This window comes from Shewanella sp. SACH (genome assembly GCF_001887095.2).
Classification (GTDB): Bacteria; Pseudomonadota; Gammaproteobacteria; order Enterobacterales; family Shewanellaceae; genus Shewanella; species Shewanella baltica.
This window is the reverse complement of sequence record NZ_MPDG02000001.1, coordinates 430,862-546,204: the sequence shown is the minus strand read 5'-3', so window position 1 is coordinate 546,204 and position 115,343 is coordinate 430,862. Positions and strand designations below refer to the sequence as shown.

Genomic DNA, 115,343 nt, shown 5'->3' with positions numbered 1-115,343 from the left:
ACTTCCCACAACTTCGATAAAAACGGGGTGGTGAGCGGGATTTTGCAGGGAATTAAAGGTCAGTATTTAATATTTGATACCGGCGTGATTAACATTCGTAAGTTTTCATCCTACGAGATCAGCGTCGAGCACGACTGATAGCCTGAAATCGAAACGGGACTTACCCCGTTAAAATGAAAAAGCGCGGCAGTTTTCACTGTCGCGCCCTTTATTGAGATGGCTGTCACTAAAATACCATGCCTCACCATTCAAAAATGGGAGCTAGCGCCACAAATGTGGGACCGAGCCGCTCAATTACACACTAATCCCGTTTATCTGACGAATGCTTCTATCAAGATGCTGATTCACTCAGGCCAGAACTGAAACGAAGCAAGACTAAAACGCTAACTAAGGTGCCACATTAACCGATGGTATATTGGCCACCATGCTGGCAATTAAACTGTCGAAGTTTTCGGTTAGCTCATCCATCTTTTTAATGTTGCCAAAACCTTGGGCAAGGACACGCCAAATGGGCTCGTCACCGCCGCCCTTTATTTTAGTCGGCTTAAACAGTGCTATCACCACAGTGCCTTTGTCATACTTTTTAGTGTTCACACCGTCGGTCGAAAGCCCAGCAACCAAGCCTGTTACCGCCAGAATTTGCTCATCACTCATTTCAGTGCCCATGGCGACGCCAAACCCGACCTGAAAATCCGCCAGTTGTGGATCTTCAACCCAGCGATATCCCTTATTCTGCAAACTTTGTTTGAGTACATCTTGCATGTGCTGCAACACTTGCTGGGGCTCTAAGCGCTTGTCTGTGATAATTTTTTGAAACTTGGGATGCCAAGTGTACGTCATGGCAGTTGGTGGCAATTCACTGAGATCGCCAGACATCACGACTGTGGTTCGCAGCGGCTGCGCCGCGTTATCCGTCACAGTCACGCACCCAGTAAGACCTAAAACGCCCGTGAACAGCAGCACTAACACAGCTAAATATCTATTGAGCACTCGGCTAATATCTAGATGTAGTCCTCGACTTAGGCTTAGATCCTGCCTTCGACTTAGGCCCCGATTAAGCTCTCCACTTCGCCCTCGATGTAACGCGTTATGCAGCGGATTGATCATGCACTGTTCCCTCATTTTATAAAATTCTGTCTAAGGATAGTCGCTATTGCTAAAACTGAAAGTTGATATGCATCATAGTGTTAAATCAGCATATTCCAATATAGATTGATGTTCTCGCCATCACTGGGAAATCACCAGCCTGCGCTAATACTCTCCATTCAATATTGAGCCTCTTAGTGCTTCAACCTATTTTGTTATTCTTTTTCGTTTATAAACTCGCTATGCCGTATAGGCGCGGCAATATTTAACCGCTAGAATGCCTCGCCTGCGCTGCAATCAAACGCCTGCTAGCTACACAGTATTGCGCAAGCAGATGCGTCGGTCGCAGCCGAAATGTCGCCATTAATCACAATGCCATACAACGAAAATGAAAGGTGTGAGATCTATCTATGGAGTTAATACTCGCTATCGCGCTATTCGCCTTCTCATCGGGGATCACCCCAGGGCCGAACAATATTATGCTGATGACCTCAGGGGTTAACTTCGGCGTAAAACGCAGTATTCCGCATCTGCTGGGAATAAGCCTTGGCTTCCCAACCATGATCCTCGCGATCGGCTTGGGCTTAAGCGCGCTCTTCCAAAGCTATCCTATCATCCATCAAGTGATTAAAGTCGTCGGCATAGGTTACCTTTTGTATCTGTCTTGGCTTATCGCCAACAGCAGTAGCAAGATGGAAGGCAAAGCCATTGCCAAACCCTTCAGTTTTATCCAAGCTGCGGCGTTTCAATGGGTGAATCCTAAGGGCTGGATCATGGCGGTGGGCGCGATTGCAACGTTCACATCAGTACAGCAAGATTTAACCCCACAGGTCATCACTATCGCGACAGTATTTTTATGTGTCGCCTTCCCCTGCGCCATTGTGTGGCTCGGTTTTGGCGTGGCCCTTAAGCGCATTTTAAAAAATGAGCGCCAACAGAAGATCTTCAATATCACGATGGCAGTCTTGCTTGTGGCGTCTATCATCCCTATGATCGCCCCCTAATTTTTGTCAGCACGAGTCACGACCACCATGAACGAAATCGACATGATCATTGAACAAACCGACAACTGGGTCAAAAAAGTGATCATGAAATACAATATTTGCCCCTTCGCCAGACAAGAAGTCGAGCGCGGCAGTATTCGGTATCTAGTGGTGGAACAAACCAAAGTCAAACTCGTGCTTAAGGCATTAATCGAAGAGTGCCAATACCTCGACGCCCACCCCGAAGCCGAAACCACACTGTTTATTCTGCCCCGAGGTTTTGAGGGCTTTTATGCCTATCTCGACCTCGTCGACATGGCAACCGATACGCTTATCGAGCATGAGTACGAAGGCACATATCAACTCGCCACCTTCCACCCAGACTATTGTTTCGATGGTGAACCACAGGACGGGGCAGCCAACTTCACCAACCGCGCTCCCTATCCAACCCTGCACATCATCCGCGAAGCCAGCATGGAACTCGCTCTCGCCAGCTACACAGATCCCGAAACCATCCCTGAACGCAACATTGCCTTTTGCGAACGCAAAGGCAGCGACTTTTTCGTTAAGCTGTTAGCAGAGTGCATGGGGAAATAGCTTAAGCGCCTCAGAAATAACTGAGGCCAACTGTCACTGTGGTAACAGTGCTCTTTCAAGGGATCTTCGAAGCATTTTATCTTGTATTATGACTTTTCTGACGCTTCCTATTTCTCTTCATTTCTTCCTCTACAGCTTCTTTTGCCTCTTTTATGTCGGAGAAATGATCGAATTGATATTGAACTAACTTTTGATATGAATGACTTCTGATGAGGTAAAAAGCACTGAATAGCATCAAACTGTTAATTGAAAAAAACATCAATAAGTCGGCTGTTTTTGCCATTAACAATGAAGGAATTGAGATAATTGATAATAGCAATGCATAGTATTCCAGCACTTTCCAGCAAACAAAAGATCCTCTTGTCACGCCAAAGTTTATCATGCTGAATAGAATGGCCATGAATGATAAAATACCAACCATCCACTCAGGGCCAACATCTAAGTGCATAGAAAAAACTGTAATGCAAGAAATCGCAGTAGCTAGAGTCAGCAACATAGTTACCACTAAAAAAACAGCTATCCATTTTTTCGTTGGAAAAAAACCAACAATTTCATCATCTTTATTTTTTAACATTACTCTGTCAACTCTTCATAAATACCTATAGCAAGTGAATTAACATTACCCGACAATGCACTACCAGTAAAACTCATAGACGCTCCAACAGCATCTTTAAGTAGAAATTTTAATGCTTGGATAATCTGTATCTTAAAATAACAAGAGTGAAGCAACCGCATTTAATTTGTATAGACACTAGTCTTTTAAAACAAAAACTTGGGCAAGTCTTTATCCCAAAACATCAAAAGCACTACGACTCAGTTTGCCCCTAAAGTCTGAGTGACAATGAAGATCAACGTATCTACCTGTTCGTCTATTGAGTGAATCCACAAAGTCTCGCCGCGTTGAATTAAAGCAGCGGCATCATCCGCAATGGCAAATGACTGGATACCTATTAATAACTAAAGCGTGTCATCATTAGTTACACCTGCAATATTGCAACTGTAACCACAGTCCAATATGTTCAGTTCATCAGATTGTTTCAGACTGTTATGCGACAAATCCACACTCAGTGATGCGCCGTGCTAAATACTGCCGTCTGTTTTGACAAACGAACACCGGCCCCCTGTTTCGCCAAGGATTTTCAACATTTGATAAAGGACTAAAATCACATGCTCAATATGCTAAATCCGCTACGTAATGCGCTGGCTTTATTGGTGTTCGGCTGTTGTTATCCGAGCGCAGTATCTGCTGCCACTCAAGATGACACGGCGCAAAATGACAGCATTAGCCGCGTCGAGCACGGGCTTTCCAGCTTAGTGGTTGCCAAAGGCACCTCAGCGCAAAAGATGAACCTTGTGGATCGGATGCAATATTATCGGGTGCCTGCGGTCAGTATTGCGGTCGTCAATAATGGCCGCATTGAATGGGCTCGGGCTTATGGCGTCAATATTGCGGGGAAAGACGGCGCTAACGATGCGCAAAGTACAACACCAACAACATTATTTCAGGCCGCATCCATCAGTAAATCCCTCACCGCAATGGCAGCATTGCATCTGGTTGAACAAGGAAAACTGCAACTGGACGGTGATATCAACAACCAATTGCACAGCTGGAAACTGCCTGACAATGAATTTACCAAAGAGCACAAAGTCAGCCTACGACAATTGCTTAACCACAGTGGCGGCATCAATGTTCATGGCTTTAAAGGTTATGCCGATGGCCAGCCTCTGCCCGACTTATTGGCGGTGCTAAACGGTGTTGCTCCGTCCAATACCGATGCAATTCGGGTCGAAGCCGTACCAGGTACCCAATGGAGCTATTCTGGTGGTGGTTACACTATCGCCCAATTGATGATGATTGAGGCCAGCAAACAGGATTTTCCGCAATTACTGCAACAAACCCTCTTTTCTCCTTTAGATATGCAGCACAGTTTCTTCGCACAAACCTTACCAGCCGAAGCGCGCAGCAATGCCGCAGCAGGACATAATGAAAATGGCGCTGCAATAACTGGGTTGTGGCATCAAAACCCCGAGCTGGCGGCGGCAGGTCTGTGGACGACGGCGACGGATTTAGCCAAAGTCATCATTGAAGTGCAAAAGTCAGCGGCGGGAACGTCCAATAAAATACTCTCAGCGGATATGACCAAAACCATGTTAACCCGACTATTGGGTGAAACCGGCCTTGGCTTTTTTGTTGAACAACTGCCAGACCGGATAAGCTTTAGCCATAGTGGCGGCAATGAAGGCTTCCGCAGCCAATTATATGGTTATACCCAAACCGGACAGGGAGCAGTTGTGCTGACCAACGGCGATAATGGTGCCGCCTTAATAAAGGAAATTCTGGCCAGTATTTCAGCCGAATATGACTGGCCAGAATTTAAAGTGACAGAAAAGTAAGCTGCTTAAATGAGGCATTAAATAACAGCACATTGAGCAGTTATGCGAAGAGAAACAGTACACTGCCAGACGCCAGACTAAAACCCATTTAGCTGGCGGCTCGCTTTAAAATAGCGACGAAAAAATCGCAGCGATGATCGCCACAGAAAGCGCGAATAAGTCTTAACTCATTTAATTAGCAGGTAAAAAGATAAGCCTGTTATTTACGATTAGGCAAACCAGCGCTTCATTTTGGCCAACAACGACTGACTGTAAAAAGGCTCGGCTTTTTCAACACAAAACTGTCCGAGGGGGTCTTGAACATCTGCGCGCATTTGATGCACTTTCACCTCCCAACTATTGGGGTCCATTTTACGCTGCATTCTATCCACATCTGCCTTGATCCGGCTTAAATCATCGGCATCATCAGCGACAAACTGCACCATCAAATAGAGCGCATGATCTGTGCAACTCCTACCAAAGTTCAACGAGTTGGATTCGATAAGATAGGCTTTCTGGACACGCTTATAGTTTGAGAGTATTTCCTTTAACTTCGCAAAAATGGGCAGTTCCTCACTGAAGACTTTGCCCAGAATAACCAGTGCGCCCCTTTGTTCAACCAAAGAAAAATCCGGTAATAGCATATAGCGGATCTCATCTTCATCTAAGGTTTTCGACATATTACTGTTGGGATTCAGCGCCATATCATTGCCCGACTGCAATAGCAGCTGAAAAATCGTGGCCGCTTCGAGTTCCATCACGCCATGGTACTCAGTGCCTTCGCTTTTCATCAGCTCAATGGCTTTATCAACCGCGATTTGAGAGGTAAAAATAGGGGTAAAAGGATGATCGCTGCCATCTTCTAAGGGGATATACCATTGCTTGATGCTGATAGCGATAGCGCCATCACCCGCCTGCGGCGCATCCTCGCTACCCTCACTCAAGATAAAGAGTTTTGCTTGGCTCAATTGCTGATAAAACGCCTCAGCGTGCGCATTATTGCTTAATGCCTTTTCAAAACATTGTTCGAGTGGATTGGTCGCTTCTAAGTGGTACAGCATTGACAAACATCCTTTTATTTAGCAGTTCAGTCCTTTCTTATCAAAGCGTTAAAATACTTTAGGCAATTCAATTAACACTGAACAGATAATATCGAGCGGGCATATTAAAACATTGAGCGCGAGGGATCTAGTACGCCCAGCCTACCTCTCTTTATGTTTATGCTTGCCATCAATGAAGACTGAGCGACAGATCAGAACGAGGGATCACACCTAAAAACTACAGTCTTAAGCCCCAAACATCGAAGGCATCACGACTCAGTTGCTCCCTAAATTCTGGGTGAGCGATGGCGATCAACGCTTGTGCCCGTTCGCGCAGTGAACGACCGCGTAGATTGGCGGCGCCGTATTCGGTCACAATATAATGCACATGAGCCCGAGTGGTAACGACACCCGCGCCGGGTGATAACACACTGGCGATGCGGGAAATCGTGCCGCCTGCAGCCGTGCTGGGCAACGCAATCACAGAGCGACCGCCTTCGGATAAGCCTGCGCCGCGGATAAAATCCATCTGGCCGCCGACGCCGGAATAGATTTTAGTGCCAATCGAATCGGCGCACACTTGGCCAGAAAGGTCGACCTGCAGCGCCGAGTTAATTGCCATTACATTGGGGTTTTTACGGATAATGGACGTGTCGTTGACTTGCTCTATGTCCATAAAGATAACCGCAGGATTATCATCAACATAGTCGTATAACTTTTGACTACCCAGGGCAAAACCTGTGACTAATTTCCCCGGATAAAACCGCTTCTTGCTGTTGTTAATCACGCCCTTTTCAACCAGTTGTAATATGCCGTCAGAAAATAGCTCAGTGTGAACGCCCAAATCCTTATGGTCGGTTAAGCAAGATAAAACAGCATCGGGGATTGCACCTATGCCCATCTGCAGGCAATCACCATCGCGTACCAATTGGGCGACATTTTTGCCAATCGCCAGACTCACGGCATCGCCCGTACCAAAAGAATGGATCGGCAAGGCCGCACTTTCTTCATACACAGCGGCAAAGCGGTCGATATGGATAAATCCATCGCCGTGGGTGCGTGGCATTTGAGGATTAATATGGGCGATGATCTTACCCGCCACTTGGCAGGCCGCAAGCGTGGCTTCGACCGAGATCCCTAAGGAACACATGCCGTGCTTATCGGGCGGCGAGACTTGGATAATCGCAGTATCAATTTTTTGCTCGCCGGAGCGAAATAACTTAGGCACTTCAGACAGGAAAATCGGCACGTAATCCGCATCACCACTTTGCAATAATGCCCGCGTCGGCAGACCACCGAAAAAACATCGATGACGTAAATGCCCCTGTAAACTCGGATGGCTTAAGGATTCAGCGCCTTCGGTATGTAACTGTAATAAGGTGAGATTGTCTTTAGTGAGTGCGTGCTGCGCCAACGCATCGAGTAAAATCCGCGGCGTGGCGCCCATGGAATGCGTCCACAGCGTCTCGCCACTTTGAATTAATGCAACGGCTTCGAGCGCGCTATGACAAATGATTGCAGGCATAATGAATTCCCTTCCCTAAGCATGATGGCGGCAATGGCCCTAGCAGTAGTGTAAGGGATATCCTAATTAAGCAATATCGATTTCAATGGCTTAGCGCGACTGTTTATCTATAGTTTGCGCTATATCAAACTCTGGATTATTAATTGGATCTCAAAATACACATTCAACCTATTTTGGCACTAGAGGGTAATAAAGCCTCTGGCTAAAATGCTTTGCAACAGTTTGATTAGGGATAACACCAATAAGCCCGTATTAGGTTATCCCCATCAGCACTCAGCCTTACCAAATATATATCACTTTACCAATAATCAAGTCTTGAGGAATAAACCCAAAATATCGACTATCTAAGCTATTGTCTCTGTTATCACCCAAGACGAAATACTGACCAGCGGGAACTAACCATTCACCCCTTAATGTGTTTTCTTGAACATAATAGCGATCAACCAGTTCTTTCTGATGGCGGAGTAATAATACCTGATAGTGAATATCATCCAGCGACTCTTGGTAAACGGCTTGAGTCTCAGTACTGAACTCGGGTAATAAGGTTTTATCGATAAGATCGTATTGAGAGCCCAATCCTGCACAGGCTTCCCTCGATACATCGCAGGCTTTCTGCACAAAAATGGTTTTGTCGCGATAGATAATCCTATCGCCGGGTAGACCAATTACACGTTTTACATAGTCAATCGTCGGGTTTGCAGGGTATTGAAATACCAATATATCCCCTCTTGCGGGTGTTACCGATGGCGTCGACTTAGCCAGTTGAAAACCTAAATATCGATAGTTACCAAAACCATACTTGCTCACCAACACATGATTGCCGGGCGCTAACGTCGGCTTCATGGAAGAGGCCGGAATACTAAAAGGCTCAAAGAAAAAACCTCGTAACACAATCAGCGGTAACATCATCAAAGCGTAACTCGCTAACACTATCCACCAGCGAGCATACCAGCGGCGGGGTTGAGTAATATCGTAACGACGGGCGATTATAAACCCGTGAATGGGACAAATAACAATAAATAACCAAGAGAGGTAAATATGTTGAAGCCAAGCCATATTCCCCGATTTAAATGGGAAATAATTGGAGTGTAAAAATACATCCACGGCCGCGATAATCAGCGCACCAATAAAATATCGAATAAAATATTTAAATTGATTAACGTATAAAAATACAAACGGCTGAAAAAATAGGCCTAATAATATTGCGAGCCAAGCTTTTGGCTTCCATTGAATATCCAATTGAACTCCGTTTCACCCTAGATTTGGAAAACGGCATCATAATTCACTGCCTAACCTAGCACAACCTCATTTCCTGTCGCTGATAGCCTGCCATGCGACTATCAGCATACTGATGATAATATTAATCTAGACGCTTAGAGAATCTCATACTGGCGATAAATAGCCCGATACAGGTAAAACCTATCATCCACAGGGCATCAAATTGCAGATCCATCACTTGGGCATCGCGCAACACTATGGCCCGTGACATGCGCATAAAGTGGGTTGCGGGTAAGGCTTCGGCAATCCACTGCGCCGCGATGGGCATGGCTTCGTAGGGGAACATAAACCCCGACAATAGAATCGATGGCAGCAGGATAAATACCGTCATTTGCATCGATTGCAACTGGGTTTTAGCTATGGTCGAAATCACTAATCCTAAAGTTAAACTGGCGCAAATGAACAACATAGCGGCAAGGGCGATGGAATCGATCCCGCCGCGAATCGGCACATCAAACAACAGATGCCCTGCGCTCAGGATAATGGTCACTTGCACAAAGCCGACGATCACATAGGGCACGATTTTACCCAGCATCAACTCCAGCGGCCGTACTGGCGTAGTGATCAAAAACTCCATATTGCCCTGCTCGCGCTCACGCACTATGGCGGCGGAGGTAAACATCACCATGGTCATAGTCAAAATCACCCCCAGCAGGCCGGGCACTATATTGACCACAGAGCGTTGCTCAGGGTTGAAATATTGCACCACTTCAAAACTCGGCATCACGGCTTTTTGCGCTCTCCCTGCGACTTCATCCAGCGGCATTTGCCTAAGGCTACGAATGGTTGAGGCGACAACCGTATCAGAACCGTCCACCAGCCATTGCCCTACTGGCTGAGCTAAATATTGCTGACCCGCAAAGCTTGGGTGACGCACTAAGCGCTCATCAAGATCGGCGGGCAAATACAGCACAGCTTTAACTTCACCGCGAGTGATCGCCGCCTCTGCCTCGGCTGCACTTAAATAACGCTGTTTGAAATCCACCACCTGCGTCGCTTCCACCGCCTGCACCAATGAGCGGCTGTAGGCAGAATCGCTCAAATTCACCAGCCCCGCGGGCAGATGGCGCGCATCGGTATTGATGGCATAACCAAACAACATCAGTTGCACCAGCGGGATCATGACTATCATGCCAAAGGTCATACGATCCCGTGATAATTGCCGCAGCTCTTTGACGACAATTGCAAAAATTCTACGCCACATGGTCAGTTTCTCCCTTGGACACCCCAGCCAAACGCTCGCCGGTGCAAGTGACAAACACATCCTCTAGGCTAGCGCGCACTTCTTCCATCGTCCGGCTGGCAACCCGAGGTTTAAGCCAAGCGAGCGGATCTTCAATATCGCTGCGCACTAACACCCGCAAACGACTGCCGATTTGCGCCGCCGACAAAACCGCGGACTCGCTGATCAATGATTGTTTTAAATTGCGTAAATCATCCCCTGAAATTTCAACCACCCGAGCGCCCATCGCCGCCATCAGCTGCTGGGGTGAACCGTCGGCGCGTTTTATCCCCCGCTCTAAAATCGCCAGACCGTGGCAACGCTCGGCTTCATCCATATAGTGAGTCGACACAAGAATCGTGGTGCCTTGGGCGCAGAGATCGAATAAGCGCTCCCAAAACTCGCGCCGATTCTCGGGATCGACCGCTGAAGTCGGCTCATCGAGAAACAGCAATTCGGGGTGATGCAAGGTCGCCGCCGCTAAGGCCAAACGCTGTTTCTGGCCGCCACTCATGGAGCCTGCCATTTGTTTTTCTCGGCCGACTAAATCGTACAGCGTGACTAACTCGGCTATCCGCAGCTTTGAGGCTCGGCGGTTCAAACCATAAATTTGCGCGACAAACTCTAAGTTTTCCCGCACAGAAAGATTGTCGTACAGGGAGAATTTTTGCGTCATATAGCCGATGCGGCGACGCAGTTTTTCCTCGGCGCCGGGTAAGGTTTCACCCAAGACGCGGATTTCCCCCGACGTTGGGCTCAGCAGCCCAGTCAACATGCGGATTGATGTGGACTTTCCGCAGCCATTGGGGCCAAGAAATCCATAAATGGTTCCCTTGGGAATGGCGAGGTCGAGGTTTTCCACCGCATTGACGCCGCTAAAGGCGCGGGTCATGCCTTGGGTCTCGATAGCAAAATCGGCGTGGCTCATGGCTGTTTCACTTTTTGTTGCACTTTTGGCTGCACATCGAGTTCCACAGCTAATGCCATGCCAGTCGGCAAATCCTGACCCGCGGCGGAAATGGTGATATCAGTCAGATACATCAGCCGCGCTCGATCACGTTCATTAAGCGCATAAAACGGCGTGTAAGCGGGTTGACTGCGGATATTACGCACTGTGCCAGCAATCGGTAATTCGCGGCCATCCACAAGAATATTGACGCTATCACCCGCCTTCACTCTGTCTAACCAAGTCGCGGGCAGATAAACCCGCACATAGGGATCCTCACTCGCCAACAAACCAATCAACTGAGTACCCGCAGCAATACGATCGCCTACTCGCCAAGGTAGCGTATCGACAACGGCATCACGCGCCGCCACTAAGCTTAAGTCTGCTAAGGCTTTTTGTTCGATGGCGACACTGGCGCTGGCGGCGGCCACCGCGGCTTTAGCTTGTTCTAGCTGTTCACTACGGGTGCCATTTTCTAATAGGCGCAAGCTTTGCTCGGCCTCGGCTTGCTTGGCTAAACTGGTATCCCGCGCCGCACGGGCGGTATCTAAATCCGCTTGGCTCAGCACTTTGGTGGCATACAAACGGTTAGTGCGCTCAAAGGCACGCTGCGCTTCCTTCACGCTGGCATTTGCCCCGTCGAGCACGGCCTTGGCGCGTTCGATATCTTCTAAACGCGCGCCAGTCACCGCCTCAGAAAGTTTAGCCTTGGCCTGTTCAAGCTCGGCTTGACGCAGGGTAAGGCGCGCATTGGCCGAGGTCGAATCGAGCGTGAGTAGCACTTCGCCCGCCTTAACCTGCTGACCTTCAACCACATTTACCTGAGTAATCAACTCACCCACGGGCGCGGTCAGTGTCAATCTGTCACGCTCGACTGTGCCAAGGACGCTCGGCGACTCTTGGGTACAAGCAGCTAACTGCAGCAGCAAACAGCCTAAAACGACACCTGTCGCGACTCTTTTAATTAACGCGGTTTGATTAGTTAACTTATTGTTTCTTAACTTTCTGTTGCTTAACTTGCTGTTGCTTAACTTGCTGTCGCTTAACTTGCTGCTACTTAACCTGTTGTTACTTGAGTTGCTTTTACTGAAACGATTGCGACTAAAATCTTGGTCATTCAACATAGTCAAACCTTTCGTTGAGCTCATGACTGGCTCCTTGGTTCACATAACAGTCCCTGCGTAAAAACCTGCATATTGTGCAGAGCTAAGCGCTGCAAAAGCGCAGCATCGGCATCAAAAAAGCTGAACTGACGCATCAATACAGGCGGGGCAATAAGCGGAAATACCATAAGACTCACAAAACTTAGCCGTGCTAAATCGGGGTCGACACCCTCTTTTAATAATCCCGAATTAACTAAGGTGGATTCGAGCCATTGCCGCGACAGAGTTAACACTTGCTCAAATACAGACAAGATAATTCGATAGGGTTCCGAGCCATCGCCCTCCTGCAATACCCGTATAATCAGCCGTGGCAAGCCAGGGTTGGGCGCCATAACGCGATAGTATGTCTGCATGATTTCGCCGACATTATTCGGCGCTTCAGCCGCGGATATTTCGCGTAAGCGGGTTAATACGGGCTCAAGGGTTTCTCGCACCATTTGTTCGAACAAACCCGCTTTCGAACCAAAATAGTAACGGATAAGCGCGGCATCGACCTCGGCTTCGCGGGCGATTTCACGGGTAGACACAGTAGGATAACTGCGATGACTAAAAAGACTTAAGGCAGCGGTTATTAAGCGTTGACGCGCGTCTGAGTTTCCCTTCGGACGACCGAGAATGGGCGGCGATTCAGGTTGGGCGCTAAATGGAACGACGCCCCTAGGACGACCGGGAATAAGCGACATGGCAGGCTCCAGCAAAATTCATCTATTGATGAATATACTGAAACGCCGCGTAAAAAGGCAGCAGTTAAATTCCTCATTTTCATTGGTATTGAGGAATTTAACCCTAAAGCGTCAAGACTAAAATTTATACACCTTTGACTATGGCACCTAAACGGCTGACAAATTGCTGCACGGCTTCGACTGTGTCAAAGCTAAAGGCTAGTCCATAGTGGGTTTCGGTGAGACTCTTATGCAAACGCTTTGGAAAACGAGTCATCTCCGCATTGTGGAAATAATCGTATTTGGCATGCACGCCTGCAATGGTGGCGAGTTCGCCAGAAAAAACCTCAAATGCGGGCCGAATAATCAAGTTCGGTGATTTACCGTCGAGGTGTAAATAGAACGCCTCTTTGGTGTCTGGGAGCATGTATTCGGTAATGTTTTTTATGGTGAAGTTAGTGCGGCATTGCAATCCACTTAAGCAGCTCACCATCTCATTATGTTCTATCGCCAAACTTATTCTCCCTTATCTCTTTAAACCTGCCCAAGTCGCATTGCATCTCGTATTTCAGCCCATCGCTCAATCACTGTTTGAATCGCTGTTTCTATTAGTAATTCAACCAATGGTTCAAATCTGTGGTTCAATCAATGGTTAAATCAATGCTTCAATCAATGACCTGATAGCTGACATATCATAAATGCGTGCATTCTTGGCAGTATGGGTATTCATCACGTTGATGCTACTTTAACTCAGCTCAGCCTAATCGGTTTACGCTTTAAATGCACTAAGCTGATGTCGATCTCACAAAGCGAGTGGCTAAGTTTAGCGGATTTATCCAAAAAACCTTTATATACAGAACGATAAACCTATTAACTCAAACGCAAAGCCAATGTCACAGAAAATTATTTTGCGTAATCGAGCCATGATTTCAAACACCATAAAACACAGTACCATTTATTAGTCATTGCTTATCATTACCTTATCGCCCTCGATATTGACATTAAAACGTATGCTTTAAAATACTGCCATGCTATTCAATTATATGGTGATTTTTTTACTTGCCAGCTCAAAATGTTGCGTCTAGGTTAAGAAGCTTGAGTTAAGTCCTGTTGATAATGGCTAAGTTACGGCAATCACATTGGCTGCCAACGTAAACTAGCGCATTCACCCTATCCCGTCGTATTCAGGCCTTAAATCATGTTCTACCCAAAGTGAGTAACCCGCGCCTATGGCGCATATAACCCGAGCCATGTCAGCCGATTTAACGCTAAATTACGGCAAATCCTTAGCATTAACCGATTTGCCCTAAACAGTCGCAACGGACTGCGCGGCCACTATCAACAAGACCAACAACACGAGATATACCCATGAAGATCAAAAAAGCCCTCATGCTCTTGGGTCTGTTAGCTGTCAGCCCAGCGACATTAGCTGCAACCGGAGTTGCCTTTATCCATGGTACGGGTCACCAGACCAATGCCTTAGCCGATTACTGGACGCCCGAATTTGTTAACTCAGTGCGCCAAGGTATCCCAGTGCCAAACAATTACACAGTGATCAACTGCGACTTTGACCAATATATGTGGGAAGAAAGCGCCGCAGGTTGTCTGGCGACCCAACTCAATAGCTTTATCCAAGCCAAAAATATCGACGACTTAATTCTGCTGACCCACTCCAATGGTGGCAACGTAGTGCGGTGGATTTTATCTAACCCCACGTGGGACAGCCGTTATCCTGCGGTGATCAACGCCACCTCAAAGGTTATCGCCCTCGCCCCATCCAGTGCTGGTACGCCGCTGGCCGATGCGGTGAACCAAGGTAATGTGTTCGAAACCAGCTTAGGCTGGCTCTTAGGCTATGGCAGCAATGCGGTGAAACAACAGCAAGTGGGTTGGATGGCAAACTACAACAACACTATGCTCTACGGCACTGCGGGTCGCCCATCGCTGGGTAAACCCTTCGAGGTCGTGGTGGGCTCAGATGTTGATTCCGCCATTTGGGACAGCGACAGTTACTGCGCGGGTTACCAATACCAAGTCGCGCTCGAAACTACTCAAAACTGGCTCGATAGCTGCTCCGACGGCTTCTTAAATTGCAGCTCGCAAAAGGCAGCTGGCACAGTCTGGTTTACCGATAAACAAAAGACCCGTGGCCAAGAACCCCTAAGCCATCAGCAGAGCCGCCGTGCGTGTTTCAATTTAGACACGCTGATCCGCAACCACATTTAAGGAGCACTAAGATGCACACACTCAGCAAACTTGCCAGTGTCTTGGCGCTAAGCGGACTGCTCGCAGCCTGCCAAGACGAAGCCACACCTATAGATCCCAAAACCAATGCCAGCCCTATGTACGCCAAAGGGTTAACCCTAGCCGCGCCGAGCAATACCGATCTTGTCGATAGCAATATTGCCAGCCCAACACTGGCGCCCATTAACACCAGTACGGACTACATTAGCTTTATCACCCCTTTGTATGGAGAGTATCAGGCAAGCGCGCCGCAGCTTGAACAAGCCAGTCAAAGTGACGAGTATTGGGTCAATGTAACCGGCGCGCAGCTTAATGCGGGCGTAGGCCTCACCATGAGCCAAGCGTCAAGCCTAGTGCGCATTGCGCCTCGGGGCGATACCAGTTCTGGCGCCTTAATGCATGCAGAGGCTATTGCCCCTGAGCGCGTACAAATTCAGCGCGTTAGCCCTAATCAGTCACCCCAAGGCAAAGCGGCCAACAGCAGCGGGATAAACACCAATGAGTCATTGGTCAAATCGATGGCCAACGCCGATGCCCTTGCTAGCGCAGGATTAACCGATGATTCCAGCGCACTGCAAATGTCGGCGAAAGCCACACCGGGCCAATATCGCCTGCAGGTCAGTCAGCCGTTAACGCCAAGCGCCAACTACTTAGTCAATGTGAAGGAAAAAGGCTCGCCCTATCAACTGAGTGTCAAAGCCTCCTCCGCTATCGCGGCTGATGCGCAAACCCTTGGGCTTGAACTCGCACTCAGCCAAAGTGATAACACCTTCGTGCCGCAGGCAACACTCAAGCAAGCCGATGGCGATATGCAACCACTGACGATGGTAAAACAAGGTGAGACATGGCAAGCGGTGATCCCCGCGGGCGTGGCACTTTCGAGCAGTAATGCGGGTTTCAGTGAAGTTGAAATTACAGTGCAAACCCAAGTCGATGGCCGCCCAGTACAGCGCACGGTCAAATCTGTCTTTAAGTCCTATGTCAATTCGGCGAGCATCAAGCCCGAAGTGCTCACGGTTTGGGATAAAGGCTTGCCTAACCAAATCAACTTTGAGTTATCGGTCGCCGAGGCTGGACGTTTTGGCTTAAGTGGCACGTTAACCGGCACCAATGCCGAAGGTCAAAAGGTGGCAATTCTACGCACCCAAGCGGCCAATTGGCTAACTCCAGAGTCGCCAAAGCTAAAGCTGATGTTAGATCCTAAGCTCATCCAAGCCTCGGGTTTACAGCCGCCATTCGAACTCAATGAGTTAGAACTGCAAGATCAAGGTCAAATGGCCAGATTAAGCTATCAAGCCACGGCATTGATCTTAACCCGCTAACATTAAGCTGCTGATATTAACGAGCTGATAGAAGACGCGGGCTTTAAATGCCAATGTTAAACCAGAGGCGAGGCTCAAGTTAACCGCCCCAAGCTAACACGACAAAGTTAGCCCGATAAAGTTAATCCGCCCGAGTTTTCTCTCTCATTGAAAAGTGCCCATAGTGGGCACTTTTCCATTGTTGATGTTTTGCTAATAAACAGCCAAAAGCCGCCGCGTTATTTAACATGCTACGTAAAGCACAAACTGTTGACAGAAAAATGACAAGCCGCAGATGATTCCCCATAGCTGCCATGAATAAAATTTACATTGATTATCAAGGGTTATTCCTTTTAAATAACAAATGTAATAGGCATAATGTCAAGGCTTTGACATCAAACCTTAGGCTGGCAACAGCCCAGCATTTACCATAAAAACATAACAAAAATATAACTATAAGAGTGGTAACTAACGGTACGTTTTCCCACAGTACGCTAGCCAATACTCAATAAATGGACATCGTTATGAGTGACAGCACATTTTTCTTTGGTGAATGGCAAATCAATCCCAGCGCCAATAGTCTGCTCCTTGGCAAACAAGTCAAACAACTTGAGCCCAAGGCGATGGATGTGCTGCTGTTTCTCTGTCAACGGGCGGGCGAAGTCGTCAGCAGTGATGAAATAGTCAGCCACTGCTGGCCGGGTGTTGATACTGGCGACAATCCACTACACAAAATTATCAATCAGTTACGTAGAGCATTAGGCGATAGCGCCACCGATCCCACCTATATAGAAACCATACGCAAACGCGGCTATCGCACCTTAGCCGAAGTGCGTTTTCCTATCGGCCACGAAGCCACCGCCAGCCCGCAAAGTTGGCAAGGCGGCTCGCCCTTTCCGGGTCTGCAAGCCTATAGCGCTAACTATGCCGAGGTGTTTTTTGGTCGCAGTGAACAAATCAGCACTTTGCTTAACCGTATCAGCCAGCAAATCATCTATGGCCGTGCCTTCTGTCTGGTTTTAGGCCCAAGTGGCAGCGGTAAATCCTCCCTGATAAATGCCGGTGTCGTCCCCAATTTAATGAAGGGCGGTGGCTATAACGGCATTGGCGTCGCGTCATTCAGCAGCTTAGATTTTGCCGATGTGAGTAAAGGGCAACTGCTAACCGATCTTGCCAGCGCTATGCTCGACTGGGAAATCAATGACACGCCAGTGTTCGAAGGCATGAGCGCCGATACACTGGCGGTTCAACTTGTCGAAGATATCCAAGGCGTAATCAACCTGTGCACCCAAGCACTCAAGGTTCAGCCCTTTACTCAGCCGTTTTTTGCCTTGTTTATCGACCGATTAGAAGTGTTGCTCTCATCACCGCTATTTAGCGACACCGAGCGCACAGTATTTGTTGAACTGCTGGAACAACTCGCCACCTCTAAGGCCGTGATTATCATCAGTGCCTGTCGTAACGATTTTTATCCTTTACTTGTGGGCTACCCAAGCTTAATGGCCGGCAAATCCCGCGGCGCCCACTTTGACTTAGCGCCGCCGACACGCACTGAACTGTTGCAAATGATCCGCCTGCCCGCGGTGGCCGCCAACTTAAGCTGGGAAGTTGACAGTGAAACCGCGATGCCGCTCGATGAAATGCTCTGCAGCGACGCCGCCAGTAACCCAGATGCACTGCCCATGTTGCAATACACGCTGCAGGCCTTGTATTTACAGCGCAGCGCCGACGATAAATTATTAGTCTCGGTTTATCATGCCCTTGGCGGTATTGAAGGGGCGATTGGTAAAAATGCCGAGCAAGCGATTTCCCATTTAAGCGATGCCGAAAAAGCCAGTCTGCCACGGATTTTATCCCTGCTAGTCACCCTGCGCGAAGATGAAAAGTCCATCACCAGCCGCACCGCCCGCTGGTCGCAGCTGCAAAGCACAGCCGAAACCGCCCTAGTGCAAGCCATGGTCGATAGCCGCTTATTCGTGTCGCATCTGCAAAATGGTGAACCCTGTTTTAGCATCGCCCACGAAGCCCTGCTGCGCCGTTGGCCACGGGCGACGGCTTGGATTAGCGAACATAGCGACAGTTTGAGCATTAAGAGTCGCCTACAGCATCTTTCAACACGCTGGCTCAGCGAAGCCAAACACAGCGCCTATCTACTCGCTGAAGGTAAACCTTTAAAAGAAGCCCAAAGTCTCAGCCAAAATCCGTTATTCGATTTAGACGATCCCGAAACCGCCTTTATCACAGCCTCCACCAAACGCGCCAATATGCTGCGCTGGACGAGGCGCTTAACCGTCACCCTATTATGCGTCCTCACCCTCACTTCCATTATCATGAGTGTGCGCAGCATAGAAGCTGAAAAACTCGCCCTGCAAAAACGCCTCGCCGCCGAAGATTTGCTCGGTTTCATGGTGGGCGACTTCGCCGACAAGATGCGCGGCATCGGCCGTATGGACTTACTCGACGGGATCAGCAATAAAGCACTGGAATATTTTAGTGATTTTTCCAATACAGAGGATGATGCACACTTAAGTTTTGACGCCCGCTTCCAACACGGCCAAACCTTAGAGGCCATGGGCGAAGTGGCATATTCGCGCAATAAAATCGATGAAGCTCGCAGCGCATTACTCGCAGCGCAAGAAAAAATGCTGCCACTCTTGAGTGTGCAGCCTGAAAACTTAGCCCTACTAAAAACCCTAGGTGCCAATGCGTTCTGGTTAGGGCAACTGCAATATGATGTTAGTGATTGGGCGGCGTCACGCCCTTTTTACGAGCAATACTTAAAATACAGCCAAACCATGTACGCCCTTGCGCCCGAAGATAAAGATGCGCTAATGGAGCTATCGTACGCCCATAACACTTTGGGCTCCGTGTCTATGAAGCAGCAGGAATTTGCAAAAGCACAGCAAGATTTTGAGGAATCATTAAGACTTAAATTGCTCGCCTTGGCAAAAGCACCTGAGGATAGTCAGCTGATTGCGGATGTGGCTAATGCTCGATCTTGGTTAGCGAGTGCGGCAGTGTCTTTGGGAGACATAAACACAGCAATATCAATCCATAAAGAACTGCAAAAAGAGTTAGAACTAGGTAATCATATAAAAAGTCCTTATTTGCTAGAAAAACTAAGCGGAAGCTACCAAACTCTCGCAGATTTGCTTAGTTATACTGAACATAAAGATGAAGCTCTTAATCAAGCCAAGTTAAACCTATCAACTGTTGAAGAAATACTAAGGCAAGATCCCAAAAATGACATATGGAAAACATTGAGATATTACTCTATTTTTCAAGTAATCAGATTAAGTAACTCTTCAACAGAGAAAAATCCAGAGAACAAAATTAGCGCACTAGAAGCTTCTATGTCTGCTGATAATAGTCTTAATGAAATTCAAAAAAAGTCTGAAATATGGGCAAACTTTTACTTATCATCATCCTATTTCCTCATGAACTCAGGTAACTATAAAGATGCCAAAACCCATGCAGAAAAAGCATACAAATCGTATCTAACGTTATCAAAAGATTTTTCACAAAATATGACTTTCGAACTCAACTTAGCAGAAAGTGAGTTACTAATTTCCGAGAGCAATGAATACTCTTTTGAAATAAATAATTCTTTTTGCCGCAAAGCAAATGAACGTATAAAAAAACTAATGAAATTAAGTAGAGAACCAAAGTATAAATTCTTATTTGAGCGTTCTATTAATTGTATACATGTACAATGATGCTATTCTATAACAACACAATGAAAAGGAAGTAAACATGTTCGTACCACAAGGTCTTGCTCAATTTATTAAAGTCAATGTTACCCTAGAAAATGGTGAACCAGTATTTATCTATACCGATGCCAGCGGTGAGCAGTGCCCAGGTGATGTCACCATCACTCAAGCTGGAACTGTAACCTATTTGCTGAATGATCAGACTGGTAAAGGTTTAAAATTTGTTGGTGTAGGTTTTGTGACCCCGTTCGACGAAATCGTCGATGCAGTCACCATCAGCAGCGATGGTATGTTAGTACAACTCGTGGACCTAGATAGAACACCAGGAAATACTAAGTTCCAATTTGTATTGAGCAATACAACCAATACTCTGTTGGTATTAAGTCCTGATCCTGAAATTACCAACCGCCCACAAAACTAATCATAGTAGAAGGGCAACTTACCCGAGATTTTTCTCAAAAAAATCGAGGACAGCCATATCTTTTCGAGATAAGTGCTTCCTGAAATGAGCTCTAAATGCTCTGCCGCTGCGGCAGAGCATTTCTCACAAGACATCCGCTTATCCTCCGTTTTAACATAACAGCACTGTTTTGGTTGCTCGTGAGGAAAAAGCGGGACAAAAGCGGGGACAGCCATATCTTTTCGAGATAAGTGACTCCTGAAATGAGCTCTAAATGCTCTGCTGCGGCAGAGCATTTCTCACAAGACATCCGCTTATCCTCCGTTTTCCCATAACAGTATTTTCTCAGGACAGCCAAATCTTTTCGAGATAACAAAAGAAAAAAGCGGGGACAGCCATGTCTTTTTGTACTTTGTCCCCTCTTCTACTAGTCTTTAGATTATCTTCACCTTGTCTGTTTGGAGCGAGTCATGACCTCGGCCAGAAGAATGCTTATCGATGCCAATACAACGCCCTTCTATCATGTGATAAATCGCTGTGTCAGAAGGGCTTTTCTGTGCGGTGAAGATAAACTCACAGGCCGCAGTTATGAACATAGACGTGGCTGGATTGTCGATAAAATCAAAGCATTATCTGCTATCTTTTGTATCGACATTTGCGCCTATGCAGTGATGAACAACCATTACCATCTAGTACTTAAAATTGATGTTGAGGAAGCAAAAACCTTAAGCCCAAAAGAGGTTATCAGCCGGTGGTGTCAAATAACTAAAGGCCATACTGTCGCAACTAAGTATATGAATGGTGAAGCCTTAATTGACGGTGAACGCATGCTGCTCGATGGGTTAATTACCGAATGGCATGAACGTTTATCCAGCATATCTTGGTTTATGCGCTGCCTGAACGAAGAAATTGCCCGTAAAGCGAATCGTGAAGATGAGTGTAAAGGCGCGTTCTGGGAAGGCCGTTTCAAATCCCAAGCTTTGCTAGATGAGCAAGCCTTACTAGCCTGCATGATGTACGTGGATTTAAACCCTATTCGAGCAGGGATTGCCGACTCTTTACAATCTTCTGATTTCACCTCGATTCAAGAAAGAATTAGTGCACTCAAGCAGGTAAATAACATCATCATCTCACCGCAAGCACCAGTCCAATCCGCAAAAAATAAGCCTCAAACGATAAACAAATCTCTCGCCAAGTTCGATGCGGCAACACACTCTAGTCAACAAACGGGCATCCCTTTTCATTTTGCGGATTATCTGGAACTTATCGATTGGACTGGCCGCGCCATTCGCCATGATAAAAAAGGCTTTATCGATAATCAGCGACCAAAACTGCTCAATGAGTTAGGGATTGCATCAGATGCTTGGCTCAGCTCTGCTAAAGATTTTCGCCGCCAGTACAGTGGCATCAGTGGTCGTTGGGATGCGATGTGCGCTTTTAAACTTCAGCAAGGTGGTAAATGGTGTAGAGGAAAATCGAGTAGCGAAGCTCTGCATCCAAATCAACCTTTAGGGTGAACGAGCCGTTTTCCACTGTTTATCTGCGGTTAAATTTCGACACTAAAATCCTTTGCCCTTGCCGCTTAATAGCCAAAAATCCACTCATGAGTGCCACTCTTTCAACTTAGCCATGCCCAAAAACCTCGCACGTTTCAGCTAAACCTGGGTATTTACCGTGAGAAGAGTAAATTTAAAACCTTTATAAACAATATATTAAATCGGAAGGTAAGCAGAAGGTATCTTTTCTTTGCTGAGAATAAAGTCATCATCAGAAAAGCGCTTAGCGCAGATGACATTAGGTTCACGGAGAATGATAACAATGACAAGCTCACCTAAACAGACTCGCTCACAATATCCATTATCACTTGTGGGTGAAGACAATGGCTTACAGTGTACTGCGCAGCAAGGCTTGGTCGAGCCCGCATTGCCGTTAACCTTCTTCGAACATGCCTCGATTGAAACGATTCAACAGTTTATTCAGCATCTGACCGAGCCGGTGATTATCGTCAATGCCCAAGGTTACATTTACTTTAGCAATAGCAAAGGTGCTGACTTACTGACGTGCCCACAGGCCAGTTTGAAGGGACAAGATTGGCGCAACTTTTTGACCGAGCACCATCAAGCTCGCTACGACAATCTGCTGAGCAATGATATTAAACTAGGCAAAAACTGCGGCATTCCAGTGCAGCACTGCGCCGAAGAAATCACCCTCATTACCGCCTCAGGCAAAGCAAAAGATGTCGAGCTCTCCATTTCCTACATCCCCAGCCATGAACCTCTGTTCGTGATGATGATGCACGATTTAACGCAGCACAAAGCGGAGAATCAAAAGCTACGTAAATTGGCCGCCACGGATTCACTGACTGGGCTGGCGAACCGCCGATACTTCGACGAAATGCTGCATCACTATTGGGAAGAATGCACGGGTAAGCTGCGCCCTATCAGCGTGGTGATTATCGATGTGGATTATTTCAAAGTGTTTAACGACCAATTCGGCCATATCCAAGGCGACGAGTGCCTACGTAAGATTGCCAAAGTGATTGCTGACATAGTGCCAATAGAAATTGGCCTGGCAGCGCGTTACGGCGGTGAAGAATTCGCGCTAATACTGCCAAGCCACAATGCCAAAATGGCACTGACGATTGCCCAAAAAGTGCAGCAAGGGATTAATGACCTGCGCTTTACTGAGCAAGGCCTGCGCGACTATGTCTCTGTGAGCGCGAGCCAAGGGATTGCGAGTGAAATCAATGGCCAGTTCCGTACCTCACTCGCCATGCTGTGCGCCGCCGATACCGCATTGTATCGCGCCAAAGCCGATGGCCGTGACAGGATCAATACGTCGCTTTAATCCCCATTAATTGGCGACTTATTTAACCAAAACTGATTTACCCGCGATGGATTAACCACGGGATGAATTACCCCAGTAGCGCTTTAGCGCACTGAGGTAAAACACGCAAAGCACACGAAAGGACGCACGAATATGAATAAGCTTGAGGCATCAAGAAATATACGGGCAGTGATTGAAAAAAGCTTACCCGTGAGCACGTCACCCCTTGCCATATTTACTTACCAGTGTTGGGTAAAAACCAGCGCAGGTGGGCGTGTGTTCCATTATAAAACCGATCGAGAAGATACCTATTTCGCGGTGGATATTAATTCACTGGGGCATATTGAATGCGTGATTAATACCACCTTGCTGCGGGTTGAGGCAATTTCAACCTTAGGTGGACTTAACGACAGCCAGTGGCACTTATTGTCTATCTGCCATGAATACCATGAAATCAATTGTTATGTGGATGGTGAAATTACCCATACACAACTCAATAATCTGTCACTGGTTGCTGACAATGAGTTTTTAATTGAAAACGTGTCATTACCCAATCACCGCGACACTCATTTCGATGGTGAAATATTTGGCATAACTTTACTTAATCGATTATTAACCCGAACCGAAATCGTCGACTATTATCGTAATCCGGCGCAACAAAAATCGATTACCGAAAATAACCTTTACATTTATCAGCATCATGATGTATATAATTTTCGTGATGAAAACGTTATCCCACTTCAAAGACAAAAAGTGCTGCTGGTCATATTTAATGATACTGAATATCAATTCATAAAAACCACCGCGGATAGCAACGCCTATAATCAACAACTGCCTAAGATTATTCCGCCCCACGAACGCCGAGCCTATATTATTGAGTGTGACTATAACACTTGGCCTAATTTTAATTATGTCGTTAATTACGCGGCGAGCAACCAAGCGGATATCACTCTCAATATCGAAGTATTTAAATCGCTGACGGCCTATCGTTCGAATATTAAAGTGACCGTCGCGAATGAACTCGAACGGGATTGTTTGATTATGCAATCGACCGAAGAAGAATTAAGTGCAGAAGTGCGGATCAGTGAAAACTTAGTGATCACCCAAGCCAAAAACTTTGTTAATTTCATCAATGAAGTTCGCGCACACATTCCGGCCGACAATATTATTACCGCTGGCCATTATTATAGTGAGCAACAATTCTCGGTCAGCACGGGTAAGCAAATGATTGCCTACCAACAGGCTTGCCAGCTGTTCAACCGCAGGTTACAAAAAAAACCACTGGCGATCATCAAATGCACTTCCACTGAAGAAGTCAAAATCGCCTATAAAGCAGCCATCGATTATAACTTGCCGATCAGCGTGCGCTCGGGTGGGAATGATCACGAAGGTGAAAGCACTGAAACCAATACCATAGTGTTGGATCTGCTGAAGATGGATAGCCTCACTTTAGATCCCATCACAGGTATTGCGGCCATTGGCCCAGGCAATCGCTTTATCAATCTCACCACAGCCCTTGCGAAAAAAGGCGTGATGATCCCCCATGGCACCAGTGGCAGCGTTGCCTTAGCGGGATTTATTATGGGCGGCGGCTCAGGACCTTGGACCCGCAAATACGGCATGTGCTGCGAATCCCTATTACAGGCAGAAATTGTCCTTGGCATTGGTGAAACCCAAGTCGTCTCGGTTGCCAATAAACCTGAGTTACTCTGGGCGCTCAAGGGGGGCGGCGGATTAAGTTACGGCATAGTGACCCGCTTTTTTGTGCAAACCTTTCCACTACCGCCTTGCCTGCTCAAGTTTGAATTAGAGTGGAATTGCTATGATAAACAAACCCATGAACTCATTGAGCACACCCCAACCAAAGACATTTTACAGCGCTGGGAAGCCATCATTAATGCCGACAGCACAGGCTGTTTGATTGGCACCAATCTCAAGATAAATGCCAGACATTTCCCAGCAGAACAACACAAAACGCCTGACATAGATACAGAGTCGATTAAGCATAACTGCTTGATGTATGGCTTTTGGGAAGGCAATTCAGCCAGTCTGAATCACTTTATCCAGACACAATTTAATGAGTTTGACCTAGTGCCCAATGATATTCGCATCGAGGGTATGGGCGGACTCACCAAAGCCTACGGTGAAAACTTGATGGCCAATTGGGAGAGGGAATCTTTTCATCATCTGCAAGCTGACTTACAATGCATAAACCGCTCACCGACGCCACCCGATTTGGATGAGCCCGCGCCCCATAAAGTCACCTCGCGCTTAGTGAATCAAACGGGGCTAAGGGACGGTTATAAGCCACTGCTTGAAAGCTTAACTTCTCGCTATGTGCTTGAAGGTAATCGCCAATTGGGGCTATTTACCTATGTCACCCTTGGCGCCATTGCGGGTGATTATTATCGCACTATGGGTGAAGAGCAAAAGAGTCGCAGCGCCTTCCCCTACAAGGACAGACAATACACGATTCAATATCAAACTTGGTGGAATAACGCGCTGCAAGAGAAACAACAATTGCAGGATAGCCAAGTGTTTACTCGCATCAATCGTGCACTCGATTGGATTGATGCCAGCCGAAATTATGACATTCCCAACACCTCGGGCGCCTTTATCAGCTTCAAAGATAAGGCCATCCCCACTGATGTGTACTTCGACCATAATTACGCCGCGTTAAAACGGATTAAGGCGGCCTACAGTCAAGATAGCTTTAACCATTTCCGCTCACGTAAAAGCATTATTTAGTTAATATATCGACATAGCCTAGGGTGAGTTTTTAGGGCAAAATCGACGCCGTCCACAGGACGGTGTCGCCCCTTAACTCTCTGTTCACTCTGTAGTAGGTTATCTATGCCAAGCTCAGCTTTAGCTATCATTTTTGCCCTATTGGCGGCCATTCTTATGGGCACAATCGGTGTATTCGCACGCTTTGCCGCCCTGCCCGCCGAGCACATTACCTTCTACCGCTTACTACTCGGTGCCCTATTTCTATTGGCTTATATGCTGCTCACAGGTAAAGGCCATCAGATTCGCCATAGACCCAGCAAACGTAACTTAGTGAATGGTGCTATGCTCGCGGGTTTTATGGCGTTTTACATTGAAGCCATTCAGTACACCCAAATGGCCAATGTGATCATGATTATTTACTTAGCCCCTGTGGTGTCGGCTATTTTCGCCCATTATTTCTTTGCCGAAAAACTCACCCGCTTAAGCATTGCAAGCGTGGTAGTCGCGCTGATGGGCTTTATGTTAATGATCCCTACAGGGCCGCAGCAAGCGAACAATCACACTGAATTATTTGGCTATTTTTATGCCCTACTCGCCCTTTTAACCTACTGCGGATTTATGTTAATCAACCGAAAACCGAGTCTGAGTTCGCCCTACCAGAGCACTTTAGTGCAGCTTTGTGTCGGCGCTTTGTGCCTACTGCCCTTAGTGATAAATGCGCCGCTGACGCCAAGTTTGCCGCAAATCGCTTGGTTAGTCGCGATTGGATTCTTCCCCGGATTCTTAGCAATATTACTGGCAGTAAAAGCCCTGCGGCAATTGCCAGCAGTCACCTTTGGCACCCTCGCCTATGTGGAACCTGTTATCGTAGTGACGCTGGCATGGTGGATATTTGATGAAAGCTTGAGCCCAATGCAATTAAGCGGTGTCGGCTTAATTCTTCTGGCCGGCATTAGCCAAGGCTTTATCAGTCAGCGCAAAGCGCGGGTTGCGAGCGAGTAACCCACAAGACAGTCGCCGACACGACTTTAAACAACAGAACTTTAACTAATAGGACTTTAACCAATAGAAGCCAAGTTGCTGAAATAATATGAAGAAAATAGTGTAAGCTCGACAGAGGATTGATTGAACATTTAACTTAAGATGTGCAACTAAGACTTAAGATCAGGAGGTCAAATTGAGAAAGCTACTGTTAGTCATCAGTATATTTTTGCTCAGCGGTTGTTTAGGCATGCCTAAATTGGTTCAACCCGTTAATGATTTTGAGCTGAATAAATACTTAGGTAAATGGTACGAAATTGCGCGCTTAGATCATTCATTCGAAAGAGGGTTAAGCCAAGTTAGCGCAGAATACAGCCTGAAAGACGATGGCGGTGTGATGGTCATTAACCGTGGATTCTCAGCGGCTAAAAACGAATGGAAAGAAGCCGAAGGTAAGGCCTATTTTGTCAATGGGGACTCAGAAGGCTATTTGAAAGTATCCTTCTTTGGGCCATTTTATGGATCGTATGTGGTCTTTGAATTAGATCATGAAAACTATCAATATGCTTTTATATCAGGACCCGACACGGGTTATTTGTGGCTACTGGCTAAAACCCCGACTGTGCCACCCGAGGTATTGCAAAAGTTTGTTGAAATGTCTAAAGCCCGCGGTTTTGATACTGACAGTTTGATTTATGTGCAGCAAGAGTCTGCGCAATAACGAGCGTCGCTAATGCGCTAGAATCAAGTGCATAAAAAGCTAATCGCTAGATAATAGACAGATAACAGATACAAAAACGCCGCAATGCATTGCGGCGTTTTTATTGATGCTGCATTTAGATGCATGCATTTACACATGCAGCTAAATAGCGAATAACCTTAGACTTCGATGCCTTTGCTGGCAAGGAACTCATCGTAAGTGCCTCTGAAGTCATTCACACCTGTGTGAGTCACTTCGAGGATACGGTTAGCTAGCGACGATACGAATGCACGGTCATGACTCACGAAAATCAAGGTGCCTTCGTACATTTCCAGCGCGTTGTTCAATGATTCGATCGATTCCATATCCATGTGGTTGGTCGGTTCGTCGAGCACTAGAATGTTGGCTTTTTGCATGATGAGCTTGCCGAATAACATACGACCTTTCTCACCACCAGACAGCACTTTGACTGACTTTTTGATGTCGTCAGAACCAAACAACATACGGCCTAAGATGCCACGTACCGATTGGTCGTCATCTTCTGGCTTGCGCCATTGGCTCATCCACTCGAACAAGGTCATTTCGTTAGCGAAATCAGACTCATGATCCTGTGCATAGTAACCAATGTTGGCGTTTTCAGACCATTGGATAGTACCTGCATCCTGCGGGATGTCGTGAATAAGGGTACGTAACAGGGTCGTTTTACCGACGCCGTTTTCACCCAGTACCGCAATGCGCTCGCCCACTTCAACTATCAGGTTTAAGTCTTCAAATAGCGGCGTATCGTAACCTTTAGTTAGGTTTTCAATCACTAAGGCATTACGGAACAGTTTCTTCTCTTGCTCGAAACGAATGAAGGGGTTCACACGGCTAGAGGCTTTTACTTCGTCTAACTTAATCTTGTCGATTTGACGGGCACGTGATGTGGCTTGTTTCGCCTTAGAAGCGTTAGCCGAGAAGCGTGCTACGAAGGTTTGCAGCTCAGAGATCTGGGCTTTTTTCTTCGCATTATCAGACAATAAACGCTCGCGAGCTTGGGTAGCCGCTTGCATGTATTCGTCGTAGTTACCTGGGTAAACGCGCAATTCGCCGTAGTCTAAGTCAGCCATGTGAGTACAAACTGAGTTTAAGAAATATCTATCATGCGAAATGATAACCATAGTACTGCTACGTTGGTTTAACATGTCTTGTAACCAACGGATAGTGTCGATGTCCAAGTTGTTGGTGGGTTCGTCAAGCAGCAGCACGTCAGGATCAGAGAACAGGGCTTGCGCTAACAGTACACGCAGTTTTAAACCCGGTGCAATTTCAGACATCAAACCAAAATGGCTGTCGATACCGATACCTACACCTAACAGCAATTCACCGGCGCGAGATTCGGCGGTATAACCGTCCATCTCAGCAAAATCCATCTCTAGGTTGGCTACAGTAATGCCGTCTTCTTCACTCATTTCTGGTAAAGAATAAATACGGTCACGCTCTTGCTTTACCTTCCACAGTTCGCGGTGGCCCATGATCACTGTGTCGATCAGGTTGAATTCTTCATAACCGAACTGGTTCTGGCTTAGTTTACCCAGACGCTCATTCACATCTAACGAGACGTTACCGCCGCTAGGATCTAGATCACCACACAGGATCTTCATGAAGGTCGATTTACCACAGCCATTTGCGCCGATAAGACCGTAACGGTTACCACCGCCAAATTTAACTGAGATGTTTTCAAACAGTGGCTTAGCGCCGAACTGCATGGTGATATTTGCTGTTGTGATCAAAATGAACTTCCAAATCGAGTAATGTTGGCCGAGCCAGCTGGCGCCGCTTTAAATAAGCATAAACCAAATAAAGCTATGCCGAAGGGGTAAAAATAAACGTGGCACTATAGCAGTTTGGGCTAAATTATCAACTACCAAGGCTGATCAAAAGCCAGAGGGAATGCCGAAATCGCCGCACAATGCCTGCGTGAGAAGCGTAATTAATTTTACCCTATTGACTTAGCTTTCAATGTATTCGAGCAGAATGACAATCTGATGACCCTTAGCGTCGAAAACCTTGCCGACGCTAAAGGCTTATGTAGACATAGCCCTAAACTAACTCAAGATACCCGTTTCAACATTTTGAGTTAGCTTAGGTATCGACAGCTTATAACTTCTGCCGTCTTAAGCGGTTGGCGTTCGTCACCACAGTGAGTGAAGACAAGGCCATGGCGGCACCCGCGATCACTGGGCTTAATAACATGCCCGTGAGTGGATAAAGCACGCCAGCCGCAACCGGAATGCCTAAGCTGTTATACACAAAGGCGCCAAACAGATTCTGCTTAATATTGGTAATTGTCGCCCGCGATAATGCCAATAAGTTAGCAATCACTATCAACTGCTGCGACAGCAGGGTGATATCCGCACTTTCAATCGCCACCTCAGTGCCCGATCCCATAGCAATCCCCACATCGGCGCTCATCAGAGCAGGCGCATCGTTAATGCCATCCCCTACCATAGCCACCACATGTCCTTGCTTTTGCAAATCCAGCACATGCTGTTGTTTTTGCTCGGGGAGTACGCCTGCAATCACTTCGGTAATGCCCACTTGGTCGGCCACCGCCTGCGCCGTTTGTGGGTTATCCCCCGTTAACAGCACCACGCGAATCCCCCTTTGCAGCATGGCCGCGATGGCTTCTTTAGCATCGGGTTTAATCGGATCGGCAAGCGCGATAGTGGCCACTAACTTGCCCGCTTTGGCGACATAAATCGGAGTTTTACCTTGATTTGCAAAGCTTAATGTCGCTTTTGGATCTAAGGCGCTACCATCGGAATTGACAATATCTAATGCCGTCATCAAGGCGAGATTACCAATCGCCAGCGATACACCATCGACCTTGCCCTCAATCCCCTTACCTTGATGGTTCGTAAATGCCTGTGTGTCGGGTAATTGCGACAGGGATTCCTTGGCATAACTGACAATCGCCCCCGCTAACGGATGCTCAGAGTGCTGCTCAAGACTCGCAATCTCGCCCAGCAAAGTCTCTTTGTCGGCATAACTCAGCGTTTGCACTAAAGTAAAATCAGTAACTTGTGGCTTGCCTAAGGTAACTGTGCCGGTTTTATCCAGCACCACACAGTCGACTTTACTGGCGGTTTGCAAGGCCTCGCCATTTTTAACTAACACGCCCATTTGGGCGGCGCGGCCAACGGCCACCATGATAGACATAGGTGTCGCCAGCCCCAGCGCACAGGGGCACGCTATGATGAGCACGCTCGTCAGCACCACTAACGCATGGCTTAAGGCGGGTGCTGGCCCCACAAAATACCAAATTGCCGCTGCCAACAGCGCCATAGCCACCACAGTCGGGACAAATACCGCTGAGATTCTGTCAGCCAATCGACCTATGGGTAATTTCGAGGTTTGCGCTTGCTGCACCAATGCGATGATTTTGGCGAGTTTGGTATCTTCTTGTCCCGCCGTCACTCGGTAAACCAAACTGCCGTTGCCATTGACTGTGCCCGCACTCACACTGTCGCCCCGATTTTTAAGCACGGGAATGGGCTCACCTGTGAGCATGGCTTCATCGAGTAGGGATTGCCCCGTTTCAACCTCACCATCGAGTGCAACTCGGTCACCGGGGCGCAAACGCAGCTTATCGCCCAGTTTTAGCTGACTTATCTCAACCTTTTCATCGCCTTTATCTGTGATACGAATCGCAGTGGTGGATTGCAATCCAAGTAATCGCTGCACAGCTTCACTGGTTTTGCCCCGCGCTTTAAGCTCGAGTCCGTGACCTAAGTTAATCAAACCTAGAATCATCACACTCGCCTCAAAGTACACATGGCGGGTATCCATAGGGAATGCGCTCGGCATAATGACCACCAGCATGGAATAGGCCCATGCCGTACTGGTGCCCAGCACAATCAGCGTATCCATGTTAGTGGTTTTGGCTTTTAGCGCCCGCCACATGCCTTGATAGAAATGTCCGCCCGTGGTGACAAGTAAGGCCAAGGTGACCAGTCCCATAATGCCCCAGCCAAGCTGCATCGCTGGACTGTTGATCATCATCTCGCCGCCCAATAATCCCCACAGCATCATAGGCACGCCCACAACGAGCGCGGCTATGGCTTGGCGCATCCGCAGCCGATACTCAGTGGCATCTTCTAGGCGTTTTTCTTCGGCGGCGACTTTCGCATCCACCACTACCTGCGCCGGATAACCTGCATTTTCCATCACAGTTAAGGCAGTATCGGCGCTCATCTTGCCTTCTACCGTCACTTGTTTATCGGCGAGATTCACACGCGCTTCGACGCCCGCTTGGGCGGCAAACGCCTTTTCAATTTTCGCGACGCAGCCAGCGCAATTCATATTGGCGACATAGAGTCTGGTCATAGACATGGGAGATCCCTCACTTGATGTTTTACACTATAGGTCTAAGATAAAGTCTCCCATTGCAGGAGAGTCAAGGATGAATTTGCTCAATGTGATCACATCGACAATTAATTGCTGGGCGAAAAACCATTCAATTGGAAAAATAGAGGTCAAGATGAAGATAGGCGAAATGGCAAAACAAACGGGCTTAAGTGTTAAGAGTATCCGTTATTACCATGATATTGGCTTAGTGTGCGGCGAGCGCAATGAGGCGGGTTATCGAGTTTATCGCCATCAAGATATTGAAGCGCTTAAGTTTGTGCATCAATGTCGCGACTTAGGTTTTAGCCTAGAAGATTGCAAATCCTTGCTTGGCCTTAAGGGCAATGAAAGCCGGAATGCCGAAGATGTTAAACAACTTACCCGCACTCACCTTGCCTATGTCGAAGAGCAAATCAATAAGTTGCAACAGCTTAGGGCGCAATTACACCACATGGTGACCCAATGCCAAGGCGGCGATCAGCCTCACTGCGCGATTATCGATAGCCTAAGCCATGAGGACAACGAGAGTCATGGGAGTCATGAGACTGACGAAGACAAATCCCAAAAAGACCAAAGCCTGCACGATGCAGGCTCTGAGTGTTGTCGTAAAGCCAGTCGCACTAGCAACGGCCAAGAGTCATAACGGTAAATACTGCGTTATTGATTGCGGACTAAGGTCGGCTTTAACGCCGCAGCATTATCCAGCACCAATGTTGCCAGCTTACCCGCAGGGGTGAAGTTAAACACTTGCCCATAAAATGCGAGTTCGGTCTCTAATCCTGCGGCCCTGTGTTCGGGCTTCCAACCGCCGTGTGGCTCATCTTGATAGGCAATATAAGCTGTTGGCACACCTCTGACTTTTAACGCCTCATAAATTTGTCGCGACTGCTGTGGCGGCACAATTTGATCCCGCAAGCCTTGAAAAATTAACAAGGGCTCATTCAAGCCTTCAAGATGATACAGCGGCGACAGCTCCCTATAACGGGCTTGATTGTTCGCATAGGGACCAATGAGCTGATCTAAATACCCCGTCTCAAACTTATGGGTACTCTTGGCCAGCTGTTCAAAATCACTGATCCCCGCATAACTGACCCCCGCTTGAAACACATCATAAAAAGCCAAGGACGACATCACTGTTAACCCACCTGCGCTTACGCCTCGAATCGCCAGCTTTTGTCCATCAACCCAACCTTTATCGACTAAATAACGGGCCGCATTGACCGCATCTTCCACATCGGCTTGGCCCCATTTGCCGTAAATACTCTGACGATAGGCACGGCCAAAACCACTGCTACCGCGAAAATTAACATCGAGTACCGCAAAGCCGCGGCTGGTCCAAAATTGAATATCACTGCGATAAGCCAGACTCGCCCGCGCCGTTGGGCCGCCGTGCAACATCACTATGAGCGGCGGGCGGGTATCATGGGGCGCAGTATAGTTGGGGTTAACCGGCCCATAAAAATAACCGTAGGCTTGCTGGTTAACGCCGGTTTTAAAGGTAATATTTTTTGCCCGAGAAATATAATTGGGATCAAGCTTTGGCAAGTTAGGCGTATACACCAACTCAGTGCCGCGGCCGATGACTTTATAAATCCCCTTCTCTGGCGTCGCCTTAGCGCCAACAAAATAGACGGCATCTTCGCCCCTGATCACTTGGGTGATTTCGCCGAAATCGACGGCTAAGGACTCGGTCAAACCCGAATCCAAATGCAACCGAATTAGCGCCGCCTGACTGCCAAGCATATAGCTGGCAATGATGGTTTTTTCGGATTCGAAGGCGTAGTTGTGATTGCCTAAATACCAATCTGCCACGGCAAACTCGGCTTTTTTGTTCAGCACTGGGGCTAAGGTATTTTGTGCCGTGACTCGATAGATATTCCACCAGTTACTGATATCCGACACGACATACAATTGTCCATCAGGACTGAATAATGGCTGCGTCACGGAAGAATCCGTAGGCGTGTTGACCTTACGAATATTGTGCAGTTGCCCTTTACGGTCGAGATCGCCAAGCCATAGAATACTGTTATCCCATGGCATATAGGGATGTTCCCACGTGATCCACGCCAGTTGGCTGTTATCGGGCGAGATGGCAGGCGAAGAAATAAAGTCATGCCCCGAGACAAAGGTATCGCCTTCACCAGCAAAGTTAAGATTGATTGTTACTAGACTCGCCTTGGGCTCACCGGGCTGGCGATGATCCTCGCGCACACAGATAATCCGCGACCCTTTAGGATAAGCGATACAGTCAGCATGACGGGTGCCATTAGGCGTTAACGGCAGGGGGGGTTGATTAGGGGCGAAACGATAAAACAGTTGATCCTGTGCCTTAGTGGCAAATAAACTCTGGCCTATCCCTAAAAAGGCGGCGCCGCCGTATTCATGAACAGCGGATTTAACATTAAAGCTTGGCGGCACGACGTCGGCGATATTGCCCTTTTTATCGAGACGCTTAATCCCTACTTGGCCTTGCTTATCACCATCGGATTCAGAGAAATAAATCGCCCCATCTACGCTTTGTAACTCGGCGACATTATCGGCCTGTTCAAATACATCGTTTGCCGATAAGGGAGACAGCCAACTGCCATAGGGCGCAACAATACGCTCACCATTATCACTAAGATGCGGTGTTTCTTTGTTCGAGCGCTCGCAAGCCCCCAAACAAAACAAACTCCCTAGCACCCATAAATATCCATGTAACTTCATTGTTTCTCCCCAATGTTTGCCAACTGCACAAACCGAAACAAAATAGGAACTTGCAGAAATTGGTTATTTTTTAAATTTTTTTAAGAACCAATTTACCACTTGCACTTGCTGTACTTGCGTTAAGCCAAAATAAATACACACCCAAGGTGAGATAAGGAAAAACCACGGGATCACGGCCACAGAGCGACCACTGAAGAGCAGAAAAAAGAACCCGCAATAGATCACAATCAATCCTAGGACACCCACGATTAACATCATGCGTTTAGTGATTTTCTCAAGCCAGAGGGCTTTATCCTGCCAAGACATCCGGATGTTAAGCTCCATTACATGCGACAAACATGTATGTAAAGTTATGTAAAAAAACTGGAGGGCGATTGTTGAAGGTTAACAACTAAATGTCAACTCCAACAGTGAAATCTAAATAAATCCAAAGACTGAGTTCAAAATGCCATTATGTTTCTTTACGCAATAAAAAACCGAGCCTCAGCTCGGTTTTTATGAATATCAATAAGATATCGTCATTACAGACGAATACCACCATCGATTTCGAACACGCGACCATTTACATAGTCGTTCTCAATAATAAAGCGTACGGTAGAAGCTATCTCGTCTGCATGACCAAGGCGTCCTACTGGCACTAGCTTCTCTAAACGCTCCAGCGCCTCAGGTTTCATTGCCGCCGTCATCTCAGTAGCGATAACGCCCGGTGCAACCGCTGCGCTACGGATATTGTAACGTGCTAATTCCTTCGCCCAGCCAACAGACATGGCCGCAACGCCCGCTTTGGAGGCGGCGTAGTTTGACTGACCCATGTTGCCCGCTTTCGCTAGGCTAGAGATGTTGACAATCACGCCCGCTTGACCGGATTCAATCATGGCCGCTGCCGCTTCACGACCGCAGAGGAAGCTGCCCGTCAAGTTCACATTGATCACAGATTGGAATTGCTCATAAGACATACGGTCGGTGACTTTGCCGTCTTTGGCTTTGACTAACAGGCCATCACGCAGAATGCCGGCGTTGTTCACTAACACGTTCACTTGGCCAAAATCTTCGAGAATATAGGCAAAACCTGCCACGACGTCTTCTTCGTCGGTAATGTCTAAGGCATAACCTTGGACTTCAGTGTCCGATCCAAGCTCAGCACAGGCTCGCTCGAGTTTTTCTTGGTCCACGTCGATAAGCGCTATCTTAGCACCCGCCTGCGCAAAATTTTGCGCCATTGCCAGACCTAAGCCACCCGCGCCGCCAGTAATGACGACAACCTTATCTTTTAAATCCATCTGGTTATCCCTTGTTAACTATGTCTATTTTTTAAGTTGTGCAAATTGTTCAAAAATACTGGAAAAATCTCGGCGGCCATTGCCTTGTCTTGCATGATTCACATACAAACTGCGGGCTAAAGCGCCCATTGGCGTGCTGGAGTTGCTCAATAATGCGGCTTCTTGGGACAGACCGAGATCTTTAACCATCAAATCTACCATAAAGCCGCCCTGATAGCCCTTAGAAGAAGGTACAGTCTCCATCACACCTGGGCATGGATTGTACTTCTCTAATGTCCAGTTACCACCACTGCTGACCTTCATAATGTCGGACAAGACTTTGGGATCGAGACCATGGTCAATGCCCATTTGCAGCGCCTCTGAAGTGCCAACCATCAACACAGATAACAGCATGTTATTGCAGATTTTAGCGACTTGTCCCGCACCTGGGCCACCGGCGTGGAATATGTTCACCCCCATTGCTTTAAGCACTGGCTGACCCCGCTCAAAAGCGCTATCGGAACCACCACAAATAAAGGTTAAAGTACCCGCCGCCGCGCCTGCTGTGCCGCCAGAAACCGGTGCATCCATAAACTCTATGCCGCTTTTAGCCGCTTCGGCCGCTACCAATTGCGCGCTTTGCGCATCGATGGTCGAGCAATCGATCAGTAAGGTATCACCCGCAACCACTTCGAGCAGTCCTTTGTCTGTGCCATTGCCTAAATATAAACTTTTCACATGCTTGCCCGCAGGCAGCATAGTGATCACCACATTGGCACCCGCCGCCGCGCCGCAGGCCGTGCTAGAAACAAAAGCCCCTTGCTCGGCAAGGCTGTGCATGGCTTCTGGGACTAAATCAAATACACGAACCGTCATGCCCGCTTTTAATAAATTGGCCGCCATTGGGCCGCCCATATTACCTAAACCGATAAATGCTACTGTACTCATGCTGTCACTCCTGTGTGCTGTTCTTTTTTTAGTGTAGTGATACTGCTAGTCCGTTGATGATGCTGTCGTTATCACAGAGTAAAGCGAGCTTGGCTGAGCCTATACACTCAGCGCTAATCAAGTCTGCGCTAATCAACTCAACGCTTAGCTCAGTTGGCTAAAGGGATGCGCCTCGCCCCAAGGGGAAGTCAATATTTGCTCAAGTACGGCGGTAGGCACTGAGTTAACATCCTTAAAGCGCCACTGGGGTTGTCTGTCTTTATCAATCAAGAGTGCGCGAACCCCTTCACAGAAATCACCATGGGCACACACGTTAACGCTGGCGGTTAATTCCCATTTAAAACACTCTGCTAGGCTTAACTTAGTACCTAGCTGTGATTGGATATTAACCAGATGCCAGCTGATAGGACTGCCCGCAAGGAAGGTGTCGCGCGCCTTCATTAACCAAGCATCCTCCGACGCTAACGTCGACATACGGGTGACAATATCCTCTAAACTCCCCGCCATCAGTCGGTCGATATTATCTTGGCTGTCCGCCAATACACTTTCGCCCTTCGGGATATCCACTTGATTAGATAACTCGTTGATCATGCTATCTAAGCGTTGATGATTAAGCGCCGGTGTATCGCTCCAATCTAAGGTGGCCATGGCATCGAACATCAGTTCTTTGTCGTCACGGTTCAGGTAATGATCCGCAAGGCCCACATAACAGGCATCGGCAGCATTGAGTTGATAGGCCGTGAGCCCTAAAAACAGTCCCATTTTGCCCTGCATGCGATTAAGGAAATAACTGCCGCCCACATCGGGGTACAGGCCAATCGTCACTTCAGGCATAGCAATGCGCGAAGTTTCGGTAACGACTCTGTGGCTTGCGCCCGCCATCAAACCGAGCCCGCCGCCCATAACAATGCCGTCGCCCCACACCAACACAGGTTTGCCAAAGGTATGCAGTAGATAATCGAGACGATATTCCTCTTCGAAGAACACCTTTGCCTCCTCAGTCACTTGTCCTTTAGCGGCAATGGATGCATGGTATAAGGCGCGCACATCACCACCCGCACAAAAGGCCTTCTCACCGCTGCCATCTAAAACGATACAAGCGATAAGCGAGTCTTTCTTCCATAGATTGAGCTGCGCCGTCATAGCGCGCACCATGTCTAAATCTAAGGCGTTGAGGGCTTTTTCCACATTGAGTGTCACCACCCCAATCAACTTACCGGACGCGGTGGCTAAGGTTTGAAAAACCACGTTTTGCGTGGTCGTGGCCTGATTTACGATATCTACTACATTAGTCATTAGCGGTTCTTCCAATCAGCTTTACGTTTGCCCAAAAACGCATTCACGCCTTCGGCCTGATCTTCGGTATCAAATAACCCGACAAATAATTCACGCTCAATCGGCAGCGCTTGGCTACGCGCCATAGTGCGGCCCGCTTGAATGAGTGTTTTGCACGCTGTGACGCTGCTTGGGCTTTGGTTAGCGACTTTAACGGCCAACGCGATTGCCGCATTAAGGGCTTCGCCCGTGTCGACCACTTCTTCAACTAAACGCAGATTCAAAGCTTGAGTCGCATCGACGCGCTCACCGCATAAAATCATCCGCTTAGCCCAGCCTTCACCGACTAATGCGGTCAGATTTTGGGTGCCACCTGCGCAAGGTAATAAACCCACTGTCGCTTCAGGCAATGCCATCACAGCTTGAATTTCGGCGATGCGAATATCACAGGCCAGTGCGACTTCTAAGCCGCCGCCCATGGCATAACCGTTAATCGCGGCAATCGATACACCGCGGAATTGACTTAAGGTTTCAAAGGCTTCACCGAAATGCTTTGCCATCGTCGCCGCATTGCCTTTGTCGCCGTCACTAAACAGCTTCAAATCGGCGCCGGCAGAGAAGAACTTTTGCCCTTGGCCCGTTAACACTAAGGCATAAATTTCTTTATTCGCGTTCAGCTCAAGCACTTTAGCTTTGAGCGCCTGCAAACTCTCGGCGGTCCAAGTATTTGCCGGTGGATTATTCATCGTCAGAATGGCCGTATGGCCTTCGATACGTTCTACTAAATATTCCATCTGTATAGACTCCTTTTATGTTATCGCCAACCGATAAGTCACACTTCTTGCGAGTGGACTTAGAGGATTTGTCCTGCATTTTCATCGAGTAAACGACGGGCGATAATTAAGCGCATAATTTCGTTGGTGCCTTCTAAAATCTGGTGCACACGCACATCACGGAAGTGACGTTCCAGCGGGTACTCCCTTATATAACCATATCCGCCATGAATTTGCAGCGCCGCATCACAGACTTGAAAGCCCACATCGGTGGCAAAACGTTTTGCCATGGCGCAATAGGCGGTGGCTTCAGGATCGTTGCTATCGAGCTTAAAGGCCGCGAGGCGCACCATTTGGCGAGCAGCGACTAACTCAGTCGCCATATCGGCGAGCTTAAATTGTAGTGCTTGGAAAGCCGCTAACGGTTTACCAAATTGCTGACGCTCATTCATATACTGAGTTGCACGTTCCAGCGCCGCTTGCGCAGTGCCTACTGAACAGGTCGCGATATTGATACGACCACCGTCTAAGCCTTTCATCGCGAAGGCAAACCCTTGACCTTCTTCACCGAGCAAATTCGCTACTGGCACACGCACGTTTTCAAAGGTGATTTGACGGGTCGGCTGGGCATTCCAGCCCATTTTATCTTCGGTCTTACCGTAGATAACGCCAGCGGCATCTGCCGGAATGGCAATGGCAGAAATCCCCTTAGGCCCAGCTTGACCTGTGCGGCACATCACCACTAATAGTTCAGTTGCGCCCGCACCTGAGATAAACATTTTCGAACCTGAAATCACATACTCATCGCCGTCACGCACCGCTTTGGTTTGCAAAGATGCAGCGTCTGAACCCGCGCCCGGCTCAGTTAAACAATAGGACGCTAACATTTGCCCTGTGGTTAACGGCTCAGACCAAGTCTGACGCAGGGTTTCAGTGCCCCAAGTCGTCACCATCCAAGTGGCCATATTGTGAATAGTCAGCATGGCCGTGGTCGCAGTGCAGCCCTTGGCGAGCTCTTCAAAAATAATCGACGCATCGAGGCGCGATAAGCCCATGCCACCTTCAGATTCTGGCGAATAAAGCGAGCAAAAACCCAGCTCACCGGCTTTTTGGATCACGTCTTTGGGGAAATGATGTTCTTCATCCCACTTGGCGGCAAACGGGGTTAACTCTTCCGCGGCAAACTGGCGCGCAAGATCGGCAAACTGGCGTTGGTCATCGTTGAAATTAAAATCCATTTGGCTCTCCTATGACTCTGTGGTCACTTTTTTATTTTATAAATTGGGCGCCGTAAAGACGCCGTGGTTTATCGATTAATCACCGAGCTTGACGTACGAGCTTAGCGCAAGTTAATGCTCATGTTTGGCGTAGACGCCACGGCGATATCGGACTCAAACCAGCGTGAAGTGATGGTCTTAGTCTCGGTATAGAAACGTACCGCTTGTTTACCGTAAGCATGTTGATCGCCGTAGAAACTGCCCTTCCAACCTGTGAATGAGAAGAAAGGCAATGGCACAGGAATAGGTACGTTAATTCCCACTTGGCCGACTTCTATTTCGTGTTGATATTTACGGGCCGCCGCGCCGCTGGCGGTGAAGATAGAAGTGCCGTTGCCATACGGGCTGGCATTGACTAATTCGATGGCCGCTTCTAAGGAGTCTGACTCCATGCAACACAGTACAGGGCCGAAGATTTCTTCCTTATAGATGCTCATCTCTGTGGAGACTTTATTGAACATGGTTGGGCCAATCCAGTTGCCTGACTCATAACCTTCCACGGTAAAGTCGCTGCCATCGAGTAAACACTCGGCGCCTTCATCAATCCCCTGCTTGATAAGCTTGAGCACGCGTGCCTTGGCTGCAGGGCTTATGACAGGGCCGTAACCGGCTTCTTTATCGTCCCATAAACCTGGGCGAACTTTGGCTAAGGCTTCTTTGAGTTCTGGGATCCACTCTTTAGCTGCGCCAACAAACACGGCAACCGAAATCGCCATACAGCGCTGACCCGCCGCGCCCACAGAAGCGCCAACTAAGTTATTGATCACTTGCTGTTTGTTCGCATCAGGCATAATGACGCAGTGATTTTTTGCGCCCGCAAAGGCTTGTACGCGTTTTAAGTTATCGGTACCGGTTTTATAAATATACTGGCCCACAGCCACTGAACCGACGAAGGAAATGGCTTTAATTGCAGGGTCTGCCAGCAGAATATCCACGGCAGTTTTGTCGCCATGCACTAATTGCAATACGCCCTTAGGTGCGCCCGCTTCAACAAACAGTTCAACAAGGCGCTGCGGCGTCATTGGATCTTGTTCTGAAGGTTTCAAAATGAAGGTGTTACCGCAGGCAATCGCCAGTGGGAACATCCATAACGGGATCATCGCAGGGAAGTTAAATGGCGTAATACCAGCACACACACCCAGTGGTTGAGTGTAGCTATAAGTGTCGATTGAACGCGCGACGTTCTCAACGGTTTCGCCCATCAATAATGACGCCACGTTACAAGCGTGTTCAGCGACTTCGATACCGCGCCATACATCGCCCTTGGCATCTTCGAAGGTTTTACCCGTTTCATGGGCAAGAATGGTCGCAAGTTCGTCGTGATGTTCTTTTAGCAGATGTTGATAACGCAACATGACGCGCGCACGTTCAGAAACTGGCACTTCTTTCCACGTTTTGAAGGCGGCTTTGGCGCTAGCAATGGCTGCGTGAACTTCTTCGCTCGTAGCAGCATTAATCACGGCAATCGGCGAGTTATTCGCGGGATTGGTGACAATAATCTGCGATGTGCCCGTACCTTGGGTAAACTCACCGTCAATGTAATGCTTTACTTGTGTGGTCATGTTGCAATCCTTTCCTTGTAGAATGATGGGCTGGCGGTGCGATATTATGATTATCCTCAAGGGAAGTGATTGCCCTTGCCAGCCCCGTCTTGTTGATTTAACTAAACTGTTGCGATTAAACCTCGATGGCCATCGCCGTCGCTTCACCACCGCCGATACACAGCGAGGCAACACCGCGCTTCAGGCCGCGGGCTTTTAAAGCATGAATTAAGGTCACCAGCAAACGTGAACCCGAGCAGCCAATAGGATGGCCTAAGGCACAGGCGCCGCCATTAACGTTTACCTTAGCGATATCTAAACCTAGCTCAGACACGGCAAGCATAGTCACCATCGCGAAGGCTTCGTTGATTTCGAATAAATCCACCTCGTCCGTTGACCAACCGACATTGGCCAGCAATTTCGCCATAGCGCCAACCGGTGCAGTAGTGAACAATGAAGGCTCTTGGGCGTGAGTCGTGTGGCCTTTAATAGTCGCTAATACAGTTAAGCCTAAACGGTCAGCTTCGCCGCGTGAGGTCAGCATCAATGCCGCTGCACCATCGGAAATCGAGCTAGAGTTTGCCGCTGTGATAGTGCCATCTTTGGAAAAGGCTGGGCGCAGCGTAGGAATTTTTTCAGGGCGGGCATTACCGGGTTGCTCGTCGGTATCGATAGTCACATCACCGCGACGATCACTGACTGTGACGGGGGTGATTTCGGTTTTAAAGGCACCCGAGTTAATCGCGGCATTGGCTTTTTCAAGCGAGCTTAAGGCAAAAGCATCCATCTGCTCGCGGGTGATACCAAATTCATCGGCAGTTTTCTGGGCGAACGTTCCCATAGCACCGCCCGTGTAGGCATCTTCAAGACCATCTAAAAACATGTGATCTAACACTTTACCATGGCCCATGCGCATGCCGCCGCGGGCTTTATCGAGTAAATACGGCGCTTGGCTCATGCTTTCCATACCGCCTGCAATCACCACTTTTGCACTGCCCGCTTTAATCAAATCGTGGGCTAACATTACCGTCTTCATGCCTGAGCCACAGACCTTGTTCACTGTGGTCGCACCAACGGATAAGGGTAATCCCGCACCCAAAGTTGCCTGACGCGCAGGCGCTTGACCTAAACCTGCGGGTAATACGCAGCCCATCAAGACTTCATCGACATGCTCACCCGCCAATTGTGTTTCCGCTAACAAGCCTTTAATGGCCGTCGCGGCTAACATGGGTGATGCTACGGATGATAAGTTGCCTTGAAACCCGCCCATTGGGGTGCGTTTAGCAGCAACGATAACGATATCTTGATTTAACTGTTCAGTACTCATGAAGGCTCCAACCTAAATTGACCACGAAGCCTAGTACCAGCCTCGGGACGTTTAATAAAATCGACAATAAAACCACTCTGACGTTTACGCGAACGTAAAGCAAGTATCTAATAGTCTAATGTGCAGATTTTATCGAGGGAAAATGTCAGTAAGGATTTACAGCAAAGCAGAGATTAAGCGCAGTCAAGCGTGGACAGCAGGCTCTAAGGGAGAGATAAATGAAGGGCTTTTGGGGATCAGCTAAAGTCACATCCATGTGACCACATCACCATAAAAGGCTAAACAAAACCTTAGCGCGACTCCCACGGTGTCATCGCCGTCATATCGCTTAAGTCGTAAGGGGTTAACTGATAGACGTAATAGTTGAGCCAGTTACTCACCAGCAGGCTACCGTGGCTGTACCAACGGGCAATGGCGTCGGCTTTAGGATCATCATTGCGATAATAATTCTGTGGCACATTCGGGTCTAAGCCTTGGCTTAAATCTCGCTGATATTCCTCGTTTAAGGTCGACTTTTGATATTCAGGGTGACCCATCACAAACAAGTTACGATTATTCCGACTTAACACCAAATAAGCCCCTGCCTCATCGGACTCGGCCAATAGCTGCAGCTGTGGATGTTGTCTAATTTCTTCGACATCCATTTCGGCAAAACGGGAATGGGGTGCAAAAAATTCATCATCAAAACCGCGCAGTAGCGGGAAATGCTGAGAAGTACGGCGATGCACAAATACGCCAGAACGCTTTTGCGGCAATATTTTTCGATTTAAACCATAGAGATGATACAAGCCCGCATGGGCTGCCCAGCATAAAAACAACACTGAGGTGACATGCTCTTGCGACCAGTCGATGATTTCACGGATATGGTCCCAATAAACCACATCTTCGAAATCGATTTGTCCAAGCGGCGCACCTGTGATGATAAGACCATCGTAATTTTTATGGCGCACGGCTTCAAAGTCACGGTAGAAAGTATTCATGTGATCAATGGAAGTATGCTTGGATTCTTTGTCGTGAATACGCAGTAAATCCACATCGACTTGTAAAGGCGTGTTGCCCAGTAAGCGTAGTAACTGGGTTTCCGTCTCGATTTTGTTCGGCATCAAGTTCAAAATCAGCACCTTCATCGGTCTGATATCTTGATTCGCCGCCCGCGTCTCGGACATAACGAAAATATTTTCTGACTCTAACACTTCTGCTGCGGGCAGATGATCTGGAATTCTAACCGGCATACCGCGCCTCTTCTGTTCGTAAATACCAACGGATTCGGCGCGTATGTCAGCTCACTTCTGAGCGAGCTAACTAGCCACCGACTTTCTCTAGCAGTATCGTCATTGGCTCAGTGGAGTTGAGGTCAATATGATAGGCTTGAGTATTAATAAACAATAACTTATCACCGAGCATTATCCGTGCACCTATGGCATAAGTGTGCCCGGGTTGGAACTGATCGCTGCCAATCGCAAAACTGAATGGCGTTGGTGTTGCAGCACCTTGTTGTACGCGCTCCGCCATCACTATGGCTGGCACATCCATTTTTGAGACATCGAGCAGTTGCACTACGACCTTAGCCTCGGCGGGCAGAGCAATCCGTTCGCGATACAAGGTCTCGCCTTTTATCTCCACGATAGCATTGGGTGTCGCACAACCCGATAACACACCCATTAGTGCCATTAATGCTAAAGCAGTTAATCTCAACGCGCTTAAACGCAACCATTTGTTCATTTTGTTTCTCCTAATCATACATAAAGACTTCTAGATGTCCATACGCCCAAGCTATAAATCTTGTCTTGGCGAACATATCTTCCTATCATAAGCCACCATTTCGTTGCCGAAAAACCTATGACCCAAGCAACTGCAATAATTGTGGGAGCTAGCTCACAATTAAGTCGTGAAATTGCAAAGCAATTGGCAGATCAACAGGTTGAATTAGTCTTATTCGCCCAAGATCCAGAATCACTCCGCGATTTTGCCTTATCCTTGCCAACAAAAGTACAAGTATTTTCACTTCAAATTGAACAGCCTCAAGCCATTATCACTCAACTTGAATCCGTCTGGCAGAGTCTTGGCGGTGCGCACTTAGTCTTAGTCAATACAGGCCTCAATAGTTATGATCCTGAGCTGCCTTGGCTGCCAGAGCAAGACATTATCGATGTCAATGTGCGAGGTTTCGCCGCTATCTGCAATACGGCATTTAGACTATTTCGCGAGCAAGGTTATGGACAACTGGCGGCAATAAACTCTATCGCAGGTTTGCGCGGTGGCCCAAGTGTGGCCTATCACGCCTCAAAAGCCTTTGGACAGAATTACCTTGAGGGCTTATGTATGCACGCCCAGCGCCTCAAGTTACCCATTACGATTACCGATATCCAACTCGGTTTACTCGATAAAGCCGCCATGCAACAAAGTGCAATGTGGCTTGCCCCGTTGCCACAAGTCGCAGCACAGATCATCAAAGCAATGAAGCAAGGTAAACGCCGCGTCTATGTGACTAAACGCTGGCGCCTCGTCGCTTGGCTCACCGTATTATTACCCGAATTTATCTATAACACTCGCCACTGGAAGGCTAAAAAGCCAAAGCGCTAAGTCGGCTTAACCTGAGTGGAACATGTCAGGATAAAAGTGCACAAACGAAAAAGGAGCCTAAGGCTCCTTTTTTACGCTTATCTGATCCGTAGATTAGAAAGTGTAACCTACGCTGACCATATAAACCCATGGGTCAATATCGGTACCAATAACCACAGTGTCACCCGATAATTTAAACTTGACATCGCTGCTAATTTGCGCGTACCACACAGATGCGTTCACTAACCAGTTTTTGTTAACCTGATAGTCAATACCCGCTTGTGCCGCTAAGCCCCAAGACGTGGTCATGCTTAAGTCAGTTAACGCACCACCTAAATCATTGGTGAACTCATTATCATAAAAGTTAGTGTAATTAACACCGACGCCAATGTAAGGGCGAACCACTGATTGAGAATTACCGAAATAGTACTGTGCCACTAGCGTTGGCGGCAGTTGCTTAGTTTCAGCAATTTTAGTCCCACCCAAAGAAACGTCATGGCTAAAAGGCGTTGCTGCTAATAGCTCTACCCCAAAGTTATCAGTCAACATATAACCAAAGTTCAAACCCAGTTGAGTGTCGTTACTGATTTGGAACTCGCCTTTACCAGCAACATCATCGCTTGATTCGTTTGGCGCAACAACGATGGCACCCGCACGAACGATAATGTCACCTGCTTGGTGAGCCGATACAGAAGCAGAAAAACCAGCAGCTAAAAGGGTGGCAGCGATCAGTGTAGAAACAGTATTTTTGTTCATCATCATACTCCATATGTACAACATAGGTTTTTGTTTTAAATTACATCCTTAACAATTGACGCCTACACTGCCAGAGAAGCGCGACCACTTTATTGATCCAAATCAAAGTGAATAGCCAATACTCATTTCTAGGTACTACCCATGGGATCTAAATCACGAAATTCAAACATTTATCGACAGTACACCTTTATTTTCTGTGAGCTCAGTTCTGTATTAGTCATCACTAATGACTACAGCAAGAGGTAGACACCATTAGCGAAACTAACATTTGAATAACAATAAAAAGCACTTAGCTGAGGGGGATTTGGCCATTAAGTTCAAATTGGTGGGACTAGATGGGGAAGAATAGAAGCAGAAAATGGCCGAACCAAAACGGCTTAAGGATGATACCCATGCTGTTAGCGGTCTAAATTAGTGAGTAACTAAATTGAGTTGCTAAATTGAGTCGCTAAATTACATGGGGCGATTGAGTGAGCTGCTGGGATCAAATTAAGAGTGAATGAGCAGATCAGCTTGTGCGGCAACACTCAAGCAAAGGATACCGAGTAAGCCAACCCTTAGTCGCGACTCTGTGATCAAACACGGATAATGATCGCTTTGGATTGGCGCTCAGTTTGAGTGCAAACAAGGAGTTCAGCCCAAAAGGAGCCACCGGCTCAATATCATAAGACGCGGGATAATTTTTCATCCCAACACAAGTCTGAGTCCCAGTCTTAGTCTGAGTATCAGATTCTACATCAACAACTTGATAGCTCACCCCGACTGCGGTTTCAAGCTCTGGCCAATAGGCCATCGCATCAAAACAAGATGTGTAAGCCATGTCTTGATTTCGAACATGCATGCGCGCCTGATTCTTCACCGACCAAGGTAACTCAGGGGCAAGCTGATTAAGATAGGTTTCAATTGCCAGATCCCGCTCGGGACTGATATCTAACGGGCAAAAATAGATCAGATCGATATCGTTTAGTGGACTCAACTCAAATCCGTGCAAGCGATCCCAGACTAAATTACGGACAAATCCCGCCGCAAGGCACCACTGCGGCATTGAGTGTACTTTGGCGCATTGGAGCGCAAGTTCAAGCGCCCTCACCCGCTCGCAATCTTGGGTTATCCATTTGAGTAATCGATGCTTTAGCTCTGCTTCACACATAGCATCATCCATAACATTATTCAGAACATGACTCATACATTACTCATAACAGTATCGTTCGCTTCAATATCAAATAACACCACGGGAATGACATTCGGCTTACTCCACTTCGCCATCGGTTTCTGAGCACTTTACGACCCCATGACAGAGTAGATAAACGAGACTATAAATAGGTGCCATTACCGCAAAAAAAATCCAAAACCCATAGACATCTTTGTCTAGCAGATTAACGCTAACAGTAAAGATGGGCACGAACAGTAGCATCCAATTTATTATATTGAATTTGTACCGTATCGGCTTATCACAATGACAGCAGCGTCCTTCCTTAATCGGCACATCCTTAGCGCCGAGTTTACCTTTGCAATACGGACATTTTTTACTGAAAAGCATTGAAACTCCATCGCTGAGATTAGACTCGCAAAGCAAGCCTCATCATCCATTCTTTCAATTGGTAAACACTATATCCGCACTATTCGTTACAAAGCATCACACAGCATCCGCTTGGCGCTCCGGGGCCGCATCGGCAAAGGCTTCTAGCTGATTACACTCAGTCCACACGCGCATGATATTGGGATAAGGCGTTAAATCCACATTAAAACGCATGGCGTTATACACCTGCGGCACTAAACACAAGTCGGCTAATGTCACTGTATCCCCAAAGCAGTAACGACCACTGTGCCTTTTCAACAAGATTTCTAGGGCAGCAAAACCACTTGCAACCCAGTGGTGATACCAAGTATTTTTTGCCGCTTCATCGACCCCTAAGGTTTGGGTTAAATACTGCAATACCCGCAAATTGTTTAATGGGTGAATTTCACAGGCTACCGTGAGTGCCATGGCGCGCACATGGGCACGCTCAAGAGCCGATGCAGGCAATAATGATGACTGTGGGTGTATCTCATCGAGATATTCGATAATGGCTAAGGATTGCGACAATGCATCCGCATCTAACTCATCATCCAACGTTAAGGTTGGCACTAACTCCAGCGGATTCAGCGCGCTGTAGGCCGCTTTATGTTGCTCGCCGCCATCACGTACAAGATGCACTGACAACTGCTCGGCAGAAATCCCCTTAAGATTAAGGGCGATGCGAACTCGGTACGCCGCGCTTGAGCGCCAATAACCATAAAGTTTCATATTTTCATGTCCTTATAAAAGTCTGTATAAAAACGGGGCAATTAAGCCCCGTTAGTTTGAGTCGATGTAGCCCTTTAAGGGAAAGCCTTAGGCTTTGTATTCAACCACTTTCTGATCGATAGAACCGAAAATAGTTACATCGTTATCATCGAGCATTTCGATGCGAACAGTGTCGCCAAAACGCATAAATGGCGTAGTGGCTTTGCCTTCAGCAATCACTTCTAACATACGTTTTTCCGCTAAACAGCTAGAGCCTGCGCTACGGTCATAGTTAGAAATAGTACCAGAGCCAATAATCGCACCAGCGCCCAATGGACGGGTTTTTGCAACATGTGAAACTAACTGGCTGAAATTAAATGTCATATCGACGCCCGCATTTGGACGACCGAATAATTCACCGTTTAAATGGGTGATCAGCGGTAAATGCACTTTAGAATCTTCCCAACGTGCGCCCAGTTCATCCGGGGTTACAGCCACAGGTGAAAAACTGCTCGATGGCTTAGATTGGAAGAAACCAAACCCTTTCGCCAACTCACCTGGGATTAAGTTACGCAGTGACACATCGTTCACTAACATCAACAATTTAATATGCTTAGCCGCATTGTCGCTGCTCACGCCCATAGGCACATCATCGGTAATGATCGCGATTTCAGATTCGAAATCGATACCCCAGTCTTCACTCGCCAGTGGAATATCGGCTTTAGGGGCAATAAAACTGTCTGAACCACCTTGATAGAACAGCGGATCTGTCCAGAAGGTTTCAGGCATTTCTGCGCCGCGAGCCTTACGGACTAGCTCAACGTGATTCACATAAGCGCTGCCATCGGCCCATTGGTAGGCACGCGGTAGTGGCGACAAACACTTAGCTTCGTCAAACGCTTGCGCGTTATCTAACATGCCTTCATTTAACGCGTCGTACAATTCTTGCAATTGCGGTTTCAGTAAATCCCAACCGTCGAGTAATTGCTGCATAGTGTGGGCAATAGCAGGAACGGTAACCGTTTTAGTGAGGTCGCGGCTAACTAACATCAACTGACCATCGCGGCGACCATTGTTATAACTTGCAAGTTTCATATTGGCTCCAGTGCTTCTAAGGCTAGGCGTACAATTTTATTGTGCTGGAAAACGCGCGGCGTCATCCAGCTTATATTCGGCGATTTTAATCGGACTCTTTGACTCATTAAGGGCGCACACGTTACGCAATCCGCGCCAACAGAGGCATGCCCTCTTGCTTGCTTTAACGTATTTGTTGCGCGTAGAAATACCCGAAGCTGGCGCAGATTCCTATAGCGTGACCCAAATCACATTTGGGTCAATTATTTCACATTTCGTAAACTAATCATTACGTTTATAACCTAGTTGCCGCTTATCAATATCTCGGTAAGCAATATGCCTGAAAAGTCGGCAACTAAGTGGAACGATACTGTTACATCTATCGCGTCAAGCCAGCAAGACTCGGCTTAACGACGCTTGGCTATCTTGTACTCACGCAGCTTATTGGCAATAGCGGTGTGCGACACCCCGAGCTTTTTCGCTAACTGCCTAGTGCTCGGATAGGCTGGATATAATCGACGCAACAGACTCGCTTCAAACTGCTTCATCGCATCGTCGAGATTGCCTTCAAACTCATTGTCAAAGTAACCAAAACCTTCGGCGTAGGACGGCAGTTTTAATTGTTCTACCGTCAACTCGGCCGAACCATCCCACATAGACACAGCTCTAAATACTGCGTTCTTTAATTGGCGTACGTTACCTGGCCAAGCGTAGGTGAGCAAATGATCGCGGCACTGGGCCGAAATCCGTCGCACTGGGCTAGATAACTGTTGGCTGTAATGTTCGAGGAACATTTCCGTCAGTGGAATGATATCGACTTTACGCTCGCGCAGTGACGGTATGTGATAACTCAGCACATGGATGCGATAGTATAAATCTTCCCTAAACTCACCGGTTTGGCACAGTTCGGCTAAATTTTTCTGGGTTGAGCAAATGATCCGCACATCGGCACGGACTTCTTCATCGCCGCCAATACGTCTAAAGGTGCCATCTTGCAATAGCCGAAGCAGCTTAACTTGGGCGGCCTTAGACATTTCAGCCACTTCATCGAGAAATACTGTGCCGCCCTTGGCTTCTTCAAAGAAACCCCGTTTAACGACTTTGCCCTGACTGACGTAACCGAATAGTTCTTCTTCGGCGGCGCTGTCAGGCAGAGCAGCGCAGTTGATGGCGATAAAAGGTTTCTCACGGCGCATACTGGCATCGTGGCTGGCTCTGGCCATTAATTCTTTACCAGTACCCGTTTCACCTGTGATCAATAAAGGCGCATCGAGCTGGGCCATCCGCCGCGCTTGCTTAAGCACTTCCTTCATTTTGTCACTGCTGGCTAATACATTTTCAAAGCCAGTAGTTTGATTCTGCAGCGCGTTAAATTGTTTTCCAACCCGCGCGGGGGATTTTAGCGACACCACAGCGCCAACTAAGATAGTTTTCTCATCCTCATCGGGCAGGTAAATCGGCAGCATTTCGGCTAAATATTCGTTTGGACCAATTTGTACCCTCGCCGCTTGCGGTAAGACTTGGCTTTCGCTCAACCAGCGGCTGAAGTTAAAACCTTGCACCCAATGATTGAGCGACTCTTCGAGCACTTCGTGTTCACCCATGCCGATATTGAGCAAGGCGGACTCGTTAACGATACGGATACGCGCTTTGGCATCAATGGAGAAAACGGAGTCGGGTAAGGTTTTAAGCAAGGTTTTAAGGGCGTAATGTTCTTGCTCTGAGGGCATAAACGACACCGTACGCACATCATGGACACTTTCCACTTTGCGGATCTGCGGCATCAAGGCACTTAAGGTTTCAAAACTGATTTCGGCAAATTGTAAGTACAGGAATCCTTGGTTACTGGCATCAATGGCAATTAAATTAATACCATAACGCTCTAACACGACTAAGATATCTTTGGCTAAACCAACACGATCCTGACAGCTGACTTCCAAGCGCATAATGACTGATATTCCCTTTTTTGATTCGAATTTTGGGGATAAACCGTGCAGAGCTATTTTTCGCCTTAAGCTTTACAACAAAAATGACGCTTGCTAGGCAAGTTGTTACCTTAACGAAAACGTCAGCGATGAGGGTAAATAGCAGAGCCCATATACGTTAGAAGGTTAAACAGAAAGTGGCAAGCCTAGTTTACAGTTGAATTGTAACAGGAAGAAAAAATCAGCATCGAAAAATAGATTAAGATGCTGATTAAATTGGCGAATTAATTAGACTAATAACTGGTCTGTCTTGGCTGCCATGATGAAGTCATTCTTATGTAGACCCTTAATAGAGTGTGACCACCAAGTGACAGTCACTTTGCCCCATTCAGTGAAAATGCCTGGATGATGGAATTCTTCTTCCGCTAAATCCGCCAGCTTATTCGTGAATGCCATCGCCAGTTTAAAGTTTTTAAACTTGTAAACGCGCTCAAGCTGCATTACGCCGTCACGCACTTGCACGCCCCAGTCGGGGATCATACGAATAAGTTCGGCCAATTCTTCATCGGTCACTTTAGGTGCGTCGGCTTGGCACGCTTCACATTTCATATTCGATAACGCTGTCATACATACTCCTCTTGGCAACATTGATAGGGATATTCAGTTGCTCTTTACTCATTTTCTATTAATAACTTAAATCACATGACTCAATCAGGTGCAGGTGGCTAAATCAGATGCCAGCCAAATAACGAGTCAACTCATCAACGAGGCTAACTCGCCTTGGCTTTTGGCGGAAATTTAGGGGCAAATAAACCTAACTGACGCGCCTTAGTGACGTAACCCATGATGTCCATCTTGGCAATTTCATCCAGCATATCAATGTGCTCAATCACATAATAAATCGGCTGCATAATGTCGATCCGATATGGGGTTCGCAGCACATTTAATAAATCAAAGGGTTGACGCTCTGGCACATCACTTTCCATCGCATACAAGGTTTCACCGGGTGAGCTTAAAATGCCGCCGCCATAGATACATAAGGGACCATTTTTAGGTTGCAGTATGCCAAACTCAACAGTAAACCAGTACAAACGCGCTAAAAATACCCTTTCCTCTTTGCTGGCATGTAAACCTAACTGGCCATACATATGAGAGAAATTGGCAAATGAAGGATTGGTGAGCAAAGGGCAGTGACCAAAAATCTCGTGGAAGATATCTGGCTCTTGCAAGTAATCAAACTCTTCCTTGCGGCGAATAAAGGTGGCCACAGGAAACTCTTTATTGGCCAGTAATTCAAAAAAACGGCCGAAGGAAATCAGCGCAGGTACCGCCGCCGTTTTCCAGCCAGTGGTCGCTTGTAATACCGCATCAATTTCGGCAAGTTGCGGAATGCGATCCTTTGGCATACCCAAGGCATCGAGCCCTTGCAGATATTCCTTGCAGGCACGACCGGGGAGATTAACGGCTTGACGGGCGTAAAGCTGACGCCAAATATCGTGCTCTTCTTGTGGGTAATGGATAAACCCAGTGTCATCGGCTCTGTGAGCGATGTACTCTGTTCCTTTCGTCATAATCTTCACTTGGTGGCTAACACTCATGACTCCATAGTGGTCTAAGGCTTTAAATTTGTTAACTCCCTCACACTTTATTCTTGTGCCGCTACTGTGACGTAAACGTAAAGCAAATATTACAAGGTCATTAAAATCACCCTGTTGGAACACGCCATGAATGCTGGATTAGATCCACTGTGCTACCTTTGCTAAAACTTATGCCTGAATTTGCCGTTAAAATACTTAGATTTCCTCAATTTTTTAGTGTTTGTAAATAGCTTTTCTGTGCAGGTCATTTACAATATTGGCCATTAATCGCATCTCCTTGACCTAAAAGGTTCGCAATGAAACAACATCAAATTCGTAAAGCCGTTATTCCCGTCGCAGGCCTAGGCACTCGTATGCTTCCTGCGACCAAAGCGATTCCAAAGGAAATGCTACCAGTTGTCGATAAGCCATTGATCCAATACGTGGTCAGTGAAGCTATCGCTGCTGGGATCAAAGAAATTGTTCTAGTGACCCACGCCAGTAAAAACTCTATCGAAAACCACTTCGATACCAGTTTCGAATTAGAAGCCCAACTCGAGCGCCGCGTTAAACGTCAGTTACTCGAAGCCGTACAATCTATTTGCCCTAAAGACGTCACTATCATCAGCGTGCGTCAATCTCAGGCGAAAGGATTAGGCCACGCCATTTTGTGCGCAAAATCAGTCGTCGGCGATGCACCATTTGCAGTATTGCTGCCGGATGTGATCATCGATGAAGCCAGCTGTGATCTGCGTCGCGATAACTTAGCCGCTATGGTTGCCCTGTTTGATGAAACCCAAGTGGGTCAAATCATGGTTGAAGGCGTGCCACACAACGTCGTCAATCAGTACGGTATTGCTGATGTGAATGGCCATGATTTACAACCTGGTGAATCTGAGCCATTAGTTGAATTGGTTGAGAAACCAGCCGTGGATGAAGCGCCATCTAACTTAGCCGTTGTAGGCCGTTATGTGTTACCTGCCAGCATTTGGCCACTACTGGCTAAAACCCCTGCAGGCGCGGGCGATGAAATTCAATTAACGGATGCAATTGCTATGTTAATGAAGCAAGAAACCGTGAACGCTTATTATATGGAAGGTAAGAGCCACGACTGTGGTAACAAACAAGGTTATATGCGCGCAAACGTTGAATACGCCCTGCGCCACAGCGAAATCGGTGAAGATTTTGCGCAATATTTAAAAACCGTTGTAAAAGGGATGAAGTAATGACAATTTTAGTGACCGGTGGTGCTGGCTATATTGGCACTCACACTGTGGTAGAACTGCTCAATGCTGGCAATGACGTGATTGTGTTAGACAACTTGTCTAATTCAAGCATAGAAGCCTTAAACAGAGTCGAGCGGATCACAGGTAAATCGGTCATTTTCTATCAAGGCGATATTCTCAATAAAGCCTTATTACAGAAAGTGTTTAACGATCATGCTATCGATTCGGTTATTCACTTTGCAGGATTAAAAGCTGTGGGTGAATCCGTCGCTAAACCCCTCAAGTATTATGAGAATAACGTCACAGGAACCCTGTTCCTCTGCCAAGTTATGGCGGAGTTTAAGGTGAAAAATCTCGTTTTCAGCTCATCGGCCACTGTATATGGCGATCCAGCTAGTTTGCCTATCACCGAAGACTTTCCCACTGGAGCGACCAATCCCTATGGTCAGTCTAAGTTGATGGTTGAACATATATTGGCAGATGTACACAATGCCGATCCGAGCTGGAATATCGCTCGTCTGCGTTATTTTAATCCTGTCGGCGCCCATGCCAGTGGCTTAATCGGCGAAGATCCTAACGATATCCCTAACAACTTGATGCCCTTTATTGCGCAGGTTGCCGTGGGTAAACGTGCCGCCTTAAGCGTGTTTGGTGATGATTATCCGACTCATGATGGGACTGGCGTGCGTGACTATATCCATGTGGTGGATTTAGCCAATGGCCATTTAAAAGCGCTGGCTAAATTGGCCACTAAACCAGGTCTGGTCACCTATAACTTAGGCACAGGCCAAGGATATAGTGTTTTAGACATGGTTCATGCCTTTGAAAAAGCCTGTGGTAAGCCTATTGCCTACCAAATTGCGCCACGTCGCCCGGGGGATATTGCCGCCTGCTACGCCGATCCAACCCATGCAAGGGAAGATCTCGGCTGGCAAGCAACGCATACGCTAGCAGATATGGCCAACAGTAGCTGGCATTGGCAATCAACCAATCCCAATGGTTATAACGGCTAACAAATTGAATGGCTTGTGGAAATATCCCAAGCCATTTTTCTTTATCACTGTGAATACACCCATCACTTTAAATAATTAACCGTTCGAGGAGCAACATGACTCAAAGTATTAATCACAGTCGTCGTAACCTCTTTCGCCGCCGTAAAGATAATGCCTTGAGGCCGCCTTGGGTGCGTGATGATATCGAGTTCACCGACGTGTGCACGCGCTGCTCAGCCTGTGTTGAAGTATGTGAAACGCAGATCATCATCAAAGGCGATGGTGGATTTCCTGAAGTCTCCTTTAAGGACAATGAGTGCACATTTTGTATGCTTTGCGCTAAGGCATGCCCTGAGAATATCTTCGATTTAACCCAAACACCTTGGTCGTATCAAGCCCATATTCAACAGAGTTGTTTAACCTTTCAAGGGATCTGGTGCCAAAGTTGTAAGGATGCCTGTGAGCCAAGAGCCATCAGTTTTGTGTTCAATATTGGCCAAGCTCCACGTCCGCAAATAGACCTTGAACTTTGTACCGGATGCGGCGCCTGTGTGGCTCCCTGCCCTAGCAAGGCCATTGAAATAACCCGACCGACTTAATGCAGCAAAGCCATCGCATTACCCATACAAAGCTGTGCTTATCATCCATTTTACGCTAGTATCGCGCCTCTATTTAACTCAGTTAATCCCTTCTCGAATTAAGTTGATTTATGATGATGTTTGTAAAAAAACTGTTCTTCCCCCCTAAAAAAAGTCCCTCTTTTAGCTTTATTTCTCGAGGCACTAAACTCACGGGGAACATCGAATTAACGGGCGATGTGCTTATTGGCGGTGATATCCAAGGTCAACTGCTTTCTGAGGCTAATATCACAATAGAACAAGGCGGTACGATTCAAGGCGAAGTAAAGTGCCATGAATTTATCGTTGACGGACACTTCAAAGGCAGACTCATTTGTGAGCGTTTAGTGATCCAGCGTAATGGCGTTGTCGATGGCGAAGTGGCGAGTACTTCAATGCAAATCCTTGAGGGCGGCCAGTTTATCGGCATGCGGATTAAAGAAGATGCGCCAACCATTTATTCCCATGCAATAGGCCACACTCCTGCAACAGACAATCGTAACTTCTCGCACGTACAAAACGATGTTATAGAATCTCGCTAAAACGGCGAATAAATTACACGCGCAAGCTCACCCACTTAGGCGAGCTTGTATTTTTAGCTCGATCTTTTCTTAACACCCCAACTCAAAGCCCTTCACTTACCAACCAAATAACTGCCTGCGAAATAGCACGCTTTACAATGGTTAAATAATTGTTATTTTGCCGAGAGTGATCACAGTTAATCCGCACGACTGCTGTTAATCTTAGCGGCTAATCGCGGCGGTTCGGGTAATAGCAAGGAGCAGAGTCAGAGCCACAGAATGCCCTTAATAACCCCGCAAAAAATAGTTAAGACTCATACAGGGCAAAATACAAAATGAGCAACTTATTACTCAAACAAATCTGTGAACTCGATGTTTTTACCTTGCTGGTATTTAAAAGTATTTTCGACACTGGGCACGCAAACAGTGCAGCCAAAGCGCTGGATGTTTCTGCACCAAAAATTAGCCGCTGCCTCAACGCATTACGCCTGACCTTTAACGATGAACTGTTTTATCGCCGTCAACAGGGGCTAAAACCCACTCCCCTAGCAGAAAGCCTGTATGTGGCTATTTGCCAGTTTACCGAATCGGTTTATCACCTCGAACAATCTGCAACTCAGATACAAAATGCAGCCATTAATGCCGATTTACCGCTGCATATTGCCGCCTGTAATGGGCTATTGAGCTTTTTAGCGCCACAATTAAGCACGCCGGACGTCGCCCAAGCGCTAGGGCAAATACGTTTACATAAATGGCAAGAGAATAGCGCTGAGTTAATCCACGCAGGTGCGCTGGATTTTGGTATTACCTTAGAAAGTGCTGAAAATAAAGAATTAAGCTATACCAAACTGGGCTCAGTCAATGGCGTTTACATCGTTGCCGCCAAACAACATCCTCTGTGGCAGATTGAGACCGATATTACCTTAGAGCAAATCTGTCGCCATCCATTCCTCTACCAAGAAGTGAAGGGCTTTAATAGCAAAATTGACCCCTTAGAATTATTTTGCCAGCGCCAAGGCCTCTTGCTACCAGCGGTGGATAAAGTCATCGACAGGGAGGAATGGTACGCCCATTTACTCACCATGAAGAGTGTGGCTTTTTGTTCCAGCATTGATATGCACACAGTAAAACATATGCCCGGATTACACTTAGAACGCCTAAGCGACACAGAACTCAATCGACTCCACGATACTATGATGGCACCACAATATTATCTCATTGAAAAGCCTGCAATTCATCGGCGATACAGCCAAAGTCAAAGCGCGCTTGTCGTACGTTCCTTACTTGCCGCGCTCGACCCCGCACGCTAGCGCGTGACAATAAGCTCAGCCAAGCTAGTGGATATAATGTTTACTAAACCTTGTTTACATCATTGCGATGAGTCGATGTTAAACGGGGTTTAGGCAGTAAGATACCGAAGTTTTAAACAGCAAAATTTCATCGATATTTTCTCTCTTAACAAGGCTTATCCTCAGACGACAGTACCGCTTATTTTTCCCGTCGCTTTGATACTCTAAACGTCAATTCCATCACTCAGATTTAGGCTATCTTAGCCTCGTGTATTTTGCTTAACCGAAAATGAATTCTTCACTGAAGCCCAAGTTGAAAAATAAAAATTGTGATGCTCATCATGGCTTTCCAACTGAATTTCATTATTTAAAATATCAAAATGCAAATTTTAGAATTACCATTCACGTTTGTTAAATCATCGTTCACATATCAGATACAAACTTGCAAATACCACTTTATAAGTAGGTGAATCCTCCTATATTAGAGGCACTGCACACGCAGTCTTATAGAAAGAAAAAGGGACGCGATGATGAAAAACTACAATAAATCTCTACTGGCACTGGCTCTCGTCAGTACCTTAAGCCTTACCGCCTGCGGGGACGGAAGCGATGGTCAAGATGGGGCACCTGGCACACCAGGTACACCCGGAACACCAGGCACTCCCGGAACACCAGGTACACCCGGAACCCCTGCGGGCTCCTTCGCAACGACTGCTCAATCTATTACTGATCTGGCTTTCACTTTAAGTCCAGCTGACATTAAAGTGACCAGCAGTGAAGGCTTCAGCGTTAAATTTACAGTGACAGGTAAAAATGCAGGTAAAGTGGTCCCATTCAAAGGACTCGATAAAGTTGCACTTTATTCTTTAACAGCAAATGAAAACACCTCAGGTACTGGAGCTCCCATTGAATGGCAAAACAATGCCATGGCAAATGCCGCTGGTACTTCACTAACTTGTACTCTAAACGGCCTTAACGGCACTAAAAACGCTTGTACTTTAACTGAAGATACAGCAACACCAGGCACTTACACTGCAACTTGGGCATATGATGGCGCAGCGCCAATCATTAATCCCAATGACAATCCAAACGCAGTACACAGAATATTTCTACGTGCATACAACATAGTTGATAGCACAGGTGTCGCGGTTTCTGGAAAAATACTATCTGTACCCGTTGACTTTATCCCTGCTACCGATGAATTAGCGGCTTCTGGTAAAGATACCGTCAGCAGTGCAGCTTGTGAAAAATGTCACGGTGAAGCTGATGGCCATATCGCAAATATTTCAGCACATAGCAACTATCAAGACGTTAAAAACTGTGTGACCTGCCATAACCCAGATCAAATCCCAAGTGATGCAAATTTAGCTGCTGGCTTAATATTTGACTTCCCTGCGATGATCCACAGGATCCACTCTGGCGCAGAAAACGCAGCAAACTTCGATACTAGTAACAAAACCGCTAAAGAATGGAGTGAAATTGGCTTCCCGTCTGATCTGAAAGAATGTACGACCTGTCATACTACAGACCAACCTAGCTATAACACTATTTACGCCCAAGCTTGTGTAGGCTGCCATATGACAGTCAACTTTGCGACTGGTGAAAACCACTCTGAATTTGCCCTAGCTCAAGCAGATGATACTCAATGTAGTTCTTGCCACGGCACAGGTAACTTGTCACCTGCGGTGGTACATAGTGTTGGTAAACGTGCAGAGTATGCATCTCTGTTCAAAGTTGACTTCACCAGTGCTACAACAGTTCCATCAGCTACTCTAGGCATGAAAACCTTAACCTTAACAGCCAATGTCACCTTAAATGGTGCGCCAATTGCTGATGGCACATCGTTAAAAGCCTACAACGCGACCACGAACCCAACAGCGATGTTTGTCGCTAATGGTCTATTGATCGGTAATGTGGCCACTGACGGTACTGTGTACTCTTGGAGAGATGTTAAACCTGCAGCAATCAGCCTGAAACTGGAAAACGGTACACTTGCTGGTGGCGTGTTAACTATCGTTAAAGATATCCCAGATGCGCAAGCTGTGGGCACTCTCTACGTAGGTTCAGAAGCCAACTTCTGTGCTAAAGCGGGTAAAGTGGTTAGCTGTAATACTACAAACTTAGAGTTTGGTCCAACTAGCCCTATCGGTAACGAAGCTGCAGTGAAATTCTATAGCCCAGATGGTAGCGCAGTCACTAAAGCCCGTATGACTGTTCCTACTCGTATCACAGTCGCAGAAACTAAGTGTAATGCTTGTCATGGCACCTTAGATTATGCAAAAGGTTCAAGACACGGCGCTTACACCTTCGACCAATGTATGCACTGCCATAACGACACCACTGGCGCTTCTGGCCACGGTGCAACTGGCTATAAAGGCGATGATGGTCAGTTAGTTGTTAATCCTGAAGTGACCTTCAATAACAAAGACCTATTCACAGTTGCTCACCGTTTCCACAGCGGTAACTTCGGTGTAGTAGAAGGTATCTTCCGCGATGCGAAAGGTGGTTTGTTCGGTTATCCAGCGGTTGAAACAGATTGTGCGGCTTGTCATAAAGACAATGCCAAACTGTTTGCAACTGACGGTGGTTTAACTTCAGGCAAACGCTCAATCAAAGTCGGTGCTTACTACATTAGCCCAGTGGCTGAATCATGCCGTACTTGTCACGCTCACTCTGATGCGGCAGCTGTCGCTCACTTTAGAAGTAACGGTGCGGTAGTAGAAGCGGATGCAATGACAGATCCTAACCTACCAGTAGAATCTTGCGCGACCTGTCATGCTGAAGGAAAAACCTACGGCGTAGATAAGGTACACGCAGAGTAGCACAGCAGTACTAGTACCTTTGGGTTGCCCCTGCACAACCCAAACTTCATCTCTGCAACTCATTGGGGACCCTTATGGTCCCCTTTTTTATTGCCAATTATCTTCACGTAAAAATGAAATATCAATCGTATTAATAACTGCGGTAAAGCTTAATCCGCTAAGCGACGGGCTTGTGCGATACGTTGTCTGAGCAGCTTGATAAAGTCCTTAGCTTCTCTGTCCAAACTGTCATGGGGAATATACAAGTGATAACCTAAACGCGTATCTAACATCACGCAGCGATGCCCAAACATAGCCAATACACCGCGATAACGATCCCCTTCTATCACCAAAGGACCAAACTCTGCGCCGAGATAAGTTTCTAAAGTCGCTAAGTCTTCATCTTGCGAGGCTGCAGTCACCAATAAAGGCCGCTGCTCTGTTAATAAGCCGGTGGCTAAGCGCAGGGAGATATTGTCCAAAATAGGATTTATGTGTTTTAGTTTAATGCCTAAATAAGATAACTCTATGGTATCTAATCCATTGGTCACCCGCGGGATATCGACCCTTTGAATATTATCCCAAGCGATAGACACTTTGCCGCGACGATGAAAATAGGTCAGCCCCTTGTCATCTAATGCTAGGGTCGTTTCCGGCTCATACACCTTAGCTAAACCGAGAATGAGTGAAATCGCGCCTAAGCTAAAAAACATCAAACCCGCGGCAAACAAGGCCGGCCACGTTAGAAAAAGTCCCAACCCCAGCAGCAGACTTAAACCGCCCAGCCAAGTTAAGGTTAACCCATTTCGTTTTGATAAAGGACGCACAGACATTATTTCTGACTCAATTGTCATTGTTCATCTTCCTGTTAACACTCACTATCTTTAGATTGAAGTCGGAAACCACACCCTTAACTTGCCATTTTTAACTTACGGTCTTTAACCATAACCACAAACGGCCAATGTATTCGTGAATCGCCCGCTGAGAAGCCACTAGATTATCCGCCGTCAAACGCCACCAAAAATCATCTCTCCCAATAAAATCCGTTGGTGCGGCTTTAGGATGTAAACCTTTAGCGGTGAAGATAGCCATAGCCCGTGGCATATGAGTGGCCGATGTGACTAAGCGAAAAGGTTCTTCGCCTAATTCCCACTGTAAATATTGCGCTTCTTCTATAGTATCTCGCGCTAAAGGGAATTGAATGATCCGACGTTTATCGACGCCCAGTTCAACTGCGGCATTCGCCATCATTTCAGCATGGGAAACCTGCGTGAGTTCGCCGCCCCAACCGCTGACAATCAACATACACTCATGACCCAACTTAAGTTGCCGAATTCCTTCAGTTAACCTTGTAAGGGCGACGTCTGATAAGGATTGCACCGCAGTCGCGCCTTGAATATCAGAGTGCGCCGAACCTAATACCATCACAAAACAGGCGCCTGTGATGGGTGTGGAATTAATGGGGTAAGCCGATTCTAATGGCCGCACTAAGGTATTCACACCCAGTTGACTGCTTAAAAAGAGTAAAACAAAGAAGGCGCATGATACTAAGTATTTCGCCATACTCCGACGGCGCCATACCAGAAAAGAAATGACTAATAACAATAGGATAAAGGGAATCGGCATTATCCCCTGTGAAACAACTTTCTTAACCCAAAACATGATGTCCATGCCAAGCAAACCAAAAGAGCGCAATCATAGCATCAAAATACGGCGAAACGCATAGCAGATAACATTAGCCCAGCGTTTTGCTGGGCTAATGTTTATAAAACGTATAAGCCATTAAGCATTGATTTAAAAGCCTAATAAGCTCACTAGATGAGTACAGATATCCAAGCGAAGATTACTTTTCCCATAACCAAGCGGCGCCGCGCACACCCGATGAACAACCATAAAGATTCTGCACCACAGGCGTATGGCATTCACGCCCCACCACATAATGGGCCAGCAATGCCGGTAATCTTGGGTAAATCGCCGCGACATTCGACATACCGCCGCCCAGCACTATAGCATCGGGATCGAGCATATTGATCACATGGGCGAGTGAACGAGCGAGCCTATCCATATAACGATCAAACGCAGCGATCGCAATCGCATCCCCCTCATCGACTAACAACATAATATCGGCACCTGATTTTGCAGCAGCACGCACTGTGCCCGCCGCCGTCAATGCCGCATTATAATCACGCACAAAGCCAGTGCCAGAGATAAAGGTTTCGATACAATCGGGATTGCCACAGAAGCAACGGGTGGTATTAAACTCTTCCTTGGTCATCCAAGGCAGAGGATTATGACCCCATTCACCGCCAATACCATTACCCCCACCGTGCACTTTGCCGTTAATTGCCACGCCAGCGCCACAGCCAGTGCCGATAATCACACCAAACACCACAGATGCGCCAGCAGCGGCACCATCGACCGACTCTGATACCGCAAAGCAGTTTGCATCATTGGCAACCCGCACTTCACGCTGCAACAATTCCCCTAAATCCACATCGAGGGGATGACCATTGATCCATGTTGAATTGGCGTTTTTCACTAAACCTGAATAGGGCGATACCACACCAGGAATTCCCACACCGACTGTGCCTTGCTCGCCGAGTGTCGCTTCCGCTTCTTTGACCAGATTGACCACCGCAGCTAGCGTGCCCTGATAGTCACGTGGCGTTGTCACACGTTTGCGAAATAGCTCATTACCTTCATCACTCAGTGCGACTAATTCTATTTTTGTTCCGCCTAAATCGACGCCCATGCGCATCATGAATACTACTCCAGTGTTTAGCCCGCCCTTTCATCAACGCATATCGATGCTAGGCGGTCGTTATTTCACCCAGCCTGGGGCTGTGGCAATAAAATAAGGGTTTAAAATGTCAGGTTTTTGATTATAAGTTAATGGTTCACCTGACTCATAACAGACAACTGTGCCGCCTGCACTTTCGAGCACAGCTTGCGCCGCCGCAGTATCCCATTCGCTAGTTGGGCCAAGTCTGGGGTACAGATCAGCACTGCCTTCTGCCAACATACAAAACTTAAGCGAGCTACCCACGCTTAAGATGTCATGCTCGCCAAACTGTTGTAAATATTGCGCTAAACCAGGGCTTAAGTGCGAGCGACTGCCAACAATCATCGGCATCGCGCGTGGCGCTTTAGCGCCCAATAAGGGACTTTCTTGACCCGCTTGTTGACGCCATGCACCTAAATGCTTAGCGCCGTAATAATAGGTATCGAGCACAGGCGCATATACCACACCTGCGATTGCAACCCCTTGATGAATAAGCGCAATATTGACAGTAAACTCACCATTGCGCTTAATAAATTCCTTAGTGCCATCTAAAGGGTCAATTAACCAATAGGTTTGCCATTGACGACGCTCATCCCAGGCAATATCCGCCGCTTCCTCAGACATAATAGGAATACCGACAAACTGCTGCGCCAATGCCGCCACTATCACGTGATGCGCGGCTAAATCGGCGGCTGTCACGGGACTATCGTCGCCCTTGTGACTCACTGAAAAGTCATCTTGACCATAAACCGTCATAATGGCATCGCCCGCCGCTTTGGCAATCGCGACCACTTGCAATAAATCTTGTTTGGTCAATGTCTGTGCTATTGTCGTCTTGTCTGTCACTGAAACGTCCTTAATGCATTAAATATTCTGGCATTATGCCATTGTCATCCAAGGAGAATTTAGAACAAATTCATCATACATCAAGCAAAATAGACTAAGACTCACGGCTTGAACCGCTGCGTACAAAACCACAGATAAACAAAGTGATTACGATACTAAGGCAAGCCATCGGCGCTGAGAAGAGCCTTGAGTCCAGCTGCATTCGTATTCACAGCCCATGTTTTCATACGGATAGTCTAAAGCCGTCGCTTAAATCTGATTATTGGCGGGCTTATTGTTTTCGACAGCGTTAATCACTTAGATGACGTAAACGCTTAAAGCGTGATTAAAGCAGCCTAAAGCAAAATGTGAGTCACGCTCATTATCGTCAAGATAACTGCCGCAACATGCAATTCAGTTGCTGACACCAATCTTGCCACTCGATCAGTTCAGGCATCAACAGTGCGTTATGGGTCACCAAAGTGGAGCGTAATTTACCACTGTTCAACACACTATAACTCGGCCTTTTTGCCAAACTTATGCCGCGGTTTAGTGCCTGCTTAGCATAATCAGCACTGGTAATCGGCTGGATAACCACAGGTAGACTTAACAGATGAAGCGCTAGGGCTTGTCGCTGGATTTCACAGGCAAACTCATACCAACTGCATTGGCCTTGAGCGCTGTAATGGAATACTCCAGAGCACTGCTGCACGACTAATTGCCACATCACCCGCGCGAGTGCATCACTCCACGTCGGGCAGCCGATTTGATCGGCTATTACCTGCAAACTTGGCTGAGTACGCATCAAGTTGAGCATGGTTTTGACAAAATTATGCCCATCTTGACCGTAGAGCCATGAGGTGCGGACAATCGTTGCGCAATCACCCAAGACCGCTACTACCCTCTGCTCACCGAGCAACTTACTCGTACCGTAAGCAGACAACGGCTCGGGAGCATCAAGTTCAACAAATGGCCTTGGTAAATGAACTTGGTTTGGGTTTGGGTTTGAATTTGAAGCTAAGTCTGGGTTTTGATGTTGTTCAACGCCACTTTCTCTAGCATCGCAAACAGCACGTTCAGCTGCATGAGCACTATCGCAAACAGTATGACCACCAAACACATAATCGCTCGACACATGCAGTAAGCGCGCGCCCGACAACAAACATTGCTGCGCCAATAACTCAGGGCCGAGTGCATTCACCCGATGCGCTTCGATTGCGTCATGCTCAGCAGCATCCACCGCATTATAGGCCGCGCAATTGATCACCCAGCTTGGTCGATATTGAGCAAATACGGCAGCAATATTGGCGGCATCGGTAATGTCTAACTGACTGCGACTTAACGCATACAGCTTCAGCGGTGCGCCTGTGTTTGCACTTATGTTTGTGCTTGTGTTTGCGATGCTATTTAGGGCTAGCTCGCCAATATCGGCAGCGACTCTCAGCAAGGCCTGTGCGAGCTGACTCTTCGCGCCCGTGATTAACACGACTTGCGGGATGTTGGCTTCTGTAGTGCTCGCCTCAGCGCTTTGAGTTGGCATCGCCTCAGTGACCACGATTTTCATCACTAATATTATTCACTATGCATCTATTAATTGAGCATCATCGCTAAATAAGGGGATCAAATCGGCGACGGTTTCATGACCACGGGCGGCTAAAAAAGCCAAGAGTGCAGAAGGACTGCGATTGAGTAATCGTGATGGCGGATAAGCCACTTCATCGATGATCGCTTGCGCCCGCGCAAAACCGCCCAAACTAAAGGCCACATGGGAATCAGAGCCCATAACTAAAATAGTGCCAAATTCCTTGGCCGCTTTAGCAATCGCAGTGCAATTGGCTTCGCTACCCTTACGGGATGCTTCAAAGGAGGAATTGTTAATTTCAAGCGCTACACCGTATTCGGCAGCGGCGCGGGCAACGGCTTCAATATCAATCGGGTAGGCTGGGTTTCCCGGATGAGTAATGATATCAACCTTGCCACTCTTAATCGCATTAATCATAGCCTCTGTGTGGGTTGCCTTATCCGATGGCGGATAAACCGGCTCATGGAATCCCGCGAGCACAATATCCAGCTGCTTTAGATAATCGCCAAAGAAATCAATCTCGCCGTCGATATTTTTTATGTTGGCTTCGATACCGCGCAAAATCCCGACACCATCGACCATACGTGGCAGCACTCTTAAATTCACAAAGTGCCAAAAATGCGGTGCATCCGCCATCGCAGGCCCATGATCTGTATTCGCAAATAGGCGAATACCCTTCTGTTTTGCTACGGCAATATAGTCATGAATCGTGCTATAAGCATGGCTTGAAGCCACAGTATGGGTATGAGTGTCGACTTGGTACTGCATGGTTCACCTCAGTCAAATGATTCAATCAATTTAGAAAAACTGGCCATGATTAGCTAAAAAGCGATAACAATTCATCGGCGCTTCCTTGCCATGTGCCCTTACCTTTACCTTCGAGAATACTGTCCGCGAGGCTTTGCTTATGCTGCTGCATTTCTTGGATTTTTTCTTCTACAGTGCCTTCGGCAATCAGCTTATACACAAACACGGGCTTATCTTGGCCGATACGATGGGCTCTGTCCGTAGCCTGTTTTTCCGCCGCTGGATTCCACCAAGGATCATAGTGGATCACAGTATCCGCCGCGGTGAGATTGAGCCCAGTCCCGCCCGCTTTTAAGCTGATTAAGAACACAGGCGTATCGCCCTCTTGGAACTTATCTATCTGGGCTTGGCGCAGGCGAGTTTGCCCTGTGAGCTTACTGTAATCGAGCCCCAAGTCCACCAGCTCAGCTTCAATCAGGCTGAGCATGCTAGTGAACTGGCTGAAGATCAATATCTTACGTCCCTCTTGCACCATCTCGGGCAAGTTCTGTTTTAGCCAGTCTAACTTAGCATTGCTCTTCACTTTTTGCGCTTGCTCTAACTTTACTAAGCGCGGATCGCAGCAGGCTTGGCGTAGCTTAAGTAAGGCATCGAGAAACTCGATATGGCTGCTGCCAACGCCTTGAGTGGCAAATAAATCCCGCAGTTTTTTCTCCATCACCAGTCGAATACTCTCGTAGAGATTTCGCTGATCTTTTTCTAACTCTAAGCTCTGGGAGATTTCGGTTTTAGGCGGTAATTCACCGACCACTTCATCTTTGGTTCGGCGCAGCACAAAAGGCGCAATCCGCTGACTCAAGATTTGCGCTTGTTCCATATCGCCATAACGTTCAATTTTGTGCCTAAAGGATTTATTAAAGAAAGCATTAGTACCAAGTAATCCGGGCAAACAAAAATCCATCAAGGACTTAAGTTCACCTAAGTGATTTTCAAGCGGCGTACCCGACAGGCACAATCTAAACGGCGCTTTAAGATCTTTAATCACTTGAGTCACTTTCGCCTGCGCATTTTTAATCTGCTGCGCTTCATCGAGCACGATATGTTCAAACACCTGCTGTTGGTAATAGTCACTGTCGCGCACAATCAGCGGATAGGTCGTCACCACAATATCAAACTCACCTAAGCGTTCGAGCAAAGGCTTACGCAAGGCGCCATGAATCACGACAAGCTTTAACGAAGGTGCAAATTTCGCGGCTTCCTTTGCCCAATTACCCACTAAACTCGTTGGGCAAATAATGAGGCTTGGAGCATGGTTAGCCCCTACGGGTTTTAGCGCTTGCTGCTTGAGTAAAAAGGCCAAGGTTTGAATGGTTTTACCTAGACCCATATCATCGGCCAAAATACCGCCAAGCTGATATTCCTTTAAAAAACAGAGCCAATTTAAGCCTTGCTGTTGATACTGGCGTAACTCAGCATGTAAGTTGTCTGGGACTGCAACCTCTAACACACCGTTAAAATTTTCAAGCTTAGTTGCTAAACTGCGTACCCGTTCACCATTAAGCAGACGAATATCGCTGTCGGCAAAATCATTTAATAGGTGGGCACGGTATTTAGGCAAAGACACGCTATTGCCTTTATGGCTGTCGAACAGCTCTAAAATAATGCTAATCAGCGGCTTAATCACGCTGGCTTTGACTTTTAACCAATCGCCATTCGGGCTGGGCAGCAGTAATTCTGCATCATCTGCCGGTTCACCATACTGCTTAAGCCAAGTGGCAATTAACGGCAGCATAGGCACCATTTGGCCATCGATATCGGCATTCAGTGACAGGGAGAACCAGCCCTCTTGTGTATCATCCAGTTCAATCGCCAGCGGAGTATCAATCACATTCAAGCTGAAGTGGTCGGCAAAATGCACTTGGTAGCCCAAGGCCTCTAGCGCCGGGATGTCCTGTTGAATAAAGTGCAACCAAGCATCAATGGTTTCTGGCAGTGACCCTAACCCCCAAATGCTGACATAGCTGCCACTGTTAGGGATAAAAGATGGCGCCAGCTCCACCAGTTCCAATGCCATCAAACGATTAATCGCATCCATTTCCGCATCGAGTTGACGCGCGACTTGATAGGTTTTGCCTTGATGGATAACTAAGGACAAGGGCTCGTCGGGATATTGGCCGCCAAGTACCACGTCTTGATAGACAAACTCCAGCAGCACCAGTGGCTGCGCCATAGCAAACTCAGGTAAATCCTGCGAGGTTAAGGTCAAACGGACTTGCAGCGGCACTTGCAGCTCGACAAAATCAATCGAAGCGGGCGTAGGTACGGTTTTTGCCGAAAAATGCTTAATCAGTTTGTGGCTCACCATTTCAATTTGCGAGCTAGGCACTGGCGGCATCTGGCTGAGTAACAAGAGTTTTTCAACGCTGATCTCTGTCTCTAATGCGCCTATCTTAAAATAATCTAAATCGATATAAGTCGGCGGCTCACAGGGGATCAGCTCCCAATTTTCTTTATTGGGCAACGTTAACTGCATCTGCTTATGCTCGGCATCCTTATCCAGCCAAATGAATTCTGGCTTTAACGGTTCACCTCGGGTGAGCGCTAAACGGCTCTCTTCCCAAAAACACCGCCCAGTGACGAGCATTTTTTCCAGCGCCATGGCACCTAACTGAGCTTTAAGATACAGACGCGAGGCACCGTGGCGGCGAGTCGACATAATAAGATTGATGATGAGCACGTCTTCGGCGCCAATCCAAGCGGGCATGTAATATTGCACATCGGATAACGCGATTTTAGAGCCTTTGTTATAGCCGCCCTTCTTCGCCAGCTTGCCTTTTCTTAGTTCAAGGTAAACGCCGTTATCATCTTTGGATAACACGTACAGCACGCGATCGTCATAAAGTAAATCGACATTTGAAACCGTGAGATCATCACTTTCGTCTAGCAGATGTAACCACTGGGCAATACGTTGATCTTCAACGGTTCTATCACTCAGTAAACTATACAGAACAGCAGCGATATGTTTGCAATGCCCAGTGGCGGGACATGAACAGAAGCCATTCATGATCAACTTATGGTTAACACTCACGAGGCGAATATCTTGACGATAGGGCTGGGATTCCGTCCCCATGACGCGACCTTCAATATGACGAAAATCGGCATTCGCTTTGGCGCTCAAGACCCGTCCCTTCATCACATAATCACGGGCGCGCATTAAGGTTGGCGGCGTGAATAATGACTCAATCGTGGTGCGAGTCAATTGGATAGGATCTTGGGGGGACAAGCGATTCATGTAAAAACCTTGAAACTAAAAATATCAATACCTAACAATAGCAAGCCATTGCCGAGCGACATTTATCAATGAGTTGTGTGGGATTGTATTGAAAGCCTTGGCCGAAAGCCAGAATGATAGCCTCTATCGATAAACCCACCCTGCCTGCAAGATTAAGAGAACACACTTATTCGCAGACAGGGGATGGATTTAAACTCGCATAAAGCCATTGATAAATCAGGTGTTAACCTTGCATTAACCGCTAAGCGTTACGGTTGCAACCAAGGGCTAAACTTTAGCTTTAGCTTTAGCCTTTTGCTTTAGCCTCAGCACTTTTTGTATCTGCAATGTAGCGATCGACCAATGTTTCTAAGATATCCAAGGGCACGGCGCCATTTTTCAGTACCACATCATGGAAGTCTCTGAGATCGAACTTATCTCCTAGGGCCGACTTGGCTTTTTCACGCAGTTCGAGAATTTTCATCATGCCGACTTTATAGGCCGTCGCTTGACCTGGCATAACGATATAACGCTCAATCTCAGCCGTGACATCACGATCGGACATGCCGGTGTTTTTCTTCATATAGTCAATCGCTTGCTCACGAGTCCAACGGCTATGGTGAATGCCCGTATCTACCACTAGACGCACAGCGCGGAACAACTCTGCCTGCAAACGACCGATATTATCAAAGGGATCCTTTTGAAAACCAAGCTCCCACGCCAAACGTTCGCTATATAAAGCCCAACCTTCAATGTACGCAGTAAAAGGCGCCATCTTACGAATAAGCGGCATACCTTCTAACTCCATCGCCACTGCGATTTGAAAATGATGCCCAGGGATCCCCTCGTGGTAGGCTAAAGTGCGCATACCGTATTTAGGCGTGGCCTTGATGTCATATAAATTGGCATAGAAACGCCCAGGACGACTGCCGTCAATCGCGGGCTGCTGATAATAGGCACCCGGTGCTGTTTTCTCTTTAAATTCAGGAATACGCACCACTTCCATGCCCGCTTCGGGTCGAATACGGAAGGCATCACCGAGTCCCGCATTCACTTCATCGAGAATATGCTGATAATCAACCAGAATTTGCGATCTGCCCGCATCACTATCTTCGTAGTAAAACTTAGGATCGGCGGCTAATGCTTCAATCGCGACCGAGAAACCTTGGCTCACATCGTAGCCTTCAGCGGCTAAGATAGTCATGATCTCGCTCTGAATGCGATCCACCTCAGCCAGCCCTTTGGCATGGATTTCGTCAGCAGTGTAATTAGTGGTCGTAAAGAACTTCAGCAATTGCTCATAGGCAAGGTCGCCATTTGGCAGCGCCCAATAACCATCATCCGTCCCCGCTTTGGCTTGTAACTGGGTAAAGTAGTCGATAAATAATTGATACGCTGGATGCACGTAACCTTTAATGTCCGCTTCTGCGGCGGCCAATAACCATGCTTGTTCATCGGCACTGATATCCGTGTCAGCTAATTTGGTTTTGAATGAACTGTATAGGATATTGTCTTGAATCGGCGTCGCGACAAAATCATTCATCTCGGTCAGTACCCGCTCAATCACAAACTTAGGTGGAATAATCCCTTTAGCTTCACGGATTTTTAAGCCTTCGAGAGTTTGCGCAAACTTAAGTTTCACCTTTTGTAAACGCGACAGATAGTTTTCAGCATCGCCAACAGAATGGACTTGGTGCTGCGCCTGCATAAAGCTGGGATACCCGTTTTGCACACCAAACAACTGATTCAGCGGATAGTTATGGTAACGATACGGCTCAGAGACCAATGCGAAATCGGCAAGATATAAGGCAATATCCTTGGAGATACGTTGATTTTCATCTAAATCCGCATCGGAATAGCTCAATAAGGTTTCACGCAGATCTCGCACTTGCGCGAAAGTCTTATCCATCGCCTCTGGACTATCATCATCCAACTCGGCGTTATGGCCTGTAATCCCTACCGATTCTAAGAAACCCAATGAGGTTAAGGTCTCAGGGCTTTCGAAAGCCATCTTGACCACACTTCGATCTAAAAACGCGCGAAAGAAAAACGGCTTTTTCGCAAACCATTCATGGGCGGCTAGCGCCACTAATAACAGCACTAAGACTAAGCTGCCGAGTCCAATCCGTTTTAGTACTGTTTTCAACGTCATTCTCCATTCTTATTATATTGGGTCTACAGTTATCGCACTGAATCTAAAGCTCAAGCACGCTGTTATTTTGCTGACGAGAATATCATCAACACAAATAAGCAACAATTTAATAACGTAACTAAGCGTGACTGAATCCCTTCTCTGGCATACAGGGCGCATCCCACACTCCACAGGCACCTAATAGGTAAACTGTCGCTAAGTCGCGACAAACAGACAAAATATTTTTTACGCTCGATAACTTTCAAACTATCTACGTATCCAATTGAATATAAACAGTTATAAAGCCTTGCCCTTCCCAATATCTTTCCATAACCCTCTCTATAGATGAAAGGTATTTCAAAATAAAGCTATACAAACCCCTAGAGTGTGTTAATCTGCACTCCGGCCTGTGATTCAGACCTATTTATAAGCAATATTATGTATTTGAAAACCTTCGCTACGCCTGTAATATTTTTTGCTGTCATGAAGCTTTCCACTCATAACTTATCATCAATGTAAATAATTCTATTTCTGGCTAACATCCCGCATAATTGCGAATTATTTGTTTGAAAATTTTGGAGACATTCATGTCTAAAACTACTGGTGTAGTTAAATGGTTTAACGAAGATAAAGGTTTTGGTTTTATTTCTCCTGACAATGGTGGCGCTGACGCATTCGTTCATTTCCGCGCAATCGTTTCAGAAGGCTTTAAAACTCTTGCTGAAGGTCAAAAGGTTTCTTTTGATATCGAACAAGGCCAAAAAGGTCCTCAAGCTGCGAACGTAGTTATTCTGTAATTAGACTTTGTCTAATTTAAGTTAACAAGTTCCAGACAAAAATGCCGACATTATGTCGGCATTTTTATATCTGCGTTTTCATCCATCACTCACGCTGACCATTAACCTTTAGCCGTGCAGCAGTTTAGCTTCCGCTTTCTCAAGTCTTCGTGGTTTACCCACTATCAGTAAGATATCCCCTGCACGAAAAACCCAGTCCTGCTCAGGATGTTCCACTTCGGCGCCACTGCGACGAATCGCCCTTAACTCCACCCTCAATGTTTCCCACATAATATCGGCAACGGTTTTACCAATCGCATCTGCACCGCGCGGTAATGCCACTGCATGCAATGACTCTAAGGTGAAATCGGTTTCTGTGCCGGAAAAGAAACCATGCAAAAATTGATAATGATTGCGCCGCTCTGACTCTAAGCGTTTTAAAATGCGCGCCAGTGGCACACCACATTGATGTAACACCTGTGACACTAACATCAGGCTGCCTTCCAAAGATTCTGGGATCACTTGATTGGCACCGGCTTGTTTCAGTAAATCTAAATCACTGTCGTCTTTAGTTCTGACTAAAATTTTAGCGTCTGGCGCCAATAACTTACATAAGGGTAAGACTTCTTCCAAACTGCGCGACTCACAAAAAGTGATGACGATCATCTTGGCCTGCTTAACGCCTATTTGTTTTAACATCGCCCGTTTACACACATCACCAAAATAAATAGGTTCGCCAGCACGGCGCGCCTCAGAGACACGAGTCGGATCGAGATCCATGACCAGATAAGGTACAGCTTCGGTTTTCAAAAAACGGGCGATGGTCTGCCCTACTCGGCCGTAACCAAAAATCATCACCAGATCATGCTCATCCATCAAGAGTGGCACAGCTTCATCCACATGTTTTGCCTGCCTTATTCCTAACACCCACTTAGCAATATCCACGCTATGGCGAACTAACCACGGGGCTATCGTCATGGAAAGCACGGCGACCATGACTAACATGGTACTGATTTCATTATCTAGAAGTTGATAGTTAACCGCTAAAGCCAACACCACAAAACTGAATTCGCCCACTTGGGCTAGGCTCATGGCGGTGCTCATCGCAATCCGAAAGGGTTCGCCAACCAATCTTAAGATCCCATGAATGATCAGCGCCTTACCGAGTACAACGGCCACTAAGATCAACAATATCTGCCACCAGAAACGCATCACTAAGGTAAAGTCCAGCATCATGCCGATGGAAATGAAAAACAGCCCCATCAATAGATCGCGAAACGGCCGGATATCCGCCTCAAGTTGGCGACGGTACTGGCTTTCCCCCAGCAGCATGCCCGCCATAAATGCCCCCAGCGCCATTGATAATCCCAGCCATTGGGTAAATGCGCCTGTCACTAAAGCCACCACTAGTGTTGATAACACGAAGAGTTCGTTAGAGCGGGAGCGGGCAACTTCGTCAAAAATCCGCGGCAATGCCCATTTGCCAAAAGCCATCAAGAGGAAAAAAGCCAAAATACCTTTGAGCAAGGCAAAGGCGATATCCGCGACCATCAAAGGTTCGCCGCCATTGGCCAGTAATGGCAATAGGATCAACAGCGGCACAACCGCTAAATCTTGGAATAATAAGACACTGACGGATAGCTCACCATGACGACGACGCAACCACCCCTGTTCATTGAGTAATTTTAGGACGATGGCTGTAGATGATAAAGCAATGGCAGCTCCGATAACTAAGGCTTCGACCCAATTAAGACCACACAACAGGGCCACGCCCATAGTCAACAGGGTCGTTATCACCATCTGTGCACTGCCTAAGCCAAATACGGTACGGCGCATGGCCCACAGCCGCGGCACGGAGAACTCTAAGCCTAAGGTAAACATCAGTAGCACTACCCCAAGTTCAGCGACAGATTGCATTTGATGCTGGGTAAACCAATGAAAACCGCTCGGTCCACTCACTACACCAGTAAGTAAATAAGCCAGAATTGCGGGTAAGCCCAAACGGCGCAGCACAGCAATAGCCACAATGGCAATCACTAACATAAGTAGTACTTGGATTAAGAAGCTATGTTCCATTGGGGCGATGACTCCTGTCAAAATGCTGACGTGTCAAAAAAACTAACGCTGAGTTTTAAGCTTAACTGAATGACTAACAAAGACAAATTTTATTAACAAATATTACGGCATGGTATTTGCTTAGACTAGGTAAGAGATGTATCGCACTAACATTTGCTGGAGTGATGATTATGGACTTTGGCCTAGCGACCGAGCTATATCCCGACGAATATCGCTATCAAACAGAACATTATAGTCCCAATGATAATCCATTGGACTTGGTACAAGTGATCCAACAACTGCACGCCAGTTTAGATCCAAGGACAGTCTTTGCCTGCTATGGCAAAGTGCTGGGACAACACTTGCCGATCCAAGGTGTGCGCTTAAGTTATGGCGAACATAAATTAAGCTGGGGCAAACGTTATGGTATCAGCGTCAAACGACAGCTGATATGTGCTGGTATGCCGCTGACGATTCAATACCAGTTATTGACGCCACTGACGCCATCGCAAACCTCAAACCTGAAAGAGATTGAGCCGCTGTTATTGCAACCGTTATTAAATGCAATGCAATACCAAGAAATGTCGATGCAAGCTATGTTTGACTCGCTCACAGGTTTAGGTAATCGCCATTACTACAGTCAAAGTCTCAGCAATGCGACCGCCAGAGCCCATAGAAAACAAGGCTCTGTCGCACTCATAGTGCTCGATTTAGATAACTTTAAACAGCTAAATGATAAATTCGGCCATAAATGTGGTGATTATATTCTGAAGGAATTTGGCGACATCATTCGTGCGACCATACGTAATACGGATCAAGCATTCCGTATCGGCGGTGACGAATTCGTTATTATTGTCCAAGGTAATATTCATGCGGCAGGCTTATTGTGCGAACGGATTGTCTCGGCCATCAATCAGCACAGTAGTTTCACTCAGTTTGGGGTGAGCTGTAGTCTAGGTGCGGCAGAATCACACGATACCATTGAAGCCGAACAACTTTATGAACTTGCCGATAAGGCGCTATATCAAGCCAAAGCAGCGGGACGTAACTGCTATAAACTCAGCCAAAATCAATTAGTTTAGATGCGCAGGGATGCCAAATGAAATGCGATAACTCACTCGCAGCGCGTAATCGGTGAAGGTTCAAAACGAAAGGAAAGTTAATATCTCAATGTAGATCTCAAGGAAGATTCGAATCAAACTGACGTGCTGCGACCTACTCTCTCTTACTTTACTGCTTTACTGCTTTCCTACTTAAAAAGAATAACGCCGCAACGACTCACAAAACTCCAGCGACAACTCCCAACCCAAACCCCTTGCTTCGCCAACAGGCACTTAAACAAACACTTAAACAGAAGTTTGAGAGACCTGTAAACCTAGTCCATTCGACTCAAGAATAAAGCTTTTTTCAACCCACAGCCCAATCGCCATCACCAGTTGCTCGTTATAGAACACGAAACCGATCTTTTCACGTACCCAAGGCGGAACGCCAAACTCTTGCCACAGTTTCTTTAATTCTCGGCCCTTGCCACGGGAATGGGGATGACAGCGACATTGCCCCGCAAGTTGATAACGTACACTCACCACTTCATCTGGCCGAGGAAGGCGAGCTCTAGGCCCTTGTTTAGAGGCACTGAGACGTATCGTCTCACCACAAGTAACACCCGCAGGTTTCACGTCTAATTGAGTAACGTCTGATTGAGTCACGTCCACTTGAGTGATATGGCCCTGCACTAAAGGATTTAGGAGCTGCGAAGGAAGCGTCCAGCTCGCAGGCTTAACATGACGCGGACGGGCTTGATACTTAAATAAATACACTTGATTGGCAAAGCGGCGGATTTCACATTCACCAACACGAATATGCACTTTGGCATCATCTTTCGCGGTTAAAAGCTGAGTGATGATCTGATTAAGCTGCACCTTTGAGGGCAAGGCAAAACCTTGGGATTCGATAAATCCCCGCAAGAGTAATGCTTGCCAATCGGCTGACTGCTCGGCAAAATCATCGAGCTTGAATACACTTTGAGTATGGTAAGGCGCTTGGATTAACCATAAAGGTAAACGTTCACTCACCTGTAAATCCAACGTTGCCTGTTGCTCGGCGCACAATGCCGCGCTACGACTAGCGGTTGTTGCGATACTCGGCCAGCGCGCTTTTAAGCGGGGAATGATTTCTAAACGTAAAAAATTACGATCGTACTTATCGTCTTGATTACTTTCATCTTCGATATGCACTAAGCCTTGCTGTTTTGCGTAGGCTTCAATTTGCTCACGGCTGATATCCAATAACGGCCGCATTTGTACGCCCTGTGCTAATGCTTGTACTTGCCCCATGGCCGCCAGTCCTTTCGGGCCCTGACCACGCTTGAGCGCCAATAGGATAGTTTCGAGCTGATCATCTTCATGATGGGCCGTCAGCAACACATCATTTGCACTTAAATGCCGTTCAATCGCTTGATAACGGACTTTTCGTGCTTCGGCTTCAAGGCTTAATCTGGGTCCGCGATTAACTGTCACTCGCTCAACCGTCACGGGCAAACCATAATGCTGACCGCGCTCAAGACAATGCTGCGCCCAAACCTCAGCGTTGTCGCTTAGGCCATGGTGCACATACACCAGTTGATAGCTAAACTCGGGATGTTGCCGCGCAAACTGACTTAAGCCAAAGGCCAATACTTCGGAATCAACCCCGCCACTGTAAGCCAGCACTAACTTGCAGCGAGGCGCTAACGACTGCGCTGTCAAAAAAGCACTAATATGCTCGCTGAGATCGCCAGCTGCCAATGGCTCATCAAACTTAGCCGACATAGGTTAACTTCATCTGTTTGCACCTAAGACATTCGCCAACATTAGAATAAAATTCTCACCTTGTTTGGCCCGAGCAGCGATTCAAGCGAGAGCATCAAGTCATCGGTCGGATTCACTCGCCAAGCATCGGCGAGTCTAAATTGACCTTTGGCTTGGGCTTGAGTGTAGTTGATCACCACAGGCACGGCGCCGTTACGCCACGGGCTAAGGGCTTGCTCGAAGGTATCGAGGGCTGATGGCGTTAACTCACTGCCATCCATATCGATTTCAAGCGCCTTAGCAAAGTGACTTCGCGCCTCACTGATGTCGATAATGTTACGCGCCGTCATGCGGTTGCCGCCGGCGAAATCATCGTAACTCACCTCACCTTCACAAATGAGGATCCGGTCTTTTTCCAGCAGATGATTAAATTTTTCAAAGGCTTCGGTAAACAACATGATCTCAAGCCGCGCGCTCTTATCATCAAGCGTCAACAGGCCCATTTTCGAGCCGCGCTTAGTCAACATCACGCGTGTTGCCACCACTAAACCCGCAGCCTTGGCTGTTTTACCGCGCTCGGTAGGATGCACATCTTTTAAACGGCCGGACGTGTAATGCTTAAGCTCTTTTAAATATTGATTGATCGGATGACCAGTCAAATACAAGCCTAAGGTTTCGCGCTCGCCTTCAAGCCAAATTTTATCTGGCCAAGGGGTACATTCAACAAACTGCTGCTTGCTGTCTTCGGGTTCACTGTTGAGCAAACCAAACATATCGTGTTGGCCAATCGCTTCGGCTTTAGCATGTTGATCGGCGGCGCGAATGGCTTCGGGCAAGGTGGCCATCATTGACGCACGGTGCGGCCCAAGATTGTCTAAGGCACCCGCGCAGATCAGCTTTTCAATCACACGCTTATTGAGTTTTTTCAAATCGATGCGGGCACAGAAATCGAATAAATCCACAAAGGGGCCGTCTTTACGCGCCTCTAAAATCGATTCTACTGGGCCTTCACCCACACCTTTAATGGCGCCGATGCCATAAACAATGCGCAAATCATCATCGACGGTAAATTTGAACAAACCTTTGTTCACATCCGGCGGAATAAGCGGCAAGCCCATACGCTCACATTCATCGACCAAGGTCACAATTTTATCTGTGTTATCCATATCGGCCGACATTACCGCCGCCATAAACTGCGCAGGAAAATGGGTTTTAAGCCATAAGGTTTGATAGGAAACCAGCGCATAAGCGGCGGAGTGGGATTTGTTAAAACCGTAGCCAGCAAACTTTTCCACTAAGTCGAAGATCTTCATCGACAAGTCGCCATCGACGCCGTTATTGATTGCGCCTTCTTTAAAGATACTGCGCTGCTTGGCCATCTCTTCGGGCTTTTTCTTACCCATAGCACGGCGCAGCATGTCGGCGCCGCCAAGGGTGTAGCCCGACAGCACCTGCGCAATCTGCATCACCTGCTCTTGATACAGAATAATACCGTAGGTCGGCGATAACAGCTCACGAAGCGATTCATGTTGATACTGAGAATCGGGGTACGAGACTTCCTCGCGCCCATGCTTACGTTCGATAAAGTTATCTACCATGCCCGATTGCAACGGCCCCGGACGGAATAGTGCCACCAGTGCAATCATGTCTTCGAAACAGTCGGGCTGCAGACGCTTAATCAAATCCTTCATACCACGGGATTCGAGCTGGAATACCGCCGTAGTTTCATACTTTTGCAGCAGACGGAAACAGGCGGGATCTGTGAGTGAAATCGCCTCAATCCGTATTGGTTTGCGCCCGTTTTTCACTTCGACCTTGTTCACCATCTCGAGCGCCCAGTCGATAATCGTCAGGGTTCTTAATCCCAAGAAGTCGAACTTCACCAGCCCTGCGGTTTCAACGTCGTTTTTATCGAATTGTGTTACTGGGTTTTTGCCTTCTGCATCGCAATAGAGCGGCGCAAAATCGGTAATTTTTGTCGGTGCGATCACCACACCACCGGCGTGCTTACCAGCGTTACGGGTTACACCTTCAAGCTTACGGCACATGTCGATCAGATCTTTTACATCTTCATCGCCATCGTAAGATTCTTGCAACGCTGGCTCGACTTCAAAAGCTTTCGCCAGTGTCATGCCTGGTTCTGGAGGAATTAATTTTGAAATTCGGTCAACGAAACCATAGGGATGACCGAGCACTCGGCCAACGTCGCGGATAACCGCTTTTGCCGCCATAGTACCAAAGGTGATAATTTGCGATACCGCTTCGCGGCCGTACAACTCGGCCACGTGGTCGATCACTTCATCGCGTCTATCCATGCAAAAATCGACGTCAAAGTCGGGCATAGAAACCCGCTCAGGGTTCAAGAAACGTTCGAACAGTAAGTCAAATTCGAGCGGGTCTAAGTCGGTGATTTTGAGCGCATAGGCCACAAGTGAACCCGCGCCCGAACCACGACCGGGTCCCACTGGGATACCGTTATCTTTACCCCATTGAATGAACTCCATTACGATCAAGAAGTAACCAGGGAAACCCATCTGGTTGATTACTTTGAGTTCGATATCAAGTCGTTCGTCGTATTCGCCCCGTTTCTCGGCGCGCACTTCGGGGTTCGGGAACAAAAACTCGAGCCGCTCTTCAAGGCCCTTCCTCGAGCAATCGACCAGAAAGTCTTCGATAGACATATCGCCCGTCGGGAAGTTGGGCAGGAAATACTCGTACAAACGAATCGTCACGTTACAACGTTTAGCGATTTCGACACTGTTCGCCAGCGCCGCAGGAATGTCGGCAAATAGCTCGCACATTTCCTCTTCGCTACGTAAGTACTGCTGTTCACTGTACTTTTTAGGACGGCGCGGATCGGCAAGGGTAAAACCATCGTGGATCGCGACTCGAATTTCATGGGCGTCGAAATCCTCAGGTTTAAGGAACACCACCTGATTAGTTGCGACCACAGGGATACCCTTATCCTGCGCTAAGATCACAGCCATGTGCAGATAGCGCTCTTCGTCGGGGCGGCCAGTACGAATGAGTTCGAGAAAATAACGATCGGCGAAATGAGTTTGATAAAACTCACATAAAGATTCAACCTGAGTGCTATTACCCTTGAGGAGCGCCTTACCCAGATCGCCCTCTTTGGCGCCCGATAACAGCAAAATGCCTTCGTTATAAGTGAGTAACCACTCTTGGTCGATCACCACACGCCCAGCAACTTGGCCACGCAAATAAGCCTGACTGATAATTTGGGTTAGATTCTGATAACCAACATTGTTCATCGCAATAATGGTTAAGGCGCATAATTCGCCTTCGAATCCGGGCACTTGCATCCAAAAATCAGCACCGATAATCGGTTTGATCCCCGCACCATGGCAACCACTGTAAAACTTAACCAAACCACAAAAGTTGTTTTGGTCAGTCAAGGCGACAGCCGCCATTCCCTGCGCTTCCACCTGCGCCAAAATAGGCTTGACCTTGGCCACGCCATCGGTCATAGAGAAGTCACTGTGGACACGAAGATGCACAAAACGAGGATCGGACATAATTAGGATTATCTTTGAATAGCAGGTTAACAATAACTAGAAAGCAGACTAACAAAGTCACGCAGCCAGAGCCAGTGACTTTGCCGGTTAACGGGAACTATAGTGCTAAAAGCAGCGCTTACAGTCCCAGTAATGCCTTGACGGGTTTGAAACTTTTACGATATTGGTCAAACACACCATGTTCGGCTATGGCCTCAAAATGCGCCTTAGTTGGATAGCCCTTATGTTTTGCAAAACCGTATTGCGGATAAGCGGCATCGAGCACGTCCATCTCGCGGTCCCGCGTCACTTTCGCGATGATCGAAGCGGCGCTGATGCTGGCAATCAAACCATCACCTTTAATGATGCTGTGGCTGGTAAGCTCTGCGCCATTATGGGCAACAAAGATGGGGCTACGATTGCCATCGACTAACACCAACGCAGGCGCAATCTTAAGCCCAGCAACCGCGCGCTGCATCGCCAACATAGTGGCGTGCAGAATATTCAGCTCATCGATTTCAGCAGGACTGGCACGGCCAACCTGATAACACAAAGCTTTATCACAAATCTCATCGAACAGGGCTTCGCGGCGTTTCTCACTGAGTTTTTTAGAATCATTCAGACCAATGATGGGCTTGCTCGGATCTAAAATTACCGCGGCAGTGACGACATCACCAACTAAGGGGCCGCGGCCGACTTCATCCACACCGGCAATCAAACCGGTTGAAAAGGCCAGTAAATCGGCTTCGGTTAAACTTTTATAGGTTGCCACTAGTTAGCCTCCTGCGATTTAGCATGAGTGTGTTTAGGCTCAACCAGCGCCATTACCGCTTCAGCAGCTTTTAAGCTCGCATCACGGCGTAATATTTGGTGCAGGGCTTCAAACTCGGCTTTGAGCGGCGCAAAATCACGATTGAGCTCAAGGGTGACTGCCGCCGCAATTTTCTCTGGGGTGCAATCTTCTTGAATGAGTTCTGGGACAAGATCTTTTCCTGCCAGCAAATTCGGTAACGAGAAACGCTCCACCTGCATCATGCGCTTGGCAATGCGATAGGTTATCGGGCTCACGCGATAAGCCACCACCATAGGACGCTTGACCAGCATGGCTTCTAACGTCGCAGTGCCAGATGCCAATAAAATCCCATCGGCTGCCGTCATCACTTCACGCGACTGGCCTTCAATCATGTGGATTTCAAGATCTGGCGCAAAATCTTTCAGCGCTTGCTCAAATTGGTCACGACGTTTTTGATTCACCAGCGGCGTCACAAAACGTATGTCTGGGAAATTTTGTCTAATCAATAAAGCCGCTTTCACAAACGGCTCGGCCAGTTGCTTTAGCTCACCGCCGCGGGAACCGGGCAGGATCGCTAAGTATTCAGCATCGGCATCTAGTCCGAGCAATGCACGGGCTGCGGCCTTATCGCTTTGCATGGGAATATCGTCGGCCAAGGTATGACCCACAAAGGTACAAGGCACCTGATGCTGATCGTAAAAGGCTTTCTCAAAAGGCAACAGCGACAACACCATATGGGTGGCTTTGGCGATTTTGAATATCCGTTTTGGACGCCACGCCCACACAGACGGGCTCACATAATGGACCGTCTTAATGCCACGCGCTTTGAGTTTAAGCTCGAGGCCAATATTAAAATCCGGTGCATCGATGCCAATAAAACAATCGGGCTTAAGCGCGGTAATCTCTTTAATCAGGGAGGCACGTACTGTTAATAAACGAGGCAAACGGGATAGCACTTCTACAATCCCCATCACGGCGAGCTCTTCCATCGCAAACAGGGATCTGAAGCCGAGGGCTTCCATACGGGGACCACCAATACCTACAAAGCGCGCATCGGGGTGCTTCTTTTGCAGCGCCGCCATTAAACCTGCGCCTAAAATATCGCCCGAGAGTTCTCCGGCAACCATGGCAAACACTAATGGAGTTTTATTGCTCATAAACCAATCATGTCTCATGAATGAATGACATTGGATGACAGGGCGAACAACAGCTAAAACGCATCATTCCAAGCCATACTGATGTAAATTAATGATTAAGCTCATTGATGGTTGAATGCACAAGGACATTGCTAACGACGAAGTCTAACCATCCAATAGGCTTAAGCCAATAATACAAAAGGGCATAAAAATGCCCTTTTGTTGTCGTGTTGTCATCAAGTTAGCGAATAATGCCGCGACTCGATGACTTTACAAATTCAAGGAACAATTTCACTTGCTCATCGTTCTGCGCATCTTCAGCCAACGCTTCAATCGCTTCTTCAACTGTCAAGCTGCTGCGATATAAGGTTTTATAAGCACGGCGCACTGCCAATTGGCTTTCTTTAGAAAAACCACGACGCTTCATGCCTTCGCTGTTTAAACCCCGTGGAATCGTCGGTTGACCCGCCGCCATCACAAAGGGAGGTACATCCTGCAGCACTAAAGAACAACCTGCAGTAAACGCATGGGCACCGATATGCACAAACTGGTGAACACCTGTCATGCCGCCTAAAATCGCCCAATCACCCACATGTACGTGACCTGCGATAGATGCGTTATTGGCCATGATCACATTGTCGCCGACCACACAGTCATGGGCGATATGTACATAGTTCATAAACAGGTTGTTCGACCCAATACGCGTCTCACTGTTATCTTGGACTGTACCGCGGTGGATAGTCACGTTTTCACGGATGACGTTATTGTCACCAATGATCAGTCGTGTGGGTTCGCCAGCATACTTTTTGTCTTGGCACTCTTCGCCTACTGAGGCGAACTGAAAAATACGATTACCTTTGCCGATAATCGTTGGGCCTTTAACAACCACATGGGAACTCAACCAACAATCATCGCCAATTTCAACGCCTGCACCGATATAGGTCCAAGGGCCAATAGTGACGTTATTGCCAATTTTTGCATCGGGATGCACAAACGCTAATGTATCTATCACTGACTAATCTCTCTGCGGGCACACATGATTTCAGCGGAACAAACCACTTCACCATCCACTTTGGCCTCACCGTAGAAGACGCCAATCCCGCGGCGCTCTTTAATCATTTTGACATCAAAATGGATTTGATCTCCTGGCTCAACAACACGTCTAAAACGCGCATTGTCGATACCAGCAAAGTAATACAACACCCCTGGAGGCGGCACATCACTGCTCATGGTTTTAAAGGCTAACAGGCCAGTTGCCTGCGCCATGGCTTCTAAAATAAGCACGCCTGGCATCACAGGCTGAATCGGGAAATGTCCCTGAAAAAATGGCTCATTTATTGAAACGTTTTTAATCGCCTGCAGACTGACACCCGGGGTGTAGTCCAGCACACGATCGATCAATAAGAATGGATATCTATGGGGCAGATATTTAAGTATTTCTTTAATATCCATAGTGTTCATTTGATTAGACACGAACCGAGTTCCTCAAATTGCCTTGGAGCAATTAATCTGGTGTTTTTAAATTTTTTTCCAACGTTTTAACACGATGGAACAGTTCATCTAACTGACGGAAACGAACTGTGTTTTTACGCCAAAGTTTATTGTCCATTGCCACAGTGGCAGAAGAGTATAAACCAGGCTCACGCATAGTACTGGTAATGTTAGTCCCACCAGACACATGCACACCATCGGCAATGCTCAAATGACCTGCGATGGCACAACTACCACCAATAATACAATATTTACCTATGGTGACACTGCCTGCGACAGTCGTACTGCCTGCGATAGCGGTATTCTCACCGATAATATCGTTATGGGCAATTTGTACTTGGTTATCGATAATCACCCCATCGTGGATCTCGGTATGGCCTAATGCACCGCGATCTACCGTTGAATTCGCACCTATTTCAACCCGATCGCCGATACGAACGCCGCCCGTTTGTGGGATTTTAATCCACTGACCGCGTTCATTGGCATAACCAAAACCATCGGAGCCTAATACAGCGCCCGAATGGATAATACAATCTTGTCCTAAATGCACATCGTGATAGACAGTGACATTAGCCCACAAACGCGTTTTTGAGCCAATAACCACATCTTGTCCGAGCACTACACCGGCACCTATCTGGACATTTTCACCTAAAATGACGTTCGCACCAATAACCGCATTCGCCCCAATCGCAACACCTTCACCTATATGGGCAGAAGCGTCAATTTGAGCCGAAGGATGGATACCCACCGCCGCTTTAGGCGTAGTGTCCAAATACTGGGCAACACGGGCAAAACCGACATAAGGATCTTTTACAATTAACGCAGTACCTTGATAATCCTGCGCATCTTTAGCTGACAATAACACCGCACTCGCTTGAGTTGCCTCAAGCTGAGAGCGATATTTACTGTTGGCTAAAAAAGAGATTTGACCTGCTTTGGCATGTTCTAAGGTCGCCACACTATTAATAATTAGCGTTTCGTCGCCTTGAATATCACCGTCTAGTAACAGGCCTAGCTCTTTTAAAGTCACACTATTCATCTATTACTTGCCTTTGCTTAAGGCTTCAACCACTTTGCCACTGATGTCAGCGTTAGGCTTAACATAAATGACTGCACCACGTTGTAATACCAAATCATATTGGTCTTTTTCAGCGATAGTGTTGATGGCTTTTTGCACTTTAACTAACAGTTTATTTTGCTCTTCACCTTGGCGACGACGTAAGTCTTCATCCAATGCTTTGCCTTTTAACTGATATTCAGATTTTAGCGATTCCATTTTACGAACCAGTTCCGTTTTTTGTGCATCGTTCATTAACGCACCGTCACGTTGCTGCTTCTCCATTAGAGAGCGCATTTCTTCTTGCATTTTTTGGACATCAGCCATGCGATCGCCAAACTCTTTCTTCAGAGATTGAGAGATCTGCTCACGTTGTGGCAGCTGTTCGAACACAGCGCCCATATCCACTACGGCAATTTTCTCAGCATGTGCCATTAACGGCGCGCCTAACAAAACTAACGTCATCAGCGCGCGATTTACCATCTTGTTCAAAATAAACTCCTTGTTACCTTGTTATAGTCAGCAAAACTTGCCGAGTGTATGCCTTTTAAAAAGTTTTGCCAATATTGAAAGAGAAGATCTCTGTTTGGTCGCCTTCGTATTCTTTAATCGGCCACGCTAAGCTAAACACCATAGGACCCATAGGTGATAACCACTGCACACTTAAGCCCCAAGAAGCGCGTAAACGTGCTGGATCACTGTAGTCCTGTAACTTAGCAAACTCGTCCGCTGGAAGTGTTTGATATGCATTGTAATCAAACTCAGTATCCCAAACGTTACCCGCATCAACGAAGAAACTCGTACGAACTGAGTTTGTGTAAGCCTCATCCAAGAATGGCGTCGGTACAATCAACTCCATGCTCGCTGTCGCAAGGGCGTTACCACCGATTGAACGGCCAGAACTCACTTGGATACTGTTAGGATCGCCCGGCAAACTACAACCATCGCCCGATGGATCCGGTGCACATGGTTCACTACCTCGGTAGAGATAGAATGAACGAGGCCCCACAGAGTTAGACTTAAAGCCACGCAGTGAACTGCTACCACCTGAGTAATAGTTTTCCCAGAAAGGCAGAATTTGGTCGTTATCATTAAATTGACCATAACCGTTACCATAACCTAATCGACCACGGGCCAAGAGCACAAAGCTCTGACTACGGTTAATAGGGAAATAGAAGTTAGTGTCAAAGTCTGTCTTAAAATACTGTAAATCAGACCCTGGCGAAGTCATTTTACCGTTCAAACGCTGAGACGAGCCGTCTGTTGGGAAAGTGCCACGGTTCAAGGTGCTACGATACCAGCCCAGACTCAGTTCAAAGTTATCGAAACTTAAGTCCGCATTTGGATCGTCATCACGGTAGATGTTATAGAAACGCAGTGCTTGCTCATAGGCTGAGATTTCAGAAATCGTGTTATGACGATAACCGATGCCACCATTGATACGGTTGTATTCGTTGATCGGGAAACCCGAGTTCAGCGCCACACCGTAAGAACTGTTTTTATAACGCTCTAAGTTAGCTTCATTGGCGTCAAACTCGCTCCAATAAACGCTACCCCCTAAACTCACGCCATCTTTCGTCCAATACGGATCGGTATAGGATAAGTTAACGTTCTTAGAGTACTTGTTGGTGCTCAAGCTGATACCTGCTTGGTTACCTGTGCCTAAGAAGTTATTTTGCTGCACACCAAACTGCAAGCTCAGGCCTGATTCAGTACCATAGCCGACACCGGCGTTGAATGAGCCCGACGGCTGCTCTTTCACTTTAACCGCAACATCGACTAAATCATCAGTGCCTGGCACTTGAATGGTTTCAGTGTCAACGGTTTCGAAGAAGCCCAAACGGTTAAGACGCGCTTTAGATTGCTCTACTTGCGCAGAGTTTAACCAAGCCCCTTCCATCTGACGCAGTTCACGGCGCATCACTTCATCTTTGGTCACTGTGTTACCAGTGAAGTTAATCGCACGCACGTAAACACGTTTACCCGGTTTAACATTGATGTTTAAGGTCACTTCTTTAGTCTTATCATCAATTTCAGGATACGTTTTGACTTCTGGGTAGGCATAACCGAAGCGGCCTAAATATTTGCTGTACATTTCTTCGGTGAAAGTCACATCACCGCCGTTGTACATATCACCCGCTTTGATCGGCAGAATTGATTTCATCAACTCTTCACGGCCCATCAAATCACCCGTCAGGTTTACTTCTTTAACTTTATATTTCTCACCTTCATCTACGTTGATGGTGATATATAAACCTTTACGGTCAGGTGTCATCGCCACTTGAGTCGAGGTGACTTCAAAGCGGATATAACCTTTATTGTGATAATAGGTTTTGATGGTCTCGAGATCTGCCTGCAGCTTTTGCTTCTGATAACGGCGTTCGCCGAACAGATCCCACCAAGCCACATAATCTTTAAGTTCCAGCATGCCAATCAACTCAGCATCGGTGAACTCATGATTACCGACCACGTTAATTTGGCGGATTTCGGCCGCTAAACCTTCGGTGAACTTAAATTTCAGCTCAACCCGGTTACGGGGTAAGTTGATCACTTGAGCTTCCACTTTAGCGCCGTATTTACCCACGCCGTAGTAGAAATCCTGCAGACCCTTTTCAATACCGGTCAACATAGTGCGATCGAGCGACTCACCGACTTTAACGCCAGAACCGTCCAGACTTTCCTGTAACTGTTCGTCTTTAATGTCTTTGTTGCCATCGAATGTCACGGCACTGATGGTAGGACGTTCAGTGACTTTCACCACTAATACGCCGCCATCTCGGCTCACGGAGACATTTTCAAAGTTAGTCGATGCATACAAGCTTTTAATGGCTTGTTGAATTCTTAACTGGTCAACAGTGTCACCTACTTTTACTGGTAAGCTTAACAGGGCAGCACCGAGTGCAACTCGCTGCAAACCTTCAACTTGGATGTCGGTCACTTCAAACGGTTGGAAAGTATCAGCCAACACAGTCCCTGAAAACGACGCACCGACGAATAACATCGAGGCAAAAAGTTTATTCAATCTCATAGAGCACTTCTAATTATTAGTCTGTCCTTGCTCAGAGTCGGGCAAAATCATTGAAAAGCGCAATGCTCATCAACATCAGCAGTATTGCTGCCCCAAATCTGAATCCTATTTCCTGAACCTTTTCAGGTACAGGTTTACCAGTTATTACTTCAATAAAGTAATACAGCAGGTGTCCCCCATCGAGCACAGGTAAAGGCAACAAGTTAATGATGCCTAAATTGACGCTGATGAGCGCGAGGAACCCGAGAAAATAGACCAAGCCATAGTTTGCACTACTGCCCGCACCCTGTGCGATCGAGATGGGTCCACTCAGGTTTTTCACCGACACATCGCCGGTAAATAATTTGCCAATCATCTTAAAGCTCACAGCAACAAGTTGCCATGTTTTATCCGCTGCGATGCCGAAAGAATCGATTGGTCCATATTCAAGTTGTAAACGCATATTGTCTGGCCATGGCGCTTGGGTTGGGCTCACCCCAAGCATACCTATCTCTTGGCCATCGGCGCTTTTGCTGCTTAACGGTGTCACTGCCACGTTAAACTGTTCGCCATTACGACGCACAGTTAAGCTCACAGGCACATTGGCAGAATGTTGAATAATGTCAACAAAAGCCTGCCAATCGGTATAATTTTTACCATTTATCGCCACTAAGGTATCGCCGACTTTTAGCTCACTCTTGGCAGCGGCGCTGTCAGGGCTAATAGCAGCAATGGTCGGGTCGATTTCGGGGCGATATATCCCTAAACCTAAGGTGGTAATCGGCGATTCTTTTTCAGGATCAAAATGCCAATTGCGGGTATCTAAGGTATAAGAGCGCGCGCTGGAATCTAAGCCCTGCAAACCGCTCAATGGCGTCAGCGATACACTCAGGCTTTCATCGCCTATGTGGCCCACTAAGGCTAAATTCACTTCTTCCCAGTTACGCACAGCCTGGCCGGAAATGGCCGTAATTTGCATGGGCTCTGTGACCTGGATTTGCGCGGCGGCAGTCCCAGGTGTTGTCGATGTGATCACAGGTTTCAGTGACGGCACACCAATCAGATACATAAAATACAGGGCAACGATGGCAAAAATAAAATTCGCAATCGGGCCAGCAGCCACAATCGCAATGCGCTGCCATACGGTTTTACGATTGAATGCTTGATCTTTTAATGCGTCTGGGACGTCTTCAACGCGCTCATCGAGCATTTTGACATAGCCACCGAGTGGGATCATGGCTAACACGTATTCAGTGCCGTCTTTACCGACACGACGCCAAATCGCCTTACCGAAACCAATGGAGAAACGTTCGACTTTGACACCACAACGGCGTGCGACATAGAAATGGCCGTATTCGTGGGCTGTGATTAACAGGCCCAGTGCAACGATGAAAGAACCTAAGTTCCATAAAAAATCTAACATCCCACTCCTTACGTCATTGATTTAATCACTCAGCCATTGCTAAGCGATGCTTGCTAAAGTCTCACGAGCATAGACGCGGGTTTGCGCATCTAAGGCTAAAATATCTTCTATGCTGCCCATAGAGCGCTTAGGCACAGTCACTAAACAAGCTTCGTTCACTTTTGCAATTTGAGTAAAGCCAATCTGTCCCTGTAAAAACGCTCCAACGGCAATCTCATTGGCAGCATTTAACACAGTTGTCGCCTCTTGTCCTTGGGCACACGCGTCCATTGCCAGAGCCAAACAGGGGAAACGTTCAAAATCAGGTTCATAAAAGCTTAACTGTCCGACTTTGAAAAAATCTAAAGGTTCAACGCCAGAATGAATTCTTTGCGGATAAGCCATGCAATGGGCAATAGGCGTACGCATATCTGGGTTACCCATTTGGGCAATAACTGAGCCATCACGGTACTGCACCATAGAGTGGATCACGCTTTGCGGATGGATAACCACCTTAAGTTGCTCAGCCTGAGTGTTAAACAACCAACGTGCCTCAATAAACTCTAAGCCCTTATTCATCATAGTGGCGGAGTCGACGGAGATTTTAGGTCCCATGGACCAATTAGGATGTTTACAGGCTTGGGCTGGCGTCATGGCGGCCAGTGTCGCAATATCCGACCGCAGGAAAGGTCCGCCAGAACCGGTTAACAGAATATGGGAAATACCCGATGCCGCTAAGTCACAACGGCCAAGGTTGGCTTGCACTTCCTGGGGGAGACATTGGAAGATGGCATTATGCTCACTGTCCACAGGCAAGAGCACTGCGCCAGAGCGCTTAGTCGCCTCAATAAACAGCTCACCTGACATGACTAAGGCTTCTTTGTTGGCCAGTAATACCCGCTTACCCGCCTTTACGGCTTCAAGCGTCGGTACTAGCCCTGCAGCCCCTACAATCGCAGCCATCACGGTATCCACTTCGGCAGCGGTCACTAACCCGAGTAAATCGTTCATGCCTGTGGTGACTTGGATATTGAGCCCTGCAGGTAAAACGGCACGCAACTGTTTTGCTGCCGCTTCATCCACCATATGCGCCACTTTTGGTTTATGGGCCACACAGAGTGCAAGCATCTTATCAACGCTCGCGTTGGCCACTAATCCATACACGCTATAAGCGAGTGGATTAGCCGAGATCACACTTAAGGTACTGGCACCTATAGAGCCGGTAGCACCCAAAATCACCATATTTTGCATAGCGTTACATCCAGAATGCAATGTAGATCAGGGTAAACACCGGCAAGGCTGCAGTCAGGCTGTCGATGCGGTCGAGCACGCCGCCGTGACCTGGCAAAATGGTGCCAGAATCTTTGATACAGGCCGCACGCTTAAACATACTTTCAGATAAATCACCCAGTGCTGACACTAAGGCAACAAATAAGGTCACGGCCACAACTAAGCCCAGTTCTTGCTCAGGCGAATAATACATCACCGCACCAACCACTATCATAGTGGTCACTAAACCACCGAGTAAGCCTTCAAGCGTTTTAGCTGGGCTTACCGCTGGCATCAGTTTGGTTTTACCTATCGCCTTGCCCACGAAGTAAGCGCCTGAATCCGCGGCCCACACAATCAACATCACCAATAACACCAACACAGGACCGTAATAAGGCGAAGCTTGCGAGCTAATGGATTTGAGCGCGATCAGGGCGACAAAGCAAGGGATTAAGGTTAGCTGTCCAAACATGGACTTAAACATAGGATTCTTTTGCCAGAACTTAGCGCTTTTCGGATAAGTCACCACTAATAATAGTGAGGCTAACCACCAAAGTGCACCAATGTAGAGAATGGCTAAATAAATAGGGTGTAACTGATGGCTTAACCAAACCGCATCGATTGGCACAATCAGATTGATTGCCACCAACAAGATACCGACCGTACAAGTGAAGCTCCACTGGGTGACATCACACTGATTATCGATAATTCTTCCCCATTCCTTTGCAGCAATGAGAAAAACGCCGACCAAGGCCCAAGCGAAGTAGTTGGCAGGGAGTAAAAATATCGCCCCCAAAACTAATGGAACTAACCAAATTGCTGTTATTATTCGTTGTTTTAGCAAAAAAAATCCCTCATGAGGTTTTACAATGCACGCATCTCATCAATCTGACTTCCAGTCAAACCAAAGCGGCGCTGGCGACTTGCAAAAATGGCAATCGCTTCATGAAAAGCCTGTTCATCGAAATCAGGCCAAAGGGTGTCGGTAAACACCAATTCTGCATAGGCAGCCTGCCACAGCACAAAATTGCTGATGCGACAGTCCCCGCCCGTGCGGATCATTAAATCAACTTCACTCTGATTTTGCATGCACAAATGTGCACTTAAGGCTTCTTCGGTGAACTGACTGCTGGTCATTTCGCCAGTTTCGACCTTTTCCGCTAATTTTTGGGCTGCTTGAAGTATGTCCCAACGGCCACCATAGTTAGCGGCAACATTCAGAACCAAGCCAGTATTGCCTGATGTCTTCTCTTGCGCAGCTGCAATTTGCTTCTGTAATCGCGCCGAAAACCGGCTGATATCACCAATAATCTTCAGCTTAACCTGGTTCTTATGCAGCAATTTAATTTCGCGCTGTAATACGGTAAAAAACAATTCCATCAGCAAGCTGACTTCTTTATCGGGTCTTCGCCAATTCTCGCTAGAAAATGCAAATAACGTTAGCGATTCAATGCCCAATTGGCTTGCCGTGCTTACGGCTCTTCTAACGGCCTTAACACCGGCCTTATGTCCCAACACTCGTGGTTTACCTTGGGTTTGTGCCCAGCGCCCATTGCCATCCATGATAATGGCAACATGCTTAGGTAACGACTGTTTCACGAGTTCGGGTAATTGTCCCGGCAAGGTCGTTTGAGTGTGTAAATCACTCTCACTCGTCCTAGGGTGCGGATCAAGTTCCACTGTGGATGACATCTAATACAGCCCTTTAAAATAGACAAACGCCGTGTAGTATACCCCTACACGGCGCATCAACTCTAGCTTATCGAACTTGAGATTAGACTTCCATCAACTCAATTTCTTTGGCCGCTAAAATCTCATCAATCTTTTTAATGTGAGCATCGGTGAACTTTTGTACTTCTTCTTCGCTTCGACGAACATCATCTTCAGTACAAGCTTTGGCTTTCTCAAGTTTTTTCACTTCAGAAATGGCATCACGACGTACGTTACGGATGGCGATACGACCGTTTTCAGCTTCGTTACGCACCACTTTGATGAAGTCTTTACGACGTTCTTCAGTCAGCGCGGGTAATGGAATACGTAATGTCGCGCCTGCAGACATAGGGTTCAGACCTAAATCTGAGCTCATAATGGCCTTTTCAACGGCTTGGATAGCGCTACGATCGAATACAGTCACAGACAGAGTGCGAGAGTCTTCAACACCCACGTTAGCCACTTGGTTCAGTGGTGTCATAGTTCCGTAGTAAGACACTTGAATTGAATCAAGCAGGCTTGGGTGAGCACGACCTGTACGCACTTTTGCCATTTGGTTTTTAGTTGCGTCTACACATTTACCCATGCGTTCTTGCGCATCTTTCTTAATGTTCTCAATCACGTTAAATGTCCTTCTTGGTCATTAAATAACTTTTTTCGCTCTGATCAGCGTGCCTTCTTCTTCACCCATGATAACGCGGCGTAGAGCGCCAGGCTTGTTCATGTTGAAGACTAAAATAGGCATGTCGTGATCACGCGCCATAGTAAAGGCTGCTAAGTCCATTACTTTTAATTCTTTTTCCAGAATTTCCGCATAAGTCACTTCATCATACTTAACGGCGTCTGGGTTCTTCATTGGGTCTTCGGAATATACACCGTCGACTTTAGTGCCTTTCAACACAACTTCAGCTTCGATTTCAATGCCGCGTAAACAGGCAGCAGAATCGGTCGTGCAGAAAGGATTACCTGTACCGGCAGCAAAAATAACCACTCGGCCAGATTTTAGCAAGCTGATCGCTTCAGCCCAATTGTAATCGTCACACACACCCTTTAACGGGATAGCTGACATCAGACGGGCATTAACATAGGCACGGTGCAAGGCGTCGCGCATTGCCAAGCCGTTCATAACCGTTGCCAGCATACCCATGTGATCGCCCACCACACGGTTCATGCCTGCTTTTGCTAGGCCTTCACCGCGAAACAGATTACCACCACCAATAACCACACCCACCTGAATACCCAGCTCAACCAGCTCTTTCACTTCCTGAGCCATGCGATCTAATACTTTGGGGTCGATGCCGAAGCCTTCGTCGCCCATCAGTGCTTCGCCACTTAATTTAAGAAGAATGCGTCTAAATGCGGGTTTTGGATTGGTGCTCATAATTTTTATCCTGGTCATAACAAGACCGCAGCTATTGCCGCGGTCTTGGGGGTATTTAGCGTTGGCGATTAAGCCTTTTTAGAAGCAGCGATTTGAGCAGCAACTTCAGCTGCGAAATCTTCTTCTTTCTTCTCAATACCTTCACCCACTTCTAAACGAATGAAGTTAGTGACTTTAGCGCCTTTCTCTTTCAGAATTTCGCCAACAGTTTTCTTTGGTTCCATGATGTAAGCTTGACCAGTCAGAGAAATCTCACCGGTGAACTTCTTCATACGACCAAGAACCATCTTCTCAGCGATCTCTGCCGATTTGCCTTCGTTCATTGACATTTCGATTTGCAGAGCTTGTTCTCTTGCAACGATTTCTGCAGGAACATCTTCTGGGTTCACGTATTCAGGCTTAGAAGCAGCAACGTGCATTGCGATGTGCTTTAAGGTTTCTTCGTCAGCTTCACCGGCTACAACAACACCAATGCGCTCACCGTGACGGTATGAAGATAGGTTTGCACCATCGATGTACTCAACACGACGAATGTTGATGTTTTCACCGATTTTAGTTACTAACGCAACGCGTGCGTCTTCGAACTGTGCTTTTAAATCTTCAAGAGTCACTTTAGATGCAGCAGCGGCATCTAATACTGCGTTCGCGAATGCTAAGAAGTTTGAATCTTTAGCAACGAAGTCAGTTTGACAGTTAACTTCTAACAGCGCAGCGAAACCTTCGCCATTCTTGATCAGAATTGTACCGTCAGCAGCGATGTTACCCGCTTTTTTAGCAGCTTTAGCAGCACCAGACTTACGCATGTTGTCAATAGCTAACTCCATGTCGCCGTTAGTTTCTGTCAGAGCGTTTTTACAATCCATCATGCCTGCGCCAGTACGGTCGCGCAGTTCTTTAACTTGGGCAGCAGTAATTGCCATTGTTAAATCCTCTATAAAAAATCGACTAATTTGCAGATATAAAACAGGGGCCGAATGGCCCCTGTTAACCAATCAAAAATCTTGGTTAATAAGGGTGATGATAATCATCGCGCCTTATTATTATTCGGCTTCTACGAAACCGTCTTGCTCAGCTTGAACAGCCAAATCTTGACCACGGCCAGCTTTTGCAGCAGCAGCAACAGAAGAAGTGTACAGGCGGATAGCACGCATAGCGTCGTCGTTACCAGGAACGATGTAGTTAACACCATCTGGCGCAGAGTTAGTATCAACAACTGCAACAACAGGGATACCCAGGTTGTTAGCTTCTTTAATAGCGATATGCTCATGGTCAGCACCGATGACGAATAATACGTCTGGCAGGCCGCCCATGTTTTTAATACCACCTAAAGATTTTTCCAGCTTTTCAAGCTCACGAGTACGCATCAGCGCTTCTTTCTTGGTCAGCTTGTCGAAAGTACCGTCAACTGATTGGCTTTCTAGTTCTTTCAGACGTTTGATTGACTGACGAACAGTTTTCCAGTTAGTCAACATACCGCCTAACCAGCGGTGATCAACATAAAACTGATCACAAGACAGAGCTGATTCTTTGATCGCTTCGCCAGCAGCACGTTTAGTACCAACGAATAATACTTTACCTTTCTTTGAAGCTACGTTGCTGATGAAAGCCAGCGCTTCATTGAACATTGGCACTGTATGCTCAAGGTTGATGATGTGAACACCGTTGCGAGCACCGAAAATGAATGGCTTCATTTTTGGGTTCCAGTAACGGGTTTGGTGACCGAAGTGGACACCGGCCTGAAGCATATCGCGCATTGAAACTGTAGTCATTTCTATTACCTTAAAATTTAGGGGGTTAGACCTCCACGCATCCCATGTCTTCGACCCCGCAATTGATAACTGAGGGCACCCCGAAGAATGTGTCGACACGTGTGTGATTTAGTATTTAGACAAATAGCCATGTATAATGGCCGCCATCTTTAGTCTTGCAAGTATCTAAGCAGAGCAAAAGCTGGCTTTGGACAATTCATCAAGACTTAAACATAACGGCGCGCTTTATACCATAAATAGCCCTAAAGCACAAATTTTTGCATTAGGTTGCGTGGCCAACAGACATTAAAGACACAAGAGAAAACGCAATGAGTATAGTCATCAAGACAGCTGAAGAAATTGAAAAAATGCGTGCTGCGGGCAAACTTGCCGCACAGGTATTAGAAATGATCGCTCCGCATGTTAAGCCGGGCGTGACCACCAATGAACTCAATGACCTCTGCGCCAAATATACCGAAGAGCAAGGTGCGATTTCGGCGCCGCTTAACTACCATGGTTTTCCTAAGTCCATTTGCACTTCTGTAAACCATGTCATTTGCCACGGTATTCCAAACGACAACCCACCATTGAAAGAAGGCGATATCCTCAATATCGACATCACAGTGATTAAAGACGGCTATCACGGCGATACTTCGCAGATGTTTTTAATCGGTGAAGTGAGCGCGAAGGACAAACGTCTGTGCCGCATCGCGCAAGAAAGCCTGTATTTGGCCATTCGTAAGGTGCGTCCGGGCCTAAAACTGGGTGAAATTGGCAATACTATCGAAAAATTCATCAAAGCAAGCAAAACAGGCCTTGAGAAATATTCCATCGTGCAAGATTATTGTGGCCACGGTATTGGCTCGGGTTTCCATGAGGAACCTCAGGTCATGCATTACCGCAACGGCGATAACACAGTATTACGCCCAGGCATGTGTTTCACTATTGAACCTATGATCAATGCCGGTCGCCACACGACCATACTCGATCGCGATGATAAGTGGACGGTTACCACCTCCGATGGTAAAAATTCTGCCCAGTGGGAACATACCCTACTTGTGACTGAAAAAGGGGTTGAAGTACTGACCCTGCGTGAGGATGAAGATTTCCCACGCATCATCAATCACGAGCGATAGGCCAAGCTAACAAAAATAAAAACAAGGGACTCGATGAATATAGCTCTGCTCGCTAAACAATCATTAATCGAACAGAATCAAACTCTTTTAGCCAGTTTCAAGGCTAAAACCCCGATTGAAGAGCTAGTCACGCAGCGCTGTCAATTTGTCGATGCCCTTGTAAAGCAAGCTTGGGAACAGCACGGTCTAAGGGAATTTGATATTTCCCTGATTGCCGTAGGCGGCTATGGCCGTGGGGAGCTGCATCCCCACTCAGATGTCGACTTGCTGTTCCTGTTTAATGATATCTTGTCACCCGCCGCCGAAGCGGCACTCAGTCAGTTTATTGCCTTTCTGTGGGATGCTAATCTCGAAATCGGCCACAGTGTCCGTACGTTAAACGACACTATTACTCTCGGCCGTGAAGACATCACCATAGCCACTAACCTGTTAGAGGCACGACTGCTCGAAGGGCCCGAGTTTTTATTCGACCAACTTTACGATGCCATTCGTCAGAGTGACTTTTGGACCTCAAGCGACTTCTTTATCGCTAAGCGTGACGAACAAAATGCTCGCCATGCCAGAGCCAGTGCCTTCGATTTAGAGCCCAATATCAAGAGTTGTCCCGGTGGCCTTAGGGATATTCAAACCATTGCTTGGGTGGCCATGCGTCACTTTGGCGCCGCTCGCCTCGAAGAATTAGTCCAATACGACTTTTTAGAGCCCGGTGAATTAGAAGAGCTGCTCGAATGTCAGCACTTTTTATGGAAGCTACGCTTTGCCCTGCACATGGTGGTCGGTCGCGATGAAAATCGCTTACTGTTTGATGTGCAGCGCCAAGTTGCCGAACTTATGGGTTATGAAGACGCCACCCAGCTTGCCGTTGAGCAGATGATGAAGCGCTACTATCGCACGGTGCGCCGAGTGATGGAGCTGAACGAAATGCTGTTGCAGCTCTTTAAGCGCGCAACGCTGGGGCACACAAAAGCCTTAGAAATTCAATCGATAGACAAACACTACCAGCGCCGCGGCACCTTTATCGAAGCACTCAGTGATGATCTGTTCGATAGCGGCGAAGAAATTGTGCGGCTGTTTTTGTTGGTCGCTAAAAATTCCAACATCAAAGGCATTTACGCGCCAACGCTGCGTTCGCTGCGCCGTGCAAGACGCGCCCAGCCGCAAGCCTTGCAAGAAAACCCGCTTTGCCGACAAGCCTTTATGGAAATTTTACGCCATCCTCGCGGCATTGTTGCCTTGTCTTTAATGCACAAACACGGCGTGTTATCGGCCTATTTACCCGCATGGCGAAACATTGAAGGTCAGATGCAGTTTGACCTGTTCCACGCCTACACAGTCGATGAACATACCCACAGATTGCTGCTCAATATTGAGCGTTTTTCTCAAGCCGAACAAAAAGAAGAATTTCCCTTAGGCTCGATTCTCATCAACCAACTGCCGAAAAAGGGCTTACTGGTATTAGGCGCTATCTTCCACGATATCGCCAAAGGCCGCGGTGGCGATCATAGTAAACTTGGCGGCGCCGACGCCCTCGCCTTTTGTAAGCTACACGGGTTAAACGATCACGATGGTCGTCTAGTCGCTTGGCTGGTCGAGAATCATCTGGTGATGTCTGTTACTGCTCAGCGCCGCGATATTTCCGATCCCGATGTGGTGGCCGATTTTGCCAATAAAGTCCGCGATGCCGTGCATTTAAGCTATCTGTACTGCTTAACCGTCGCCGATATCTGCGCCACCAACGAAAAAACGTGGAACAACTGGAAAGGCTCACTGCTGCGCGACTTGTACTTTTCGACCCAAAGGGTGCTCGCACGTGGTAAAGAAAAACCCGTCGACATTCGTGCCAGAGTACGTGAATACCAAGCCAAGGCGAAAAAAGAACTGCTGCGCCGTGGACTGAAAGAGAAAGATCTCGATACTCTGTGGCAACGTTTCAAGGCAGATTACTTTTTACGCCATCAGCCCAATCAAGTCGCGTGGCACGCCGAAGCGATTTTAAAGCATAAACAACAGGATGAGCCCTTAGTCTTAGTGTCCAAACACACGACTCGTGGTGGCACTGAGCTTTTTGTCTATTGCCAAGACAGACCTAAATTATTCGCAACTGTGATGGCGGTACTCGACAATAAAAATATCAACGTCCATGATGCCAACATCATGACGTCAAAAGACAATTATGCCCTCGATACCTTTGTGATCTTAGAGCAAGATGGCGCGCCCGTTAGCCAGCTGTCACGTATTCAAAGTATCCGTAAGGCGCTCGAAAAAGCCCTCTCGAGCGACAGTCCAAAACTGCCACGCTTTAGAAAACTGTCGCGCAAGATGAAACCTTTTAATGTTCCGACACAAGTAAGTTTCCTCGAAAGCAGTCGTCATGGTACAAGTATGATGGAGCTTATCGCCTTAGATTCGCCAGGATTACTGGCAAAAGTCGGGGATATCTTTTACCGTTGCAACACGACGTTACTCGCGGCCAAGATCACCACCATTGGTGAGCGAGCCGAAGACTTTTTTATGCTGCAAACCAACGATGGCCTGCAGCTTAATGAAACCCAGGAAAATACCCTCAGGGACGCTTTAATCAGTGCCTTGAGTGCAAAGAATATCGAATCAGTTAATTAACGAGACCAGTGGGAGAAGTAAATGGAGGCTTTACGCCAACGTATTGAGGCGGCTTTTGAAGCTCGCGCCGACATCACGCCAAGCACAGTTGACGCCAGCGTGCGTGACGATGTGCAAAATGTCATCAATATGCTCGACAAAGGTGAAGTCCGTGTCGCCGAGAAAATCGACGGACAATGGCATGTACACCAGTGGCTGAAAAAGGCGGTATTACTGTCCTTCCGTATTTTCGATAACGTGGTTATCGATGGCGCCGAAACCAAATACTTCGACAAAGTGCCGTTAAAATTTGCCGAATATGATGAAGCTCGCTTCAAAGCGGAAGCCATTCGCGTGGTGCCTTCGGCTACTGTGCGTAAAGGCTCATTCATCGGTAAAAATACCGTGTTGATGCCATCCTATGTGAACTTAGGTGCTTATGTTGATGAAGGCACAATGGTTGATACTTGGGCGACCGTTGGCTCATGTGCACAAATCGGTAAAAATGTGCATTTATCTGGCGGTGTAGGTATTGGTGGCGTACTTGAGCCATTACAAGCGGGCCCAACCATCATCGAAGATAACTGCTTTATCGGTGCACGTTCTGAGATTGTTGAAGGCGTTGTGGTTGAAGAAGGCTCAGTGATTTCTATGGGCGTGTATATCGGCCAAAGCACTCGAATTTATGATCGCGAAACTGGTGAAGTGCATTACGGTCGTGTACCAGCAGGTTCCGTTGTCGTTTCTGGCAACCTGCCCTCTGCCTGTGGCAAGTACAGCCTCTATGCCGCCATTATCGTTAAGAAAGTAGATGCAAAAACCCGCGGTAAAGTGGGTATCAACGAATTACTGCGTATTGTTGATTAACAGTATTCGTTCGATAACATGAGTTCCATAAAAGATGCCCGAGGGCATCTTTTTTATTGTCGGTAAAATTTAGCCTACAGTTGCGCTGTCATTATCAGGCTTACAAATAAAGTGTTTAATAAGGCACTTAAATCAAGCGCTCAACTTCACGAAATGCATTTCTCGTCATGGCAATAGCCCGCCAGCCGATAATCCCCAATGGTTGCTGCGCTTTGTTCACCACCACAAGATATTCTGAGTCCAAAAGATTCAACTGCAATAAGGCATCTTCCGATGTGGCCACCTCACTGATAATAGGCACCGAATGCTGCATGATCTGATGGGCTTTTTTATGCAGTGATGCCCTATCCTGTTCACGCTCAGCCGCTGTGCCAAGTAATGGGCTAAACCAATGTTCCAGCAAACGACTAGTGATCACGCCGAGTATCTTATGTTGTTCATCCAATACCACGGCCACCTTAGCGTGGGCGGCGGTAAGTAAACGCTTAACGTCGACTAACTCATGGTCGAGGGAAATCGTAACTAGAGGTTCAAGTGGCGCAGCGCCGATATGGTCACTAATACTCAACTCACGATTAATCAAAATCTCTAAACAGGTTTCGACTATCTCAGGATCAAACAGTGTCCCTTTGCCCGCACGCAGCACTTCGGTCATTTTCTCCAGCCCCAAAGATGGACGATAGGGCCTGTGGGATAATATCGAATCGGCAACATCGGCTACGGCAATAATTTTCGCCTCATAGAGAATGGCTTTATCCTTTAACCCCGCGGGATAACCTGAGCCATCGAGCCGCTCATGATGCTGTAAAATCATCTCTTTGATGGGCCAAGGAAACTCCACATCCTCAATAATTTCAGCGCCATGGAGTGGATGGGTCTGTATTAATGCGTATTCTTCTTTCGAAAGCTTCGAAGGTTTGGTCAAGATCTGCGATGGAATGGCCAACTTGCCGATATCATGGACTAAGGCACCAATTTTCAGTCCTTCGAGACGCAGTGGATCTAAGCCTAATTTCTCACCAATCAAATAACTTAATTGCGCTACCGACTTTTGATGCCCAGCGGTATAGGCATCTTTTAGTTCCAATGCCTCAGAAATGGCACTAATAAGCTGGGTTAACGACTGAGATAACTGCTCTTTTTGCGATTTAATGATTTTAGACTGACGAGAGACAGCCCGTAATGTGCGCGGCAGTTCGATGGTGTGCCATAGGATGCTGGCGAAGGTGAGTAATGATCTTGCATCATTGCGACTATAGGGCTCGTTACGGTCGACCACGCACACTATGCCGACCAAGCGGCTGCGAAACAAAATCGGCACCGCCAAATAACGCCCTGCAAGTAACAGTTTATCTAAGGGCAAATCCCCTAAGCGCCTTTGGGAGTCGGTTTGATTTTGGATGATCGGCTTATAATCTCGCACGCATTCGAGCCATACGCGGCTTTCAAGTTCAGACACTTGGGTATTATCTTCGATGAAATCGGCTTGATTCGCCTCGGCGGGAGGATAGTCTGAACGTGCCGCGAGCGTGAGTGTTTTTAACTTTTCGTTATGCAGCAGAATAAAGCCATATCGACTGCCCGTGAGCGACATCGCCTTGGAGACGGCAACTTTAAACACTTCTTCTTGGGAGGATTTAATCACATCTTCAATGTGTTGCAGCCAAGCATCGCTGGCTTGAATCGCTCGGCGATAATCCGAATGCAGCTCCTTCATCTGCGGATCTTCAAAATTGATGTCGGATAGAATCAAATACCATCCCATTTCAGGCAAAGAATGCAGCGCAAGATGCACACGTATACCTCTATAGTCTTGTAATTGAAAACCTATCTCTTGCCCACGTCGCCTCACGATATCGGCGCACAACTCGGCATTAAAGGCACTAAACAGTTGGCTAATGGGTTGATTAATGATTTGCGCCGCCGAGCGTTTGCAACGGCTATAAAAGGCTTGGCTCATCCGTAGCACGCGAAATTGCTCATCAAGCTGTGCCCAAGACAAATTCAAACTATCGGGCAAGTCTTTCATTCCAACGATAAGGCTTTGACTAGTTGACATCCAGCACTCCAGTCTTTGATTAGAGCATGGGCGACACGCTTTAGTGTGATATTCACCCGAATGTGAGCACTATAAAATCTCCAATAAACATAATGATAGCTGATCCCATGACATACGCGGATTAAAATAGGCTTAGCTGAATGTCATGTTATCGCTACGCTTGTCATTACCTTAGCGCGACTGCCTACGCTTTAGAAGACGATCGTTTTATTGCCGTACACGACCACTTGCTCGTTAAGCACTAACTGCAGCGCTTTGCTCAGCACACTCTTTTCAACATCGCGCCCAGCGCGTGCCATTTCTAAGGCGCTATAACTGTGATCAACAGGAATCACGTCCTGCTTGATGATCGGCCCTTCATCGAGGCAATTATTCACAAAATGCGCCGTCGCACCGATAATTTTCACCCCGCGCTCCCAAGCCTGACGATAGGGTGCTGCGCCAATAAAAGCAGGTAAGAAAGAATGGTGAATGTTGATGATGCGATTAGGATATTGCGCCACAAAATCAGGCGTTAATACCCGCATGTACTTAGCCAAGACTAAATAATCGGGTTCGTATTGAGATACCGCAGCTAACAGTGCTTGCTCGTGCTGAATTCGGTCTAAGCCTTCGTGACTCACCAGATGAAAGGGAATGTTAAACTTTTCGGCCAGTTCGCGCAGCGCATCATGGTTGCCCACCACAGCGGCAATCTCGACACTTAAACCACCGTAATAGGCTTTCATCAACAGATCGCCTAAGCAGTGCGCTTCTTTCGTCACTAATACCACAATGCGTTTCTTGCTGGCGCTGACCAAGGTCATGTGATTCTTAGCAGGCAGCACGTCGCGCAGATCCTGCAATAACTGTTCGCTGTTAAAAATGCCCTCTAACTCAGTTCGCATAAAGAAACGCCCTTGGGCATTATCCACAAACTCACTGTTTTTAATGATGTTCAGTTTATGGGTAAAACAAACACTGGTGATTTTGGCGATGAGGCCTTGGGCATCGGCGCAATCCGTCAGTAAAATTTTACGTTCTATGGATGGCGAAGTATTACCGCGAGTTTCAGTCATTTGTTGCAAAGTTGGATCTCCTATATTGTCCCTACATCGAGTTTGCCATAGCAAATCGTGCTGAATAGCATGAAAAACCTATAATGCGAAAATAAAAATGACATTTCAGAGGCTTGAATCAATAAAATGTAAAAATTAAGCAGTTAATTTTGTAAAAACACAATCCTAGCGGCGAGTATCTAAGTAACGCTGCAATACTTTACGCAGGGTTTCGGCCTTAGTGCCATAAACCACCTGCACACCTTTGCCCATAACGATCACGCCCTTAGCACCCAACTGACTCAAACGCACCTTATTGACTAACTCAGGCTTATGTACGCTCAAGCGTAACCGAGTTAAACAGGCATTGAGTTCAACGATATTGTCACGCCCACCAAGCGCCGCAATAATCGCCCGTAAACTTTCTTTTGGTCCTTTACTGTCACTGTCATTATGCTCAAGCCTGCCGGGCGTTTTCAAATTAAAGGCTAAAATACTCAACCTAAACAACAGGTAATATATGATGGCGGTCAAAGGTCCGAGGAAAACAAACCAGCTGGCATTACGGGACAATGGAAATAACAGCGTAAAGTCCACCAGCCCTTGGGAGAACACTATGCTGTGGTGAATATCGAGCATGATACAGACAAAGTAAGCGAGCCCAGTGAGTAAGGCGTGAATGATAAATAGGATTGGCGCCACAAACATAAAGGCAAATTCGATAGGTTCAGTCACCCCTGTTAACCAACTAGCCGCCCCCGCCGAGAGCATAATGCCCGCCACGCGATTACGCTCAGAAGGATCGGCGCAGCGCCACATTGCCAGTGCCGCCGCAGGTAATCCCCACATTTTAATCAGATAACCACCGGCAAGGTTTCCCGCCTGCGGATCGCCCGCTAAATAACGCGCCACCTCACCACGGACAACTTCATGCCCTAATAACTGATATTGACCCACTTCTAAGTAAAAAGGCGCATTCCAAATATGGTGCAACCCAAGGGGAATAAGTAACCGCTCTAATGCGCCATACACGCCAAAGGCAATGGCTGGTTTTTGATAAACCGCCCAGTCAGATACTCGCTCAATCAATAGCGCTAAGGGTGGCCACACATGGGCGAGTACATAACCTAAGCCCATCGCTAAGGGAATGATCAGCAAAGATGCACTGCGGCGTCCCTCAAAGAAGGAGAAAATCGCAGGCAAACGTATATATTGACTCCAGCGCACCGCAAGACAAGTAATACCGCCGAGCATCATGCCACCCGCAATCCCCGTATCTAAGGTATCCATCCCCAATAAAGGCTGGGTTGGGAGTCGATATAAATCGGCCAGTGCGGCTAATGTCGCCGTCATCACCCCATAACCAAACACCGCCGTAAAGGCGGCAATGCCTTGATCGCGGCAAAAGCCAATAGCGACCGCCACGGCAAATAACATCGGCATGATGGCGAAAATGAGTTTGCCCACCGCCAACATCAACACTGTCAGCTCTTCGGGCATAAAAGGAATAGGACTAACGGTGAGGCCAAGCATGACCCCTGCGGCAGGTAAAATGGCAATAGGAATAAGCAGCGCTTGGCTTAAGCGCTGGGCAAATTTAAACCACTGCTGAGTAACGAAACTGCCTAAGCGACGAGCTCGGTTTTGACGACTTGATTCCAGCGTTCTAGCCATTTTATCGCTTCAACCTCAGGTTCCATGGTTTCACAGGCATCGATTTCTAATAATTCTACAAGTGGTTTAGCGCCAAGTTCACTCAAGAGCACATCTACAGCCCTACCGGCGCCGCAGAAGGTTTCATAACTTGAATCACCCAGTGCGATCACACTGTAGTTAAGCGCGGGTAAATAGGGCGCAAGATTTTTAAGATTATGATACCAAGGCTGAATATCTTCGGGTAAGTCCCCTTGGCCCGTCGTAGAAGTCACCACCACTAACAATTCATCCTGCGGAGGAATAAAGCTGGCGACGTCATTTGGTTGCCACAATGTTACATCATAACCTAAAACTTGCATTTCTTTCTCTAGGGTTTCGGCGGCAAATTGTGCACTACCATAGACAGTGCCAAACACCAGATTCACCTTTTTCATGATACACTCCACATTGCGTTGCAAACCTTATTAGGCTGACCTTACTTTATTGTTCAGCGGATGGGCAAGCTAAGGCGCAAAATTTTTATAAATCAAGTCATTGAGCATGAGGAAATATCTGATGCGACAGTCCACCCGCCAAAAACACCTCAAGCAACACCACAAAACAACCCATATTCGACGTAAAAATTATTTCCACTCCGCCCAGCAAAATCTCACATCGCCACTCGCGCCTACCTCTGGATTCTCAACCTTAGCCGTCATGATGCAAGAATTGCGTCCACAAACCGCACAAACACCGCAACGCCTCGACTAATTACCGCCAGACTCATTTTGGTTGGACAGTTTTAATTGAACCGTTTTAATTGAACAGTGTTGATTCGACCGTTATGGGTTCGATAGTTTTGATTCGATTGCTTAGTGTCAATAACCAAGCCAAGCGAATGACTTTTGATGCCACTCACTTGGCTGACTGCCAATTATGTCCAGATTGTCTCAGTTGAGATTGTCTGAGTTAAGGTCATGAGTTACGCATTTCCAGCTGGTATTTCATCCGTGGCGATTAACAACTCAGCCTGTTGACTTAAGATCGCCTCGTCCCAACCTAGCTCGGCAAACACGGTTTCCCACTCAGGCTCGAGCTCGGTTTCTATGCTGAGCCGAACTTGAGTGACAGGATGGGTGAAGCTGAGCTTTTTCGCGATAAGCCACAGGCGATTAATGCCAAAATGCTCGCGGAAAAACGCATTTTGCTTACCGTCGCCATGGGTGGTATCACCGACAATAGGGTGACGTAAATGCGCCATATGTCTTCTGAGCTGATGCTTACGCCCCGTTTTAGGGCTCAAGCGTACCAGTGCAAATCGGCTCGTGGGATATCGGCCTGACGGATACGGAATCTCAGTATTAAGTAATGGCTCATAAGCCGTCACAGCCTCTTGCGCGGCTTTGTTAGGATCGGCATTCTTATCGCCTAATTCATCTAACTCAACCTTAAGCGCATAGTCTAAAATACCGCTCTCATGCATATTACCGCGCACTAAAGCCAAATATTGTTTTTCAATCGTATGGGAGGCAAATTGCTCACACAGTGCATTGGCCACTTCACTACTCTTGGCAAACAAGAGCACGCCAGATGTCGGCCTGTCGAGACGATGTACAGGGAACACATGACAGCCGACTAAGTCGCGGGTCAGCTGCATGGCAAAAAATCGCTCCCGACGCGCTAAATAACTGCGGTGGACCAATAAGCCTGCAGGTTTATGAATTGCCACTAAGTGCTCATCTTCATAAAGAATTTCAATCTCAGGCGCCTGCTCTTCTGAGTCATCCTCTTGGGATGCATTCAGTGCATTTTCAGGCGTTTCAAGCCAGATATCATCTTGATTCATTTAACAACATATCCAATTCATTCAATACGCCAATCAGGGCTTGGCGCGGGGGCATATCCTGCCAAACATGTTCAGCCATAGGGGCTATCGCAATTTGCGTCGGCAATGGCGCACCCGTTTCGATTAAAGTCTGCATTCTAGGCAGTAAAATAAACTGCAACCACTGCTCAAGGGGCATAAGATCACAGGCAAAAGGCGCTGTGCTTGCCATTGCCTCGGTAGAAGGCGCCTGCTCAGACCACAACTCGGCTGCTTTTAGCGCTTGGGCAATCTGAGCCAATTTAGCTTGGGTTTGACTGTATAACATAGCTTTCAGATCCATTCTCATGTTAGCCATTGTGATTGAGGAACTTGCCACAATCCACAGGCCGAATAGGTCGATTAAAGTGCCGCAATCATACCATCCAGACGCACTTCCCCCTATAATGGCGCCAATTTATTGAGCCTCTTTGATTGATATGGCAGCCAAATGACTGAAATTACAACTTTAAGCCAGTTTTTAACCACAGCCAAAACCCAGTTCCAAGTGTATGATCTTGGCCGTAGGGTGCAACATATTGATATGCTCGCGTTTCACCAAATAGAATCTCTCGCTACCCCTTATCCTTACCCTATTCAAGGACATGCGCAGTTTGCTATCGTCTTTTGGGATGCGAGTCAGCAACACTTTATTTGGTTTCTAAAACTGGCCTTAGATGAGCAAGGATTACTGTCGCCTGCACCGCGCTCACAATTTATCGAAATGATATTAGCGGCATTAGGGCAAGATCCCACTCAGCCACTCAGTGATGAGCAGCAAGAACGACTCGCGAATAATCCGTTTAACTTCAAGCCAAGCCAGGAAAAACTCGCCGTATTCAACGCACTCGTTCGTAAACAACTCGGCCAACGCGCATCATCGCAATACGAATTTGCCGTGCAGTATTTGTCAGGCCAAGTAGCCCCAGCACAATGGCAACATATTGGGATGCAAGGCATAGCCGATGTATGTGCGCGCGCAAATGAATTTGATCATGAGCAGCACTTAGTATTGAGTTTTGATACTGCCGCCATCGAAGTGCAAATCGCCCTATGTCAGTGTCTTGAGCACTTACTGATTAGCGACACGCTCGCCGATAAAATTCTCGCGAAACTTCAAGATGCAGCCCCAGAACACCAAGCTTATTTCCTACGGGCTCTGGCTTCTAGCGCCAAACACAGCCAGCAAGCGTTCGAACATCTTCACGGCCAAGCCTCTTTAGATACCAATGCCCTCATCAGCATTGCCGGGCGTAACTGGTCGGTATTAAAACAAGATTCAAGTCGCAGTCTTTACTTAGAAGCCCTGGCACTGCAGCCCCAAGCCTTTTTTAATCAGGTCTTTGCTGATATTGTGGCTATCCCTAGTTTGCGCAATCAACTACTAGGCGAATTAAGAAACCCCAATCGAAGCGTTCAACTATCACAAGCCATAGGTGGTTTGTTTAAGGCAGCAAGCAAATGATGTCAGATTTACTGTTAATTATTGGCCTCGTCGTGATTGCCGCATTTTTTTGGCAGTTACGCCAAATGGCAGAGTTGAGCCGCATTTTTGCCGAAAAAGAATGTTGGCGACAAAAAGTGCAACTGTTAGCCATAGCAATGGAAACCGCCCGCCCAAGTATTGGCGGCACCACGGGGATTTGTTGGAAAGCGAAATATTTATTTGAATTCAGCACTGACGGCATTAACCAGTACAGTGGCCATATTTGGATGCAAGGTAAGAAAATTCAAAAAATAGAATGGCCTATCTTCCCAGAGCCCGAATGGCAAGAAGCGCCGACAGCACAGGGGAAATTTGGCGGTTGTGGTACGCAAAGCGGCTGTAGCTCAGGCAAGTGTCATTAAGTTTTATCGACTATGATGCCCAAATAAGCTGTTCGCCAGAATAGAGAATAATCAGTCATTCTTTGGTGCTGCAAAATAACTCGCTGTAAAAATAAAAAAGAAAGGGCGCGGCCCTAAAGCCACGCCCTCCTATTCTCTGTTAAGCTATCCCGCTATTTTTGTGCTCCCTGCACCATCCATGCGTCAATCTGCGTCCTGCTTCATCCCTGCTCAATCCTTGAGGTCCCTGTACTCATGTACTTCCCTATCTCTTGGTCATCCAGTCCCAAGCTTGCTCTTTCCTGAGCGGTTCCATCATCATCCATGAAACGGGTATTGCATCCATTCAATTGCACTCCATGTGCCATTGCCATCCTGTGCAATGAGTCTATCAATCCTTGATAGTCTCCCTTCCTTGGTATTGGCTCTCTTTCATCCTGAAAGGCCTATATCCCTATCATTCCTTAAGTCACATTCCTTAGTCACTGTTCGATCATCCTGATCGCCAACATCCTGTTGCCCATAATTCCTTCTACAAGATGAATTCTACGCCAACCAACGAAAGTACTCATTGCGGATTATTTAAAATGTTAACGAAAATAGTGAGTTTAACTGATAAAAAATAGATTAACTGACTGATATAAATATAAATAATAACCAACCCCAAGACACAACCACCCTTTTAACCTACAAATTACTTACATACTTGTAAGAGATCTCTTACACGGAGGATGGCAATTCGAATCAAAAGTAAGCAAAACGGTAGATGTCTCCCCTGAGGACTTATACATAAACCGCTATCGTTCAAAGTTCGACAAGCATTCGGCGCATGACCAGAAAAAATTATTAAGCAATAAGAGAAGTAAGACTGGTAAACATGCTTTGCGGTGAGAAGTCTTTAAGCAGAGTTAAAAAGTCAATGTGAATAGCGTTATAGCTTGGCAAAGCGAAATTAATACTGAAAATGAACCAAAGAAAAGGGCGCAACTAAAGTGCGCCCCATTTATCCTTTGTAAGCCGTCCTGCTCGATTTGTGCTCCCTGCACCATCCATGCGTCTGCTTGCGTCCTGCGTCGTCCCTGTAATCCCTTTTCGTCCCTGTGTATCAAACTTGCGTGAGATAACACTCAGTCCTTTGACCTGTAAATCCATTTTACAGAGCCTGTCACTTCCTATGACTTTTTCCTATTGCATCCTGCAAAAATTTGTCTTCCATAGAGTAGTACAAGCTGTTCACCCTTATACTTTATCCTTGTCTCGACACATCCTGTTTCGAGTTCATGCTTAATCCTTAAGCGTGTCCTGTATTCTTCCTGAAATTCATCATCCTGACGATACGACTCACTGTCTCTAATCATCCTTGAAAAGCAATCCTGCTTTTCCTTAGCCTATCCTAGGCGAATGACAGTTTTCCTACCGTCAGCGATTTCAACCTTGAAATCTTAATTCGTTGCTTCTTGCGTCCCTTTGGCCTGTTTCGCTTTCCTTGCTATCCATTTGCTTTGGCCATGAGTGAATTCTACGTTAACCGTGACTTTTTTGTTCGGCTCAAAGAACGGACTACAAAAGAAATTACGGTCAAACAGAAGGTAAATAAATATAAGCTAATGATTCTATACAAAATTAAACGCAATGGAACAAAAAACAATCAAAAAGAAAACATTATGTCCTACAGCGTTTGTAAGCGATCTCTCACACGGGCATGGGCATCTCACTCGGACGGCTTTTTTAACGCTTAAAAAAGCCGCTGATCATCTGAGCAAACATTACCCAATCAGCCATCAAACTGTAAAAGGGATACTGAAATGTCGCGGGTCGATTCTTCTCGAATACGAAGTGTCCCACCCACGCAAAACCGTAGCCAACGACCGGAATAAACCAACATAGCCACCAGGCTTGTGAAACCAAGGCAATGCCAATCAGCAGCAGGACTAAGCTACTGCCAACAAAGTGTAATTGCCGGCAAATCGGGTGCTGGTGTTGGGATAAATAGAAAGGATAGAAATCGGCGAACCGTTTATAAGAGTGAGTCATCTTGTTGAACCGAATAGAATAACAACTGGCCATGGACACTGCCGATAGTGAGATCGCCTAAAGAGACAAAGTCATGCAGGGTAAATAATTGCAGATGACTCTCCTGAGCGATAAACACACCAATGCCATCCAAATCCGGCTGCTCATCACACCAACTCACTACCGCTTGCACTAACTTATGTCCGAGTCCTTTATGCTGCTCGTTCGGTGCAAGGGCGATAAACTGCAAAATACCGCAGTGCTTACTGGGTAAGAGTTCGACAATACTGGACTCTTTTTTCATCAACGCTTGGGTCGATTGCCAGCCCGTACCTAACAACATCTTTAAGCGCCAATGCCAGTAACGCCCTTCTCCCAAAGGCACTTCTTGCGTTACCACACAGGCTAAACCAACCAGTCTTTCATGGTCGAACAAACCTATGAGTGCTTGTTTTTGTTGCCATAACGTATTGAGTTCTTCGCGGATCGCGGCGCGCAGTTTTTGCTCGTAAGCAGCTTTATCTGAGGTGAAAAGTGAATCGACAAAAAAAGGGTCATCATGGTAAGCGTTATAGAGGATAGAGGCGGCAATGCGTAAGTCTTCCGCTGTCAAATAGACCGCACGGCAGTCTTCCAAGGTTTCATTGTCCATTATTAGTATTCCTTGACTTAGCTCACACTTTTTATGAGTAACAATTAATTTACCAAGGAAACGGAAAAGTGCAAATTTTAATCATAGATTGCATTTTTCAATCAGGCGCTTACTCTAAACGAAGGCACTATACTGAAAAGGAAATAATGATGGATACAACTCCAGTAGACCTAAGCCACTTATTCGAGCAACTCGGTTTAGACAGTAGCGATGAAGCCATAGCGCAATTTATTGCAACCCATGACATCGACCATCACATCCATCTAAGCCAAGCGCCCTTTTGGACCCCAGCTCAAAAGAGCTTTATCATCGAAGGCCTAGAAGCTGATGCCCTCTGGACTGAGCCCATTGAGCAACTAGATACTCAGCTACGTAAGCTATAAAACTCGCGGGTTAAATTTTACTGTAAGCCGTTTCACCCCAACCCACTAAGGCATTGTTGCTCAGCACGATAGGTGTGCATTCGTCCTTAGTGGTTTTTCCATCGCCATTATTGCGCTGGGTACGATAAAACAACACTAAGACTTCTTTATTAGATTCACCTTGTTGAGCACTTTGTTGAATGTAGGCTTCACTAAAATCAGCGGTGCCCATTAAGATCATCACTTGGTCTTTGGGCATCCCTAAACTCAGTTTGGTTAAGTTAGTGCGGTTTTTATCCTGCACTTTCTCCCATGATTCGCTGTTATCCCAACCCGATTCGCCATCACCGACATTGACCACACAGCCGCTAAGACCTAAGCTTGCAAGCCCTAAAAAAGTGATGGCGATAAGTTTGTTATTCAATTTATGGTTAATCATGTGACATCCTGTGTAATTATTATTTTTGCTTGAAAAAGCGATTTAGGCTGGACAATAAGCAAAATAGATGCCAAATGACAACGCACTGTTTTTAAATGAAAAAAACTTACGCGACCTTTTGAGATTAGTTTAAATCATTCAACAAATTAAGGAATTTTGCTAATTATGAGTCCACTTGACCAAGTATTAGCGGCTGCACGTTCGCTCGAAGCCTGCGGTAAAGTACCGAGCCTTGCCTTAATTAAAACCCGTTTAGGTAGCAGCCTACCTTTACCGATATTGATCCAAGGCTTACAGCAATTTAAATCTATGCCTAAGGCGGATCGCGAGCGTTTAGCCGAGTTGCAAGCCCTCAGCCCGACAATCGAAGCCGCTGCAACTAACGATACCTTGACGCTTGCACTGCTTGCCGAGCGTCTGCAGATACAACAGACACATTTTGAGCGTCATGCTGAGCAACAAAAAACAGAAATAATGCAATTAAAAAACGAACTGCTTGAACTAAAACAACGCATCAACTTATTAGAAAAAAAAGGAAAAACCGCTTAATGTTTGTCACTGAACTGCGCTTCGAATGCTTCGCCGACACCACGATTTCTGCCGCCGAAAAAGCCATTAATCAGCTCCTTGAAGCCTATCGAGCTAATGGCCAAATCTTAGGGCGAGAATTTGCGGTCGCCTTTAATGACGGTGAGTTTAGAGTGCGTTTACTGATGCCAGAGAAAAGCAGTTTAGCGCATAAATATCACAGCCCTTGGGTCAAAAAAGCCTTAGCAGAGTTAACCGACGCTAAGCTACTCGCGCCGCGGGAAAAGTTTATCGGTCAGGACATTAATTCTGAGGTCAGCAATACCGACACACCGAGCTGGCAACTGCTGTATACCAGCTTTGTACACATGTGCTCGCCCCTGCGCAGCGGCGATAATCTATTGCCGATTCCTTTATATCGACTCCCAGCAACCTTTAATGGCGATCACAAACGCATTATCCGTTGGCAGAGCGAATGGCAAGCCTGTGACGAGTTACAAATGGCGGCGGCCACCAAAGCAGAATTTGCCGCACTTGAGGAATTATCGAGTCCAGACAGTGATTTATTTCGCAGAGGTTGGGATTTGCGCGGCCGTATCGAATATCTCACTAAAATTCCGACCTATTACTACTTATACCGCGTCGGCGGCCAAGATTTGGCCTCAGAAAAAGCGCGACCTTGCCCACGTTGTGGCAGTCATGATTGGAAACTCGATGAACCTTTATTGGATATGTTCCACTTTCGCTGCGAGCCTTGCCGCATAGTATCGAATCAGTCATGGGATCATCAGTAACATCATCTTATCTCGCCAAAGACCTCAACCTAAGATAAACCACGCTTAGGTTGAGCGTTCACGCTCAAACTAAGTGTGGTTTAGCGTCCACATTCTGGCTAAACATGATTGAAGGCTTAGAACTCGCAGCAAGATAGCGTCAAGCTCACGCCAACTAACGTTTACCAAAGAGGTTTTGCCACATACGTTTAAAGCTGGCAAAAATCCCCGGATGTTCTAATGCGGGCATAGGCAGTTCTTCATGTTTAACGGGCGGTGCTATCCGTGGCGATAACGCCCCAATAAATTCCGCTAAACTTGGCGACAATTGCTGGGTGGGGATCTCACCTGGAAGCTCTATCCACACGCTGCCATCACTGTTGTTGATGGTGAGCATTTTATCGCCCTCATCTAACAAACCGATAAACCACGTCGGTGGCTGCTTGAGCTTTTTCTTCATCATCAGATGACCAATCAGGTTTTGCTGCAGGCAGGTAAAATCATCCTCATTCCACACTTGCAGTAACTCACCCGTGCCCCATTCTGAGTCGAATAGTAACGGTGCAGAAAAATACTGACCGTAAAAATGATTGATTTCTGGCCATAAAGTCAACTCAAGCGCATGCTCAACATTGGCAAAACTGCCTTCGACTTCGCGTTTAACCGGCTGCCAAGAAACGGCTTGATCAAGATCAGCATGAAATTCGCCTTGAATACACACAGAAGGCTCACCCTGTGGGTAATAACGCGGTAGTTCACCTAAACTCGTTAGGTAAGCTTGATGGTAGTTTTGCAAAAATTTATCTAGTGCGGGCAGACAAGACACTTAAGCACAATCCAATTTCAGGTATAATGTGCGCCTATTTTGACATGGAAACAGTATTGATGACACAGAATCACGATCCCTATAGTGATGCGCAAGCGCTTGTTGGCCTGACTTTAGGTAAAGCCACAGACTATCAAGCCGAGTATGATGCGTCGCTGCTACAAGGGGTTCCACGCTCACTAAACCGTAATGCTATTGCACTCACTGGGACGTTACCGTTTCATGGTGCCGATATCTGGACGGGTTATGAGCTGTCTTGGTTAAATGCTAAAGGTAAGCCTATGGTGGCCATAGCTGAATTTCATTTAAGCTATGAAAGCCTGAACCTGATTGAGTCGAAATCGTTCAAACTGTATCTCAATAGCTTTAATCAAACCAAGTTCGATAGCATAGAT

At 47.0% G+C, this 115,343-nt stretch carries 99 protein-coding genes (2 of these 99 running past the window's edge); 33 read left to right on the top strand and 66 right to left on the bottom strand.

Annotated elements, in window-relative coordinates; genetic code table 11:
• On the top strand, positions 1-138 hold the 3' portion of the coding sequence (locus BM607_RS02185) for a DUF2797 domain-containing protein (RefSeq protein WP_071939035.1). 684 nt of this gene lie to the left of the window's left edge; only the last 138 of its 822 coding nucleotides appear in the window; its start codon lies off the left edge, out of view; it ends in the stop codon at positions 136-138.
• A gap of 249 nt (positions 139-387) precedes the next feature.
• On the opposite strand, the gene BM607_RS02180 is transcribed toward BM607_RS02185, so the two are convergent.
• Entirely contained in the window at positions 388-1,107 is a 720-nt protein-coding gene (locus BM607_RS02180) for a DUF4136 domain-containing protein (protein WP_071939036.1), read from the bottom strand.
• 389 nt (positions 1,108-1,496) lie between these two features.
• Here BM607_RS02180 and BM607_RS02175 point away from each other — a divergent pair, with 389 nt between their 5' ends.
• Together BM607_RS02175 and BM607_RS02170 are read left to right on the top strand one after the other, a co-directional pair.
• Positions 1,497-2,090 carry a LysE family translocator gene (locus tag BM607_RS02175; RefSeq protein WP_012088771.1) on the top strand — a complete coding sequence of 198 codons (594 nt, stop codon included), beginning with the start codon at positions 1,497-1,499 and terminating at the stop codon, positions 2,088-2,090.
• Positions 2,091-2,117: 27 nt separating this feature from the next.
• Entirely contained in the window at positions 2,118-2,666 is a 549-nt protein-coding gene (locus BM607_RS02170; RefSeq protein WP_071939037.1) for a DUF1415 domain-containing protein, read from the top strand.
• A gap of 76 nt (positions 2,667-2,742) precedes the next feature.
• Here BM607_RS02170 and BM607_RS02165 read toward each other — a convergent pair whose 3' ends face one another.
• A complete protein-coding gene (locus tag BM607_RS02165) occupies positions 2,743-3,240 on the bottom strand; it encodes a hypothetical protein (RefSeq protein WP_071939038.1) in 498 nt (165 codons plus the stop codon).
• 593 nt (positions 3,241-3,833) lie between these two features.
• Here BM607_RS02165 and BM607_RS02160 point away from each other — a divergent pair.
• A complete protein-coding gene (locus BM607_RS02160) occupies positions 3,834-5,060 on the top strand; it encodes a serine hydrolase domain-containing protein (RefSeq protein ID WP_071939039.1) in 1,227 nt (408 codons plus the stop codon).
• Between the two features lie 209 nt (positions 5,061-5,269).
• Here the strand turns inward: BM607_RS02160 and BM607_RS02155 are convergent, their stop codons facing one another.
• The 8 genes from BM607_RS02155 to BM607_RS02120 form a co-directional block, all read right to left on the bottom strand.
• Positions 5,270-6,100: an enhanced serine sensitivity protein SseB C-terminal domain-containing protein gene (locus tag BM607_RS02155; protein ID WP_071939040.1), complete on the bottom strand. Its 831-nt coding sequence runs from the start codon at positions 6,098-6,100 to the stop codon at positions 5,270-5,272.
• A 217-nt stretch (positions 6,101-6,317) separates the two neighbouring features.
• A complete protein-coding gene (locus BM607_RS02150) occupies positions 6,318-7,604 on the bottom strand; it encodes an acetyl-CoA hydrolase/transferase C-terminal domain-containing protein (protein WP_011846403.1) in 1,287 nt (428 codons plus the stop codon).
• Positions 7,605-7,883: 279 nt separating this feature from the next.
• Positions 7,884-8,843: a signal peptidase I gene (lepB, locus tag BM607_RS02145; RefSeq protein WP_071939041.1), complete on the bottom strand. Its 960-nt coding sequence runs from the start codon at positions 8,841-8,843 to the stop codon at positions 7,884-7,886.
• Positions 8,844-8,964: 121 nt separating this feature from the next.
• Positions 8,965-10,086, bottom strand: a complete 1,122-nt coding sequence (locus tag BM607_RS02140) for an ABC transporter permease (protein ID WP_006085299.1) — start codon at positions 10,084-10,086, stop codon at positions 8,965-8,967.
• Positions 10,076-11,032: an ABC transporter ATP-binding protein gene (locus BM607_RS02135; RefSeq protein ID WP_071939042.1), complete on the bottom strand. Its 957-nt coding sequence runs from the start codon at positions 11,030-11,032 to the stop codon at positions 10,076-10,078. Before BM607_RS02135 ends, BM607_RS02140 begins: the two co-directional genes overlap by 11 nt.
• Positions 11,029-12,198: an HlyD family efflux transporter periplasmic adaptor subunit gene (locus tag BM607_RS02130; RefSeq protein ID WP_071939043.1), complete on the bottom strand. Its 1,170-nt coding sequence runs from the start codon at positions 12,196-12,198 to the stop codon at positions 11,029-11,031. Before BM607_RS02130 ends, BM607_RS02135 begins: the two co-directional genes overlap by 4 nt.
• Entirely contained in the window at positions 12,195-12,896 is a 702-nt protein-coding gene (locus tag BM607_RS02125) for a TetR/AcrR family transcriptional regulator (RefSeq protein ID WP_071939044.1), read from the bottom strand. Before BM607_RS02125 ends, BM607_RS02130 begins: the two co-directional genes overlap by 4 nt.
• Positions 12,897-13,020: 124 nt before the next feature.
• The gene (locus BM607_RS02120; protein WP_083548591.1) at positions 13,021-13,368 is read right to left on the bottom strand and encodes a hypothetical protein; all 348 of its coding nucleotides are present in this window, start codon (positions 13,366-13,368) and stop codon (positions 13,021-13,023) included.
• Positions 13,369-14,243: 875 nt separating this feature from the next.
• On the opposite strand from BM607_RS02120, the gene BM607_RS02115 reads away from it, so the two are divergent.
• The 9 genes from BM607_RS02115 to BM607_RS02070 all read left to right on the top strand — a co-directional run bounded on the left by BM607_RS02115 (position 14,244) and on the right by BM607_RS02070 (position 27,788).
• Positions 14,244-15,101: a hypothetical protein gene (locus tag BM607_RS02115; RefSeq protein WP_006085294.1), complete on the top strand. Its 858-nt coding sequence runs from the start codon at positions 14,244-14,246 to the stop codon at positions 15,099-15,101.
• Positions 15,102-15,112: 11 nt separating this feature from the next.
• Positions 15,113-16,441, top strand: coding sequence for a DUF4785 domain-containing protein (locus tag BM607_RS02110; protein WP_071939046.1), 1,329 nt, complete (start codon positions 15,113-15,115; stop codon positions 16,439-16,441).
• Positions 16,442-16,944: 503 nt separating this feature from the next.
• Positions 16,945-20,136, top strand: coding sequence for a winged helix-turn-helix domain-containing protein (locus tag BM607_RS02105; RefSeq protein ID WP_071939047.1), 3,192 nt, complete (start codon positions 16,945-16,947; stop codon positions 20,134-20,136).
• Positions 20,137-20,173: 37 nt separating this feature from the next.
• Positions 20,174-20,551 (top strand): DP-EP family protein, encoded by a 378-nt coding sequence (locus BM607_RS02100; protein WP_011846395.1) that lies wholly within the window; start codon positions 20,174-20,176, stop codon positions 20,549-20,551.
• A gap of 449 nt (positions 20,552-21,000) precedes the next feature.
• Complete coding sequence (locus BM607_RS02090; RefSeq protein WP_071939049.1) at positions 21,001-22,047, top strand: transposase; 1,047 nt, start codon at positions 21,001-21,003, stop codon at positions 22,045-22,047.
• Positions 22,048-22,348: 301 nt separating this feature from the next.
• Positions 22,349-23,377 (top strand): diguanylate cyclase, encoded by a 1,029-nt coding sequence (locus BM607_RS02085; RefSeq protein ID WP_087486466.1) that lies wholly within the window; start codon positions 22,349-22,351, stop codon positions 23,375-23,377.
• Between the two features lie 132 nt (positions 23,378-23,509).
• Positions 23,510-26,104: an FAD-binding protein gene (locus BM607_RS02080; protein ID WP_071939050.1), complete on the top strand. Its 2,595-nt coding sequence runs from the start codon at positions 23,510-23,512 to the stop codon at positions 26,102-26,104.
• A gap of 105 nt (positions 26,105-26,209) precedes the next feature.
• Entirely contained in the window at positions 26,210-27,088 is an 879-nt protein-coding gene (locus tag BM607_RS02075) for a DMT family transporter (protein WP_071939051.1), read from the top strand.
• A 175-nt stretch (positions 27,089-27,263) separates the two neighbouring features.
• Positions 27,264-27,788, top strand: a complete 525-nt coding sequence (locus BM607_RS02070) for a lipocalin family protein (RefSeq protein WP_071939052.1) — start codon at positions 27,264-27,266, stop codon at positions 27,786-27,788.
• 158 nt (positions 27,789-27,946) lie between these two features.
• On the opposite strand, the gene BM607_RS02065 is transcribed toward BM607_RS02070, so the two are convergent.
• Together BM607_RS02065 and BM607_RS02060 are read right to left on the bottom strand one after the other, a co-directional pair.
• Entirely contained in the window at positions 27,947-29,539 is a 1,593-nt protein-coding gene (locus BM607_RS02065; protein WP_012196852.1) for an ABC-F family ATPase, read from the bottom strand.
• A gap of 367 nt (positions 29,540-29,906) precedes the next feature.
• Complete coding sequence (locus BM607_RS02060) at positions 29,907-32,141, bottom strand: heavy metal translocating P-type ATPase (RefSeq protein ID WP_071939053.1); 2,235 nt, start codon at positions 32,139-32,141, stop codon at positions 29,907-29,909.
• Positions 32,142-32,289: 148 nt separating this feature from the next.
• Here BM607_RS02060 and BM607_RS02055 point away from each other — a divergent pair, with 148 nt between their 5' ends.
• Positions 32,290-32,799 (top strand): MerR family DNA-binding protein, encoded by a 510-nt coding sequence (locus BM607_RS02055; RefSeq protein WP_071939286.1) that lies wholly within the window; start codon positions 32,290-32,292, stop codon positions 32,797-32,799.
• Positions 32,800-32,813: 14 nt separating this feature from the next.
• Here the strand turns inward: BM607_RS02055 and BM607_RS02050 are convergent, their stop codons facing one another.
• The 11 genes from BM607_RS02050 to BM607_RS02000 all read right to left on the bottom strand — a co-directional run bounded on the left by BM607_RS02050 (position 32,814) and on the right by BM607_RS02000 (position 44,984).
• Complete coding sequence (locus BM607_RS02050; RefSeq protein WP_006081034.1) at positions 32,814-34,862, bottom strand: prolyl oligopeptidase family serine peptidase; 2,049 nt, start codon at positions 34,860-34,862, stop codon at positions 32,814-32,816.
• Positions 34,863-34,925: 63 nt separating this feature from the next.
• On the bottom strand, positions 34,926-35,168 hold the full coding sequence (locus BM607_RS02045) for a hypothetical protein (protein ID WP_006081033.1): 243 nt from the start codon (positions 35,166-35,168) through the stop codon (positions 34,926-34,928).
• A 215-nt stretch (positions 35,169-35,383) separates the two neighbouring features.
• Complete coding sequence (locus BM607_RS02040) at positions 35,384-36,142, bottom strand: SDR family oxidoreductase (protein ID WP_006081032.1); 759 nt, start codon at positions 36,140-36,142, stop codon at positions 35,384-35,386.
• A 24-nt stretch (positions 36,143-36,166) separates the two neighbouring features.
• Entirely contained in the window at positions 36,167-37,069 is a 903-nt protein-coding gene (gene mmsB, locus BM607_RS02035; RefSeq protein WP_006085281.1) for a 3-hydroxyisobutyrate dehydrogenase, read from the bottom strand.
• Positions 37,070-37,213: 144 nt separating this feature from the next.
• Positions 37,214-38,365, bottom strand: a complete 1,152-nt coding sequence (locus BM607_RS02030) for an enoyl-CoA hydratase/isomerase family protein (RefSeq protein ID WP_071939054.1) — start codon at positions 38,363-38,365, stop codon at positions 37,214-37,216.
• Entirely contained in the window at positions 38,365-39,138 is a 774-nt protein-coding gene (locus tag BM607_RS02025; protein ID WP_071939055.1) for an enoyl-CoA hydratase, read from the bottom strand. The genes BM607_RS02030 and BM607_RS02025 overlap by 1 nt, the downstream gene beginning before the upstream one ends.
• A gap of 59 nt (positions 39,139-39,197) precedes the next feature.
• Positions 39,198-40,355: an acyl-CoA dehydrogenase family protein gene (locus tag BM607_RS02020; RefSeq protein ID WP_071939056.1), complete on the bottom strand. Its 1,158-nt coding sequence runs from the start codon at positions 40,353-40,355 to the stop codon at positions 39,198-39,200.
• Positions 40,356-40,456: 101 nt separating this feature from the next.
• On the bottom strand, positions 40,457-41,956 hold the full coding sequence (locus BM607_RS02015) for a CoA-acylating methylmalonate-semialdehyde dehydrogenase (protein ID WP_012088747.1): 1,500 nt from the start codon (positions 41,954-41,956) through the stop codon (positions 40,457-40,459).
• A gap of 115 nt (positions 41,957-42,071) precedes the next feature.
• Positions 42,072-43,262 carry an acetyl-CoA C-acyltransferase gene (locus BM607_RS02010; protein WP_071939057.1) on the bottom strand — a complete coding sequence of 397 codons (1,191 nt, stop codon included), beginning with the start codon at positions 43,260-43,262 and terminating at the stop codon, positions 42,072-42,074.
• 290 nt (positions 43,263-43,552) lie between these two features.
• The gene (gene metA, locus BM607_RS02005) at positions 43,553-44,494 is read right to left on the bottom strand and encodes a homoserine O-succinyltransferase (protein ID WP_071939058.1); all 942 of its coding nucleotides are present in this window, start codon (positions 44,492-44,494) and stop codon (positions 43,553-43,555) included.
• 70 nt (positions 44,495-44,564) lie between these two features.
• Positions 44,565-44,984: a YbaY family lipoprotein gene (locus tag BM607_RS02000; RefSeq protein WP_006081022.1), complete on the bottom strand. Its 420-nt coding sequence runs from the start codon at positions 44,982-44,984 to the stop codon at positions 44,565-44,567.
• Positions 44,985-45,101: 117 nt separating this feature from the next.
• Between BM607_RS02000 and BM607_RS01995 the strand changes: the two genes are divergently transcribed.
• A complete protein-coding gene (locus BM607_RS01995) occupies positions 45,102-45,845 on the top strand; it encodes an SDR family NAD(P)-dependent oxidoreductase (protein ID WP_006081021.1) in 744 nt (247 codons plus the stop codon).
• A gap of 93 nt (positions 45,846-45,938) precedes the next feature.
• Here the strand turns inward: BM607_RS01995 and ompW are convergent, their stop codons facing one another.
• The 7 genes from ompW to phhA form a co-directional block, all read right to left on the bottom strand.
• Positions 45,939-46,583 (bottom strand): outer membrane protein OmpW, encoded by a 645-nt coding sequence (gene ompW, locus BM607_RS01990; protein WP_037391022.1) that lies wholly within the window; start codon positions 46,581-46,583, stop codon positions 45,939-45,941.
• 505 nt (positions 46,584-47,088) lie between these two features.
• The gene (locus tag BM607_RS01985) at positions 47,089-47,766 is read right to left on the bottom strand and encodes a nucleotidyltransferase family protein (RefSeq protein ID WP_071939059.1); all 678 of its coding nucleotides are present in this window, start codon (positions 47,764-47,766) and stop codon (positions 47,089-47,091) included.
• A gap of 450 nt (positions 47,767-48,216) precedes the next feature.
• Entirely contained in the window at positions 48,217-48,867 is a 651-nt protein-coding gene (maiA, locus tag BM607_RS01975; RefSeq protein ID WP_071939061.1) for a maleylacetoacetate isomerase, read from the bottom strand.
• Between the two features lie 87 nt (positions 48,868-48,954).
• A complete protein-coding gene (locus tag BM607_RS01970) occupies positions 48,955-49,941 on the bottom strand; it encodes a fumarylacetoacetate hydrolase family protein (RefSeq protein WP_071939062.1) in 987 nt (328 codons plus the stop codon).
• Positions 49,942-50,327: 386 nt separating this feature from the next.
• A complete protein-coding gene (gene tyrR / locus BM607_RS01965; protein ID WP_006085271.1) occupies positions 50,328-51,866 on the bottom strand; it encodes a transcriptional regulator TyrR in 1,539 nt (512 codons plus the stop codon).
• Positions 51,867-52,133: 267 nt separating this feature from the next.
• Positions 52,134-52,472, bottom strand: coding sequence for a 4a-hydroxytetrahydrobiopterin dehydratase (locus tag BM607_RS01960; RefSeq protein WP_006081014.1), 339 nt, complete (start codon positions 52,470-52,472; stop codon positions 52,134-52,136).
• A gap of 143 nt (positions 52,473-52,615) precedes the next feature.
• Entirely contained in the window at positions 52,616-53,416 is an 801-nt protein-coding gene (phhA, locus tag BM607_RS01955; protein WP_071939287.1) for a phenylalanine 4-monooxygenase, read from the bottom strand.
• Positions 53,417-53,739: 323 nt separating this feature from the next.
• On the opposite strand from phhA, the gene galU reads away from it, so the two are divergent.
• From galU to BM607_RS01925, 6 genes are all read left to right on the top strand, one after another.
• The gene (gene galU / locus BM607_RS01950) at positions 53,740-54,648 is read left to right on the top strand and encodes a UTP--glucose-1-phosphate uridylyltransferase GalU (protein ID WP_012196842.1); all 909 of its coding nucleotides are present in this window, start codon (positions 53,740-53,742) and stop codon (positions 54,646-54,648) included.
• Positions 54,648-55,661, top strand: coding sequence for a UDP-glucose 4-epimerase GalE (gene galE, locus BM607_RS01945; protein ID WP_071939063.1), 1,014 nt, complete (start codon positions 54,648-54,650; stop codon positions 55,659-55,661). The genes galU and galE overlap by 1 nt, the downstream gene beginning before the upstream one ends.
• A 95-nt stretch (positions 55,662-55,756) precedes the next feature.
• A complete protein-coding gene (napF, locus tag BM607_RS01940; protein ID WP_071939064.1) occupies positions 55,757-56,239 on the top strand; it encodes a ferredoxin-type protein NapF in 483 nt (160 codons plus the stop codon).
• Between the two features lie 110 nt (positions 56,240-56,349).
• Positions 56,350-56,799 carry a polymer-forming cytoskeletal protein gene (locus tag BM607_RS01935; RefSeq protein WP_071939065.1) on the top strand — a complete coding sequence of 150 codons (450 nt, stop codon included), beginning with the start codon at positions 56,350-56,352 and terminating at the stop codon, positions 56,797-56,799.
• A 314-nt stretch (positions 56,800-57,113) separates the two neighbouring features.
• Positions 57,114-58,088 carry a LysR family transcriptional regulator gene (locus BM607_RS01930; protein WP_006081008.1) on the top strand — a complete coding sequence of 325 codons (975 nt, stop codon included), beginning with the start codon at positions 57,114-57,116 and terminating at the stop codon, positions 58,086-58,088.
• 506 nt (positions 58,089-58,594) lie between these two features.
• Complete coding sequence (locus tag BM607_RS01925) at positions 58,595-60,889, top strand: OmcA/MtrC family decaheme c-type cytochrome (protein WP_071939066.1); 2,295 nt, start codon at positions 58,595-58,597, stop codon at positions 60,887-60,889.
• 149 nt (positions 60,890-61,038) lie between these two features.
• Here BM607_RS01925 and BM607_RS01920 read toward each other — a convergent pair whose 3' ends face one another.
• The 8 genes from BM607_RS01920 to BM607_RS01885 form a co-directional block, all read right to left on the bottom strand.
• A complete protein-coding gene (locus BM607_RS01920) occupies positions 61,039-61,722 on the bottom strand; it encodes a DUF2982 domain-containing protein (protein ID WP_071939067.1) in 684 nt (227 codons plus the stop codon).
• Positions 61,723-61,792: 70 nt separating this feature from the next.
• A complete protein-coding gene (locus tag BM607_RS01915) occupies positions 61,793-62,494 on the bottom strand; it encodes an ElyC/SanA/YdcF family protein (RefSeq protein WP_071939288.1) in 702 nt (233 codons plus the stop codon).
• A gap of 217 nt (positions 62,495-62,711) precedes the next feature.
• On the bottom strand, positions 62,712-63,629 hold the full coding sequence (mak, locus tag BM607_RS01910; protein WP_071939068.1) for a fructokinase: 918 nt from the start codon (positions 63,627-63,629) through the stop codon (positions 62,712-62,714).
• Positions 63,630-63,689: 60 nt separating this feature from the next.
• Positions 63,690-64,496 carry a 3'(2'),5'-bisphosphate nucleotidase CysQ gene (gene cysQ, locus BM607_RS01905; protein WP_071939069.1) on the bottom strand — a complete coding sequence of 269 codons (807 nt, stop codon included), beginning with the start codon at positions 64,494-64,496 and terminating at the stop codon, positions 63,690-63,692.
• Between the two features lie 367 nt (positions 64,497-64,863).
• Positions 64,864-66,039 (bottom strand): sugar nucleotide-binding protein, encoded by a 1,176-nt coding sequence (locus BM607_RS01900; RefSeq protein WP_071939070.1) that lies wholly within the window; start codon positions 66,037-66,039, stop codon positions 64,864-64,866.
• A gap of 15 nt (positions 66,040-66,054) precedes the next feature.
• The gene (locus BM607_RS01895) at positions 66,055-66,825 is read right to left on the bottom strand and encodes a phosphatase (protein WP_071939071.1); all 771 of its coding nucleotides are present in this window, start codon (positions 66,823-66,825) and stop codon (positions 66,055-66,057) included.
• Positions 66,826-66,874: 49 nt separating this feature from the next.
• A complete protein-coding gene (locus BM607_RS01890) occupies positions 66,875-70,096 on the bottom strand; it encodes a DEAD/DEAH box helicase (protein ID WP_071939072.1) in 3,222 nt (1,073 codons plus the stop codon).
• Positions 70,097-70,382: 286 nt separating this feature from the next.
• Positions 70,383-72,227, bottom strand: a complete 1,845-nt coding sequence (locus tag BM607_RS01885; protein ID WP_071939073.1) for a DUF885 domain-containing protein — start codon at positions 72,225-72,227, stop codon at positions 70,383-70,385.
• 566 nt (positions 72,228-72,793) lie between these two features.
• Between BM607_RS01885 and BM607_RS01880 the strand changes: the two genes are divergently transcribed.
• Positions 72,794-73,003, top strand: a complete 210-nt coding sequence (locus BM607_RS01880) for a cold-shock protein (RefSeq protein WP_006080998.1) — start codon at positions 72,794-72,796, stop codon at positions 73,001-73,003.
• Between the two features lie 108 nt (positions 73,004-73,111).
• Here the strand turns inward: BM607_RS01880 and BM607_RS01875 are convergent, their stop codons facing one another.
• Complete coding sequence (locus BM607_RS01875; protein WP_071939074.1) at positions 73,112-75,058, bottom strand: monovalent cation:proton antiporter family protein; 1,947 nt, start codon at positions 75,056-75,058, stop codon at positions 73,112-73,114.
• Between the two features lie 170 nt (positions 75,059-75,228).
• Between BM607_RS01875 and BM607_RS01870 the strand changes: the two genes are divergently transcribed.
• Positions 75,229-76,119: a GGDEF domain-containing protein gene (locus tag BM607_RS01870; protein WP_006080996.1), complete on the top strand. Its 891-nt coding sequence runs from the start codon at positions 75,229-75,231 to the stop codon at positions 76,117-76,119.
• A 264-nt stretch (positions 76,120-76,383) separates the two neighbouring features.
• Here the strand turns inward: BM607_RS01870 and tilS are convergent, their stop codons facing one another.
• The 17 genes from tilS to rpsB all read right to left on the bottom strand — a co-directional run bounded on the left by tilS (position 76,384) and on the right by rpsB (position 96,353).
• Positions 76,384-77,844, bottom strand: coding sequence for a tRNA lysidine(34) synthetase TilS (tilS, locus tag BM607_RS01865; protein ID WP_071939075.1), 1,461 nt, complete (start codon positions 77,842-77,844; stop codon positions 76,384-76,386).
• 41 nt (positions 77,845-77,885) lie between these two features.
• A complete protein-coding gene (dnaE, locus tag BM607_RS01860; RefSeq protein ID WP_071939076.1) occupies positions 77,886-81,359 on the bottom strand; it encodes a DNA polymerase III subunit alpha in 3,474 nt (1,157 codons plus the stop codon).
• 118 nt (positions 81,360-81,477) lie between these two features.
• Positions 81,478-82,110 carry a ribonuclease HII gene (rnhB, locus tag BM607_RS01855; RefSeq protein WP_071939077.1) on the bottom strand — a complete coding sequence of 211 codons (633 nt, stop codon included), beginning with the start codon at positions 82,108-82,110 and terminating at the stop codon, positions 81,478-81,480.
• A complete protein-coding gene (gene lpxB, locus BM607_RS01850) occupies positions 82,110-83,288 on the bottom strand; it encodes a lipid-A-disaccharide synthase (protein WP_087486465.1) in 1,179 nt (392 codons plus the stop codon). The genes rnhB and lpxB overlap by 1 nt, the downstream gene beginning before the upstream one ends.
• 220 nt (positions 83,289-83,508) lie before the next feature.
• Positions 83,509-84,279, bottom strand: a complete 771-nt coding sequence (gene lpxA, locus BM607_RS01845) for an acyl-ACP--UDP-N-acetylglucosamine O-acyltransferase (RefSeq protein WP_006080991.1) — start codon at positions 84,277-84,279, stop codon at positions 83,509-83,511.
• On the bottom strand, positions 84,276-84,740 hold the full coding sequence (gene fabZ, locus BM607_RS01840; protein WP_006080990.1) for a 3-hydroxyacyl-ACP dehydratase FabZ: 465 nt from the start codon (positions 84,738-84,740) through the stop codon (positions 84,276-84,278). Before fabZ ends, lpxA begins: the two co-directional genes overlap by 4 nt.
• Before the next feature lie 31 nt (positions 84,741-84,771).
• Positions 84,772-85,797 (bottom strand): UDP-3-O-(3-hydroxymyristoyl)glucosamine N-acyltransferase, encoded by a 1,026-nt coding sequence (lpxD, locus tag BM607_RS01835; RefSeq protein ID WP_006085253.1) that lies wholly within the window; start codon positions 85,795-85,797, stop codon positions 84,772-84,774.
• Between the two features lie 3 nt (positions 85,798-85,800).
• Positions 85,801-86,298 (bottom strand): OmpH family outer membrane protein, encoded by a 498-nt coding sequence (locus BM607_RS01830; protein ID WP_011846353.1) that lies wholly within the window; start codon positions 86,296-86,298, stop codon positions 85,801-85,803.
• Between the two features lie 64 nt (positions 86,299-86,362).
• Positions 86,363-88,843 carry an outer membrane protein assembly factor BamA gene (bamA, locus tag BM607_RS01825; RefSeq protein ID WP_012088728.1) on the bottom strand — a complete coding sequence of 827 codons (2,481 nt, stop codon included), beginning with the start codon at positions 88,841-88,843 and terminating at the stop codon, positions 86,363-86,365.
• A 31-nt stretch (positions 88,844-88,874) separates the two neighbouring features.
• Positions 88,875-90,245, bottom strand: coding sequence for a sigma E protease regulator RseP (gene rseP / locus BM607_RS01820; protein ID WP_006085251.1), 1,371 nt, complete (start codon positions 90,243-90,245; stop codon positions 88,875-88,877).
• Positions 90,246-90,284: 39 nt separating this feature from the next.
• Positions 90,285-91,475, bottom strand: a complete 1,191-nt coding sequence (gene ispC, locus BM607_RS01815; protein WP_071939078.1) for a 1-deoxy-D-xylulose-5-phosphate reductoisomerase — start codon at positions 91,473-91,475, stop codon at positions 90,285-90,287.
• A gap of 4 nt (positions 91,476-91,479) precedes the next feature.
• Positions 91,480-92,337 (bottom strand): phosphatidate cytidylyltransferase, encoded by an 858-nt coding sequence (locus BM607_RS01810; protein ID WP_006080984.1) that lies wholly within the window; start codon positions 92,335-92,337, stop codon positions 91,480-91,482.
• Between the two features lie 20 nt (positions 92,338-92,357).
• A complete protein-coding gene (uppS, locus tag BM607_RS01805) occupies positions 92,358-93,185 on the bottom strand; it encodes a polyprenyl diphosphate synthase (RefSeq protein ID WP_006085248.1) in 828 nt (275 codons plus the stop codon).
• An 82-nt stretch (positions 93,186-93,267) separates the two neighbouring features.
• Complete coding sequence (gene frr, locus BM607_RS01800) at positions 93,268-93,825, bottom strand: ribosome recycling factor (protein WP_006080982.1); 558 nt, start codon at positions 93,823-93,825, stop codon at positions 93,268-93,270.
• A gap of 21 nt (positions 93,826-93,846) precedes the next feature.
• The gene (pyrH, locus tag BM607_RS01795; RefSeq protein WP_006080981.1) at positions 93,847-94,584 is read right to left on the bottom strand and encodes a UMP kinase; all 738 of its coding nucleotides are present in this window, start codon (positions 94,582-94,584) and stop codon (positions 93,847-93,849) included.
• A 68-nt stretch (positions 94,585-94,652) separates the two neighbouring features.
• Positions 94,653-95,504, bottom strand: a complete 852-nt coding sequence (gene tsf, locus BM607_RS01790; RefSeq protein WP_006085247.1) for a translation elongation factor Ts — start codon at positions 95,502-95,504, stop codon at positions 94,653-94,655.
• 120 nt (positions 95,505-95,624) lie between these two features.
• Positions 95,625-96,353: a 30S ribosomal protein S2 gene (gene rpsB, locus BM607_RS01785; protein ID WP_006080979.1), complete on the bottom strand. Its 729-nt coding sequence runs from the start codon at positions 96,351-96,353 to the stop codon at positions 95,625-95,627.
• A 284-nt stretch (positions 96,354-96,637) separates the two neighbouring features.
• Here rpsB and map point away from each other — a divergent pair, with 284 nt between their 5' ends.
• From map to dapD, 3 genes are read left to right on the top strand one after another with little or no spacing between them, the layout of a single operon-like run.
• The gene (gene map, locus BM607_RS01780; protein ID WP_227257044.1) at positions 96,638-97,468 is read left to right on the top strand and encodes a type I methionyl aminopeptidase; all 831 of its coding nucleotides are present in this window, start codon (positions 96,638-96,640) and stop codon (positions 97,466-97,468) included.
• Between the two features lie 33 nt (positions 97,469-97,501).
• Complete coding sequence (gene glnD, locus BM607_RS01775; RefSeq protein ID WP_006080977.1) at positions 97,502-100,087, top strand: bifunctional uridylyltransferase/uridylyl-removing protein GlnD; 2,586 nt, start codon at positions 97,502-97,504, stop codon at positions 100,085-100,087.
• Between the two features lie 21 nt (positions 100,088-100,108).
• The gene (gene dapD, locus BM607_RS01770; RefSeq protein ID WP_006080976.1) at positions 100,109-100,933 is read left to right on the top strand and encodes a 2,3,4,5-tetrahydropyridine-2,6-dicarboxylate N-succinyltransferase; all 825 of its coding nucleotides are present in this window, start codon (positions 100,109-100,111) and stop codon (positions 100,931-100,933) included.
• A 127-nt stretch (positions 100,934-101,060) separates the two neighbouring features.
• Here dapD and BM607_RS01765 read toward each other — a convergent pair whose 3' ends face one another.
• The 4 genes from BM607_RS01765 to BM607_RS01750 all read right to left on the bottom strand — a co-directional run bounded on the left by BM607_RS01765 (position 101,061) and on the right by BM607_RS01750 (position 106,119).
• Complete coding sequence (locus BM607_RS01765; protein ID WP_071939079.1) at positions 101,061-102,992, bottom strand: HD domain-containing phosphohydrolase; 1,932 nt, start codon at positions 102,990-102,992, stop codon at positions 101,061-101,063.
• Positions 102,993-103,183: 191 nt separating this feature from the next.
• A complete protein-coding gene (gene purU, locus BM607_RS01760) occupies positions 103,184-104,050 on the bottom strand; it encodes a formyltetrahydrofolate deformylase (RefSeq protein ID WP_083548593.1) in 867 nt (288 codons plus the stop codon).
• Between the two features lie 165 nt (positions 104,051-104,215).
• Positions 104,216-105,703 (bottom strand): PTS transporter subunit EIIC, encoded by a 1,488-nt coding sequence (locus BM607_RS01755; protein WP_071939080.1) that lies wholly within the window; start codon positions 105,701-105,703, stop codon positions 104,216-104,218.
• Positions 105,655-106,119: a flavodoxin gene (locus BM607_RS01750; protein WP_011846344.1), complete on the bottom strand. Its 465-nt coding sequence runs from the start codon at positions 106,117-106,119 to the stop codon at positions 105,655-105,657. The genes BM607_RS01755 and BM607_RS01750 overlap by 49 nt, the downstream gene beginning before the upstream one ends.
• Positions 106,120-106,240: 121 nt before the next feature.
• Between BM607_RS01750 and BM607_RS01745 the strand changes: the two genes are divergently transcribed.
• Positions 106,241-106,435, top strand: coding sequence for a hypothetical protein (locus BM607_RS01745; RefSeq protein ID WP_006080971.1), 195 nt, complete (start codon positions 106,241-106,243; stop codon positions 106,433-106,435).
• Positions 106,436-106,646: 211 nt separating this feature from the next.
• Here the strand turns inward: BM607_RS01745 and truC are convergent, their stop codons facing one another.
• Both truC and BM607_RS01735 read right to left on the bottom strand, forming a co-directional pair.
• Positions 106,647-107,510: a tRNA pseudouridine(65) synthase TruC gene (gene truC, locus BM607_RS01740; RefSeq protein WP_071939081.1), complete on the bottom strand. Its 864-nt coding sequence runs from the start codon at positions 107,508-107,510 to the stop codon at positions 106,647-106,649.
• Complete coding sequence (locus BM607_RS01735; RefSeq protein ID WP_006085239.1) at positions 107,497-107,817, bottom strand: YqcC family protein; 321 nt, start codon at positions 107,815-107,817, stop codon at positions 107,497-107,499. The genes truC and BM607_RS01735 overlap by 14 nt, the downstream gene beginning before the upstream one ends.
• Before the next feature lie 162 nt (positions 107,818-107,979).
• Between BM607_RS01735 and BM607_RS01730 the strand changes: the two genes are divergently transcribed.
• Both BM607_RS01730 and BM607_RS01725 read left to right on the top strand, forming a co-directional pair.
• Positions 107,980-108,993 (top strand): DUF3549 family protein, encoded by a 1,014-nt coding sequence (locus BM607_RS01730; protein WP_071939082.1) that lies wholly within the window; start codon positions 107,980-107,982, stop codon positions 108,991-108,993.
• Entirely contained in the window at positions 108,990-109,376 is a 387-nt protein-coding gene (locus BM607_RS01725; RefSeq protein ID WP_006080967.1) for a DUF3301 domain-containing protein, read from the top strand. The genes BM607_RS01730 and BM607_RS01725 overlap by 4 nt, the downstream gene beginning before the upstream one ends.
• A 1,707-nt stretch (positions 109,377-111,083) precedes the next feature.
• Here BM607_RS01725 and BM607_RS01710 read toward each other — a convergent pair.
• Both BM607_RS01710 and BM607_RS01705 read right to left on the bottom strand, forming a co-directional pair.
• Positions 111,084-111,389, bottom strand: coding sequence for a DUF962 domain-containing protein (locus BM607_RS01710; RefSeq protein ID WP_071939084.1), 306 nt, complete (start codon positions 111,387-111,389; stop codon positions 111,084-111,086).
• Positions 111,373-112,020 (bottom strand): GNAT family N-acetyltransferase, encoded by a 648-nt coding sequence (locus BM607_RS01705; RefSeq protein WP_071939085.1) that lies wholly within the window; start codon positions 112,018-112,020, stop codon positions 111,373-111,375. The genes BM607_RS01710 and BM607_RS01705 overlap by 17 nt, the downstream gene beginning before the upstream one ends.
• A 149-nt stretch (positions 112,021-112,169) precedes the next feature.
• Here BM607_RS01705 and BM607_RS01700 point away from each other — a divergent pair, with 149 nt between their 5' ends.
• Positions 112,170-112,403 (top strand): DUF2789 domain-containing protein, encoded by a 234-nt coding sequence (locus tag BM607_RS01700; RefSeq protein WP_012588139.1) that lies wholly within the window; start codon positions 112,170-112,172, stop codon positions 112,401-112,403.
• Between the two features lie 10 nt (positions 112,404-112,413).
• Here the strand turns inward: BM607_RS01700 and BM607_RS01695 are convergent, their stop codons facing one another.
• Entirely contained in the window at positions 112,414-112,821 is a 408-nt protein-coding gene (locus BM607_RS01695) for a DUF3192 domain-containing protein (RefSeq protein WP_071939086.1), read from the bottom strand.
• 165 nt (positions 112,822-112,986) lie between these two features.
• On the opposite strand from BM607_RS01695, the gene BM607_RS01690 reads away from it, so the two are divergent.
• Positions 112,987-113,370 carry a hypothetical protein gene (locus tag BM607_RS01690; protein WP_071939087.1) on the top strand — a complete coding sequence of 128 codons (384 nt, stop codon included), beginning with the start codon at positions 112,987-112,989 and terminating at the stop codon, positions 113,368-113,370.
• Positions 113,370-114,143, top strand: coding sequence for a Zn-ribbon-containing protein (locus tag BM607_RS01685; protein WP_071939088.1), 774 nt, complete (start codon positions 113,370-113,372; stop codon positions 114,141-114,143). Before BM607_RS01690 ends, BM607_RS01685 begins: the two co-directional genes overlap by 1 nt.
• 154 nt (positions 114,144-114,297) lie before the next feature.
• Here the strand turns inward: BM607_RS01685 and syd are convergent, their stop codons facing one another.
• Positions 114,298-114,948 (bottom strand): SecY-interacting protein, encoded by a 651-nt coding sequence (syd, locus tag BM607_RS01680; RefSeq protein WP_006080958.1) that lies wholly within the window; start codon positions 114,946-114,948, stop codon positions 114,298-114,300.
• A gap of 59 nt (positions 114,949-115,007) precedes the next feature.
• Between syd and queF the strand changes: the two genes are divergently transcribed.
• Positions 115,008-115,343, top strand: partial view of an NADPH-dependent 7-cyano-7-deazaguanine reductase QueF gene (gene queF, locus BM607_RS01675; protein WP_006080957.1) — the 5' portion only. It continues 522 nt past the right edge of the window; 336 of the gene's 858 nt are visible here — the first part of the coding sequence; it begins with the start codon at positions 115,008-115,010; its stop codon lies off the right edge, out of view.

Bases quoted from the DNA above. Each gene is read 5' to 3' on its own strand.
- BM607_RS02180 (WP_071939036.1), bottom strand. From the start codon at position 1,107: ATGATCAATCCGCTGCATAACGCGTTACATCGAGGGCGAAGTGGAGAG.
- BM607_RS02175 (WP_012088771.1), top strand. From the start codon at position 1,497: ATGGAGTTAATACTCGCTATCGCGCTATTCGCCTTCTCATCGGGGATC.
- BM607_RS02170 (WP_071939037.1), top strand. From the start codon at position 2,118: ATGAACGAAATCGACATGATCATTGAACAAACCGACAACTGGGTCAAA.
- BM607_RS02165 (WP_071939038.1), bottom strand. From the start codon at position 3,240: ATGTTAAAAAATAAAGATGATGAAATTGTTGGTTTTTTTCCAACGAAA.
- BM607_RS02160 (WP_071939039.1), top strand. From the start codon at position 3,834: ATGCTCAATATGCTAAATCCGCTACGTAATGCGCTGGCTTTATTGGTG.
- BM607_RS02155 (WP_071939040.1), bottom strand. From the start codon at position 6,100: ATGCTGTACCACTTAGAAGCGACCAATCCACTCGAACAATGTTTTGAA.
- BM607_RS02150 (WP_011846403.1), bottom strand. From the start codon at position 7,604: ATGCCTGCAATCATTTGTCATAGCGCGCTCGAAGCCGTTGCATTAATT.
- BM607_RS02140 (WP_006085299.1), bottom strand. From the start codon at position 10,086: ATGTGGCGTAGAATTTTTGCAATTGTCGTCAAAGAGCTGCGGCAATTA.
- BM607_RS02135 (WP_071939042.1), bottom strand. From the start codon at position 11,032: ATGAGCCACGCCGATTTTGCTATCGAGACCCAAGGCATGACCCGCGCC.
- BM607_RS02130 (WP_071939043.1), bottom strand. From the start codon at position 12,198: ATGAGCTCAACGAAAGGTTTGACTATGTTGAATGACCAAGATTTTAGT.
- BM607_RS02125 (WP_071939044.1), bottom strand. From the start codon at position 12,896: ATGTCGCTTATTCCCGGTCGTCCTAGGGGCGTCGTTCCATTTAGCGCC.
- BM607_RS02120 (WP_083548591.1), bottom strand. From the start codon at position 13,368: ATGGTGAGCTGCTTAAGTGGATTGCAATGCCGCACTAACTTCACCATA.
- BM607_RS02115 (WP_006085294.1), top strand. From the start codon at position 14,244: ATGAAGATCAAAAAAGCCCTCATGCTCTTGGGTCTGTTAGCTGTCAGC.
- BM607_RS02110 (WP_071939046.1), top strand. From the start codon at position 15,113: ATGCACACACTCAGCAAACTTGCCAGTGTCTTGGCGCTAAGCGGACTG.
- BM607_RS02105 (WP_071939047.1), top strand. From the start codon at position 16,945: ATGAGTGACAGCACATTTTTCTTTGGTGAATGGCAAATCAATCCCAGC.
- BM607_RS02100 (WP_011846395.1), top strand. From the start codon at position 20,174: ATGTTCGTACCACAAGGTCTTGCTCAATTTATTAAAGTCAATGTTACC.
- BM607_RS02090 (WP_071939049.1), top strand. From the start codon at position 21,001: ATGACCTCGGCCAGAAGAATGCTTATCGATGCCAATACAACGCCCTTC.
- BM607_RS02085 (WP_087486466.1), top strand. From the start codon at position 22,349: ATGACAAGCTCACCTAAACAGACTCGCTCACAATATCCATTATCACTT.
- BM607_RS02080 (WP_071939050.1), top strand. From the start codon at position 23,510: ATGAATAAGCTTGAGGCATCAAGAAATATACGGGCAGTGATTGAAAAA.
- BM607_RS02075 (WP_071939051.1), top strand. From the start codon at position 26,210: ATGCCAAGCTCAGCTTTAGCTATCATTTTTGCCCTATTGGCGGCCATT.
- BM607_RS02060 (WP_071939053.1), bottom strand. From the start codon at position 32,141: ATGTCTATGACCAGACTCTATGTCGCCAATATGAATTGCGCTGGCTGC.
- BM607_RS02055 (WP_071939286.1), top strand. From the start codon at position 32,290: ATGAAGATAGGCGAAATGGCAAAACAAACGGGCTTAAGTGTTAAGAGT.
- BM607_RS02050 (WP_006081034.1), bottom strand. From the start codon at position 34,862: ATGAAGTTACATGGATATTTATGGGTGCTAGGGAGTTTGTTTTGTTTG.
- BM607_RS02045 (WP_006081033.1), bottom strand. From the start codon at position 35,168: ATGTCTTGGCAGGATAAAGCCCTCTGGCTTGAGAAAATCACTAAACGC.
- BM607_RS02040 (WP_006081032.1), bottom strand. From the start codon at position 36,142: ATGGATTTAAAAGATAAGGTTGTCGTCATTACTGGCGGCGCGGGTGGC.
- mmsB (WP_006085281.1), bottom strand. From the start codon at position 37,069: ATGAGTACAGTAGCATTTATCGGTTTAGGTAATATGGGCGGCCCAATG.
- BM607_RS02030 (WP_071939054.1), bottom strand. From the start codon at position 38,365: ATGACTAATGTAGTAGATATCGTAAATCAGGCCACGACCACGCAAAAC.
- BM607_RS02025 (WP_071939055.1), bottom strand. From the start codon at position 39,138: ATGGAATATTTAGTAGAACGTATCGAAGGCCATACGGCCATTCTGACG.
- BM607_RS02020 (WP_071939056.1), bottom strand. From the start codon at position 40,355: ATGGATTTTAATTTCAACGATGACCAACGCCAGTTTGCCGATCTTGCG.
- BM607_RS02015 (WP_012088747.1), bottom strand. From the start codon at position 41,956: ATGACCACACAAGTAAAGCATTACATTGACGGTGAGTTTACCCAAGGT.
- BM607_RS02010 (WP_071939057.1), bottom strand. From the start codon at position 43,262: ATGAGTACTGAACAGTTAAATCAAGATATCGTTATCGTTGCTGCTAAA.
- metA (WP_071939058.1), bottom strand. From the start codon at position 44,494: ATGCCGGTTAGAATTCCAGATCATCTGCCCGCAGCAGAAGTGTTAGAG.
- BM607_RS02000 (WP_006081022.1), bottom strand. From the start codon at position 44,984: ATGAACAAATGGTTGCGTTTAAGCGCGTTGAGATTAACTGCTTTAGCA.
- BM607_RS01995 (WP_006081021.1), top strand. From the start codon at position 45,102: ATGACCCAAGCAACTGCAATAATTGTGGGAGCTAGCTCACAATTAAGT.
- ompW (WP_037391022.1), bottom strand. From the start codon at position 46,583: ATGATGAACAAAAATACTGTTTCTACACTGATCGCTGCCACCCTTTTA.
- BM607_RS01985 (WP_071939059.1), bottom strand. From the start codon at position 47,766: ATGAGTCATGTTCTGAATAATGTTATGGATGATGCTATGTGTGAAGCA.
- maiA (WP_071939061.1), bottom strand. From the start codon at position 48,867: ATGAAACTTTATGGTTATTGGCGCTCAAGCGCGGCGTACCGAGTTCGC.
- BM607_RS01970 (WP_071939062.1), bottom strand. From the start codon at position 49,941: ATGAAACTTGCAAGTTATAACAATGGTCGCCGCGATGGTCAGTTGATG.
- tyrR (WP_006085271.1), bottom strand. From the start codon at position 51,866: ATGCGCTTGGAAGTCAGCTGTCAGGATCGTGTTGGTTTAGCCAAAGAT.
- BM607_RS01960 (WP_006081014.1), bottom strand. From the start codon at position 52,472: ATGACAGCGTTATCGAATATGAAATGTGAAGCGTGCCAAGCCGACGCA.
- phhA (WP_071939287.1), bottom strand. From the start codon at position 53,416: ATGACGAAAGGAACAGAGTACATCGCTCACAGAGCCGATGACACTGGG.
- galU (WP_012196842.1), top strand. From the start codon at position 53,740: ATGAAACAACATCAAATTCGTAAAGCCGTTATTCCCGTCGCAGGCCTA.
- galE (WP_071939063.1), top strand. From the start codon at position 54,648: ATGACAATTTTAGTGACCGGTGGTGCTGGCTATATTGGCACTCACACT.
- napF (WP_071939064.1), top strand. From the start codon at position 55,757: ATGACTCAAAGTATTAATCACAGTCGTCGTAACCTCTTTCGCCGCCGT.
- BM607_RS01935 (WP_071939065.1), top strand. From the start codon at position 56,350: ATGATGATGTTTGTAAAAAAACTGTTCTTCCCCCCTAAAAAAAGTCCC.
- BM607_RS01930 (WP_006081008.1), top strand. From the start codon at position 57,114: ATGAGCAACTTATTACTCAAACAAATCTGTGAACTCGATGTTTTTACC.
- BM607_RS01925 (WP_071939066.1), top strand. From the start codon at position 58,595: ATGATGAAAAACTACAATAAATCTCTACTGGCACTGGCTCTCGTCAGT.
- BM607_RS01920 (WP_071939067.1), bottom strand. From the start codon at position 61,722: ATGACAATTGAGTCAGAAATAATGTCTGTGCGTCCTTTATCAAAACGA.
- BM607_RS01915 (WP_071939288.1), bottom strand. From the start codon at position 62,494: ATGCCGATTCCCTTTATCCTATTGTTATTAGTCATTTCTTTTCTGGTA.
- mak (WP_071939068.1), bottom strand. From the start codon at position 63,629: ATGATGCGCATGGGCGTCGATTTAGGCGGAACAAAAATAGAATTAGTC.
- BM607_RS01900 (WP_071939070.1), bottom strand. From the start codon at position 66,039: ATGAAAATCGTGGTCACTGAGGCGATGCCAACTCAAAGCGCTGAGGCG.
- BM607_RS01895 (WP_071939071.1), bottom strand. From the start codon at position 66,825: ATGCAGTACCAAGTCGACACTCATACCCATACTGTGGCTTCAAGCCAT.
- BM607_RS01890 (WP_071939072.1), bottom strand. From the start codon at position 70,096: ATGAATCGCTTGTCCCCCCAAGATCCTATCCAATTGACTCGCACCACG.
- BM607_RS01885 (WP_071939073.1), bottom strand. From the start codon at position 72,227: ATGACGTTGAAAACAGTACTAAAACGGATTGGACTCGGCAGCTTAGTC.
- BM607_RS01880 (WP_006080998.1), top strand. From the start codon at position 72,794: ATGTCTAAAACTACTGGTGTAGTTAAATGGTTTAACGAAGATAAAGGT.
- BM607_RS01875 (WP_071939074.1), bottom strand. From the start codon at position 75,058: ATGGAACATAGCTTCTTAATCCAAGTACTACTTATGTTAGTGATTGCC.
- BM607_RS01870 (WP_006080996.1), top strand. From the start codon at position 75,229: ATGGACTTTGGCCTAGCGACCGAGCTATATCCCGACGAATATCGCTAT.
- tilS (WP_071939075.1), bottom strand. From the start codon at position 77,844: ATGTCGGCTAAGTTTGATGAGCCATTGGCAGCTGGCGATCTCAGCGAG.
- dnaE (WP_071939076.1), bottom strand. From the start codon at position 81,359: ATGTCCGATCCTCGTTTTGTGCATCTTCGTGTCCACAGTGACTTCTCT.
- lpxB (WP_087486465.1), bottom strand. From the start codon at position 83,288: ATGAGCAATAAAACTCCATTAGTGTTTGCCATGGTTGCCGGAGAACTC.
- lpxD (WP_006085253.1), bottom strand. From the start codon at position 85,797: ATGAATAGTGTGACTTTAAAAGAGCTAGGCCTGTTACTAGACGGTGAT.
- BM607_RS01830 (WP_011846353.1), bottom strand. From the start codon at position 86,298: ATGGTAAATCGCGCGCTGATGACGTTAGTTTTGTTAGGCGCGCCGTTA.
- bamA (WP_012088728.1), bottom strand. From the start codon at position 88,843: ATGAGATTGAATAAACTTTTTGCCTCGATGTTATTCGTCGGTGCGTCG.
- rseP (WP_006085251.1), bottom strand. From the start codon at position 90,245: ATGTTAGATTTTTTATGGAACTTAGGTTCTTTCATCGTTGCACTGGGC.
- ispC (WP_071939078.1), bottom strand. From the start codon at position 91,475: ATGCAAAATATGGTGATTTTGGGTGCTACCGGCTCTATAGGTGCCAGT.
- uppS (WP_006085248.1), bottom strand. From the start codon at position 93,185: ATGTCATCCACAGTGGAACTTGATCCGCACCCTAGGACGAGTGAGAGT.
- pyrH (WP_006080981.1), bottom strand. From the start codon at position 94,584: ATGAGCACCAATCCAAAACCCGCATTTAGACGCATTCTTCTTAAATTA.
- tsf (WP_006085247.1), bottom strand. From the start codon at position 95,504: ATGGCAATTACTGCTGCCCAAGTTAAAGAACTGCGCGACCGTACTGGC.
- rpsB (WP_006080979.1), bottom strand. From the start codon at position 96,353: ATGACTACAGTTTCAATGCGCGATATGCTTCAGGCCGGTGTCCACTTC.
- glnD (WP_006080977.1), top strand. From the start codon at position 97,502: ATGAATATAGCTCTGCTCGCTAAACAATCATTAATCGAACAGAATCAA.
- dapD (WP_006080976.1), top strand. From the start codon at position 100,109: ATGGAGGCTTTACGCCAACGTATTGAGGCGGCTTTTGAAGCTCGCGCC.
- BM607_RS01765 (WP_071939079.1), bottom strand. From the start codon at position 102,992: ATGTCAACTAGTCAAAGCCTTATCGTTGGAATGAAAGACTTGCCCGAT.
- purU (WP_083548593.1), bottom strand. From the start codon at position 104,050: ATGACTGAAACTCGCGGTAATACTTCGCCATCCATAGAACGTAAAATT.
- BM607_RS01755 (WP_071939080.1), bottom strand. From the start codon at position 105,703: ATGGCTAGAACGCTGGAATCAAGTCGTCAAAACCGAGCTCGTCGCTTA.
- BM607_RS01750 (WP_011846344.1), bottom strand. From the start codon at position 106,119: ATGAAAAAGGTGAATCTGGTGTTTGGCACTGTCTATGGTAGTGCACAA.
- BM607_RS01745 (WP_006080971.1), top strand. From the start codon at position 106,241: ATGCGACAGTCCACCCGCCAAAAACACCTCAAGCAACACCACAAAACA.
- truC (WP_071939081.1), bottom strand. From the start codon at position 107,510: ATGAATCAAGATGATATCTGGCTTGAAACGCCTGAAAATGCACTGAAT.
- BM607_RS01735 (WP_006085239.1), bottom strand. From the start codon at position 107,817: ATGTTATACAGTCAAACCCAAGCTAAATTGGCTCAGATTGCCCAAGCG.
- BM607_RS01730 (WP_071939082.1), top strand. From the start codon at position 107,980: ATGACTGAAATTACAACTTTAAGCCAGTTTTTAACCACAGCCAAAACC.
- BM607_RS01725 (WP_006080967.1), top strand. From the start codon at position 108,990: ATGATGTCAGATTTACTGTTAATTATTGGCCTCGTCGTGATTGCCGCA.
- BM607_RS01710 (WP_071939084.1), bottom strand. From the start codon at position 111,389: ATGACTCACTCTTATAAACGGTTCGCCGATTTCTATCCTTTCTATTTA.
- BM607_RS01705 (WP_071939085.1), bottom strand. From the start codon at position 112,020: ATGGACAATGAAACCTTGGAAGACTGCCGTGCGGTCTATTTGACAGCG.
- BM607_RS01700 (WP_012588139.1), top strand. From the start codon at position 112,170: ATGGATACAACTCCAGTAGACCTAAGCCACTTATTCGAGCAACTCGGT.
- BM607_RS01695 (WP_071939086.1), bottom strand. From the start codon at position 112,821: ATGATTAACCATAAATTGAATAACAAACTTATCGCCATCACTTTTTTA.
- BM607_RS01690 (WP_071939087.1), top strand. From the start codon at position 112,987: ATGAGTCCACTTGACCAAGTATTAGCGGCTGCACGTTCGCTCGAAGCC.
- BM607_RS01685 (WP_071939088.1), top strand. From the start codon at position 113,370: ATGTTTGTCACTGAACTGCGCTTCGAATGCTTCGCCGACACCACGATT.